The organism is uncultured Olsenella sp. (assembly GCF_959602185.1).
Taxonomy (GTDB): Bacteria; Actinomycetota; Coriobacteriia; order Coriobacteriales; family Atopobiaceae; genus Olsenella_I; species Olsenella_I phocaeensis.
The window spans coordinates 1-114,446 of sequence record NZ_CAUGRZ010000004.1; the positions used below are offsets into that span (position 1 = coordinate 1).

At 66.7% G+C, this 114,446-nt stretch carries 101 protein-coding genes and 3 tRNA genes (1 of these 104 running past the window's edge); 23 read left to right on the plus strand and 81 right to left on the minus strand.

Annotated features, from left to right (window positions below; genetic code table 11):
• Window positions 1-430: 430 nt before the first annotated feature.
• From Q5923_RS03850 to prfA, 17 genes are all read right to left on the minus strand, one after another.
• The gene (locus Q5923_RS03850; protein ID WP_062531449.1) at window positions 431-1,834 is read right to left on the minus strand and encodes a hypothetical protein; all 1,404 of its coding nucleotides are present in this window, start codon (window positions 1,832-1,834) and stop codon (window positions 431-433) included.
• Window positions 1,835-1,849: 15 nt separating this feature from the next.
• Entirely contained in the window at window positions 1,850-2,758 is a 909-nt protein-coding gene (locus Q5923_RS03855) for a UTP--glucose-1-phosphate uridylyltransferase (protein ID WP_062531450.1), read from the minus strand.
• A 40-nt stretch (window positions 2,759-2,798) separates the two neighbouring features.
• Window positions 2,799-3,218, minus strand: a complete 420-nt coding sequence (locus Q5923_RS03860) for a metal-dependent transcriptional regulator (protein WP_009278175.1) — start codon at window positions 3,216-3,218, stop codon at window positions 2,799-2,801.
• A 194-nt stretch (window positions 3,219-3,412) separates the two neighbouring features.
• Window positions 3,413-4,696 (minus strand): UDP-N-acetylglucosamine 1-carboxyvinyltransferase, encoded by a 1,284-nt coding sequence (gene murA / locus Q5923_RS03865; RefSeq protein WP_062531451.1) that lies wholly within the window; start codon window positions 4,694-4,696, stop codon window positions 3,413-3,415.
• A 14-nt stretch (window positions 4,697-4,710) separates the two neighbouring features.
• Window positions 4,711-5,142: an ATP synthase F1 subunit epsilon gene (atpC, locus tag Q5923_RS03870; RefSeq protein ID WP_009278177.1), complete on the minus strand. Its 432-nt coding sequence runs from the start codon at window positions 5,140-5,142 to the stop codon at window positions 4,711-4,713.
• 8 nt (window positions 5,143-5,150) lie between these two features.
• On the minus strand, window positions 5,151-6,629 hold the full coding sequence (gene atpD / locus Q5923_RS03875; protein WP_062531452.1) for a F0F1 ATP synthase subunit beta: 1,479 nt from the start codon (window positions 6,627-6,629) through the stop codon (window positions 5,151-5,153).
• Window positions 6,629-7,543: an ATP synthase F1 subunit gamma gene (atpG, locus tag Q5923_RS03880; RefSeq protein WP_062531453.1), complete on the minus strand. Its 915-nt coding sequence runs from the start codon at window positions 7,541-7,543 to the stop codon at window positions 6,629-6,631. The genes atpD and atpG overlap by 1 nt, the downstream gene beginning before the upstream one ends.
• A gap of 6 nt (window positions 7,544-7,549) precedes the next feature.
• Window positions 7,550-9,208 carry a F0F1 ATP synthase subunit alpha gene (atpA, locus tag Q5923_RS03885; protein ID WP_009278180.1) on the minus strand — a complete coding sequence of 553 codons (1,659 nt, stop codon included), beginning with the start codon at window positions 9,206-9,208 and terminating at the stop codon, window positions 7,550-7,552.
• Window positions 9,205-9,678 (minus strand): F0F1 ATP synthase subunit delta, encoded by a 474-nt coding sequence (locus Q5923_RS03890; RefSeq protein WP_009278181.1) that lies wholly within the window; start codon window positions 9,676-9,678, stop codon window positions 9,205-9,207. The genes atpA and Q5923_RS03890 overlap by 4 nt, the downstream gene beginning before the upstream one ends.
• Entirely contained in the window at window positions 9,668-10,276 is a 609-nt protein-coding gene (atpF, locus tag Q5923_RS03895; protein ID WP_009278182.1) for a F0F1 ATP synthase subunit B, read from the minus strand. The genes Q5923_RS03890 and atpF overlap by 11 nt, the downstream gene beginning before the upstream one ends.
• A gap of 45 nt (window positions 10,277-10,321) precedes the next feature.
• The gene (gene atpE / locus Q5923_RS03900) at window positions 10,322-10,516 is read right to left on the minus strand and encodes an ATP synthase F0 subunit C (RefSeq protein WP_009278183.1); all 195 of its coding nucleotides are present in this window, start codon (window positions 10,514-10,516) and stop codon (window positions 10,322-10,324) included.
• Between the two features lie 94 nt (window positions 10,517-10,610).
• Window positions 10,611-11,408, minus strand: a complete 798-nt coding sequence (atpB, locus tag Q5923_RS03905; protein WP_009278184.1) for a F0F1 ATP synthase subunit A — start codon at window positions 11,406-11,408, stop codon at window positions 10,611-10,613.
• Window positions 11,409-11,454: 46 nt separating this feature from the next.
• Window positions 11,455-11,649 (minus strand): hypothetical protein, encoded by a 195-nt coding sequence (locus tag Q5923_RS03910; protein ID WP_040656693.1) that lies wholly within the window; start codon window positions 11,647-11,649, stop codon window positions 11,455-11,457.
• Window positions 11,650-11,969: 320 nt separating this feature from the next.
• Window positions 11,970-12,611, minus strand: a complete 642-nt coding sequence (gene upp, locus Q5923_RS03915) for a uracil phosphoribosyltransferase (RefSeq protein WP_062531454.1) — start codon at window positions 12,609-12,611, stop codon at window positions 11,970-11,972.
• An 84-nt stretch (window positions 12,612-12,695) separates the two neighbouring features.
• The gene (rpiB, locus tag Q5923_RS03920; protein ID WP_303132275.1) at window positions 12,696-13,175 is read right to left on the minus strand and encodes a ribose 5-phosphate isomerase B; all 480 of its coding nucleotides are present in this window, start codon (window positions 13,173-13,175) and stop codon (window positions 12,696-12,698) included.
• 116 nt (window positions 13,176-13,291) lie between these two features.
• Window positions 13,292-14,848 (minus strand): peptide chain release factor N(5)-glutamine methyltransferase, encoded by a 1,557-nt coding sequence (prmC, locus tag Q5923_RS09560; RefSeq protein ID WP_062531455.1) that lies wholly within the window; start codon window positions 14,846-14,848, stop codon window positions 13,292-13,294.
• A 75-nt stretch (window positions 14,849-14,923) separates the two neighbouring features.
• The gene (gene prfA, locus Q5923_RS03935; RefSeq protein WP_062531456.1) at window positions 14,924-15,991 is read right to left on the minus strand and encodes a peptide chain release factor 1; all 1,068 of its coding nucleotides are present in this window, start codon (window positions 15,989-15,991) and stop codon (window positions 14,924-14,926) included.
• A 191-nt stretch (window positions 15,992-16,182) separates the two neighbouring features.
• On the opposite strand from prfA, the gene Q5923_RS03940 reads away from it, so the two are divergent.
• Window positions 16,183-17,550 (plus strand): hypothetical protein, encoded by a 1,368-nt coding sequence (locus Q5923_RS03940; protein WP_062531457.1) that lies wholly within the window; start codon window positions 16,183-16,185, stop codon window positions 17,548-17,550.
• Between the two features lie 48 nt (window positions 17,551-17,598).
• On the opposite strand, the gene Q5923_RS03945 is transcribed toward Q5923_RS03940, so the two are convergent.
• Together Q5923_RS03945 and rpmE are read right to left on the minus strand one after the other, a co-directional pair.
• Entirely contained in the window at window positions 17,599-19,029 is a 1,431-nt protein-coding gene (locus tag Q5923_RS03945) for an NAD(P)/FAD-dependent oxidoreductase (protein WP_062531458.1), read from the minus strand.
• 104 nt (window positions 19,030-19,133) lie between these two features.
• Window positions 19,134-19,547 (minus strand): 50S ribosomal protein L31, encoded by a 414-nt coding sequence (rpmE, locus tag Q5923_RS03950; RefSeq protein WP_062531459.1) that lies wholly within the window; start codon window positions 19,545-19,547, stop codon window positions 19,134-19,136.
• A gap of 201 nt (window positions 19,548-19,748) precedes the next feature.
• Between rpmE and Q5923_RS03955 the strand changes: the two genes are divergently transcribed.
• Window positions 19,749-20,540: a type III pantothenate kinase gene (locus Q5923_RS03955; RefSeq protein ID WP_009278193.1), complete on the plus strand. Its 792-nt coding sequence runs from the start codon at window positions 19,749-19,751 to the stop codon at window positions 20,538-20,540.
• Between the two features lie 63 nt (window positions 20,541-20,603).
• Here the strand turns inward: Q5923_RS03955 and Q5923_RS03960 are convergent, their stop codons facing one another.
• The 3 genes from Q5923_RS03960 to Q5923_RS03970 form a co-directional block, all read right to left on the minus strand.
• Window positions 20,604-21,203 (minus strand): hypothetical protein, encoded by a 600-nt coding sequence (locus tag Q5923_RS03960; protein WP_303132280.1) that lies wholly within the window; start codon window positions 21,201-21,203, stop codon window positions 20,604-20,606.
• Window positions 21,204-21,214: 11 nt separating this feature from the next.
• On the minus strand, window positions 21,215-22,651 hold the full coding sequence (gene folP / locus Q5923_RS03965; protein ID WP_062531462.1) for a dihydropteroate synthase: 1,437 nt from the start codon (window positions 22,649-22,651) through the stop codon (window positions 21,215-21,217).
• A 149-nt stretch (window positions 22,652-22,800) separates the two neighbouring features.
• Window positions 22,801-23,538: an NAD-dependent protein deacylase gene (locus tag Q5923_RS03970; protein WP_009278196.1), complete on the minus strand. Its 738-nt coding sequence runs from the start codon at window positions 23,536-23,538 to the stop codon at window positions 22,801-22,803.
• Window positions 23,539-23,599: 61 nt separating this feature from the next.
• Between Q5923_RS03970 and Q5923_RS03975 the strand changes: the two genes are divergently transcribed.
• The 6 genes from Q5923_RS03975 (at window position 23,600) to Q5923_RS04000 (ending at window position 28,494) form a co-directional block, all read left to right on the plus strand.
• Window positions 23,600-24,580 carry a patatin family protein gene (locus Q5923_RS03975; RefSeq protein WP_062531463.1) on the plus strand — a complete coding sequence of 327 codons (981 nt, stop codon included), beginning with the start codon at window positions 23,600-23,602 and terminating at the stop codon, window positions 24,578-24,580.
• 326 nt (window positions 24,581-24,906) lie between these two features.
• A complete protein-coding gene (locus Q5923_RS03980) occupies window positions 24,907-25,692 on the plus strand; it encodes an exodeoxyribonuclease III (protein ID WP_062531464.1) in 786 nt (261 codons plus the stop codon).
• Window positions 25,693-25,905: 213 nt separating this feature from the next.
• Window positions 25,906-26,055, plus strand: coding sequence for a hypothetical protein (locus Q5923_RS03985; RefSeq protein WP_303132285.1), 150 nt, complete (start codon window positions 25,906-25,908; stop codon window positions 26,053-26,055).
• 69 nt (window positions 26,056-26,124) lie between these two features.
• On the plus strand, window positions 26,125-26,517 hold the full coding sequence (locus Q5923_RS03990; protein WP_303132287.1) for a hypothetical protein: 393 nt from the start codon (window positions 26,125-26,127) through the stop codon (window positions 26,515-26,517).
• 83 nt (window positions 26,518-26,600) lie between these two features.
• Window positions 26,601-27,311, plus strand: a complete 711-nt coding sequence (locus tag Q5923_RS03995; protein WP_303132289.1) for a response regulator transcription factor — start codon at window positions 26,601-26,603, stop codon at window positions 27,309-27,311.
• A gap of 19 nt (window positions 27,312-27,330) precedes the next feature.
• Entirely contained in the window at window positions 27,331-28,494 is a 1,164-nt protein-coding gene (locus tag Q5923_RS04000) for a sensor histidine kinase KdpD (protein ID WP_303132291.1), read from the plus strand.
• 42 nt (window positions 28,495-28,536) lie between these two features.
• Here the strand turns inward: Q5923_RS04000 and Q5923_RS04005 are convergent, their stop codons facing one another.
• The 8 genes from Q5923_RS04005 to Q5923_RS04040 all read right to left on the minus strand — a co-directional run bounded on the left by Q5923_RS04005 (window position 28,537) and on the right by Q5923_RS04040 (window position 39,067).
• Window positions 28,537-29,673 carry a phosphatase gene (locus Q5923_RS04005; RefSeq protein WP_368501944.1) on the minus strand — a complete coding sequence of 379 codons (1,137 nt, stop codon included), beginning with the start codon at window positions 29,671-29,673 and terminating at the stop codon, window positions 28,537-28,539.
• Window positions 29,670-30,863 (minus strand): pyridoxal phosphate-dependent aminotransferase, encoded by a 1,194-nt coding sequence (locus tag Q5923_RS04010; RefSeq protein ID WP_303132293.1) that lies wholly within the window; start codon window positions 30,861-30,863, stop codon window positions 29,670-29,672. Before Q5923_RS04010 ends, Q5923_RS04005 begins: the two co-directional genes overlap by 4 nt.
• Window positions 30,864-30,952: 89 nt before the next feature.
• Entirely contained in the window at window positions 30,953-32,929 is a 1,977-nt protein-coding gene (ftsH, locus tag Q5923_RS04015; RefSeq protein WP_303132294.1) for an ATP-dependent zinc metalloprotease FtsH, read from the minus strand.
• 30 nt (window positions 32,930-32,959) lie between these two features.
• Window positions 32,960-33,514 (minus strand): hypoxanthine phosphoribosyltransferase, encoded by a 555-nt coding sequence (gene hpt / locus Q5923_RS04020; protein WP_303132296.1) that lies wholly within the window; start codon window positions 33,512-33,514, stop codon window positions 32,960-32,962.
• Between the two features lie 336 nt (window positions 33,515-33,850).
• Window positions 33,851-35,356: a tRNA lysidine(34) synthetase TilS gene (gene tilS / locus Q5923_RS04025; protein WP_303132298.1), complete on the minus strand. Its 1,506-nt coding sequence runs from the start codon at window positions 35,354-35,356 to the stop codon at window positions 33,851-33,853.
• 141 nt (window positions 35,357-35,497) lie between these two features.
• Window positions 35,498-37,045 (minus strand): YfcC family protein, encoded by a 1,548-nt coding sequence (locus tag Q5923_RS04030; protein ID WP_303132301.1) that lies wholly within the window; start codon window positions 37,043-37,045, stop codon window positions 35,498-35,500.
• A 71-nt stretch (window positions 37,046-37,116) separates the two neighbouring features.
• The gene (gene pepT, locus Q5923_RS04035) at window positions 37,117-38,340 is read right to left on the minus strand and encodes a peptidase T (protein WP_303132303.1); all 1,224 of its coding nucleotides are present in this window, start codon (window positions 38,338-38,340) and stop codon (window positions 37,117-37,119) included.
• Between the two features lie 295 nt (window positions 38,341-38,635).
• Window positions 38,636-39,067, minus strand: a complete 432-nt coding sequence (locus tag Q5923_RS04040) for an Hsp20/alpha crystallin family protein (protein ID WP_303132305.1) — start codon at window positions 39,065-39,067, stop codon at window positions 38,636-38,638.
• Window positions 39,068-39,346: 279 nt separating this feature from the next.
• Here Q5923_RS04040 and Q5923_RS04045 point away from each other — a divergent pair, with 279 nt between their 5' ends.
• Window positions 39,347-39,883, plus strand: coding sequence for a hypothetical protein (locus Q5923_RS04045; RefSeq protein ID WP_062531474.1), 537 nt, complete (start codon window positions 39,347-39,349; stop codon window positions 39,881-39,883).
• 78 nt (window positions 39,884-39,961) lie between these two features.
• On the opposite strand, the gene Q5923_RS04050 is transcribed toward Q5923_RS04045, so the two are convergent.
• From Q5923_RS04050 to clpB, 3 genes are all read right to left on the minus strand, one after another.
• Window positions 39,962-40,162, minus strand: coding sequence for a hypothetical protein (locus Q5923_RS04050; protein WP_303132307.1), 201 nt, complete (start codon window positions 40,160-40,162; stop codon window positions 39,962-39,964).
• A gap of 40 nt (window positions 40,163-40,202) precedes the next feature.
• On the minus strand, window positions 40,203-41,684 hold the full coding sequence (locus Q5923_RS04055; RefSeq protein ID WP_303132309.1) for a PASTA domain-containing protein: 1,482 nt from the start codon (window positions 41,682-41,684) through the stop codon (window positions 40,203-40,205).
• 162 nt (window positions 41,685-41,846) lie between these two features.
• A complete protein-coding gene (clpB, locus tag Q5923_RS04060; RefSeq protein WP_303132311.1) occupies window positions 41,847-44,465 on the minus strand; it encodes an ATP-dependent chaperone ClpB in 2,619 nt (872 codons plus the stop codon).
• Window positions 44,466-44,755: 290 nt separating this feature from the next.
• Here clpB and Q5923_RS04065 point away from each other — a divergent pair, with 290 nt between their 5' ends.
• Window positions 44,756-45,184, plus strand: coding sequence for a hypothetical protein (locus tag Q5923_RS04065; protein ID WP_303132313.1), 429 nt, complete (start codon window positions 44,756-44,758; stop codon window positions 45,182-45,184).
• A 274-nt stretch (window positions 45,185-45,458) separates the two neighbouring features.
• Here the strand turns inward: Q5923_RS04065 and Q5923_RS04070 are convergent, their stop codons facing one another.
• The 8 genes from Q5923_RS04070 to Q5923_RS04105 form a co-directional block, all read right to left on the minus strand.
• A complete protein-coding gene (locus Q5923_RS04070; protein ID WP_062531479.1) occupies window positions 45,459-45,890 on the minus strand; it encodes a heat shock protein transcriptional repressor HspR in 432 nt (143 codons plus the stop codon).
• The gene (locus tag Q5923_RS04075; protein ID WP_062531480.1) at window positions 45,880-46,836 is read right to left on the minus strand and encodes a DnaJ C-terminal domain-containing protein; all 957 of its coding nucleotides are present in this window, start codon (window positions 46,834-46,836) and stop codon (window positions 45,880-45,882) included. Before Q5923_RS04075 ends, Q5923_RS04070 begins: the two co-directional genes overlap by 11 nt.
• Window positions 46,837-46,899: 63 nt before the next feature.
• Entirely contained in the window at window positions 46,900-47,670 is a 771-nt protein-coding gene (locus tag Q5923_RS04080) for a nucleotide exchange factor GrpE (RefSeq protein ID WP_303132316.1), read from the minus strand.
• 83 nt (window positions 47,671-47,753) lie between these two features.
• Window positions 47,754-49,739, minus strand: a complete 1,986-nt coding sequence (gene dnaK / locus Q5923_RS04085) for a molecular chaperone DnaK (protein WP_303132318.1) — start codon at window positions 49,737-49,739, stop codon at window positions 47,754-47,756.
• A 267-nt stretch (window positions 49,740-50,006) separates the two neighbouring features.
• Window positions 50,007-50,369: a hypothetical protein gene (locus Q5923_RS04090; protein ID WP_303132320.1), complete on the minus strand. Its 363-nt coding sequence runs from the start codon at window positions 50,367-50,369 to the stop codon at window positions 50,007-50,009.
• A gap of 96 nt (window positions 50,370-50,465) precedes the next feature.
• Window positions 50,466-50,906 carry a hypothetical protein gene (locus tag Q5923_RS04095; RefSeq protein WP_303132321.1) on the minus strand — a complete coding sequence of 147 codons (441 nt, stop codon included), beginning with the start codon at window positions 50,904-50,906 and terminating at the stop codon, window positions 50,466-50,468.
• Window positions 50,907-51,078: 172 nt separating this feature from the next.
• Entirely contained in the window at window positions 51,079-52,326 is a 1,248-nt protein-coding gene (locus tag Q5923_RS04100; protein WP_303132323.1) for a serine/threonine-protein kinase, read from the minus strand.
• A 3-nt stretch (window positions 52,327-52,329) separates the two neighbouring features.
• The gene (locus tag Q5923_RS04105; protein ID WP_050796593.1) at window positions 52,330-52,800 is read right to left on the minus strand and encodes a hypothetical protein; all 471 of its coding nucleotides are present in this window, start codon (window positions 52,798-52,800) and stop codon (window positions 52,330-52,332) included.
• Between the two features lie 180 nt (window positions 52,801-52,980).
• Here Q5923_RS04105 and yfcE point away from each other — a divergent pair, with 180 nt between their 5' ends.
• Window positions 52,981-53,547, plus strand: a complete 567-nt coding sequence (gene yfcE, locus Q5923_RS04110) for a phosphodiesterase (RefSeq protein WP_303132325.1) — start codon at window positions 52,981-52,983, stop codon at window positions 53,545-53,547.
• Between the two features lie 84 nt (window positions 53,548-53,631).
• On the opposite strand, the gene Q5923_RS04115 is transcribed toward yfcE, so the two are convergent.
• The gene (locus Q5923_RS04115; protein WP_303132326.1) at window positions 53,632-54,633 is read right to left on the minus strand and encodes a helix-turn-helix transcriptional regulator; all 1,002 of its coding nucleotides are present in this window, start codon (window positions 54,631-54,633) and stop codon (window positions 53,632-53,634) included.
• Window positions 54,634-55,231: 598 nt separating this feature from the next.
• Between Q5923_RS04115 and metA the strand changes: the two genes are divergently transcribed.
• On the plus strand, window positions 55,232-56,203 hold the full coding sequence (gene metA / locus Q5923_RS04120) for a homoserine O-succinyltransferase (protein ID WP_009278226.1): 972 nt from the start codon (window positions 55,232-55,234) through the stop codon (window positions 56,201-56,203).
• 89 nt (window positions 56,204-56,292) lie between these two features.
• Here metA and Q5923_RS04125 read toward each other — a convergent pair whose 3' ends face one another.
• Window positions 56,293-56,955: an orotidine 5'-phosphate decarboxylase / HUMPS family protein gene (locus tag Q5923_RS04125; RefSeq protein ID WP_009278227.1), complete on the minus strand. Its 663-nt coding sequence runs from the start codon at window positions 56,953-56,955 to the stop codon at window positions 56,293-56,295.
• 190 nt (window positions 56,956-57,145) lie between these two features.
• Between Q5923_RS04125 and Q5923_RS04130 the strand changes: the two genes are divergently transcribed.
• Both Q5923_RS04130 and Q5923_RS04135 read left to right on the plus strand, forming a co-directional pair.
• Window positions 57,146-58,846 (plus strand): DEAD/DEAH box helicase, encoded by a 1,701-nt coding sequence (locus Q5923_RS04130; RefSeq protein WP_303132327.1) that lies wholly within the window; start codon window positions 57,146-57,148, stop codon window positions 58,844-58,846.
• Window positions 58,847-59,100: 254 nt separating this feature from the next.
• Window positions 59,101-61,920: an acetoacetate decarboxylase family protein gene (locus tag Q5923_RS04135; RefSeq protein ID WP_303132328.1), complete on the plus strand. Its 2,820-nt coding sequence runs from the start codon at window positions 59,101-59,103 to the stop codon at window positions 61,918-61,920.
• Window positions 61,921-62,078: 158 nt separating this feature from the next.
• Here Q5923_RS04135 and Q5923_RS04140 read toward each other — a convergent pair whose 3' ends face one another.
• Complete coding sequence (locus tag Q5923_RS04140) at window positions 62,079-63,941, minus strand: carbon starvation protein A (protein WP_303132330.1); 1,863 nt, start codon at window positions 63,939-63,941, stop codon at window positions 62,079-62,081.
• Between the two features lie 406 nt (window positions 63,942-64,347).
• Between Q5923_RS04140 and Q5923_RS04145 the strand changes: the two genes are divergently transcribed.
• A complete protein-coding gene (locus tag Q5923_RS04145; protein WP_303132332.1) occupies window positions 64,348-65,715 on the plus strand; it encodes a class I SAM-dependent rRNA methyltransferase in 1,368 nt (455 codons plus the stop codon).
• A 348-nt stretch (window positions 65,716-66,063) separates the two neighbouring features.
• Here the strand turns inward: Q5923_RS04145 and Q5923_RS04150 are convergent, their stop codons facing one another.
• Window positions 66,064-67,050 (minus strand): threonine/serine dehydratase, encoded by a 987-nt coding sequence (locus tag Q5923_RS04150; protein WP_234946908.1) that lies wholly within the window; start codon window positions 67,048-67,050, stop codon window positions 66,064-66,066.
• 175 nt (window positions 67,051-67,225) lie between these two features.
• Complete coding sequence (tadA, locus tag Q5923_RS04155) at window positions 67,226-67,735, minus strand: tRNA adenosine(34) deaminase TadA (RefSeq protein ID WP_072500290.1); 510 nt, start codon at window positions 67,733-67,735, stop codon at window positions 67,226-67,228.
• Window positions 67,736-67,797: 62 nt separating this feature from the next.
• Here tadA and Q5923_RS04160 point away from each other — a divergent pair.
• Window positions 67,798-67,888 (plus strand) — tRNA-Ser (locus Q5923_RS04160).
• A 204-nt stretch (window positions 67,889-68,092) separates the two neighbouring features.
• Window positions 68,093-68,644: a LemA family protein gene (locus tag Q5923_RS04165; RefSeq protein WP_009278234.1), complete on the plus strand. Its 552-nt coding sequence runs from the start codon at window positions 68,093-68,095 to the stop codon at window positions 68,642-68,644.
• Between the two features lie 116 nt (window positions 68,645-68,760).
• Here the strand turns inward: Q5923_RS04165 and Q5923_RS04170 are convergent, their stop codons facing one another.
• The 6 genes from Q5923_RS04170 to Q5923_RS04195 form a co-directional block, all read right to left on the minus strand.
• On the minus strand, window positions 68,761-70,047 hold the full coding sequence (locus Q5923_RS04170; protein WP_303132336.1) for a hypothetical protein: 1,287 nt from the start codon (window positions 70,045-70,047) through the stop codon (window positions 68,761-68,763).
• Between the two features lie 199 nt (window positions 70,048-70,246).
• Window positions 70,247-70,489 carry a hypothetical protein gene (locus Q5923_RS04175; RefSeq protein WP_303132337.1) on the minus strand — a complete coding sequence of 81 codons (243 nt, stop codon included), beginning with the start codon at window positions 70,487-70,489 and terminating at the stop codon, window positions 70,247-70,249.
• Window positions 70,490-70,497: 8 nt separating this feature from the next.
• Window positions 70,498-71,283 carry a metal ABC transporter permease gene (locus Q5923_RS04180; RefSeq protein ID WP_303132449.1) on the minus strand — a complete coding sequence of 262 codons (786 nt, stop codon included), beginning with the start codon at window positions 71,281-71,283 and terminating at the stop codon, window positions 70,498-70,500.
• The gene (locus Q5923_RS04185) at window positions 71,283-71,951 is read right to left on the minus strand and encodes an ABC transporter ATP-binding protein (RefSeq protein WP_303132339.1); all 669 of its coding nucleotides are present in this window, start codon (window positions 71,949-71,951) and stop codon (window positions 71,283-71,285) included. Before Q5923_RS04185 ends, Q5923_RS04180 begins: the two co-directional genes overlap by 1 nt.
• The gene (locus Q5923_RS04190) at window positions 71,944-72,792 is read right to left on the minus strand and encodes a metal ABC transporter solute-binding protein, Zn/Mn family (RefSeq protein WP_197414972.1); all 849 of its coding nucleotides are present in this window, start codon (window positions 72,790-72,792) and stop codon (window positions 71,944-71,946) included. The genes Q5923_RS04185 and Q5923_RS04190 overlap by 8 nt, the downstream gene beginning before the upstream one ends.
• Window positions 72,793-72,929: 137 nt before the next feature.
• Window positions 72,930-75,911: a glycoside hydrolase family 3 N-terminal domain-containing protein gene (locus Q5923_RS04195; protein ID WP_303132357.1), complete on the minus strand. Its 2,982-nt coding sequence runs from the start codon at window positions 75,909-75,911 to the stop codon at window positions 72,930-72,932.
• Window positions 75,912-76,400: 489 nt separating this feature from the next.
• Here Q5923_RS04195 and Q5923_RS04200 point away from each other — a divergent pair, with 489 nt between their 5' ends.
• Both Q5923_RS04200 and Q5923_RS04205 read left to right on the plus strand, forming a co-directional pair.
• Window positions 76,401-78,239, plus strand: coding sequence for a magnesium transporter (locus Q5923_RS04200; protein WP_062531500.1), 1,839 nt, complete (start codon window positions 76,401-76,403; stop codon window positions 78,237-78,239).
• Window position 78,240: 1 nt separating this feature from the next.
• Window positions 78,241-79,509 (plus strand): Nramp family divalent metal transporter, encoded by a 1,269-nt coding sequence (locus Q5923_RS04205; RefSeq protein WP_197414973.1) that lies wholly within the window; start codon window positions 78,241-78,243, stop codon window positions 79,507-79,509.
• Between the two features lie 98 nt (window positions 79,510-79,607).
• Here the strand turns inward: Q5923_RS04205 and Q5923_RS04210 are convergent, their stop codons facing one another.
• The 8 genes from Q5923_RS04210 to Q5923_RS04245 all read right to left on the minus strand — a co-directional run bounded on the left by Q5923_RS04210 (window position 79,608) and on the right by Q5923_RS04245 (window position 90,815).
• Window positions 79,608-80,477: a PRC-barrel domain containing protein gene (locus Q5923_RS04210; RefSeq protein WP_303132360.1), complete on the minus strand. Its 870-nt coding sequence runs from the start codon at window positions 80,475-80,477 to the stop codon at window positions 79,608-79,610.
• 136 nt (window positions 80,478-80,613) lie between these two features.
• Window positions 80,614-81,051: a YtxH domain-containing protein gene (locus Q5923_RS04215; protein WP_062531502.1), complete on the minus strand. Its 438-nt coding sequence runs from the start codon at window positions 81,049-81,051 to the stop codon at window positions 80,614-80,616.
• A gap of 153 nt (window positions 81,052-81,204) precedes the next feature.
• Entirely contained in the window at window positions 81,205-82,155 is a 951-nt protein-coding gene (locus tag Q5923_RS04220; RefSeq protein ID WP_303132363.1) for a cyanophycin synthetase family protein, read from the minus strand.
• Between the two features lie 147 nt (window positions 82,156-82,302).
• Complete coding sequence (locus Q5923_RS04225; RefSeq protein ID WP_062531504.1) at window positions 82,303-83,613, minus strand: hemolysin family protein; 1,311 nt, start codon at window positions 83,611-83,613, stop codon at window positions 82,303-82,305.
• 81 nt (window positions 83,614-83,694) lie between these two features.
• Window positions 83,695-85,752, minus strand: coding sequence for a DUF6541 family protein (locus tag Q5923_RS04230; protein WP_303132366.1), 2,058 nt, complete (start codon window positions 85,750-85,752; stop codon window positions 83,695-83,697).
• 158 nt (window positions 85,753-85,910) lie between these two features.
• Complete coding sequence (locus Q5923_RS04235; RefSeq protein WP_062531506.1) at window positions 85,911-87,986, minus strand: translation factor GTPase family protein; 2,076 nt, start codon at window positions 87,984-87,986, stop codon at window positions 85,911-85,913.
• 211 nt (window positions 87,987-88,197) lie between these two features.
• Window positions 88,198-89,667, minus strand: a complete 1,470-nt coding sequence (locus Q5923_RS04240) for a radical SAM protein (RefSeq protein WP_062531507.1) — start codon at window positions 89,665-89,667, stop codon at window positions 88,198-88,200.
• A gap of 200 nt (window positions 89,668-89,867) precedes the next feature.
• Window positions 89,868-90,815, minus strand: a complete 948-nt coding sequence (locus tag Q5923_RS04245; RefSeq protein WP_062531508.1) for a lactate/malate family dehydrogenase — start codon at window positions 90,813-90,815, stop codon at window positions 89,868-89,870.
• Window positions 90,816-90,907: 92 nt separating this feature from the next.
• Between Q5923_RS04245 and rlmD the strand changes: the two genes are divergently transcribed.
• Both rlmD and Q5923_RS04255 read left to right on the plus strand, forming a co-directional pair.
• Entirely contained in the window at window positions 90,908-92,140 is a 1,233-nt protein-coding gene (rlmD, locus tag Q5923_RS04250) for a 23S rRNA (uracil(1939)-C(5))-methyltransferase RlmD (protein WP_303132369.1), read from the plus strand.
• A 136-nt stretch (window positions 92,141-92,276) separates the two neighbouring features.
• Window positions 92,277-93,071, plus strand: coding sequence for a class I SAM-dependent methyltransferase (locus Q5923_RS04255; protein ID WP_009278252.1), 795 nt, complete (start codon window positions 92,277-92,279; stop codon window positions 93,069-93,071).
• Window positions 93,072-93,089: 18 nt separating this feature from the next.
• Here Q5923_RS04255 and purN read toward each other — a convergent pair whose 3' ends face one another.
• The 5 genes from purN to purE form a co-directional block, all read right to left on the minus strand.
• Window positions 93,090-93,725 (minus strand): phosphoribosylglycinamide formyltransferase, encoded by a 636-nt coding sequence (gene purN, locus Q5923_RS04260; protein WP_040656881.1) that lies wholly within the window; start codon window positions 93,723-93,725, stop codon window positions 93,090-93,092.
• A 44-nt stretch (window positions 93,726-93,769) separates the two neighbouring features.
• Complete coding sequence (purM, locus tag Q5923_RS04265; RefSeq protein ID WP_009278254.1) at window positions 93,770-94,843, minus strand: phosphoribosylformylglycinamidine cyclo-ligase; 1,074 nt, start codon at window positions 94,841-94,843, stop codon at window positions 93,770-93,772.
• A 69-nt stretch (window positions 94,844-94,912) separates the two neighbouring features.
• Window positions 94,913-96,382 (minus strand): amidophosphoribosyltransferase, encoded by a 1,470-nt coding sequence (gene purF, locus Q5923_RS04270; RefSeq protein WP_009278255.1) that lies wholly within the window; start codon window positions 96,380-96,382, stop codon window positions 94,913-94,915.
• A gap of 34 nt (window positions 96,383-96,416) precedes the next feature.
• Window positions 96,417-97,370: a class B sortase gene (locus tag Q5923_RS04275; RefSeq protein ID WP_009278256.1), complete on the minus strand. Its 954-nt coding sequence runs from the start codon at window positions 97,368-97,370 to the stop codon at window positions 96,417-96,419.
• A gap of 28 nt (window positions 97,371-97,398) precedes the next feature.
• Entirely contained in the window at window positions 97,399-97,869 is a 471-nt protein-coding gene (gene purE, locus Q5923_RS04280; RefSeq protein ID WP_303132373.1) for a 5-(carboxyamino)imidazole ribonucleotide mutase, read from the minus strand.
• A gap of 168 nt (window positions 97,870-98,037) precedes the next feature.
• Between purE and Q5923_RS04285 the strand changes: the two genes are divergently transcribed.
• Window positions 98,038-98,913 carry a bifunctional hydroxymethylpyrimidine kinase/phosphomethylpyrimidine kinase gene (locus Q5923_RS04285; RefSeq protein ID WP_303132374.1) on the plus strand — a complete coding sequence of 292 codons (876 nt, stop codon included), beginning with the start codon at window positions 98,038-98,040 and terminating at the stop codon, window positions 98,911-98,913.
• Window positions 98,914-98,999: 86 nt separating this feature from the next.
• Here Q5923_RS04285 and Q5923_RS04290 read toward each other — a convergent pair whose 3' ends face one another.
• From Q5923_RS04290 to Q5923_RS04355, 14 genes are all read right to left on the minus strand, one after another.
• Window positions 99,000-99,938 carry a hypothetical protein gene (locus Q5923_RS04290; RefSeq protein WP_009278259.1) on the minus strand — a complete coding sequence of 313 codons (939 nt, stop codon included), beginning with the start codon at window positions 99,936-99,938 and terminating at the stop codon, window positions 99,000-99,002.
• A 69-nt stretch (window positions 99,939-100,007) separates the two neighbouring features.
• Window positions 100,008-100,616, minus strand: a complete 609-nt coding sequence (locus tag Q5923_RS04295) for an NUDIX domain-containing protein (protein ID WP_050796707.1) — start codon at window positions 100,614-100,616, stop codon at window positions 100,008-100,010.
• 211 nt (window positions 100,617-100,827) lie between these two features.
• Window positions 100,828-102,129, minus strand: coding sequence for a phosphoribosylamine--glycine ligase (gene purD / locus Q5923_RS04300; protein WP_009278261.1), 1,302 nt, complete (start codon window positions 102,127-102,129; stop codon window positions 100,828-100,830).
• Window positions 102,130-102,146: 17 nt separating this feature from the next.
• The gene (locus tag Q5923_RS04305) at window positions 102,147-103,088 is read right to left on the minus strand and encodes a DegV family protein (RefSeq protein ID WP_009278262.1); all 942 of its coding nucleotides are present in this window, start codon (window positions 103,086-103,088) and stop codon (window positions 102,147-102,149) included.
• Window positions 103,089-103,096: 8 nt separating this feature from the next.
• Complete coding sequence (locus tag Q5923_RS04310) at window positions 103,097-104,377, minus strand: adenylosuccinate synthase (RefSeq protein ID WP_062531516.1); 1,281 nt, start codon at window positions 104,375-104,377, stop codon at window positions 103,097-103,099.
• Between the two features lie 115 nt (window positions 104,378-104,492).
• Window positions 104,493-105,878 (minus strand): replicative DNA helicase, encoded by a 1,386-nt coding sequence (dnaB, locus tag Q5923_RS04315; RefSeq protein ID WP_009278264.1) that lies wholly within the window; start codon window positions 105,876-105,878, stop codon window positions 104,493-104,495.
• A 433-nt stretch (window positions 105,879-106,311) separates the two neighbouring features.
• Window positions 106,312-106,824, minus strand: coding sequence for a 50S ribosomal protein L9 (gene rplI, locus Q5923_RS04320; protein ID WP_009278265.1), 513 nt, complete (start codon window positions 106,822-106,824; stop codon window positions 106,312-106,314).
• 58 nt (window positions 106,825-106,882) lie between these two features.
• Window positions 106,883-107,902 (minus strand): hypothetical protein, encoded by a 1,020-nt coding sequence (locus Q5923_RS04325; RefSeq protein ID WP_303132380.1) that lies wholly within the window; start codon window positions 107,900-107,902, stop codon window positions 106,883-106,885.
• 29 nt (window positions 107,903-107,931) lie between these two features.
• Complete coding sequence (gene rpsR, locus Q5923_RS04330; protein ID WP_009278267.1) at window positions 107,932-108,204, minus strand: 30S ribosomal protein S18; 273 nt, start codon at window positions 108,202-108,204, stop codon at window positions 107,932-107,934.
• Between the two features lie 43 nt (window positions 108,205-108,247).
• Window positions 108,248-108,790 (minus strand): single-stranded DNA-binding protein, encoded by a 543-nt coding sequence (locus Q5923_RS04335; protein WP_040656883.1) that lies wholly within the window; start codon window positions 108,788-108,790, stop codon window positions 108,248-108,250.
• 48 nt (window positions 108,791-108,838) lie between these two features.
• Window positions 108,839-109,132: a 30S ribosomal protein S6 gene (gene rpsF, locus Q5923_RS04340; RefSeq protein WP_009278269.1), complete on the minus strand. Its 294-nt coding sequence runs from the start codon at window positions 109,130-109,132 to the stop codon at window positions 108,839-108,841.
• 320 nt (window positions 109,133-109,452) lie between these two features.
• A complete protein-coding gene (locus Q5923_RS04345; protein WP_303132384.1) occupies window positions 109,453-110,637 on the minus strand; it encodes a DUF4013 domain-containing protein in 1,185 nt (394 codons plus the stop codon).
• Window positions 110,638-110,796: 159 nt separating this feature from the next.
• Window positions 110,797-110,886: transfer RNA gene (locus Q5923_RS04350), tRNA-Ser, on the minus strand.
• Between the two features lie 42 nt (window positions 110,887-110,928).
• Window positions 110,929-111,019, minus strand: a tRNA-Ser gene (locus tag Q5923_RS04355).
• Window positions 111,020-111,185: 166 nt separating this feature from the next.
• On the opposite strand from Q5923_RS04355, the gene Q5923_RS04360 reads away from it, so the two are divergent.
• Window positions 111,186-111,971 (plus strand): trimeric intracellular cation channel family protein, encoded by a 786-nt coding sequence (locus Q5923_RS04360; RefSeq protein ID WP_303132386.1) that lies wholly within the window; start codon window positions 111,186-111,188, stop codon window positions 111,969-111,971.
• Between the two features lie 87 nt (window positions 111,972-112,058).
• On the opposite strand, the gene typA is transcribed toward Q5923_RS04360, so the two are convergent.
• Both typA and Q5923_RS04370 read right to left on the minus strand, forming a co-directional pair.
• A complete protein-coding gene (gene typA, locus Q5923_RS04365; protein ID WP_009278272.1) occupies window positions 112,059-113,897 on the minus strand; it encodes a translational GTPase TypA in 1,839 nt (612 codons plus the stop codon).
• Window positions 113,898-114,036: 139 nt separating this feature from the next.
• Window positions 114,037-114,446: the 3' portion of a hypothetical protein gene (locus Q5923_RS04370; RefSeq protein WP_009278273.1), read on the minus strand. It continues 46 nt past the right edge of the window; only the last 410 of its 456 coding nucleotides appear in the window; its start codon lies beyond the right edge, outside the window — the gene reads right to left on this strand; the stop codon is at window positions 114,037-114,039.

A 114,446-nucleotide genomic window follows, 5' to 3' on the forward strand; every position in this document is an offset into this window, starting at 1 on the left:
CTTGCATGTGTTAGGCGCGCCGCCAGCGTTCATCCTGAGCCAGGATCGAACTCTCGGTTCGAGTCACCCCCGGGTCTCCCCGGGGAAGATTCAATGGAAGAGGTCCGGACCCGGCCGAATCCCGCTGATCTGGATTCGCTTGGTATCGAATTGACGTTCGAGAACTTCATTTCGAACTTCGCTCATTCGCTGTCTTTCGTCGATCTTTCGATCGCAGTATCCGGTTTTCAAGGTTCGCCGCCGTGGGCCTCGGCTCGCGGCGCGGGAATTAACTATACGCATCCGGGAGGGCCTCGGGGGCGCGGCGGCGACCCTCCACCAATCCCACACATTCCCCTCCCCGCGCGGGCCGGGGCCCCGGAAACGCGAGGAGGGGGAGGCCCCCCGGGACCTCCCCCTCCTGTCGAATGCCCGTCGCTGGTCGGCGGCGTCATTCCATCGAGTGCATGCCCCTTCTCGCAATCTCGCATGCCGCATCGATCAGCTCGTCCCGGCGGACGATGTCACTCGCCTCGGCGCAGATGCGAACCACCGAGCTCGACCTTGAGGGGCGAATCGAGAGCCAGGAGTCGTCGGCGAACGTCAGCTTCAGCCCGTCTGCGTGGCTGACCTCGCGAGGCACCTCGCCACAGACCACGTGTGGATTGAGTCCTGGCAGGACATTCCTGAACGATTGGACCGCCGCAGGCTCGAGCCGCAGGTCCTTCCTTCGGTAGTCCATATGGCCGATCTTCTCCACTTGCTCGTTTACCAAGGCTCTGATGCCAACCTTGCGCGTTGCAACCATCTCTATGAGATAGAGCGCGGCAAGCAGGCCATCCCTGCCCGGAAAGAAGGAGGGGAACGCCATTCCCCCATACTCCTCCACGCCAAGAAGCACGTCGCCCTCGCGCGCTTCCTCGTAGATTCGCTGGAAGCCGACCGGAACCAAGGTGAAGGGACATCCGAGCCGACGCGCCTGCCGCTCAAGCCGCGCGGAACAGGAAAGGGTTCCCACAACACGACCTCGCCGGCCCCTGTCGTGCACGAGGTGCTCGAGCACGAGCGGAACCATGTGATGAGGCGAAACCAGCCTGCCCTCCGCGTCGACAATCGCGCAGCGACTACAGTCACCATTGAGCACTATTCCCAGGTCCGCCTCCGAATCGACGACCGCAGCCTCGCAATCGTCGACCCATGGCTCGCAGGCACGGGGATGGATTCCGCCAATCGTCTCGGACTCCTCCGCGTGAATCTCTCTCACGTCGCAGCCCAGCGAGTGGAGCAGGCCGGAAAGAACCCCTCGGCCTGGACCGTACATGGGGTCGACCACCACCTTGAGACGCGAGCTCAAGACCTTGCCCTGGTCGATGCGAGACCGAAGGGCGAGGAGATAGGCCTCTGTGAAGTCGCCGCTCGTCGTCTTGCCCAAGTCGAAGGCGGGCATGGACGTGACGAGCGCGTCGGCCTCCTCCACGAACGTCTGCGCAAGGGGGCCACCGTCCGCGCCCCGCGCGAGTATGCCACCGTACTCGCAGGAGGCCTCGCTCCCCGTGACCATGACCGCGCCGACGCAGCCTTTCCTACGCGCCGCCTCCCATGAAAGCGCGGGCAGGGGGCAGGGGGCGTCTGACACAACCGTGTTGAGTCCGAACGAAGCCAGGACGCCACCTGCAAGGCGGGCGAACTCGGGCGAATCCCTGCGCGAGTCATAGCCCACGAGGACCGTCGCCGCGGGAGAGGCGCTCGCCCAAAAGAGGCCGAGCCCTCCCACGAGACGGGCTACGCCCGTCTCGTCAAACCCCTCGTCATATCTGGCCAACCAGCCATTGGGACCCAGATGCACCTGCCGCATGTGGCCTGCTTTGCCCTAGGCCAGGGACTTTGCGGCACGAGGGCCGAGCGCTTCCACGAACGCCGCCCTGGAAGCGGGGTCGGCGAGCGCGACGCGCGCGTTAGTCGCGGCCCAAGCAGCAGGCGTGCCCGTATCACAACCCTCGCTCGGGTCCACCACCAGCGCGTACATCTCCTCCTTCTCGAGAAGGCGCACCATGGCGTCGGTGAGTTGGATCTCTCCGCCAGCGCCAGGACCCTGCGTGGCGAGGAGCTCCATGACACGAGGGCTCAGGAGGTAGCGGCCGACGATGAAGAGGTGACTGGGCGCATCCTCTGGCGCGGGCTTCTCAACCATGCCCGTGACCCTCCAGACGGCCCCTTCCTCCTCGCCGGAGGCGTCGCAGCCCGGCAGGCACCCGACGCACTCGCCACCGACGATGCCGTAGCGGCTCACCTGGTCTGCCGGCACGGGGGCGACGGCGATGACCGAGGCGCCACCATGCGCGCGCGAGACCTCCGCCATGTTCACGCACATCTTGCGGTCGGGCACGAAGTAGTCGCCGAGCAGGACGAAGAAGGGCTCGTCCGACGGCACGGCATCACGCGCACAGAGGACGGCGTGCCCGAGCCCCTTGGCCTCGTTCTGGTACACGAAGGAAACGGGAAGGCTGCCTGCCTGGTGCACGGCGTCCGCCTCGCTGTCCTTGCCCCTCTCTCGCAGCATTGACTCGAAGCCGCCGTCGACGGAGAAGTAGGCCTCGATCTGGGGCTTCTCCTTGGAATTGATGATGACGACCTCGTCCACGCCCTCGGGCTCCAGCGCCTCCTCGACGACGTACTGGATGACGGGCTTGTTGAGCACCGGCAGGAGCTCCTTGGGCATGCTCTTCGTCGCGGGAAGGAAGCGCGTCCCCAGTCCTGCTGCCGGTATGACTGCCTTCATCTGCCTGTCCTTTCGATGACGGTTTTTGCGACGATCGGGACTACTCCACGGAGATGCCCTGCTTCTCCAGGTATCCCAGCCACTTCTGCTGGGTGTCATACGAGAGTGCGTGCTCCATGAGACAGGCCTCGGCATCAGCCCTCTCGGGATCGACCCCAAGGTCGCGCTGCAGGAAGGCTCGAATCATGCGATGGCATTTCCACACGTGGGCGGCGTACTCGGTGCCCTCTTTGGTGAGCTGGACGCGGCCGTAGCGGTTCTGCTCCACGTAGCCGGCTTCCTTGAGGGTGGCGATGGCCTTGTTGACGCTCGCCTTGGAGACCTTGAGCTGGTCGGCGACGTCGACGGAGCGGACGCCCTCGGTCTCGCCAGTCTCGGTCATGATGCGGTATATGGATTCGAGGTAGTCCTCGTTGGCCATCGTGAGCGCGTGGCGCTCGCCTTCAGTGGGTCTTGGCATGCTGCCCTCCGTTGCGAGTGGGGACGACGTTAAGACTTAGACGCTTCTGACTTATACCCAATTGTCGGCCTTGGGGCCATTTTTTGCGACCGTCGAGTCGGCCGAGCGGGCCGAGAGCCCACCCGACGCAAAGCCGAAGCCCCGGACGAAGGCGTCGTCCGGGGCTTCGGCGGGCAAGCGAGCGGGGTCGCCGGCTACTCCTCGTCGCCGTCCGGCTTCTCTACCGCAAGACGCCTGACACGCGCGCCGAGCGCCTGGAGCTTGGGAACGAAGTTCTCGTAGCCCCTGTCTATGTGATGGATGTCGGACACCGTCGTGATGCCATCCGCGACAAGGCCGGCCATGACGAGCGCCGCTCCGCCCCTGAGGTCGGGCGAACGCACCTCGGCACCCGAGAATCGCCGAACGCCATGGACTATGGCATGGTGCCCCTCGATGCGAATGTCGGCGCCCATGCGCTGGAGCTCGCTCGCGAACATGAAGCGGTTCTCGAAGACGTTCTCGGTGATGACGCAGGAGTCGCTCCCCTGGGCAAGGAGGCACATCGTCTGCGCCTGCATGTCGGTGGGGAATCCGGGAAAGGGCAGGGTCTGGATGTCGACCGAGCGCAGGGGGTGCGAACGGCTCACGGTGCAGCAGTGCTCGCCGCGCGCGATGCCGATGCCCATGGACTCGTACTTCTTGAGGACCAGCCCGAGGTGGACCGGCTCGAAGCCCCGGACGGTGACGGGCTCCCCGCAGAGGCCGGCCATCGCAATGAAGGTGCCCGCCTCGATGCGGTCCCCAACGACCCGATGGTTGACGGGGTGGAGCTCTCCCACCCCCTCGACCTCTATCACGGGAGACCCGGCGCCGCGCACCTTGGCGCCCATCTCGTTGAGGAGGTTGGCGAGGTCGACGATCTCGGGCTCACGGGCGGCGTTGTCTATGGTCGTGGTCCCCCTTGCGTGGACCGACGCCATCATGAGGTTCTCGGTGGCACCGACGCTCGCGAAGTCCAGGGTGACCGTAGACCCCACCAGGCCGTCGGGCGTGGTGGCGTGGATGTTCCCGTGGTCGATGTCGAAGCTCACGCCCAGGGCCTCCAGGCCCAGGATGTGCATGTCGATCTTGCGGGCGCCGATGTTGCAGCCACCCGGCATGGCGACGACGGCCTCGCCGAAGCGGGCGAGAAGGGGACCGAGCACCGCCGTCGATGCCCTCATCTGGGCCACGAGGTGATACGGGGTCTCCCAGCGGTTGACGTCGGAGGTGTCGATGACGAGCTCGTGCTCGCCCCTGACGTCGATGTGCGCGCCAAGGTACTTGAGCACCTTTCCCATGACGTGGACGTCAGAGATGTTGGGCACGTTGGTAAGGGTCGTGACGCCAGGGGCCATGATGGTGGCCGCCATGAGCTTCAGGGCGGAGTTCTTTGCCCCCTCCACCGTGACCTCGCCGGCAATGGGGTAGCCCCCCTCGACCTCGATGACTTCCAAAGCGCCCTCCCAGGCTATGAGGCAGCCTCTTCGTCCCCAGCCGCATGCTTCAGGAGGAGGTTGCACCACTTGATCTTGTTCTCATAGTATGCGCGACGCGGGTCTCCCTCGGGAAGGGCGTCACGCGAGTCCATGGCGTCCTGCCGCGTGTCACGGACGACGTCCGGCTCGATGTCGTCCGTGCGACGTGCATGGTCGGCGAGGATGATGACGCTCTTGTCATCAATCTCGGCGTAGCCGCCGGAGATGACGACGCGCACCTCTCCCCCACCATCCTCCGGGGTCGCGTGCAACCTCACCACGCCATCTCCCAAGGAGCAGATCTCGGCGGCATGGCCGGGCCAGACGCCCAGCTCTCCGCTGTGGGTCACCAGGACCAGGCTGGAGACCGGCCCCTCGTAGAGGAGCCGGTCGGGCCTGACGAACTGACAGTTAAGCTCTGCCATGTGCATTCCTACTCCGCGCTCTCCGCGCTCATCTTGGCAGCGCGCTCGCGCACGTCCTCGATGGTGCCGGCATAGCGGAAGGCCTGCTCGGGCAGGTCGTCACACTTGCCGTCCACGATCGCGGCAAACGAGCGGACGGTGTCGTCGACGGAGCAGTAGGTCCCGGGGTTGCCCGTGAACTTCTCTGCCACATGGAAGGACTGCGAGAGGAACTGCTGGATCTTCCTCGCGCGGGCGACGACGAGCTGCTGCTCCTCGGAGAGCTCGTCCATGCCCAGGATCGCGATGATGTCCTGGAGGTCCGAGTACTCCTGGAGGGTCTCCTGGACAGCCATGGCCACGCGGTAGTGCTCCTCGCCGACGATGCTGGGGTCAAGCGCCGAGGACGAGCTCGCAAGCGGGTCGACGGCCGGATAGATGCCCAGCTCGGTGATGGAGCGCGAGAGGACCGTGGTCGCGTCGAGGTGCGTGAAGGTCGTGGCGGGCGCGGGATCGGTGAGGTCGTCCGCAGGAACGTAGACGGCCTGGACCGAGGTGATCGAGCCCTCCTTCGTCGACGTGATGCGCTCCTGCAGGTCACCCATCTCGGTTGCCAGCGTGGGCTGGTAGCCGACGGCGGAGGGCATGCGTCCCAGCAGCGCCGAGACCTCGGAGCCCGCCTGCGAGAAGCGGAAGATGTTGTCGATGAAGAGAAGGACGTCCTGCCCTTGGTCGCGGAAGTACTCGGCGGTGGTCAGGCCGGCGAGCCCGACGCGCAGGCGGGCTCCAGGCGGCTCGTTCATCTGCCCGTAGACCAAGCAGGTCTTCTCGATGACGCCGGATTCCGTCATCTCGAGGAAGAGGTCGGTGCCCTCGCGGGTGCGCTCGCCGACGCCGGTGAACACCGAGGTGCCGCCGTGCTCCTGGGCGAGGTTGTTGATGAGCTCCTGGATGAGGACCGTCTTGCCCACGCCGGCGCCGCCGAAGAGGCCGGTCTTTCCGCCACGGACGTAGGGCTCGAGCAGGTCGATTGCCTTGATGCCCGTCTCGAAGATCTCGGTCTGGGTGGTGAGCTCGTCGAAGGCCGGGGCGGGGTGGTGAATGGGGTAGTACTGGACGTCGTCTGGCACGCCCTTGCCGTCCACGGGGTCGCCCATGACGTTCCAGACGCGGCCGAGCGTGGAGGGGCCGACCGGCATCATCATGGGATGCCCGGTGTCCTTGACCTTGAGGCCCCTCTGCAGGCCATCGGTCGAGGACATGGCGACGGCGCGGACGACGCCGCCAGCCAGCTGCGACTCCACCTCGAGCACCGTGTGCACCTCGCCCACCGGCGTCATGTCATCCACGACGAGGGCGGTGTAGATGCTGGGGACCTTGCCGTCGAACTTGACGTCGACGACGGGGCCGACAATGCGGACGATGGTGCCGGTGCCGACGCTCCTGTTCATCTGGTTGTAGGTGGCCTCCTCGAGGAGGGAGCGCGCCTGCGCTGTTGTCTCTGACATTAGTTGTCCTCCAATGCGGAAGCGCCGCCGATGATTTCGTTCAGCTCGGTGGTGATGCTTGCCTGGCGCTCGCGGTTGTAGGTGCGGCTCAGGGAGCCGAGGACCTCCTTGGCGTTGTCCGTGGCGGACTGCATGGCCCGCCTGCGGGCGCCGTGCTCCGCTGCTGCGGAGTCGAGCAGGGCGTGATAGATGACGGTCCTGATATAGGCCGGCATGAGGTAGCCCAACACCTCGCTGGCGGAGGGCTCGAACGCATAGTCCGTGTACGCGGCGTGCTCGACCTTGCTCATCGCCTCCGGAGTGCGCGGCTTATTGGGCATCATGAGCTGCTCGCGGGTGACGGGAAGCAGCCTCTCGCTCACCTGCGTCTGGTCCACGCGGTTCTTGGCGTGCCAGTAGACCAGCTCGACACGGTCGAACCTGCCCGACGCGTAACCGTCCATGACGTAGGAGGCGATGCGATCGGCCTCGTCGCGGCTTGGCTCGGACGACATGCCGACGAACGAGAGGACGGGACGTATCTTGCGATACGTGAAGTATTCCGTGGGCTTGCGCCCGCACGTGATGACCGACGCGCCGATGCCACGCTTCTGCAGATCGCGCATCTGGCGTTCGACCGAGCGCTGCGGGAGGATGTTGAAGCCTCCCGCCAGGCCGCGGTCGGACGCGACGAGCACGAAGAGCACGTTCCTCTCGCTCAGACGACGCGCAAGGAGAGGCTGCGACTCGTCGAAGCCCGCGCTGGCAACGTTTGCCAGCATGTTGGTGATGGCCTCCTTGTAGGGCCCCGCCTCCTCGGCCTTGCTGAGGGCCTTGTGGATGCGTGCCGTGGAGATCATCTCCATCGTGCGCGTGATCTGCATGGTGCTCCGGATGGAGCTCATGCGCCGCGATATCTCACGAAGGTTCGCCATGCCGGCCTACCCCCGCGTCTTCCCCGACGAAGGCTCGGCAGAGTCGCTTGCGACGTCCTCCGCAAGCTCCTCCACGTTCGTCGCCTGACCCCTGTTGGGGTGCTCGAGGAGGAACTCCTCCTTGAAGTGCGCGATGTGGGCCTTGATGCGCTCGCCCGTCTCGTCGTCGATCTTCTTGTCCCTGAGGCTCGCGCGGAGCTGCGGATGGCGCTCGGCCATGTAAGCGGCGAGCTTGTCGCGGAAGAGCGTCACGTGCTCGAGGTCGATGTCGTCGAGGAAGTCCTCCTTGGCGGCAAAGATCGAGATGACCTGGTCGGCCACGTCGAGTGCGGCATAACGCGGCTGCTTGAGCAGCTCCATCATGTGGGCACCGTGGTTGAGCTGGTACTGCGTCGTCGCGTCGAGGTCGCTGCCAAACTGCGAGAAGGCCTGCTTCTCTCGATAGCTCGCGAGGTCGAGGCGCAGCGTGCCCGCCACCTGCTTCATGGACTTGAGCTGCGCGGCACCACCCACGCGCGAGACGGAGATGCCCACGTCGACCGCAGGGCGCTGGCCCTGGAAGAAGAGGTTCGACTGCAGGTAGATCTGGCCGTCGGTGATGGAGATCACGTTAGTGGGGATGTAAGCCGAGACGTCGCCCTCCTGGGTCTCGATGATCGGGAGCGCCGTGAGCGACCCGCCGCCGTTGGCATCGGAGAGCTTGCAGGCACGCTCGAGCAGGCGAGAGTGCAGGTAGAAGATGTCACCAGGATAGGCCTCGCGTCCGGGCGGACGATGCAGCGTGAGCGACATCTGCCTGTAGGCGACCGCCTGCTTCGAAAGGTCGTCGTAGACCACCAGGACGTGCCCGCCGGGATGCTCGGCGTCGGCGGGGTTCCCGTTGGCATCGTTGTACATGAAGAACTCGCCGATGGCGGCTCCGGCCATGGGGGCGATGTACTGCATGGGGGCGGAGTCGGCTGCCGTGGCGGCGACGATGATCGTCTTGTCCAGGACGCCCCTCCGTGCGAGGGACTCCCTAATCGCTGCGACGGTAGACGCCTTCTGGCCGATGGCGACGTAGATGCAGACCATGTCGGTCTCGCGCTGGTTGACGATGGCGTCGATGGCGATGGCCGTCTTGCCCGTCTTGCGGTCACCGATGATGAGCTCGCGCTGGCCGCGTCCGATGGGGACCATGGCGTCGATGGCGAGAAGACCGGTCTGGACGGGCTCGCAGACAGGCTGGCGCTCCATGATACCTGGCGCCTTGAACTCGATGGGCCGACGATGCGCGGTGTCGATCGCACCCATGCCGTCGATGGGCTGTCCGAGGGGGTTCACGACGCGGCCGAGCATGGCCTGTCCCACGGGGATGTCCATGACGTGGCCGGTGGTGCGGCACTCGTCACCCTCCTTGATGGCGTCGACGTCACCGAAGAGGACGGCGCCGACCTCGTCCTCGTCCAGGTTCTGGGCGAGGCCGTAGACGCTGCGGCCCGTGGCCGAGCTCGTGAACTGCAGGAGCTCGCCCGCCATGGCGGTCTTGAGCCCCGAGACGTGCGCGATGCCGTCTCCGACCTCGGTGACGACCGAGGCCTCCTGCATGTCGACCGTCGCGTTGATCTGGGCGAGCTGCGTTCGCAGCGTGTCCATAATCTCGACGGAGCTGATCTTGTCTGTCATTGCTCATCACTTCCGATGAAGGTTGAGGAGAGCGTCTTGCGGATGTTCGCAAGCTGGGCCCTCACGGAGGCGTCAAAGCGCTTGCCGCGCGCCTCGAACACGATGCCTCCAAGAATGCTGGGGTCCACGCGCTCGACGAGGTACACCGGCGCCTTGAGGTCGGACTCGGCCTTCGCCTTGACCTTTGCGCGCAGCTCGTCGTCCATCGGGACCGAGGTGGTCACGGTGACCGAGACGGTGTTGTCCTCGCTGTCCAGAATCTCCTTGTACTGCCGGGCTACCTTGTCCACCAGTCCCAAGTCGTCGCTCTCGTGCATGGCGCTCAGGGTCTCGAGGACCTCCGGGGAGAACTTGCGCGCATGCTGCCATTGGACGAGGTCGGCGTTGGCCCTTCCCTCGCTGCGGCCGGCCTCGATGAGAGCCCTGGCATACGCCTCGATCTTCTCGTCTTCGCCGCGCTTAGTGCTCATCTGGGGCACTCACTTCCGCGAGGTATTTCTCGGCCAGCTTGCGCTGCTCGTCCTCGCTGAGGTCGTTGCCGATTATCTTGCTCGCGATCTCGACCGAGAGGTCGACGACGGAGCTCGAGAGCTCGATCATCGCCTTGCGACGCTCGGAGTCGACGGCGCCGTGCGCCTTTGCGATGACGTCGCTCGCGTCGCGCTGGGCGCGAGCGAGGATCTGGGAGCGCTCCTCCTCCGCCTCGCGCTTGGCACGGGAGATGATCGCGTCGGCTTCGTGGTTCGCCTCGAGGATGCGTGCCTCGTAGCTCTTTGCGCTCTCTGCGGCCTCCGCCTTGGACCGTGCGGCCGCGTCGAGGTCGTCCTGGATCTTCTGCTGGCGCTGCTCCATCATCGAGAGGATCGAGGGCCACGCGAGCTTCGCGAGAACGACCCAGATGATGAGGAACGCGATGAGCGCCGGTACGAACTCGGCGGGCTTCGGCAGCAGGAGGTCGGCTCCGCTGGGCGACTCCGCCAGAGCCAAGGCGGGCGTCAGAAGCGTCGCCGCACCCGCGGTGACGGCGACGACCGCCCCTCCTCCGGCAACCCGTATGTCTTTGCTCATGAATGCCTCCAACTAGCGATTTGCGCGTACCTGCGGCACGCCTCGCTACTTAGCGATGAGCGTGACAACGAAGCCGATCAGTGCCAGGGCCTCGACGAAGGCGGACGCGAGGATGAACGTCGTGAACAGACGGCCCTGAACCTCGGGCTGACGTGCCATGGAGGTAGTGGCGCCGTACGCTGCCAGGCCGATGCCAAGACCCGCGCCGATAACACCAAGACCGTATCCGATAACTCCCACGATTCCTCCTTTGTCATTCGCCCCGGGACGGGACGAGTACCATGACTTGCTATGCACGAGCGGGCGTGGCCCCGCTGGATGCCCTATGTTGGGGCTACTCGCTCTCGACGAGCTGGATGTAGACGGCCGAGAGGAGCGTGAAGACGTACGCCTGGATGATGCCCACCAGAATCTCGACGATGTAGATAATCAGGAGCAGCAGGACCCAGAAGATGGATGCGCCAGCCTGACCCAGCGCCGCCGCGGAGAAGCCCTGCAGCAGGGGCTGGACGAAGAGGGAGGCGAGGATGGCGAAGGTCCCCATGACCACGTGCCCGGCGAACATGTTGCAGAAGAGTCGGACGGCCAGGGTGATCAGGCGCAGGAAGGTCGAGACGAGCTCGATGGCCCAGACGAGGACGTTCATGGGAAACGACACGCCTTCGGGGGCGAGGCTCTTGATGTAGCCGATCACGCCGAGGCGCTTGCAGCCCAGGACGACGAAGTAGACGAAGGAGCAGAGCGCGAGCGCGGCGGTCACACCGATGGTGCCCGTACCGGGATGGCAGCCGGGAATGACCCCCACGATGCTGTTGCAGACGATGAAGAAGAAGAGGGCGGCGAGGAAGGGGAAGTGCTTCTTCCAGGTGTCACCCAGGATGGACTTGCACATGTCGTCGCGGACGAACTCGACGACGTACTCCATGCCGTTGACGAAGGTGCCCTGCGGAACGAGGCTCGACGCCTGCTTCCTTTTGAAGACGAAGATGACGACGAGCAGGAGGGCGAGGGCCACGCACATCCAGAAGATGTAGTTGGTGAGCCCGACCGTCGTGTCACCGACGATGGCATGGGTCATGAAGCCGTCGAGAAGCTCATCCATGGCCTCGGGCAACTTGGAAAGCGCGTCCACTTGTCCTGTCCTTTCCCTCTCGCCTCGTCAGCGGCTGCCGGCGCGGCTACCCGCCTTGTCCGTCGCGCGGGTTTGCCGCGTGCCAGGCACGTACGCTCTCTGCCGTCCAGATGGCGAGGAAGGTCGCCACGACGCTGACGCCAAACGAGAAGACGTTCTCCCTGTCGACCAGATAGGCCACCGCGATGGCGCAGGACATGGTGCCAAACGAGAGGAGCACGCCCGCGACGCCGAGTGCCATATCTGGCTTCTTACCCCAACGATGCACCCCCTCAAACAGCAGAGCGCCCGGAATCGCGCCGACCGCACCGACGGCAAGGCCAAAAAGCGCTGCTATGGGCACTCCCATGGCCGACCTCCGGGCGCGTAACGCGAAACGTCTGGATTCTAGTCTCTGCCACTGCGAAAAACCAGAGCCTTGTCTTTGGGAAAGGCGCCCCTTGCCTGCTCCGAGGAGTGGGATGGGCGCCCTACCAGCTTCTATACAAAATGTCATGCCGACCGAACTGTGTCAGTACCGTGAAGCGCACCGCCTGCGGCGCACGGATGCCGCGGGAAGCCCTACTTGGTGCCGTAGATGCGGTCGCCCGCGTCGCCCAGGCCGGGCAGGATGTAGGCGTTCTCGTTCAGCTGGCGGTCGAGGGCACAAGTGTAGAGGCGCACCTCGGGATCGAAGTCGAGCACTGCCTTGACGCCCTCGGGGGCGCTGACCAGCGTGAGGGCGCGCACGTCCTTAACACCTGCCTCGCGCAGGAACTGGATGGCCGCGGTGAGCGAGCCGCCCGTCGCGAGCATGGGGTCGACGATGAGGCAGGTGCGGTTCTCGATGTCCTGGGGGAACTTGCAGTAGTACTGGTGGGGCTCGTGGGTCTCGGGGTCACGGTACATGCCCACGTGGCCCACGCGCGCGGAGGGGACGAGGCTCAGGATGCCGTCCACCATGCCGAGGCCGGCGCGAAGGATGGGGATGATCGCGACCTTCTTGCCGGCGATGCGCTTGCAGATCGTCGTCTCGAGCGGGGTCTTGACCTCGACGTCCTCGAGGGGGAAGTCCCTCATCGCTTCGTAGCCCTCGAAGATGGCCAGCTCGCTCACCAGCTCGCGGAACTGCTTGGTGCTCGTGTTCTCGTCGCGCAGGATGTGCAGCTTGTGCTGCACCAGCGGGTGGTCGATGACGGTCAGGCGCTTCTCGTCGAACTCCATGTGAGGGACCCTTCTCCTCTTGCTGAACGTGTTCGCGCTTGATTCTATCTCAGGTGGAGCCCAGGGCACGGACGCAAGACGCCCTTACCCCTGGACGTCCAGGTCCTCGGGCACGCCGGCGAAGCTCGGGTCGTCCTCGCGCATGGCCTTGGCGACCCGGCCCTCGTGGCGTCCGCCTGCGAACTCGGTGTCGAGGAACTTGTCCACGATCTCCTCGTTGGTCGCAAGTGGCGTGAAGCGTCCGGACACGCAGAGGACGTTGCCGTCGTTGTGCTCGCGGAAGAGCTCGGCGAACTGGGGCGTCTGGATGACCGCGGCCCGCACGCCGGGGACCTTGTCTGCCGTGACCGCCATGCCGATGCCCGTGCCGCAGATGAGCACGCCACGGTCGGCCTCGCCGGTAGCGACCTTGCGCGCGACCTTGTCGGCGAAGTCGGGGTAGTCACAGCGCAGGGCCTGGGAAGGCCCGAGGTCGATGACCTCGTGTCCCCGCCCCGCGATGTAGGCGGCCAGCGCGGGCTTCTGGTCGAACCCGGCGTGGTCAGATGCTATCGCAACCCTCATGGGGCGCTCCTCTCCTCGAAGTCTGGGGTGCCCGCCTCGGGGCCCTAGGGGAGAGGATAGCGCGCGGGCGGCATGGCGTGCGCCGCCGCGCCCGCCCGTACCGCCCAGCGGCGGGGCTAGAGCCCCGCGACCCGCAGGACCTCGTCGGCCGGAATGGCCCCCTCGCGGAGGATGACGGGCCTCTCGCCCACGCAGGAGACGATGGTGGACGCGACGGCGACGGGCGCGGGACCCCCGTCGAGCGTGAGGTCCGCCATGGCGACGAGCCTCGCCTCGACCGCGTCACCGCTGGTGGCGGACGGCGAGCCGTGGGTGTTTGCGCTGGTGGTGGCCAGGGGCACCCCAAGCTCGCGCGCAAGCCGCCTGACGAGGTTAGAGTCGGGGCAGCGCAGGGCGATGGTGTCGTCCCCCGGAAGGACGTACTCCCGCGGGACGAGCTCGCTCGCGCGGACGACGAGCGTGAGGGCCCCCGGCCAGAGCTCGCGCGCGAGGGCAAGGGCCCAGGCGGGCAGCTCCCTGCCGAAGCGCTCGAGGTCCTCTGCGTCCGCGACGAGCCAGGGCAGCGTCTGGGCGCGGTCGCGCCCCTTGATCTGGAAGATGCGCCCGTGGCCCGGGTTCTGCGGCGTGGCGGCGCAGCCTATGCCGTAGACCGAGTCCGTGGGCATGACCAGGACCCCGCCGGCAGAGAGCACGCGCGAGGCCTCCCTGAGCACGTCCGGGGACGGGTCGTCCTGGTCGACCGGCACGACGCGCCGGGGCGTGCAGAGCTCCCCGCCCTCGGCGAGGCTGCCCTCGCGCCACGCGACGAGGAAGCGGGGGCGGTGGGTGAGGTCCTCGCGGACCTCGACGGACGCCCAGCCCCCCTGGGACCGGCAGAGCTCCGCCGCGGTCGCGACGTTGTCCTCGAAGAGCTCGACGCAGAGGAGCCCTCCCGGCCTGAGGGCACGGGGGGCGAGCTCGAGGATGCGCCTGAGGACGTCCAGCCCGTCCTCGCCGCCGTCCAGCGCGAGGCCGGGCTCGTAGCCCACGACCTCCTCGGGCAGGGTGGGGACGACGGCGGAGGGGATGTAGGGTGGGTTCGATACGAGCACGTCGAAGCCACCCATGAGGTCCTCGTCGACGCCAGAGGCGAGGTCGCACTCGATGACGTCGACGCTTCGGCCCACGCCAAGGGCGTCGCGGTTGCGCGCCGCGAGGGCGACCGCCCGGGGCGAGAGGTCCGTCGCCACGACGCGCGTCCCCTCGCGCTCGGAGGCGATGGAACAGGCGATGCAGCCCGTCCCGCAGCCAAGCTCGAGCACCTGTGCGGAGTGGCCCGCCGCGACCGCGCGGTCGACGCCCTCGAGGGCCACGTCCACGAGGACCTCGGTCTCGGGCCGCGGTATGAGGACGCCGCGCTCGCAGCGCAGGACTATGTGGCGGAAGGGCATCTCGCCCGTGACGTACTGGAGGGGCTCTCCGGAGCCGCGCCTCACGACCGCATCGTGCATCCCGTCGAGCTCCTCCTGGGTGAGGGGCCGGTCGAAGTTGGTATAGACCTCGACGCGCGAGAGTCCCGTCACGTTGTTGAGCAGCCACTCGGCCGAGAGGCGAGGGTGCTCGTCCCCCTTGCGCTCGAGGTAGCCCGTGGTCCAAGACAGGATCTTGCCCACCGTCCAGGCTTCTTCCGCCATCGTCCTTCCTCTCAAGACGGGCGTGGCGCCGACCCTGCCGACGCCACGCGAACCCAATTCCTGTTCCTTGCCCCGTCACACCGCCTGGGCGAGCTTCTCCGCACGCTCCGCCGCCGCGAGGGCGTCGATCACGCTGGGCAGGGTGTCGCCCAGGAGCACGCCGTTGTAGGTCCCGTTGAAGCCGATGCGGTGGTCGGTCACGCGGTCCTGCGGCTGGTTGTAGGTGCGAATCTTCTCGGAGCGGTTGCCATGGCCGATCTGAGCGAGACGCGAGGCACCCTGCTCCGCCTGCTGCTTCTCGAGCTCCATCTCGTAGAGGCGAGCGCGCAGCATCTGCATGCAGACCTCACGGTTCTGGATCTGGGAGCGCTGGTCCTGGGACTGCACCACGGTGTTGGTGGGCAGGTGCGTGATGCGCACGGCGGAGTAGGTCGTGTTGACGCCCTGGCCACCGGGACCCGACGCGCAATAGGTGTCGATCCTCAGGTCCTCCTGGGAGATCTGGATGTCGATCTCGTCTGCCTCGGGAAGGACGGCGACGGTCGCCGTGGAGGTCTGGATGCGCCCCTGGCTCTCGGTCTTGGGGATGCGCTGCACGCGGTGGACTCCGCTCTCGTACTTCATGACGGAGTAGACCTTGTCGCCCGTGACCTTGAACTCGATGGTCTTGAAGCCACCTGCCTCGGAGGGGCTGGACGAGAGGACCTCGACCTTCCACTTGCGGGCGGAGGCGAAGCGCTCGTACATGTTGAAGAGGTCGCCCGCGAAGATGCCGGCCTCGTCGCCACCCACGCCCGCACGAATCTCGACGATGGTGTCCTTCTCGTCGTTGGGGTCGCCGGGAATCAGCATGACCTTGATCTGGTCCTCGAGCCCGGGCAGCTTTGCCTCGTTGGACGAGATGTCGTCCTGGAGCATCTCCTTCTCGTCAGTGTCCGCGGCGTCGTGCAGCATCTCCTTGGCGACCTCGATGTCGTCGAGCGCCTGCACGTACTCGCGGGCCTTCGCCACGAGCTCGGCCTGGTTGGCATGCTCCTTGGCGATGCGCGCGTACTCCTTGGGGTTCGAGACGACGTCGGGATCGACCATCCTCTTCTCGAGCTCCTCGTACGCGGCGATGAGCTTCTCTAGCTTGTCTCGCATGGTGTCACTCCTTGCACGCGCCGCGGCGCAGCCCGCCAGGGCGAATCGTTCGTGTTCAGCGATACGAAGTCTACCACCGCAAACCCGCGGCTATTCCGCCGGGCGTCCCGTCCCACGCTGCGCACACGATGCCATCGCTGGCAGCCCTGTGGCAGACTGGGGAGGAAGCGGGCTCGAGGGCGGGAGGCGCGATGGACGAGGACGGCCGCGGGAGGCTCCGCCCCGAAGGCGGGGAGGCAGATGGGAGGGACGCGGATGCTGAGGCCCAGAAGACCGCACTCCAGCCCACCGTCGCCAACGCGCGGGCGAGGGCCGGCGGACGCGATGGGGCGGGCGAGGGGTCTCTCCCCCGCCCCGAGGACGGCCTGGTCGCCCGGGCCGGGGCAGGCGCCGCCCGAGCGGGCGCCCTTCTTGCCGCACATCGCCTAGCCACTCTCCTGACCGGCGCCGCCATCGCGCTCCTCGTGGTGGTGGGGACGCTGCTGAGTCCTGTCATGGCAGGCACTCCCGACGCCACGCGCGTGAGGGCCGACGCGCTCGCGCACACGCCCGTCCCCACGCACGACGGGGGACCCTGGAACCATGACGGCGTTCTCATTGCCACGGACGCGCAGCTCAGGGAGAAGTCGACCGAAGCGTCTGGGGGCATCTCCGCCCGCACCACCGTGACCTACTCGGACGGGAGTGTCGAGGCGAGCTGGGATGCCATCCTGCTCTACCAGAGGTCCGACGGGTCATGGGAGCTGGAGTCCATCGACGTCCCCCAAGCCGCGAGCTGGAGGCCGACCTCCGGCCCCGACCATCAGAAGCTGCTCGCGTCCCTGGAAGCGCTCCTCACCCGCGCCGAGGCGAGGCTCGACTCGCAGGGCGACGACGGGGAAGAGAGCCTCGCCAACCTGTACCGGGACTGCGAGGCCAGCGTCACCAACGACGAGCTCGACGTCGCGGCACGCCTCGACAAGATGACCGTCCGCTGCAGCAAGCAGGAGGGCTTCGCCTCGCGAAACTGCGACCTAAGCCTGACCCTGCGCTTCGTCACGGCAAGCGGCGTCTGGGAGCTCACCGACGTCAGCGTGAGCGACGGGGCGAAGGAGCTGGGATACGAGCCGCTCAAGGGCAGCTGGTCCGGCAGCTTCCGAACCCAGTCGTCGAGCGGACACAAGTGCCTGTCCGGACGGGACGCCGGGCTTCGGCTAAGCATCGACGAGGTCGCGACGAGCGGCGACACCACCATGATCGCAGGCACGTTGGACGGCGTCGCGCACTTCCATCCCGAGCCCGAGCGGGACAGCACGGGCTGCGACGGGGACTCCGCGCTCGAGTCCCTGGCCTTCACGGGCACGCTCCAGGACGGCTCCGACGGCCTCGTCTTCGACTGCGAGACCGCGGACGACGTGCGAGGGAGCGTGAGCTTGAGGCTCGAGTTCGGGAATGCGCAGAACCCCTCCGCCGCGACGGCGACGCTCGTCTCCACCCACGACTACCAAGACAGCTTCCTGCTCGTCCCCTACCAGAGGACGGCGCGCTACGAGGACGAGTTCGTGCTGAGAAAGGTGTGACGCCGGGACCCCGACGCCACACCCTCCCACGCCGTCCCTTGGTCCGTGCTACTCGGACGCGAGCCTCTCTCCCATGAGCAGGCCCATCACGCTGGCCATCATGAGGCCGCGGGTCCAGCCACTGGAGTCGCCCAAGCAGTGCAGGTGGGCGACGTTGGTGTCGAAGTTCTCGTCCATGCCCACGCGGTTGCTGTAGAACTTGAGCTCGGGCGCATAGAGCAGGGTCTCGTCGGCGGCGAAGCCCGGGACCACCTTGTCCACGGCCTTGATGAACTCGACGATCTCTATCATCGCGCGGTAGGGCATGGCGGCGCTGATGTCTCCCGCCTCGGCGTCGGGCAGGGTGGGCACCACGTTGGAGCGAGTGAGCTCCTTGGGCCAGGTGCGCTTGCCGTCGAGCAGGTCACCGAAGCGCTGCACCAAGATGTGCCCGGCTCCGAGCATGTTGCAGAGCTTCCCCACGTTGCGCGCGTACACGATTGGCTGGTCGAAAGGCTTGCGGAAGTTGAACGAGACGAGCACGGCCAGGTTGGTGTTGGGGCTCTTGCGCTCCTTGTAGCTGTGGCCGTTGACCACTGCGAGGTCGCCGTCGTAGTTCTCCTGGCTCACGAAGCCGCCCGGGTTCTGGCAGAAGGTGCGCACCTTGTTCCGGAAGGGGTCTGGATAGCCCACGAGCTTGCTCTCGTAGAGCACGCGGTTGACGTCGTCCATGACCTCGTTGCGAACCTCGACGCGCACGCCGAGGTCGACGGGGCCGGCGGAGTGTGCGATGCCATGGGCCTCGCACATGTCGTCGAACCAGGCGGCGCCACGGCGCCCGGTGGCAACGATCGTCTCGCCCGCCTCGATGCGGGTCCTGACGCCATGGACGTCGCTCACCACGGCACCCTGGCAGCCACCCCCTTCCACGACGACCTCGTCGCACTCGTGCTGGAAGAGGATATGCACGCCCCCCTCGACGAGGGTCCGCTCTATGCGGCCATAGATCTCTTGCGCCTTCTCGGTCCCCAGGTGGCGGATGGGGCAGTCGACCAGCTTGAGGCCCGCCTTGATGGCGCGACGCCGGATGTTGGCGACCTCCTCCGGGTGCTCGAGCCCCTCGATGTGGGGGTCGGCCCCGAAGTCGAGGTAAATCTGGTCGACGCGTCCGATGGTCTCTTGCGCGAGGCGCTCGCCGATGAGCGTGGGCAGGTCCCCGCCAACCTCGTGGCTCAGCGAGAGCTTGCCGTCAGAGAAGGCGCCGGCGCCCGAGAAGCCCGTGGTGATGCGGCAGGGCTTGCAGCCCACGCAGTGGCCCGTCTTCTCCTTGGGGCAGGAGCGGCGCTCGACGGGGAGCCCCTTCTCCACCATGGTGATGGAACGCGAGTCTCCCTTGCGCAGGAGCCCCAGCGCGGTGAAGATGCCCGCCGGGCCCGCCCCGATGATGAGCACGTCGGTCTTGATGGTGGCGAGGCCATGCTCGCCGGAAGCTTCGCTCATGCGCGTCTCCTCTCGGGTCTTGTGGCGCCGTCCCCCAACGGCACACAAAAGGAGAGGGACGACCTGTGCCGTCCCTCTCCTCCTTTGCTCTGGTCTAGCTGGGGTTACTCCGCGGCGGGGGTCTCCTCGGTGGCCTCGACAGGGGCCTCCTCGACGACCTTGGCGGCGTCGGCGGCAGCCTTCTTCTCGTACTCGGCAGCACGCTTGGCCTTCTCGGCAGCCTTCGCCTCGGCAGCGGCCTTGCGAGCGGCAGCCTGCTCGGCGGCCTTCTTTGCCTTGGCCTCCTTGGCGGCCTGGGCCTTGGCAAGCTGGGCCGCGGCGGCTCCACCGAACTTGTCGGAGAAGCGCTGGACGCGCCCTCCGGTGTCGACGAGCTTCTGCTGGCCGGTGTAGAACGGGTGGCACTTGTCACAGAGGTCAAGCGTCATCTCGCTCACCGTGGCGCGGGTCTTCCAGGTGTTGCCGCAGGTGCAGCGAACGGTGCACTCGACGTACTCGGGATGTATTCCTTGCTTCATTTCAGGACTCCTTCTTTCGGCCTGGTTTCCGACCAGACAAGGGGTGTCGAGGCAAACGCCAGGACAATTGAGCCTTGCTAGGTTACCACAGTGGTCGCATTCTCATACCAAGACTGTGGAAAAGTGGTGCAAGCCCACGCGCGGGGCGCCCGGTCCCGCCACGCTACACTGGTTGGGCGCAGGCGGATCCGAGGAGGAGAGATGCTGCTCGTCGTTGACGTAGGTAACACCCAGACCACGTTGGGGCTCTTTGGTCCGGACGACCAGCTCGCCCGCCAATGGCGCATGGCCTCCGACAAGACCGACACCGCCGACGAGCTCCACGAGCGACTCTACGGCTACTTCATGATGCTGGGCCGCAGCCTCTCCGAGGTGAGCGACGTGGCCATTGCCAGCGTGGTTCCCATCCTCACCCAGGAATGGCTCTACATGATGGGACACGTCCTGGATGCCAGGGACGTGCTGCTGGTTGATCCCCGCCGCGACTGCGGCATCGAGGTGGACATGCCCGACCCCACCCAGGTGGGGGCGGACCGCATCGCCAACGCCGTCGCCGCCCGCGAGGCCTACGGCGATTCGGTCATAGTGGTGGACTTCGGGACCGCGACCAACATCGACGTGGTCGACGCGCGCGGACGCTTCAGGGGCGGGGCCATCATGCCCGGCCTGCTGCTGAGCGCCGGGGCACTCTTCTCGCACGCGGCGCGCCTCTCGAGCGTCCCCTTGGTGGTGCCCGAACGCGCCCTTGGCAACAGCACCGAGGCCGCCGTGCAGTCGGGCATCGTGATCGGCGCGGCCGCACAGGCCGAGGGCCTGGTGAGGCGCATCAAGGACGAGCTCGGCGAGCCCGATGCGACGGTGGTTGGCACGGGAGGGCTCTCGCGCGAGATCGCGAAGGCGACCGACCTCTTCGACGCCCTCGACCCCGACCTCACCATCCGCGGCATCAAACTCATCTGGGAGCATCGCGCCCGCAAGCGTGCCGTGCGCTAGGAAGGGCCGTTTGCCCGCAGAGGGCCTGGGGCCCACGCGGGCAGGCCCCCGCCCGACAACTGCCTACTCGCGGTCGGGCGACCTCAGGAGCGCCTGTTCGGCAGAGAACTCGAGCTCGTGTCCAGACTCGTCCACGACGGTGGCCCGGCCCCAGATGTCGAAGCCCGCAAGGCGCCCTCGCGCCATCACGCGCCCGTTGGGATACGTCACCTCGACCTCCCGGCCCATCCTGAGCTCATGGTCGAAGTAGTCGGGGAGAAACGCCGCCCACGGTCCCCCCGCAGACCTCCCAGCCGCGACATCCACCTCCCAGATGGACACGCGCTCGCGCACCGCCCGCTCGATCGCGGCGTCGTCAGGCATCGCGGCGTCGTCAGGCATCGCGGCGTCGTCAGGCATCGCGGCGTCGTCCCCATCGCCCAAGGTACGCCTTATGGCGAGACGGACGAAGACGCCCCCGTCGTCGTAGCCGCCGCGACCGTCCAGCTCGAAGGCAGGCCTTCCCGCGGGGACGAGGGCGACGTCCCGCGGCCAGAGCAGACCCGCCTCGGAGTTCCCCGCATCGACGAGCGCGTCCATCACGCCCAGGCTCGCAACGGCGGGAAGGGCCACCAGGTAGCCCATGGGCACCCTTGGCCTCAGCGTGAGCTCGAGCTCCCCCACGCCAGCCCCCCCTACTGCCAGTCAAGCTCGCCCAGCTCGCCCACCACATGCCCCACGCGGTCCTCGGGGGCATAGACGGGCACGCCGGCATGCATCAGGAAGCGGACGGGGTCGTGCATGAGGTCCTCCATAGGCACCAGGACGTAGTCCCTCTCGCCCAGGTGCGCGTGGGGAAGCGTGAGCTTGCGCCCTGCGTGCTCCTCGTCCTCGACGAAGACGAGGTCGCAGTCGATGGTCCTGGGGCCGTGACCCGCCTGCTCGGGGTCGCGCACGCGGCCGAGCCTCTCCTCGACGCCGAGGAGGGCGTCCATGAGGACGCTGGGGTGCAGCTCGCTGCGAAGCTCGGCCACGGCGTTGGCGACCGGGACCTTGATGCCGTAGGCGGGTTCGGTCTCGTACACGCGGCTCACCTGCACCACGCAGGTGAGCGGTATCTCGTTGATGAGCGCCACGGCACGGCTCAGGTAGTCCATGCGGTCGCCCACGCTCGAGCCCAGCGAGACGAAGGCCTGCCGCGCGTCGGCGCGGCTGACCGCCCAGTAGGAGTTGAGCGCCTCGGCCGTGAGGGCCACGTTGTGGACGCGCAGGATGCGCGCGCCAGACTCGATGGCGCTCAGGCAGATGCCCAGCGTGGCGGCATCGCGGGCTGGGGCGTCCGTCACGCCCGAGACAGCCCCGACCATGCGCTTGCGCGAGACGGCCGTGAGCACGGGGTATCCCATGGAGACGAGCTTGCGGGTGGCGCGCTGGATCACGACGTCCTGGTCCGCCGCCTTGTCGAAGCCCGGACCGGGATCGATGCAGATGCGGTCGTGGGCAACGCCCGCACGCATGAGGGAGCGCGCCTGATCGCCCAGGAAGCCCATGATCTCGCGCATGAGGGGGGCCTCCTCGGGCAGGGTGAAGCGTCGCGCGCTCGCCTGGACGCTGCGGGCCGCCACCGCACGCGCGGGAGTGCTGTCCAGGCGCACGGACTTGCGGCTGGACTGCCCGTTGCCGCGATTCCAATGCATGACCACGCAGCCACAGTCGGACTCGGCGGCGACGCGCACCATCTCGGGGTCGATGAAGCCCGTGACGTCGTTGACGATGGAGGCGCCCAGGCGAACGCAGACCTTGGCCACGGAGGCATGGCGCGTGTCGACCGAGACTATGGCGCTGGGCGCGGCGGCGAGGATGCCCCTGACCACGGGAACGACGCGCTCGGCCTCCTCGTCGGCAGCCACGGGCTCGTGGCCGGGCCGCGTGGACTCGCCCCCCACGTCGATGATGTCGGCGCCCTCGTCCAGCATGCGGAGGGCGTGCTCGACCGCGAGCTTGGGGTCGAGGTTCTCTCCCCCGTCCGAGAAGGAGTCGGGGGTGACGTTGAGGATGCCCATGATGCGGGGACGCGAGAGCGAGATCTCGTGACGGCCGCAACGCCAAAGCGAGTAGTCCTGTCGAAGCATGGGTCGGGTCCTCCCCTAAGGCTGAGGGGGACGCGCCCGCGCCCCCAGGGTGTTCCTTTGTGATTGTAGCGACTCCCGGCGGCCGGCCTTCCGCTCGGCCTGGCCCGGCGAGTCCCGGAACGGGAATTCCGGGCGAGAGGGGCCACGGCCTACCAGTCGAAGGCCCGGGCGATGTCACAGGCGCAGACCAGGTCCGCGCTCGCGTCCTGGGGCGTGGGCTGGAGGTTGCAGATGGCCAGCTTGTCTCCCCCGAAATAGCGCAGGAGCCCCGCGGCCGGGTAGACCACCAGGGAGGTGCCGCCCACGATAAGGAGGTCGCAGCTGGCAATCGCCCGGATGGCGGCGGTGATGACGGCCTCGTCCAACGCCTCCTCGTAGAGGACGACGTCAGGCTTCACGGGCCCGCCGCAGGCCTCGCAGCGGGGGACGCCCTCGGTCTTGAGGACCCACTCCTGCGAGTGGACGTGCCCGCAGCGCTGGCAGACGTTGCGATGGGTCGAGCCGTGGAGCTCGATCACGTTGCGCGAGCCTGCCGCCTGGTGGAGGCCGTCTATGTTCTGGGTCACGACGGCGCTGACGAGCCCCTCGCGCTCCAGCTCGGCGAGCTTGAGGTGCGCCTGGTTTGGCTTGGCGTCGGGGGCGCACATACGGCTGCGGTAGAAGTCGAAGAACTCCCGTGTGTGCTCCACGTAAAAACCGTGGCTAAGCATGACCTCGGGCGGGTAGTCAAAGTGTTGGTTGTACAGGCCATCGGCGCTTCGGAAGTCGGGGATCCCGCTTGCCGTCGAGACGCCCGCGCCGCCGAAGAAGACCGTGTTCCCCGCGCCCTTCACGAGCGCGCCGAGCGCCGCTGCCGCCTCCCGTGGGTCAGTGATGGTCCTTGCCATGGCGGCCTCCCGTCGTTTGCCAGCGGCTCTGACTCTAGCACCAGGAAGGCGAGGTACCGGCATGAAGAAGCTCAGCTGCAACGTGGAGGGCTGCGCCCTCGTGTTCGAGGGCGGCGGCTATCGCGCCGCATACACCGCGGGAATCGCCCGCGTCCTTCTGGAGCAGGGAATCCACTTCCCCTTCGTCTGCGGCATCTCCGCGGGCTCCAGCCACACGGTCGACTACTGCTCGCGTGACCTCGCGCGCACGCGCAACGCTTTCCTGGGCATGAGGCCCGAGGGTATACCCATCGCGGGCTTTGGCTCGGTGGTGCGCGGCAAGGGCTACTTCAACGCCGACTACCTCTACGAGGGATGCATCGCCGACGGCTTCATGCCCTTCGACTGGGACACCTTCCAGGCAAACCCCGCCCAGGTAGCCATCCAGGCCTTCGAGGTGCGGACGGGCCGCAGCGTGACCTTCACAAAGGACGACATGCGCGACAAGTACGACATGGTGGACAAGGTGCGCGCCAGCTCGACCCTGCCGGGGGTCATGCACCCCAAGGCGGTGGACGGCCGGCTCTTCATGGACGGCGGGCTGGGAGAGGGAGCGGGCCTTCCCCTGCACCTGGCCGAGCGCGGCGGCTACGACCGCTTCTTCTTCGTGGCGACCCGCCCGCACGGCTACCGCAAGGAGCCTCCCACCGAGCAGGAGCGCCGCGTCTACCGCGCCATCGCACACGGCCGACCCTACCTCCTGGACGCCCTCCTCACACGCTGGGAGAGGTACAACCGCGAGCTCACGCGCATCGAGCGCCTCGCGGACGAGGGTCGCTGCCTCATCGTGTACCCGGACGACATGCCCATAAGCTCGGGCACCACCGACAAGGCGAGGCTCCTGGCCGCCTATAACGAGGGGCATGCCCAGGCCATGCGTGACCTGCCCCGCTACCGCGAGTTCCTCTTTGGGGCGCCCGACGCGGGACCTCACCCAGACGAGGCGGCCCTCGCGCGCACCCTCGCGGCCATCGACGACGGCTACGTGATCATCGAGGGCTGAGACAGCGAGGGGCGGTGCTCGGGAGGTCGCGCAGACCCGTCGCGCCATGCGGGGACGGGCCCAAAGACGGCAAATCTCGTGAAATGCTGTCGTTTTTCGCATAAGGCCAGGTAAGCGAGAAAAGAGACAGCATTCTGCGAGAAATGCTGTCTTCTCTCCCTTGGCCCGTCCTCGTCGCGCACCCTGGCCGCAGCCCCGTCCCGCAAACGGATGCCAAGGTGGTGCCATATCCTGGACCAGCACGTATACTGGCCTGAGCGGGCACGGACACCCGCCCAAACGGACACGACGCCGGCGGGGCGACGCCCCCGCCAAGGAGGAGCGGCATGGCACAGAGCGAGGAGCGCGAGCTGAGGCTCGTCTCGTGGAACGTCAACGGCCTCAGGGCCGTCATGAAGAAGGACCCCAGCTTTCCCCAGATCTTCGAGGCGGCGGACGCCGACGTCTTTGCCATCCAGGAGACGAAGCTGCAGGAGGGCCAGCTCGACTTGGACCTCCCCGGCTACCATCAGACATGGAACTATGCCGAGCGCAAGGGCTACTCGGGCACCGCGGTCTTCAGCCGCGAGGAGCCGCTGCGGGTCATCAGACAGATCGGCTGCGAGTTCGCAGACGACGAGGGCCGCGTGTGCGCCCTCGAGTTCGAGCGCTACTGGTTCGTGGACGTGTACACGCCCAACTCGAAGAACGGGCTCCTGCGCCTGGACGAGCGTATGGTCTGGGACAGGAGCTACCGCGAGTTCCTGTCGGGCCTCGCCAAGGAGAAGCCCGTGGTCACCTGTGGCGACTTCAACGTCGCGCACGAGGAGATAGACCTCAAGAACCCCGACACCAACCACATGAACGCAGGCTTCTCGGACGAGGAGCGCGAGGGCTTCGGCAAGCTCCTCGAGGCGGGCTTCGTGGACAGCTTCCGCCGTCTCTACCCCGACCGAGAGGACGCCTACAGCTGGTGGAGCTACCGCATGCGCGCCCGCGAGCGCAACGTGGGCTGGCGCATCGACTACTTCCTGGTGAGCGAGGACGCCGCGGGCGGCATCGTCGAGGCCTCGATCCTGGACGACGTCTACGGCAGCGACCACTGCCCCGTGCAGCTGACGCTCAGGGTATAGGCGAGAAGAGCCTCTCGCGTCGCAGTGCCAAATCTGGCCCCACACGCCTTTGCCGCGTGCGGGGCCCGACACTTGTCTGCAGGCCGCATGCGCCCGGGAAATCTGTCACAGGACTGTGACCCTTTACTTACGCTTTGGCGCAGGATTTGGGCCGTTGGCTGCCCATACACTCTTCTCGTCGATCGGAGGCGACCAAGAAAAGGAGTGATCGACATGACCAAGGGAAGCAAGGGCAAGCGTCAGCTGGCAACGGCAATCTGCACCGCGGGGCTTCTGGGATCGCTCGCCCTCCCCACCCTGGCGATGGCCCGCGCCCAGAGCGCCCAGGGAGCGCAGGGCTGCCAGGCCTGCGGGGACTGTTAGACCCAGCCCATCAGCGAGGACGACGTCAGCGCCGACGCCCGCGCCTTCACGGAGGAGGAGGCGAGGGCGATGTCCCAGGGCATGACCGAGAAGGACGCCCAGGAGGCGGTGGGGCGCCTGAAGGGCCTGAGCGACGCCGAGCGCTCCGAGCTCAAGGGCCTTTGGATGGGGATGACGGGCGAGAAGGGGCTCGGCGACGAGCAGTACGAGCGCATGGACGAGCTCGAGGGCAAGGCCTGGAGGGCAGCGCTCGACGAGGCGATCGACGCTGACGGCTCGCTCGACGACGCGGCCAAGTCCGCGCTCAAGGAGGACGCCTCCCGCATAGACCAGCTGGAGGAGAGGCTGCTCGAGGACGAGGCCGTCCTGAACGACAACGAGGGGGAGGATGTCTACAAGGAGCTCGACGAGCTCTACCAGCGTCTCGATGGCTACATGGAGAAGGCCGGCAGCGTCTTCTAGGACCTCGCGACTGGTGGTGCGTAACGTACAATCGGGGCTGGCCCTGCGGGGACAGCCCCTTTTCGTCCCAAGAGAGGTGACTGATGGCGGAGCTCATCTACGTGGCGGACGACGACCTCAACCTGCTCGAGGTCCAACGCGCCTTCCTCGAGGGCGCGGGCTATCAGGTGAGCTGCTTTGCCATCGGAGACGCCCTTCGCGAGCGCTTCCTCGAGCGTCCCGCCGACCTTGTCATCCTCGACGTCATGATGCCGGGGACGGACGGCCTCGAGGTCTGCCGCCAGCTCCGGGAGGTCTCTGACGTGCCCATCGTCATCCTCACCGCCCGAGAGTCAGAGGTGGACTACATCACCGGGCTCGCCTTGGGCGGCGACGACTACCTCTTCAAGCCCTTCTCGCCCTCCATGCTGGTCATGCGCGTGAGGGCCCTGCTCAGGAGGGCGAACATGTCACGCGGACAGGAAGGCGGCACCCTGTGCTTCGCCGACCTCGTGCTGCACGACGCCACGCACGTGGTGGAGGTGGGCGGCAGGGAGCTGCGCCTCACGATGATGGAGTTCTCACTCCTGAGGGTGCTCATGAAGGCGGCGGGGGAGCCCGTCTCTCGCGCGGAGCTCCTCCGGAGGGTCTGGGGGATGGACGCGGAGGTGGAGACCCGTGTCACCGACGAGTGCGCGCGTCGAGTGCGCCAGAAACTGCGAGGTGCCGGCAGCCGCGTGGGCGTGAAGGCGGTCTGGGGCTTTGGCTACCACCTCGTGGATGCGGGCGAGGGGGATGCCCATGCGCCGCGCTAGGTGGCCGAGGGGCGGCAACATGCGTCCTGCCCTCCGGCTTGCCCTGCTCTTCGCGGGCTGCGTCGCCGCCGCGCTGCTGGTGGTGGTTCTCGCCTATGGCCAGCTCGTGCAGGCGCAGATGCGCGACGGCTCCGAGCAGGCGATTGACGCCCTCCTGGGCGATGGCAACGAGGAGGGGGAGCCCTCACGCGTTGCAATCCCCCTCGCGCTGACGGCCGACTGGGAGCTCGACGAATCGGACGGCAACCCTTACACGCCGCTGGACAGGCTCGCCGCCAGCTGGGCATCGGAGCATCGCGACCAGACCGGTCGACTCGTGCGCGTGGAACGGGATGGGCTCGAGTGCTACCTCAAGGTCCAGGGAACGATTCCCGCGCCACAGACCGAGGCCGGCCTTGTGTCGGATGAGGGCGCGGAGGTGCTTCTCGCCTACGTGGACGTGTCCGGCGAGGAGGCGCTGGCAGGTCAGGTGCGACTGCTCCTCCTGGGCATCATGCTCCTCTCGACCATAGGCGCCGCAGCCGCCGGCTGGGCGCAGGGGAGGCAGGTCGAGGCCCGCGAGCGAGCGGTGAGGACCTTCTACGAGAACGTCTCGCACGAGCTCAAGACCCCCCTTGCCGCAATCGGCGGCTATGCCGAGGGACTCCGGGAGGGAGTCATCGGGAACGCGAGGCAGGCGGGCACGGTGATCTTGGGCGAGGTGCGCAAGATGTCGGAGGACGTCGGCCAGCTGCTTGACATCAGCAGGCTCGAGGGTGGGGCGGTCATGCTAGAGTGCGAGAGGCTCGACCTCGCCGAACTCGTGGAGGACTGCCTCGTGCCCTTCGAGGGGGCGGTCGCCTCTCGTCAGTTGGACGTGTCGCTCGACCTTCACACCGTCCGGACGGAGGTCGACGCGAGGCAGTTCGAGCGCGCCTTCGACAACCTCGTGACCAACGCGATCAGGCATGCGAGGTCACGACTGCGCGTCTTCCTTGGAAACGGGGAGCTCGTCGTGTGGAACGACTGCGCGCGACCCGCCGCACGGGACCTCGACGCCCTCTTCGACCGCTTCAGGACCGACGCCGCGGGGGGCAGCGGCATAGGGCTCGCACTCGCGCGCGAGGCCTTCGAACTGCACGGATGGCGGGTCGAGGCGCGCTACGAGGACGGCGGGCTGGCGATGCGCGTACGCCTGGGCTAGGCACGAGGTGGGACACAGCGCCCCCCAGCACGAGGTGCTCAGCTACACCTCGACGCTCGTGCCCACGGCCCGTTCCAGTACGCCCAGGAAGGTCTCGGCGTCGCGCGTGGCAACGAGCTTGCGCGGGAAGCCGATCTCTTCCAACATCGAGCGGACGTGGTCGAAGTGACCTATCCCGCACGAGATGTGGGAGTCGGTGCCCGTCGAGATCATGACCCCCTCCTCCGCGCAGCGCTCGGCTAGCCTGCGGCAAGTGCTCGTCGCGGATGGGTGGCTGGCAAGGGTCGCCTCGTTTATCTCGACGAGCTTGCCCTTCTCGCGCGCCATGGCGAGCACCTCGCCCACGTCGAAGGGCACGCCGGCACGTCCCGCGTGTCCCAGGATCAGCACCTTGGGGTCCTCGAGGGCCCGCACGTACATCCGGGTCGTCTGCGCCAGGCTCGCGCCACGTGCGAATTCGTCACAGTGCACCGAGGCGATGACGTAGTCGCAGCCTTGGAAGACGCGCTCCTTGAGGGTGAGCTGTCGGTGCAGGGGGTTGCCGTTTATCTCGTGCGTGAGGGGCACGTCATGGCCGAAGAGGTGGCCGTCGAGGTCCACGACGTCCGCCTCGCAGCCGTGCAGCAGGCGCACGCCGCGCCACACGCGCGGCCAGGCGCCGTAGTTCATGAGATACTGGAAGTCCCGCAGGTCGTAGCCCTGCGCACGCTCCATGCTGCCAATCTCGGAGAAGAGCATCGATGAGTAGTGGTCGGTCGACCCCAGCAGCTCGAGGCGCAGCTCCGCCGCCGCCCGCACGTTCTCCTCTATGGTGGAGTAGGCGTGGCGCGAGTAGAGGGTGTGGGTGTGGACGTCGCAGGCCAGCTGAAGCATGGGGGCTCCTCTCTTGGAAGACCCTCCCAGCTTAGCAGCGCCCCCGGCAGGCGAGAGGTGCGTTGCCGCCCGCGCCGCGGGCTCGTCCGCACGGGATGCCTCCCTCGACCGCGAGACGCCCTCGCCCCAGCGTCCCTTGAGGCCGAAGCCCGCCCTGGGCGTCAACCTGAAGGCGGGGCAGGCGACGTCGGACGCATGCACCTCTCCCCTCCTGCCGTCTGGGGCGACGCAGACGCTGCGCGTGCGCAGGAGCCCCGTCCTTGCCTGGCAGAAGCTGCAGTTCTGGCAGATGCGCTCCCAGCTCACGCGTCACCCCGGGCATACTGCTCGGCGAGGCGCCTCCATGCCGGCATCGAGTCGACGATGGTCTGGTGGCTCACGCAGTAGCCCACGCGCACCCAGCCCTCGCAGCCAAAGCTGTTTGACGGGACAGGCAGGAGCTCCAGGGCCTTCGCCTTCTGGAAGAAGGCCTCGGCGTCGGGCTCAAGGGACTTCACCCAGAGGTAGAAGGCGCCTTGCGGCTCGATGTACTCGTAGCCCAGGGCAGAGAGCCCCTCCGTGAGCGCCTTGCGGTTGCGCTCGTAGGCGGCGACGTCGCTCGGGACGTCCACGCAGTCCATGACCACGCGCTGGAAGAGCGCCGGCGCGCAGACGAAGCCCAGCTTGCGGCCGGCGCCGGCGATGGCGGGGACGAGCTCGTCGTGGTCGGGGTTGGTGTTGGGGACCAACACCCATCCCACGCGCTCTCCGGGCAGGCTCAGGCTCTTGGAGTAGGAGTAGCAGACGACGCTGCGGTCGTACAGGGAGGGGATCCAAGGCACCTCGCAGCCGTAGCTGATCTCGCGATACGGCTCGTCGGACACCAGGTAGATGGCGGTCCCCAGGGCGCTCTCGCGCTCGCGGAGCACGTCCGCCAGCGCCTCGAGGTTCTGGCGGGAGTAGACCGACCCGACGGGGTTGTTGGGCGAGTTGACCACCACGGCCTTGGTGCGACTCGTGATGGCGGCGCGCACGGCCTCCGTATCCACCTGGAAGGTCTGGGGGTCCGCCATGACCTCGACGCAGAGCGCTCCCGCCGTCTGGATCCAGACGCGGTACTCCGGGAAGTAGGGGGCGATGACGATGACCTCGTCGCTGGGGTCGACCAGCGCGTTGAAGCTTATGCTGAGCGATGCCGCGGCGCCACAGGTCATGTAGAGGTCGCCTGCACCGTAGTCGCAGCCAAAGCGGCGGTTGAGCGAGTCGGCCACGCGCTGCCTCACCTCGACGAGTCCGGCGGCGGGGGTGTAGCCGTGCAGCTGCACGGGAGGGAGCCCCAGCGATCGCTCGATGGACTGGCGCACCTCGTCGGGGGCAGGGACTGAGGGGTTGCCCAGAGAGAAGTCGAAGACCTTCTCTGCACCGATCTGCGCCTTGCGCTGGGCACCGTAGGCGGCAATCTCCCGGATGCTCGACTTGGAGGTCCCGAACTCGTAGCTCCTCTGGTTGACTGGCATCTCCACTCCCCTCCTCGGCACCGGCCCGGCGGCGCGCCCCTGACAAAAAAGAGTGCGGCGCGGCAGGAACCGCGCCGCCATGTTGCAGATTACTCGCCGCCGAGGATGGAGGACGAACCCGTCACAGACTCGTCACCCCCGAGGGGCGAGTCGACGTCCGCTTCCGGGTGCTCGAGGACGTACTGCGCCCAGCGGTCGTCCAAAAGGGCGTTGACCACGTCGCCCTCCACCGTCTCGCGCGCGAGGAGCACCTTGGCCATGGTCTCCATCTGGCTGCGCCTCGCCTCGAGCACCGCGCGCGAGCGACCATGGGCCTCGCGCATGATGCGCTCGACCTCGTCGTCGATGCGTTTGGCCGTCTCGGCGGCGTAGTCGTTGTGGTTCGCGTAGTCGCGCCCCAGGAAGACCTCGTGCTGGGCCTCGCCGAAGACCTGCGTGCCCAGCTCCTCGCTCATGCCGTAGCGAGTGACCATCTCGCGCGCCATCTTGGTGGCCCGCTCGAGGTCGTTGCTGGCGCCGGTGGTGATGTCCTCGCAGAAGAGCTCCTCGGCCGTACGTCCCCCCAGGAAGACGGCGATCTGGTCCAGCATGCCGTCGCGCGTCTCGAGGAAGTGGTCCTCCTCGGGGAGCTGCAGAGTGTATCCCAGGGCACGACCACGGCTGATGATGCTGATCTTGTGCACCGGGTCGGAGTTCTCGAGTATGTGCCCCACCAGGGCATGCCCGCACTCGTGGTAGGCGATGGTAACGCGCTCCTTCTGGGTCATCACGCGGCCCCTCTTCTCGGGACCGGCGACGACGCGTTCCATGGACTCCTCCACCTCCTCCATCGAGATGCGGTCCTTGTGCCGACGGGCGGCGAGGAGCGCGGACTCGTTCATGAGGTTGGCGAGGTCGGCGCCCGTGAAGCCTGGCGTCAGCTTGGCGATCCGCTTGAGGTCGACGTCCTTTTTGAGGGGCTTGTTCTGGGAGTGGACCGAGAGGATCCTCTCCCTCCCCTTGACGTCGGGACGGTCGACGGTGACCTGCCGGTCGAAGCGTCCGGGGCGCAGCAGCGCCGGGTCCAGGATGTCGGGACGGTTCGTCGCGGCGACCAGGATGACGGCCTGGTTCTCCTCGAAGCCGTCCATCTCGACCAGCAGCTGGTTGAGGGTCTGTTCGCGCTCGTCGTGGCCACCACCCAGGCCAGCGCCGCGCTGGCGTCCCACAGCGTCGATCTCGTCGATGAAGATGATGGAGGGGGCGGACTCCTTCGCCTGCTTGAAGAGGTCGCGCACGCGGCTCGCACCAACGCCCACGAACATCTCGACGAAGTCCGAGCCAGATATGGAGAAGAACGGCACCCCCGCCTCGCCGGCCACGGCCTTGGCGAGGAGGGTCTTGCCGGTGCCCGGGGGACCCACCAGGAGCACGCCACGCGGGATCTTGGCACCCATCTTCTGGTAGCGCTCGGGTTCGCGCAGGAAGTCGCGGACCTCCTTGAGCTCCTCCACCGCCTCGTCTATGCCTGCAACGTCAGAGAACTTCACCTTGGGCCGGGTCTCCTCCGTCGTGCGCGCCCTGCTGGCACGACCGAAGTTCATGGAGCGTCCGTTCTGGCCCTGCATCTGCCTGGTGAAGTAGATCATGAAGGCGAGTATGACCGCCGTGGGGACGATCGACACCAGGACGGTCTGGAGCAGGTCGGAGCTCGACGTGTCGATGGTGAAGCTCACGTCGGGATGCTGCGCCATGAGCTCCTGCAGGCTGTCGGCACCCACGTAGTAGCTCACGAAGCGGCTCTGTTCGTCGCCGTCGTGGCGGTAGTTGCCCCTCAGGCTGCCGTCGGAGGTCTTGTAGGTGACGTCGCTCACCCGCTCGTCCTTGACCGCGGTGACGAAGGCGTTGGTGGTGAGGGTGTCCGCCTGGCTCGCCCCCAGCATCGACTGGCCGGCGGTGTAGGCGACGTAGGCGACCAACGCGATCACGAGGGCGGCGATGATGGCTGGCTGACGGCGTCCCCCCGGCCCCTCCTGTCCGGGAATGGGCGGACGCGAGGGATCGAGGTCGTTGTTGTTGTCTGACACTTGGCTGGGCTCCTTGGAAGGGTCTGGAGGCTACCCCTGGTAGACCTCGGGCTTGAGTACCCCCACGTAGGGAAGGTTGCGGTACTTCTCCGCATAATCCAGACCATATCCCACGATGAACTCGTTGGGGACGTGCGCCCCCACGTACTCGGGGTTGATGGCGGGGGCGTGGTTGGGAATGTCCTTGATGGAGAAGGCGGCCACGCTGACGGACTTGGGGCCCCTGCCCTTGAGCAGCTCGACGAGGTAGCTCAGCGTGAGGCCGGAGTCGAGGATGTCCTCTGCGATGATGAGGTCGCGGCCCTCGACCTTGGTGCTGAGATCCTTGATGATGCGCACGACGCCGGAGCTCTTCACGCCATCCCCGTAGCTCGAGACCGCCATGAAGTCGACCTCGCAGGGGATGGTGATGGAGCGCAGGAGGTCCGCGGTGAACACGAAGGCGCCGCGCAGCACGGCGACGATGAGGGGGTTGCGTCCCTCGTAGTCGCGGCTGATCTCTGCGCCCATGCGCTGGACGATCCCCCTGATCTGGCCCTCGGTGAGGATGACGCTCTTGATGTCGGCGGCGAGCTCGTCTGCCATGGACCTTGCCCTTCCTGTGCGTCAGTCGGTCTTGCCGGCTGGCTGGACGTATGTGCTTATGGTACTACGCCCTCGGGACGCGACCGTCACCGTTGGGCGCGACGTAACGCAGGCACGGACTGACCGGCACGCTCGAACGCGCGCCCCTCTCGCCTGCCCACGCTCCAACGCACGTGACTTTCGCTCTCCACGCTCCAACGCACAGTTGGCTCGACCGACAACTGGGCAAACGCGGAGGCGTCCGTGCGCTTCCGCGTGTTCGGTGCACGAGGTGTGCGTTGGGGCGTGCACGTCGCACGATGCGGGTGCGCCACGCAAAGCGTGCGCTCGTGCGCGCTAGCCCAGGGCGAGCTCGAGGACGAGGCGGGTGGTGGGCACGCAGCGCACGCGCTCGTCGCAGCGAAGGGGAGAGACCCAGAGCACCTGGCCCGTGGGGCCGCTCCTCACCACGGGTACTCCCGGTCGGTCGGCCGCGGGTACGTGCGCCTCGTTGAGGAGGTCGGAGAGCTTCTTCGACTGGCCGTGCATGCCCAGGGGGCACATGACGTCTCCCGCCGCGGGGGCGTCCACCCACAGCCTCCCCTGCCCCGAGGGAGAGACGCCGCAGGCCACGGCGTCGAGATAGACCGAGCGGCCACCCCATTCCAGGGCATGGGCGCGGGCCACCTCTTCAGGGGAGGAGCCCGCCGGAACCGACGCCAGGCGCGCGGAGATGGTGCGACCGTCGGGGAGGCGCACGCTTCCCGGGACGTCGAGCCATGCCGGGCCCACGGAGGCCGTGCGCCGGGGGACGCGCAGGAAGAGCAGGCCGTACTCGACGCGCGCGTCGATTCCCGAGCTCACGTTGCAGGACCCGCGTCCCTGGGCCACGGTGCGCAAGACCCTTGCCACCTGCGCGGACTCGATGCGGGCCGCGGGGCTCAGGCCAAGGATGGCAATCCTCACCACGCGCCGGGCTATGGCCACGTCGGCCGCACCGAGGCGGCGGGCGTCCAGAGCGACCACCCCCTCGCCCGAGCGCCTCACGAGCTCGCGATAGCTACGGGCGGCCACCTGTCCCAGGTAGGCGTCCTCATCCGAGAGAATCTCGCAGGTGTTCGAGAGGGCACTGACCAGCTGGGGGTTGCGGTCCAGCGCGACGGGCATGATCTCGTGGCGGACGAAGGAGCGCAGGTAGCGCGTGTCCGCGTTGGTCGCGTCTTCCCTCCATTCGATCCCCTTGAGCGAGAGGAGCTCGCAGAGCTCCTCATGGGTGCGTCCCAGGAGCGGGCGCACGATGCGGTTGCGGCGGCGGGGTATGGAGGAGAGGCCGGAGGTGCCCGTGCCCCTGATGGCGTTCATGAAGAAGGTCTCCGCCCGGTCGCTCGCGGTATGCGCCGTGAGTATGCGCGCGGCGGAGCGCGGCGTGCCCAAGCCTGCCGACAGTTCGTTGGCAAGCTCCCCGGCGAGGCGGTAGCGTTCCTCTCGCCCGACGTTCTCTATGTTGCCGCCGGCGGGGCCGGCCTGCGCGGCAAGACCGGCCACGTCCACCCTGCACACCGTGCAGGGGACGCCAAGCTCCGCACAGAGCCCGCGAACGAAGGCCTCGTCGCCCAGGGCGTCGTCACCGCGCAGCTGGTGGTTGACGTGCAGGACGTGGAGGCGCTCCCGGGCGATGCGCGCGCGGCCGTGGCCGTCGTCGATGTCGAGCTCGGAGCCCACGGCCAGGAGCAGGAGGGCCGTCGAGTCCGCACCGCCCGAGACCATGAGCACGACGGGCGCGCGTGCCTCGTCGTCGGCCGCGGGGCCAGGGCGGCCGCCCCTTCCCCGAACGCTTGCATATCTGCGCATGACGCTGGTCACGGGCCCTCCAAGCCTCGTCTTGGCCCAGCTCGGGCACGCCGGGCCATGCATGGGGCCCGGACGCCCCAGTGTCGCCCGGGCCCCTTGGGAACCCTATGATACCCGCGTCGCACAAAGCCCCGACGCGAGGCCCCGCCTCCGCTAGACCAGGACCTGAGCCACGAGCAGCAGCGCGTTGAGCAGGACCGTGATGACCAAGAGCGGCGTCACGAACTTGAACCAGCGGCTGAAGGGCACGTCCACCATGGCAAGGGACGCGAGGATGAGGCCCGTGGGCGTGACGTACGAGATGAGGCCCTGGCCGTAGTTGTAGGCCGAGATGATGGCCGTCTTCGAGACGCCCACCGCGCCGCCGAGGGGCGCCATGATGGGCACCGAGAGCACGGCGAGGCCGGAGGACGAGTTGATGAAGAAGCCCAGGATGATGTAGACGACCAGCATCATGATGATGAACAGCACGGGGCTCATCCCCGCGATGGCACCCGAGAAGAAGTACAGGATGGTGTCAGATATGAGACCGTTCTCGAGCAGGATGTTGACCGCACGGGCGACGCCAACGACCAGCGCGACGCTCATGAGGTCGCCGCAGCCGCCGATGTACTCGTCCATGAAGACCTCCTCGTCGAGGCCGCAGGTGAAGGCGAGGATCATGGAGCAGGCTAGGAAGACGGCGGTCATGTAGTCGAACCACCACTGGTGGGCGACGATGCCGTAGACCAGAACGACGAACGAGACGCCAAAGACGGCGAGCGAGACCTTCATGGGCGTGGTAAACTCGGGAGCCTCGCCCCTCTGGCCCCAGCGCTCCTCGATCCTCTCCTTGAAGTCGTAGACGACGGACTTGGAGGGGTCGAGGCGAACCTTGTGCCCGTAGCGCATGACGTAGGCGAGCGAGATGACGGTGCCTATGGCGAGCGCCACGAACCTCCAGGACATGCCCTCGGCCATGGAGATGCCGGCCGCCTTAGTGGCGACGCCGATGGCGAAAGGGTTGACCGTCGAATACATGGTGCCCACGCAGGAGCCCATGAAGATGACGGCGATGCAGGTCATCGCGTCATAGCCCGCTGCGATGAATACGGGCATGAGGATCGGGTAGAGGGCGATCGTCTCCTCCGCGAGGCCAAAGGTGGTCCCGCCCGCGACGATGATGAGCGTCAGCACGATGATGAGCAGCCACTCACGCCCCCTCGTCACGCGCGAAAGCGCGGCGACCGCGGCGGTGAGGGCGCCCATGTGGTTGAGGACGCCGATGCAGCCGCCCAGCAAGAACACGAACAGGATGATGTCGATCGACTCGTAGACACCGTTGATCGGGGCGAGAAGGAACTCCACGACGCCCTGCGGGTTCTGGTCGACTCGCTGGTAGGTGCCGGGGATCGCCGTCGGCTTCGAGATGGACCCGTCGAGGTAGCTCTCGACGTTCGCCGAGATGCCCAGCTTAGTGAGGGTCTCCTGCGTGGCGGGCTGCTCCTCCGTCGTGCCGTCCGCGTTGGTGATCGAGAACACGTCGTCGTCCGCGACGTACTTGAGCTTCGAGTACTCACCCGCCGGCACGACCCAGGTGAGCACCGCAGCGAAGAGCATCACGATGAAGAGCACCGTGATCGCGGTCGGGAAGTGGAGCTTGTCCCTCTTCTTGGGCGCGCCCCCCTCTGTAGCCGCTTCGACCATCGTCTCTTCTGCCATAGCAAGACCCCTTTCGTCCAAAGGGGCCGCCCTCATGGCGGCCCCTGATGCAACGCCTGTGGCTCGGACCGCTATTCCCCGGCAAAGACCCTCACGAGCTCGACCGCCATCCTCGTGGCGGCATCCATGCCCTCGACCGTGATGTGCTCGTAGGGACCGTGATATCCGTGGCCGCCGGTTCCCAGGTTGGGACAGGGCAGCCCGCGGTACGAGAGCTGGCAGCCGTCCGTGCCCCCGCGTATGGGCGACACGTCGGGCTTGACGCCGGCGCGCTCCGCGGCCAGCTTCGCGTTGTCGATCATGTACATGCAGCCGTCGATGACCGAGGCCATGTTCTTGTACTCGTCCTTGATGGTCAGGGTGACCGTTCCCTCGCCCCACTCCTCGTTCATGAGCTTCTCGATGTGGCGCAGCGTCTGCTTTCGCGCCTCGAAGGAGCCCGCGTCGTGGTCGCGCACGATGTACGAGAGGCTCGCGTGGGCCTCGTCGCCGTTTATCTGGAGCAGGTGGTAGAAGCCCTCGTAGCCCTCGGTGTGGCGCGGGATCTCGAAGGCGGGGAGCATGCCGTTGATCTGGCAGGCGAGGAGGACGGCGTTCACCATGACGTCCTTGGCGGAGCCCGGGTGCACGCTCACGCCCGTGACCTCGAAGCTGGCCTCGCAGGCGTTGAAGTTCTGGTACTGGATCTCGCCCTCGGTGTCGCCATCCAAGGTATAGGCGACGTCGGCGTCGAATCCCTCGACGTCGAAGCTGTGCACGCCGCAGCCTATCTCCTCGTCAGGGGTGAAGGCGATGCGCAGCGGGCCATGGGCGATGCCCTCGGCGAGCAGGGTCTCGAGGGCGGTCATAATCTCGGCGATGCCCGCCTTGTCGTCCGCGCCAAGGATCGTCGTCCCGTCGCTGGTGATGAGCGTACGGCCCTTGAGGGTGGGCAGGTGGGGGAAGTCCCTCACCGCGAGCGTGCGCCCACTCTGGAAGAGCGGAAGGTCCCCACCGTCGTAGTCGGGCGTGAGCTGGGGACGGATCTCGTGGTCGCAGAACTGCGAGACCGTGTCCATGTGGGCGATGAGCCCCAGCTTGGGCCTGTCCTCGAGGCCTGGCGTCGCCGGTACCTTCGCATAGACGAAGCAGTCGTCGCTCAGGCGGACGTCGGTGACGCCCAACCCCCTGAGCTCCTCCACCAGCATGCGCGCGAGCTCGAACTGCTCGGGGCTGCTGGGGGTGTGCGCCTCGTTCTCCTCGTCGCTGGGCGTGCGCACGACGACGTAGTCAAGGAGTCTCTCGTATGCCCTCACGTCGCGCTCTCCTCTCCATGGCATGTCACGGGCGGCCGCATGCGAACTGGAGGTGCCAGTCGATGCAACGGCCTTTTGATTGGCTGGCCCATGACAATTTGAATGACGTTTAACAGTCTAGAAATACTAGGGAGTGAGCGCCAGGATGGCTTCCGCCAGGGGTCAAAACTGGGCGAGCCGCCCCAAATTCCAGGCGAGAGGTTCCTGGACACAAAAAAGGGGAGGCGACGCCGTGGCATCGCCTCCCCCACCTCGCTATGTCAGCAAATCAAACCTGGCCAAACCCCGATTCGAGCTAGTCGATCGAAATCTTGGTGACGTTGGCCTTCTCCTCCTGCTTGGGGACGTTGACGGTGAGCACACCGCCATCGAGCTTGGCGGACAGGCCGGAAGTCGCGGCGTCCTTGAGGTACACGCCACGGGTGGCCTGCCACTCGTTCGTCTCCTTGTGGAGGTAGTTCTTGCCCTTCTCCTCCTCGGTCTCCTTCTTCTCGACCGAGACCGAGAGGCGACCCTCGTTGAGCTCTACGTCGATGTCCTCGCGCTTCACGCCGGGGAGCTCGGCCGAGACGACGTACTTGTCGCCGGCGTCCTCGACGTTCATCTTGAATGCGGCATCGCTCGAGAGGCTGGCCAGCGGCGCGTTGAAGAAGTCGTCGAACGCGTTGAAGGGGAACGCCCTGCGAAGGGCCCTGTCATAGCTGGTGTAAGGGATGAGGTTCGTCATCTTTACCACTCCTTCTGCTTGCGGATGCCCTGGTAGACACCCTTTGTTCTCGTTGGTATATATGCCCCTCATGGCGTGACCTTATACCTCGAGTCAATATTTTCTTAGTTGAGTTTGCTTAGCAAATCTAAGTCAGAATAAATTAGGTATTACGAAGGAAGATGGCGTTAGACGTTAGATGTAGCTATCGCGCATGACACTTTGGCAGGCCTCACCTGCTCTATCATGACTGCCATTGATGTGTACGGGCTTTGCGTGCCACGGCGGCGGAGGTGCTCCATGGACAAGGGCTTTGACGAGGGTCTTCGGGAGCCCCTTCCCAACAACGCAACGAATGAGGAGGGCACGCCCAAGACGGCGGCGACCGAGGCCCGGCCGTCGGTCGTTTCGGCAACCCAAGGTGGGACCGAGGCCACGGGCGAGACGGGCGAGGGCGACTTCGCGGCCACCACCTTCCAGCCCGTGGCCGCCCGCGTGCCCTACGTGAGGCAGCGCGCCCCGCACCGCTCCCAGGCCGCCATCGACGACCTCGGACAGGACGGCGCCTCCGCCAGCGGCTACGCCCACGACTCAAACGTCGCCGTGAGCGGCAAAGTCTTCTCCGGCGCGTCCAAGTACCGCCGCTCGCGCGGCGGCATGGGCAGGATCAAGAACAGCCGCTACGGCCAGTACCTCGAGATTCCCAAGGGTCGGCGCTCCATCTTCTCGTCGCGCGAGAGGAGCCGCCGCAGGCGCTCGGTGCTCTCGCTCATCGTCGTGGTGGCCCTGCTCGTGGTGGTCGCCCTCATCATCCTGAGGCTGCTCTCCACCAGGTAGGCCGGACGGGATGCCCCCGACGATCTGACGCGCGCTTCACGGGCGACGGCGGCACCCTCCTGCCGGCCGGAGACCCTTCTAATCCCAGGGATCGGCCTCGAAGAGGGGCTCGCGCGGGGCGGGACGGTCCGAGTAGGGGTCGTAGCCGTCGTCGTCCTCGTTCTCCGCCCGAAGGAAGCTGGCGTCAGATGACGAGACGGGCCTCTCGCCTGGCACCGTCCCGTCTGGCCGGTCAGCCTCTCGCATGGGACCGACGCCCTCTGCCTTGCTCGCTGGCATGACATCCCCTCCATCAATGGCGTCCTTGTGCATCCGCTCGCTATCCAACCTCTGCCCCTCGCTTGCCGTAGACGTCGCCGTAGGCGACGAAGTCACAGACGCTCCCTCCAAAGGGAGCCAGGTCATAGCTCTTGTACAGGGCCTTGGGAGCGGCCGTCACGACCACGCGCGCGTCCTTCCCGCCCTGGACTATGAGCACCGTCCAGCAGGCGTCGCCCATCTCTCCGTAACCGCAGACGAAGGGTGCGCCCTTGCGTTCCTGCCCCTGCGGGAGGACGACCGTCTGCATGTTGCAGCTTCTGCTCAGCCCGCTGAGGCCGCAGAGCTCCATGACCTCCTCCAGGGCGTCGCGGCTGAGCCTGCCCGCCTCCGCGGGCCACTCTGACTTGGGCAGCTCCAGGCGCACGCCCTCGAAGCCGGTGTCGGCCTCTGGGGTCGCCCCCTCCTTTGCTGCCTCGAGGTCGAACTTTGCCGAGAAGGGATACGAGCCCAGGGTGACCCTGCCCCCCTCGCCCTCATAGAGCGCCTGCGCCTTGCCGTGCGCGTTGGCATAGCTTGCCTTGAGGGAAAATCCCTGCTTCTGAAGGTAGTCCCCGATCTGGCTGGCGGTGAACTCAAAGTACTCGGCCAGGTGGTGGTAGTCGGACGGATAGGGCTCCGAGACCCTGAGGGTCACGACGTCGTCCCCACCGACGCGCGTGCCCTGGTCAGGGCTCACCCCGACGACGCTCCCGCCCGGCTCGTCGGAGCTCACGTACTCGATCCTGGCCTCGAGGCCCGCCGCCTCGACGAGCGACCTTGCCTCGGACTCATCCTTCCCCATGACATAGGGGACCGTGTAGGGCTGCGCCACGGTGAGGGTAATCGCGTCGCGTGCCACGAAGGCGCTCCCCGCCTCGGGGGTCGATCTGGTGACCGTTCCCTCCTCGGCGGACGAGGCCTCATACTGGATAGAAACGTCTTGCGCCCCCGCCTCAACCAGGACGGCACGAGCCTCGTCAAGTCGCATGCCCACGACGTCGGGAAGCACGCGCTTCGCGCCGACGACCAGCGTGACCTCGCTGCCACGCTCGAGCCTGGTTCCGCTTGCAGGGTCGCAGCGGACCGCCTTGCCCACCCCGTCGTCGACGGGCTCCTCCGCCAGCACGACCTCGAAGCCGCGCTGCTCCAGGTCGCGCTGAGCCACCACCTGGGACTTGCCCGTGACAGAAGGGACGCGGCGGCCACCCCAGAGCTCCGCCTCATAGGTGACGAAGAGCGCGGTGACCGTGACGGCAGCGAGCAGGAGCACGGCAGCCACGACGGGACGAGACACGCTGCGGCTCTTGCCCTCGCCGGGAACGCTCTTTGGGGGCTCCAGCGATTCGGGCTCCCGCACGGGAGCCGCGACGGCCTGTGGGAGGGTGGCCGTGACGGGAGGATCGGACGGCGATTCCAGGTCGCCTGCCGGCTCGGACCTTCCCACGGAGGGGCCCAGCCCGTCCGACGGGACCTCGGAGAGCCTGCTCTTGGGGTCTTCCATCTGCCCTCCCGGTGGGTTGTGCGCGCGATTCTTCCCTATGGTCGCGCAAAGGGCCGGCTCGCGCCAGGCCGGCCCAGCAAGCGCGAGGGGACGGACCCGAAGGCCCGCCCCCCCTCGCGAGATGGCGGGTACCGTGCGGTACGAAGGTCGATGCGATGGCAGCTACTCCACGGAATCGGGCTCCAACGCCTGCTCGTCACGGGCGGCGAAGAGCTTTCCGTCCGCCCCGACGTCCACCATGACGGTGTCGCCCTCGCGGAGCTCCCCGGCGATGATCAGGCTGGCGACGTTGTCCACGACCTGGCGCTGGATGAGCCGCTTGAGCGGGCGCGCGCCATAGACCGGGTCGAGCCCGTCGAGGGAGAGGAGCTGCACCGCGCTGTCCGAGAGCCTGAGTGTGATGCGCTCGCGGGCGAGGCGGCTGCGCACGTCGCGAAGCTGGATGTCCACGATCTTCTCTATCTCGGCCAGCCCGAGGGAGTGGAAGACGACCACGTCGTCGATGCGGTTGAGGAACTCTGGCTTGAAGGCCTGGCGCAGCGCCTCCATGACCTGGGAGTTGACCGCCTTGGGATCGCTCGTCGCGTTGGCGGCCGCGATGAACTGGCTCCCCACGTTGCTGGTCATGATGATGATCGTATTCTTGAAGCTCACGACGCGACCTTGCCCGTCGGTCAGGCGACCGTCGTCCAGCACCTGCAGGAGGATGTTGAACACGTCGGGGTGCGCCTTCTCCATCTCGTCCAGGAGGACGACGCTGTACGGCTTGCGGCGCACGGCCTCGGTGAGCTGGCCTCCCTCGTCGTAGCCCACGTATCCCGGAGGGGCGCCGATCAGGCGCTGGACACTGAACTTCTCCATGTACTCGGACATGTCGATGCGCACCAGCGCACGCTCGTCGTCGAAGAGACACTCGGCGAGCGCCTTGGCGAGTTCGGTCTTTCCCACGCCGGTGGGTCCCAGGAAGAAGAAGCTTCCCAGGGGGCGATTGGGATCGGCAAGCCCCGCACGGCTGCGGCGCACCGCCGAGGCGACCGCGCTCACGGCCTCGTTCTGTCCGATGACGCGCTCGTGGAGCTCGGCCTCGAGGTTCTGGAGCTTGTCTATCTCGCCCTGCATCATCTTCGACACGGGGACGCCGGTCCAGGAGCTCACGACCTCGGCGATCTCTTCGGTGGTGACCTCCTCCTTGAGGATGCCGCCCGCCTCCTGCTTCTGCGAGAGCGCCGCCTCGGCGGCGTCGTACTCGGCCTGGAGCGAGGGGATGGTCGAGTAGCGCAGCTCGGACGCGCGGGCCAGGTCGCCGGCGCGGGTGACGCGCTCCATCTCGCCTCTGGCTTCCTCGATCTTGGACTTGAGGTCCTGGACGCGGTCGATGCTCGCCTTCTCGTTCTCCCAGCTTGCCTTCATGCCGTCGAGCTTCTCGCGCGTGGTCGCGATCTCCTTCCGCAGGGTCTCGAGGCGCTCGCGGCTCGCTGCGTCCTCCTCCTTCATGAGGGCCTGTTCCTCGATCTGCATCTGCGTGAGCTGGCGGTCGACGGCGTCTATCTCGGCCGGCATGGAGTCGAGCTCCATGCGCAGGCGGCTCGCCGCCTCGTCCACCAGGTCGATGGCCTTGTCGGGCAGGAAGCGCTCGCTGATGTAGCGGTTCGAGAGGTCCGCCGCTGACACCAGGGCCGCGTCGGTGATGCGCACGCGGTGATGCTGCTCGTACTTCTCCTTGAGGCCGCGGAGGATGCTGATGGTGTCCTCGATCGTGGGCTCGCTCACGAGCACCGTCTGGAAGCGGCGGGCAAGCGCCTGGTCCTTCTCTATGTACTTGCGGTACTCGTCCAGCGTTGTGGCACCGATGGCATGGAGCTCGCCGCGGGCGAGGGCGGGCTTCAGGATGTTGCCCGCGTCCATGGAGCCCTCGGTCGCGCCGGCGCCCACGATGGTGTGGAGCTCGTCGATGAACAGGATGATCTGCCCGTCGGACTTCTCCACCTCCTTGAGCACCGACTTCAGGCGGTCCTCGAACTCGCCGCGGTACTTCGCCCCCGCGACCAGCGCGCTCATGTCGAGCTCGACTATGTCCTTGTCCTTGATGGTCGAGGGCACGTCGCCGGCCACGATGCGCTCGGCCAGGCCCTCGACGATGGCGGTCTTGCCCACGCCGGGCTCGCCGATGAGCACCGGGTTGTTCTTCGTGCGGCGGCTCAGGACCTGGATCGTGCGGCGTATCTCCTCCACGCGGCCGATCACCGGGTCGAGCTTGCCCTGGCGTGCGAGGTCCGTCACGTTGCGTCCGTACTGTTCAAGGGCCTCGAACTGGGACTTCTGGTCCTGGGAGGTCACGCGCTCGTCACCACGCAGGCTCTGGTAGGCCTCCTGCACGCGCTTGCTCGTGACGCCCGCGGCCTTGAGGGCGCTGCCCGCCTCGCCGCGCTCGTCGGCAAGCGCGCAGAGCAGGTGCTCGGAGGTGACATAGGAGTCGCCGAGCTTGGCGGCAAGCTTCTCCGCGGCGTCGCCCACGCGTGTGAGCTCGGTCGAGATGCCCATCTGCGACAGGTCGCCACTCACCTTGGGAGCACGCGCGATGGTCTGGTCCACCTGGGCTTCGACCTGCGCCGGGTCCGCGCCGACGCGCTCGACGATGGCGCGGAGGTTCCTCTCGCCCGACTCTATCAGGGCCTTGAGCAGGTGGATGGGTCGAACCTGCCCCGCCTCGGCATCGGCGGCGATGGTTATGGAGGACTGCAGGGCCTCCTGGGCGGTGACCGCCCACTTGTCAAACCTCATCTGCCTCACCCCTTCTGGCTCCCTCGGGGAGCACCGCTGTCTGTTGAGTTGATTGTTCCCTGGAGTGGTGGTCGCTATGCGCAAATCTAAGTGTCTGCACAATAGATTATCTGAGTTGTCTTGTACGTTTGCGAAAGGTCCGTCACGCCGGCGCCCAGGCCTGCGGCGGACGGGGCGCAACGCGGCCCCCGGCTCGCGACAACAATCCCCGCATCGCGGCACCCGAACGCCTCGACGGGCTGTCCCAGAAGCAGACCCGCGTACCCGACATCATGTTTGTGGGCAGTGGAGTGGGAATCAACTACGACGGGGGCATGCACTACGACCTGCGGAGCATTGCCGAGGCCACGACGATGGAGCCCAACGAGGCGGACGAGGCGCTTGCCGCCGTCAGACGCGCGATCGTCGACGACAAGCGCCGCGACCGCGACCTCTGGCTACGCGGCCTCACGGTGCTACCCGCCACGAGCGAGGACCTGTACCAACCCCGAGGCCCGGACCGTCTCATGGGGCAGGTCATGGAGGCGATCGAGCGAACGGCCGGCAGGGACCTCTCACTGCAGAGGAGCGTCCTGACCAGACAGCCCTTCGTGCGGGAGCGGCAGCGGCTGGTCTGGTCGCTTCTTCCAGGCGAGAGGGGGCGGCGCATCTCACAACAGCTCGTCCGGGAGCTCCAACGCCCTCAGGGGCACGTCGAGAGCTGCATCATCGCGCTGTGACAAGGAGTGGGAGCTTGGATGAGATGGCACGATGGCACCCCCGTCCAAAATCGGACATGTTGGTGTGCACAATGCTCGAATCTGAAAGCATTTCTCGCCAAAAAAAGTCCTTTTATCAGTGATTTCGCTCGTTTGTGTACACTAATCGCGTAAAAGGGACGACGACCGGAGTCGCGTGCGCCCAGCGCGACACAAAGGGCAGACCCAGACCAGACGAGAGGGGCATCACGGACAGAGTCGCGATGCCCCCTGCCTGGTGCGAACGTCGCCGCCGCTACTCGTCATCGTCCTCGAGGTGGGTCTCCAGGAGTCCGCGCATGACCTGTTCGGGACCCGTGCCGTCGTAGCGGGCAAGCGCCGTGATGCGCTCACGCATGCGAAGCTCGTGGATATCGTCCTCGAGCGAGCGGACCCGCGCGCGCAGCTCGTCTATCTCCTTGTCGCGCTTGAGGGCGCGCTCACGCATGTCCAGGATGCGCACGACGCCCGCGAGGTTGATGCCCTCGTCGGTAAGCTTGCTGATCAGGTTGAGGCGTTCGATGTCGCCTTGGGAGTACAGCCGCGTGTTGCCACGCGAGCGGCCGGGGTTGACCAGGCCCTTCTGCTCGTAGACGCGCAGGGTCTGCGGATGCATGCCGGTCAGCTCGGCCGCAACGCTGATCATGTAAAGCGGCTTGTCCTTGCCGCTCGCGTCGCTACGCGCCATATGCCTCGACGTCCTTTCTGTAGTCACGGCCGTCGGCATCACGCAGGGCCTCCAGCGCGTCACGCTCCTTTTGCGAGAGTCGCGTGGGCACCTTGACCCTCACGGTCACGTACAGGGCGCCACGGGATCCCTTGCGACGCACATCGGGGGCGCCCAGCTCCTTGAAGCGGAAGGTCTTGCCGTCCTGCGTGCCTGCGGGAACCTTGAGGCGGACTTCCGCCCCCTCGGGCGTCGGCACGTCGATGGTGGCCCCCAGGGCAGCCTCGAAGGCGCTCACCGGAAGCTCCATGCGCACGTCGGCCCCGTCGCGCTTGAAGAGCGGGTGCTCGGCCACGCGGGTCGTCACCACGAGGTCGCCGCGGGCACCGCCGTTGGTCCCGTACTCGCCACGTCCACGATAGCGCAGCTTGCCACCATCGATTGCCCCGGCGGGGACCTTGACGTTGAGGGTCTGGCGCTCGCCCGTCGAGGGAATCGAGTAGCTGATCTTGCGCTGCTCGCCCGCAAAGGCGGCCTCCGCGCTCACGTCTATGGTGGCGGTTATGTCCCGGCCCTTGGAAGGACGGTTGGCGGCGGCCTGCCCACCGAAGATCGACGAGAAGTCGAAGCCAGGGAAGGCGCCGTCACCGTTGCGGATATTGTCGAAGATGTCGCCCCAGTCGGCCCCGCCCACGTTGGTGGTGTAGCTGTAGCCGCCGCTCCTGCCGCCCGCACCACCAAATCCCGAGCCGGGCATGCCACCAAACATCAGCATCTGGTCATACTCGCGACGCTTCTGGGTGTCAGAGAGCGTCGTGTACGCCTCGCTGACCTCCTTGAACTTTGCCTCGTCACCACCCGCGTCGGGGTGATACTTGGCAGCGAGCTTGCGAAAGGCCTTCTTGATGTCGTCCTGGCTGGCGTCGCGCTTCACGCCCAAGACGTCGTAGTAGTTCTTGTCTGCCATAGAAGCCAACGCCTCCTTCCTGGTGGCAGCGCCCGGACTTGGGCCCGGGCGCGCCAAGTGCGACTACTCCTTGACCTCGTCGTCGCCCGTGGGCTCGCCCTCCGGCTCGGGACGCTTGGGCCCGCCATAGGTCACCGTGACCATGGCCGTACGAATCACCTTGCCGCCCATGCGATAGCCCCTCTGGTACACCTGGGCCACCGTCTCGTCATAGGCCTCGGTGTTCTCCTCGCGACCTACGGCCTGGTGGACCAGAGGATCAAAGGGCTCGCCGGCTGGGTCGATGACCTCGACGCCCTCCTTGCCCAGGACGGAGACCATCTTGTCGTGCACCGCGTCGACGCCGGCGACGAACTGCAGCAGGGCCTCGTCGCCATCGGCGGTCTGTGCCGCATGGGCGGAGGCGCGCTCCATGTCGTCGAGGACCGGAAGCAGGTTGAGCACGAGCTTCTCGGCCGCGCGTTCCCTCTCGGCCAGGCGTTCCTGCGCAGTGCGGCGGCGGTAGTTGTCCCAGTCGGCCTGCAGACGCGTCAGTCGGTCAGTCGAGTCCGCGGCCTCCCTCTGTGCCGCGGCGACCTTGTCCGCGACCTCGTCGAGCTGCCGTTGGAGGTCGTCGCGCTCCTGACGGACCTTGTCGGCATCGGCCTTGAAGTCGGCCTCAGCCGCCTGCTCGCCTGCGCGCTTCGCCGCCTCCACCAGGTCCTCCTCGCTGGACTCCTCCTCGGGCGCGGCGTCAGCGACCACCTCCGGCTCGACCGCCGGCTCGCCCTCGGCCGCCGTGGCCTCGACGACGTCCTCGTCCCTCATGTCATCACCCTCGATAGGCACCTTCACGTCACCCTCCTCGGGCTGCCAAAGGGGCGGCCGCAAGGGCCGCCCCAGCCAACATCTTGTCCTAGGGCCTAGGCGGCCTTGGCCTACTGGTTGTTCTTGTCGTCGTCCACGACTTCGTAGTCGGCGTCGACGACGTCGTCGGTCGAGCTTCCGCCGGTAGCGGAGGTCTGGGCCTGGGTGTCGGAGTAGACGATCTCGGCCAGCTTGTGCCCGACCTCCTGGAGCTTCTCGCCCGCGGCCTTGATGGCGTCGACGTCAGTGCCGTCGAGTGCCTTCTTGGCTGCGTCGACCGCGTCCTGGACCTCCTTCTTCTGGTCCTCGGACACCTTGTCGCCCAGGTCCTTCAGCGTCTGCTCGGTGCTGTAGCACAGCGAGTCGGTCTGGTTGCGGACCTCGATCTCGTCCTTGTGCCTCTTGTCCTCCTCGGCGTGGGACTCGGCGTCCTTGACCATGCGGTCGACCTCGTCGTCCGAGAGCGCGGTGGAGCCAGAGATCGTGATCTGCTGCTGCTTGCCGGTGCCCTTGTCCTTGGCGGTGACCTTCACGATGCCGTTGGCGTCGATGTCGAAGGTGACCTCGATCTGGGGCACGCCGCGGCGTGCGGCGGGGATGCCGGTCAGGTTGAACTTGCCCAGGCTCTTGTTGTCACGAGCCATCTCGCGCTCGCCCTGCAGGACGTTGATCTCGACGGAGGTCTGGTTGTCGGCCGCCGTGGAGTAGACCTCGGTCTTGCTGGTGGGAATCGTGGTGTTGCGGTCGATCATCTTGGTCATGACGCCGCCCATGGTCTCGACGCCCAGCGAGAGCGGGGTGACGTCGAGCAGCAGGATGCCGGACACGTCGCCGGTGAGCACGCCGCCCTGGACGGCAGCGCCGTCGGCGACGACCTCGTCGGGGTTCACGGACATGTTGGGCTGCTTGCCGGTCATGGTCTTGACCAGGTCCTGCACGGCGGGCATGCGAGAGGAGCCGCCCACGAGGATGACCTCGTTTACCTCAGAGATCTGCAGGCCGGCGTCCTGGAGGGCCTTGGTGACGGGGCCCTTGCAGCGGTCGAGCAGGTCACGGGTGATGCGCTCGAACTCGGCGCGGGTCAGCGTGTAGTTGAGGTGCTTGGGGCCGGTGGCGTCGGCGGTGATGAAGGGCAGGTTGATGTCTGCCTGCTGGGCGCTGGAGAGCTCCTTCTTGGCGTTCTCGGCGGCCTCCTTCAGGCGCTGCAGCGCCATGGGGTCACGACGCAGGTCGATGCCCATCTCCTGCTGGAACTTGTCGGCCATCCAGTCGATGACGCGCTGGTCCCAGTCGTCGCCGCCCAGATGGTTGTCACCGTTGGTGGCCAGGACCTCGACGACTCCGTCGGCAAGGTCGAGCAGGGATACGTCGAAGGTGCCGCCGCCCAGGTCGAAGACCAGGACCTTCTGGTCGATGTCCTTCTTGTCGAGGCCGTAGGCGAGGGCCGCCGCCGTGGGCTTGTTGACGATGCGCTGGACGTTGAGGCCGGCAATCTTGCCGGCGTCCTTGGTGGCCTGGCGCTGGGCGTCGTTGAAGTAGGCGGGGACGGTGATGACGGCGTCGGTGACGGGCTCGCCCAAGTACTTCTCGGCGTCGGCCTTCATCTTGGCTAGAATCATTGCGCTGATCTGCTCGGGGGTGAAGTCCTCGCCGTCGATCTCGACCACGGCACGGTTGCCGGTACCGCCCTTCACGGAGTAGGGGACGGTCTTGAGCTCGGAGCTGACCTCGTCGTAGCGACGGCCCATGAAGCGCTTGATGGAGAAGACCGTGTTCTTGGGGTTGGTGACTGCCTGGTTCTTTGCGGCCTTGCCCACGATGCGGTCGCCGTCGGCGCGGAAGCCCACGACGGACGGGGTGGTGCGGTCGCCCTCGGCGTTGACGATGATGGTGGGCTCGCCGCCCTCGAGGACTGCCATCGCGGAGTTGGTGGTGCCAAGATCGATACCCAGAATCTTGCCCATTGCGATTCCCTTCTGTCTCTCCCTTGGCCCCTGGGGCGGGGAGCTTGTCTGCCCTTGTGCTGCCGCCGAGTCGCCGACGGAGCCTTCGTACATTGCGATTGTTCCCGCGGTATCTGATTCTATACGCAATCTAAGTCTCTACACATTAGATTTTTTGTTCTCTCATGAGTGAGGAATCTTGAGCCACCCAGAGGGGGTGGTCACTCGCCGACAATCGAGCTTGTGGCGACGCATCGCCTGCGGGGAACGACGCCCATGGGTGGGTGGGGCGGCACGGAACAGGGTCGTGCCACAAGAAGGGGTCCGCGGCAGCTCGCCTCGGACCCCGATACACGTGCACCGTCTGGCAGCGCGAGTTCGCTACTCTTCCCCCTCTTCCTTCCCCGCCTTCCTGAGCTGGGAGAAGCCAACGAACGAGAGTACGGTCTGGGCGACCACGAAGAAGAAGTACATGGGGAAGAGAACCATCGCCACGGCGTAGAGGATGGCTCCCACCAAGGCGAAAGAGGGCTTGTGCATGAAGAGCCCGAGCCCGTTGAAGATGACCGCCACGGCAGTGGATGCCAGGTGGGGCATGACGAGGTAGGTCGCAATCGCGGCGCCAGCTCGATAGGCGGTCGTCCCCGAGGAGCCCGCACCACCCCAGTAGTAGACGCTGTACAGGAGGTACAGCGCCCCCAACACGAACGAGATGAGCAGCAGTACGTTGAGCTTCTTCTTCACAATTCCCTCTTTCCCCGAGGACCTTTCTCTTTGCTGGCTGCTGCCAGGACAAAAGAGATGGTAGGGGCGAGAGAACCCCCGTTCATTAGCTGTCAGCTAACTGTTCGCGAGCGGGCCACCCGGAGCCGCGCCGCCCATGAGGGGCCGCTCCCCCTGCTCCCAGAGGAGATGGTCGCAGCAGGTCACGCCCATCCCGCGCTCGAGGCAGAAGGCGATGACCACATCCCGGCGGCGGTCGGGCCTGAGGGCGCTCAGGCCGCCGCGTTCCAGGGCGTCGCTCGCGTCCTCCACGCCCAGCCCCATCCCGAAGCAGACCTGGAGGAGCTTGTCACGCGTGGGGTTTCGCGACCCAGAGAGGATCTGATACGCGTAGGTGTGATTGAGGCCCGAGCGCCCCACGACCGCGCCACGCGAGAGCGAGCGCTCGCGCAGGGCGTCATCCGCCCAGCCGGCAAAGTTTCGGTCGTCAAACGGCGCGCTTTCCAACGCGCGCCTGACGTCCGAACCGCAGTCCCTCAAGAAGCCCCACTCATCCATTGCACAACCCCTTTCGCGTGAAAGGGTAGGTGGCGCGACGCGGCGATTCATTAGCTGGCAGCTCATTGTTTCGCGGAAGGGCCACGTGGCGCAGGGGTGGGGAGCGGCCGCGCGGCCAGGCGCACCCAAGGCAGAGCAGCCTCCGCGCCACGCGCGACATTGCGCAAAGGGCCTAGACGAGACCGGCCGCCTGGGCAAGGATCTGTAGCGCGAGCATAATCGCAAAGCCTGCGAAAAGCTCCTCCGCCACACGAAGCAGCAGACGCCTCGGGAGCGCGCCCCGATCCAGACCCGCGTACTCCCCCACCCCTGCCACGGCGCAAGCGAGCTCGTAGGAGGGGAGGAGTATCCACCAGGCCATGAGCACGAGGTACGAGATGGCGGCAAGCGACTCCTGGGCAATCCCCACCTGCCGTCCCACCTGCTCTGGCATGCCAAGGAGACCCGCGGCGAACACCACGAGGAGGACCACCGCGAACACGAGCGCGACGGTCTTGCGCACGGAGCGAGGCGCACGGAGCAGCGCCAGAACGGTCGGGGCGAGCTCCATCCAGACGTGGAGCGAGTGGGGGGCGAGGCTCCGGTCGCCCTTGGGGCGCAGCTCGACGGCCGGCACGGCAGCGGGTCCCTCCCGATCATCCTGTCCCGCCGTGCCCGAACCTTCGGCGCAGGAGCGCAACTCAGCCATGAGCTCTGCCGCAGACTGAGGGCGCGCGCTGGGCTCAAGCGACCGGGCACGGCCTATCAGCCCGACCACCTCCCCTGGCACGGCGGCGAGTCCCAACGCAGGATCGAAGCCCCTCTCGCCTGGCCAGGTAGCTGTGAGCATGTAGGCGAGCACGCTCGCCAAGGAGTACACGTCGGACCTAGCGTCGGTCTGGGCGAAGCCGAACTGCTCTGGTGCGGCAAAGCCCCAGGTGCCCAGGAGCGTCGTGTCTCGCCCCGCCTCGTCCGAGCGCAGGCGCGCGATGCCCAGGTCTATGAGGTGGGCGCATCCCCCGCCATCCACGATGACGTTCTTTGGCGTGATGTCGCGGTGTATGATGCCATGCTCGTGGAGCGCCTGTGCGGCGGAGCAGATTCCGTCCATGAGCCGCACCGCCCTCGGCAGGGAGAGCGGTCCCTCCCGCGTCACGAGGCCCTCGAGAGACTCCCCGTCCACGTACTCGAGCACCACGGCCAGGCGGTCAGGAAGGCGGTAGACGGTCTCCACTCGGGGAAGCCCCGGCTCGTCAACGCCCAGCAACGTGCCCCAGAGCCCAGGTGCGGCGAGTCCGCCAGCGAAGTACTTGCGCACGAAGAGGCCAGCCCCACCAAGGGTCACGAGCTCGGTCCTGAGCCCCTCTCGCTCGGAAAGCACCCGCTCGACCTTGTAGGCGTCGTCCAGCACAAGGGCGTGCAACACCTCTCCCTCGTCCACGCGTCAGCCCTCCGCAGGCAGGAGGGTCTCTTCCCCCATGCGGTAGAGCTCGTCGTCGCAGTCCTCGCGGCTGAGCCCGCGCTCGAGGCAGAAGATGACGATCGCGTCGCGCCGCCGGCGACTCCACAGCTCCGCATGCCCCGCCAGACGCAGTAGCCTCTGGGCCTCGTGCAGGGTGCAGCCCATGCCGAAGGCGAGCATCAGGGCCCTGTCGCGCCCGATGTGCCGCGTGCCTTGGAAGACCTGGTAGCCAAAGGTGGCGTTGAGTCCGGCGGCGGCAATGGCCTGCGCGCGCCCGAGGCCCTTCCGCTCCAGGAGGTCGCGCAGGTACTCGGCGAGGTCGCGCCCCTCGAGGTCGGGCTCGACGGCGCTGAGATAGCCCTCTATCGAGGTGGACGCGAGCAGGCGCTCGAGGAGCTCCTCGGTCACGTGCTCGTGGCCGCAAGAATCGACCTCCGACCGCTCTTTGGCCATGCGCTTCCCTTCCCCGTTTCCCAGGAGAGACCATCATAGCCCCCACCTGGGATGCAAGCAGACTCCACCCGGGACGCGCGCGGCCCCGGGGATGCGGGCGCTTGCGCTAAGCTCGACTGCACGCCAGAAGACATCGTCGGACGAGAGAAGACCTCGTCCTCGGCCCTTGGGAGGCACCACATGAAGCTGCTCCTCGCCTCTGACATCCACGGTGCGGCAGACCGCTGCGCCCGCCTCATGGACGCCATCGATGCGGAGCGGCCCGACCGCGTGGTGCTCCTGGGAGACCTCCTCTACCACGGGCCCCGCAACGACCTGCCCGCCGACTACGCCCCCAAGCGCGTCATCCAGATGCTCAACTCCATCGCGGACCAGGTCATAGCCGTGCGCGGCAACTGCGACGCCGAGGTGGACCAGATGGTCCTGGACTTCCCCTGCATGACCGACCACAACCTGCTCTGGGACCCTGCCGCTCCCAACCCCGTGACCGGCGGCATGGGTCGCACGCTCTTCCTCACGCACGGGCACGTCTGGGGCGCAGGCTTCCACAACTCCGTCGACCACCTGCCCCTGCTGCCCGATGGCGCGGCGCTCATGTACGGGCACACGCACCGGAAGGTCAACGAACCCGCGCCGGGCAACCCCAACGTCTGGTGCTTCAACCCTGGCAGCGTGGGCATTCCCAAGGACGGCAGCAGCAGCTACGGCCTCTGGCTGGACGGGCGCCTCGAGCACCGCGAGCTCTAGGACGATGGAGCGGGTCCCTCCGCCATGCTGCCCCCGGCGCAGGGACCCCACCTCAGCTTGCCCCGACGCGATCCCATGTCCGAGCTAGTGCCTTGACCTTAGGTCACGCTCCCACACGGCGACACCCGCGCACGCAATGCCACCGATCGCCCAAGGCAGCCAGAAGAATTCATTCGGCGACCCGTTGGCGCCGTTGAGGTCGATGGACGTGAACAACAGGACCAGCGCCAGCGCGGTCGCGGCGAGCATGATGATGGCGCAGATCGCCCCAACCCTGCGATTCCCGCGCCTTACCGCCAGCGCACGCTCGAGCCCCTCTCCCTCGAGCGCCTCCGCAATCTCGTCCTCGCTGAGCTCGTCCAAGGCGTCCTCGTTGTAGCTGGCAAGGTTCACGCGCTCGCCCATCACGAGGGAGTAGACCAGAGTCCCGACACCCGCCGCGACGCAGAGCAGCATGGACACTGCCCAGACGTTTGCGTCCCCCAGAAGCACCGGAAACAAGATCCCGAGGAGTATCGCCCCGACGCCTAGGGCGATGCCCCGCCCCATGAGGCCCCGCGCGTCGGCACGCTGCTCTGGGGTATAGAAGTCCTCCACGAAGGGATGCTCCTTCTGGAAGGCCGTGTGGGCCATCACGGTTGGCACGATAAGCGCCACGCCAAGGGCCACGAAGGCAAAGAGGGCCAGCGTCGAGAGCGCGCTTGGGTCTGCCAGGGCCCCTGCGGGGTTGACCCCGTCAAGGAGCGCACCCAGCGCCACGCCCACGATGATGGCCGAGACGCCCAGGGCCATGCGCCGGGCAAAGGAGCGCACGTGCTCGTCGTAGCCACATACGTCCGTGGCGGGTCCAGGCGAGACGAGCTCGGACCTCGGTGGTTCGACGTCCGTAAGGTCACCCTTCACGAGCTCGTCCAGGGTGCAGCCGAAGATGTCGCAGAGCTTGAGGAGCTTGTCCATCTCGGGGTAGGCCTTCTCGGCCTCCCACTTGGTCACCGACTGGCGGCTCACGCCCACCAGCATGGCAAGCTGCTCCTGGGTCATGTTGCGCGTGGCGCGCAGGTGCTGAAGGTTGTCTCGGAAGCTCATGGTGTTTCCCTCTGCCTTGCCGCCCGCGGCGGCCCCAACGTCTTCTGTGCCGGCACTTTCGAATCTATGGTAGCCGGGCGTCCCCGGCCACCAACCCGAGGCTGCTTTTTATGGAATGTCAGGGCACCGGACGGTTGCGGGTCGCAGCTCAGAGGTTGCAAAGACCCACCGGGAGGGTTGCCAGAGGGTCCATCTTGCCTCTCGCCACATGCAGGTGCAGAACGGCCCCGGTGGAGGTCTGGTTGTCGGATGGTCCATCTTGTCTTTCGCCACACAAAGAGGTCGAAATCCGCCAAAAAGTGTGGCAGAAAACAAGATGGATGCCTCCGCACGAAGAGGCGCGCGTCGAACTCGAAAATCACCATGGCCCCGCGCGGACGTCCTCGCGCCAAAGGGGCACGATGACGAGGGGCGGTTCCCGGGCGAGAGGGGCCGCGGCGCCACTCGCGACGACCACGCCAGGACTGCGCCATGGAGTGCCGACCACTGGCCCGCAAATGCCGGCTCGCGCGGCCGAGTCGCGAGCAAGACACGCCGCGCCCCTCTCGCCCGCCTGGTCTATCCTGATAGCGAAAAATCGCGCCGGAACGGAGCCAGCATGCCCATCAACATCCCCGACGGCCTGCCCGCCAAGAAGGTCCTCCGCCAGGAGCGGATTTTCGCCCTGGAGGAGGAGGTCGCCGGGCAACAGCAGATCCGTCCGCTCAACCTGGTGATCTTGAACCTCATGCCCACCAAGATAGAGACCGAGACCCAGATTCTGCGTCTCATCAGCAAGTCCCCCCTGCAGGTGAGCTGCGACTTCATGCGCGTGAGCACGCACGAGTCCACCCACGTCTCGCAGGACCACCTGGTGAAGTTCTACGACTGCTTCGAGGCCTACGAGGACAAGAACTACGACGGCATGATCATCACCGGCGCTCCGGTGGAGCAGCTGCCCTACGAGGCCGTCGACTACTGGGACGAGCTCTGCCGGATCATAGACTGGTCGCAGGGGCACGTGCTCAGCACCATGTATCTCTGCTGGGGCGCGCTTGCCGGCCTCTGGCACCTCTACCGGATTCCCAAGAGGCAGCTTCCCGCCAAGCTCTTCGGCGTCTTTCCCCAGCGGCTCTGCGACGAGTACAGCTTCCTCACCAACGGCTTCGACGAGATGCATAACATGCCCCACTCGCGCCATGCCGCCATCGACGCAGGCGAGCTGGCCAACCACCCCGAGTTGCACGTGCTCAGCGAGGGTTTCTCCAGCGGACCCTCGCTCATCGCGACCCGCGACTTCCACGAGGTGTACGTAACCGGCCACTACGAGTACGGGCGCGACACCCTGAGCGACGAGTACTGGCGCGACTTCAAGCGCGGGCTTCCCATCCGCGTGCCCCAGAACTACTTCCCCGACGACGACCCCGAGCGGCAGCCCATCTTTACCTGGCGAGCCCATGCAAACCTGCTGTACCGCAACTGGCTCAACTGGGTGTACCAGATGACGCCCTACGACCGGGCGGACATTCCGGCACAAATCCGCACGCTCAAGGCGGACTCCGATGGCATGGTGGACAAGTTCGAGGCATAGGGCACGACAAGAGGTCCACCCAGAGCAGGACACGGCAGGCGAGAGGGCCGTGTGTCCGAGAACGCGGCCGCCCCGCGCGCCTACACCGCCTACGCCATCTGGGCCTTGAGCCGCGCGGCCGCGGCGCGTGGGTCGTCAGCCTGCGCGATGGCCCTGCCCACGAGGACGCAGGCAGGGCCAGCAGCAACCACCTGGGCTATGTTGTCGAGCCCGATGTGGCCGACCACCGCGCTCTGGGCGCTCGTCAGGCACTCGTTGAGGCCGCGCAGCAGCTCCAGTGGCGCGAAGGCACCCTCCTCCCCAACGTCCGAGACGGCGCTGAGCTCGTGTCCGTCGGCCCCCAGGCCCGAGGGGACCACAAGCTCCCCCACGCCCAGCGCCTCGAGCTCCACGGCGCGGCAGAGCGGACCCTCCATGCCGGCCAGGTCGCCCACCACACGCCGCCCCATCATCTCGGCCACCCGCAGCACGGCGTCGAAGGTCTGGTTGGAGGCGAGGCCCAGAACGCTCACGGCGTCGGCACCGTAGTCAAAGCACTTCCGCGCGACGTAGCCACCGCTGTGGAAGACCTTCGCGTCGGCGAGCACTACCTTGTCCGGGAAGGCATGCTTCACGTGCCTCACCACCGAAAGCCCCTCCTCCACCAGGAGCGGATAGCCCACCTCGACCACGTCGACGTAGTCACGGGTGTCCAAGATGAGGTCGAGACAGTCCTCCAACCTCAGCGCGTCCAACGTGAGCTGCAGCCTCATGGCAACCTCCCGGGCGATTCGTCGCAACAGGCCTAGCGTAGTCGAGGGTCACGGGGTAATCGTGAGCCTTTGGTGTGCTCGGGCCCTCTGGCGCCATTCGCGCCGCAGACGGCTGCCCCACATGGCCGTCAGGACGCATGGCTCCGACGTCTGCCCTGCAGCACGAGGCAACTTGGGCGATACTTAGGCCATGACTAAGACATTTGCCGAGCTCGGGCTAAACGAGCACATCCTCGCCGGCGTGGAGGAGCTGGGCTTCTCAACGCCGACTCCCGTGCAGGAGCAGGCCATCCCCGCCGTCCTCGCCGGGCGCGACGTGATCGCCTCCGCACAGACAGGCACGGGCAAGACCGCCGCCTTCGCATTGCCGGTCCTGCAGGTCATCGAGCCCCTCTCTCGCGCGGCACGGCAGAGCCGGGCAGCATCCGCCGCCCCCGGCGCAAAGCCGGCTGATGCGGGCGAGAGTGACGACGGCCCTTCGCAGGACGGGGCCACCAGGGCCACACAGGACGACGGACCCGAGGTCCTCGCGGACCGCGTAGAAGACGACTCCGTGCTCTCGGCACCCGTCAACGACGAGGGCGTGATCCAAGACGCCGACGCATCGGGCAAGCCCAGGCGCCGGCGTCGCAGGCATCACAAGAAGGCCGCAGGCGGCGACGCGCCCGCAGACGCCACGAAGGCGGACGCGGACGCCGCGTCCCAGACCAAGCCCGCTCCCGAGACGCAGGACGACTCCCCCACAAAGCGCAAGCGCCGCCGCAGGAAGAAGCCCGTCTCGAAGCGCACGGACGCAACCGCGGACGACTCGCGCGAGAAGGACCCCGACGCCAGGCCCTTCGGCCCCTTCGCCCTGGTGGTGACCCCCACCCGCGAGCTTGCGGCACAGATCGAGGACGTGGTGAGCGTCGTCTGCCGCAAGACCGGACAGAAGACCGTCGTCGTCATGGGTGGCGCCAAGTTCGAGCGCCAGATCCGCGAGCTCGAACGCGGCTGCGACCTGCTCGTGGCGACCCCCGGCCGTCTCATCGACCTCATGGAGCACGAGCATGTGAGCCTGGCGGATGTCAAGGTCCTGGTGCTGGACGAGGCCGACCGCATGCTGGACATGGGCTTCTGGCCCAGCGTGCGCCGCATCGTCAAAGCCTGCCCCGCGGACCGGCAGACACTGCTCTTCTCCGCCACCATCCCGCCCAGCATCAAGGGCACCGTGGACGCCATGCTGCACGACCCTGCGAGCATCGAGATTGCCCGCGTGGGCGAGACGGCCGACACCGTGGAGGAGCACCTCTGCCCCGTCTCGCAGGGGCAGAAGACCCTGCTTCTGGAAGCGCTGCTCAAGACTGGCGGGGCCGCAGGCGAGATCCCCGAGCGCGTGCTGGTCTTCTGTCGCACCAAGCACCGCAGCGACGACCTCGAGAAGTACCTCAAGCGCGCGAGCTTCAGCGTGGACGTCATGCACGCTGACCGCCCCCAGAAGGCCCGCGAGCGAGCACTCGAGCGATTCCGCGAAGGTGCCTGCCAGGTGCTCGTGGCCACCGACGTCATGAGCCGCGGCATAGACGTGAGCGGCATCGACGCCGTGGTCAACTTCGACGTCCCCATGGACCCAGAGGACTACGTCCACCGCATCGGACGCACCGGCCGCGCCGGCGCGACGGGACATGCCTACACCTTCGTCGCGCCCGACGAGATTAGCCCCCTGCGCGAGATCGAGTACTTCACGCACGCGCTCGTCCCGGTATGGGACCTCGGGGGCTTCGACTACGACGCGACGCGCATCGTACCCAACCCGGGGCGCTCCACCACCAAGGCGACGCGCACCATGTTCAGCGGCTCACGCAGCCGGGGGCGTGGCATCAGCTCCGGACGCTACGGCAGGCACTTCTAGACTTTGCGATAAGACGTACGAACATATCAATGACCTGCTTCCGAGGCGCGTTCGCAGTCGTGGACGTGCCTCTTCTCTCCCCTGGCGCCATGGTCACGCGCCACATCCCACATGCCCCATGCCGTCCGCGCCGCAATGCGGGCTTCTCCCCTAATCGCCGCACGTCCCGTCGCCCGTGGTAGCAAGCTAGATGTCACGAGGGGTTGCCTGGGACGCCAGCACTCGACGCCGCAGGCGCGAGGAAGGGGGATCCCATGTACGAGAAGCTCTTCGAGGCGGGGCAGATAGGTGGCCTGAAGCTCAAGAACCGACTGGTCATGACACCCGTGGGCGTGGGCCTGGCCAACCTCGACGGCACGCCGAGCGACGAGATGATCGCCTACTACGAGGCGCGCGCCGCGGGCGGGGCGGGGCTCATCCTGCCCGAGATCTGCCGCGTCGACGACGTGACCGGCCCCGGCCTCCTGCGCCAGATATCCGCCACGCGCGACCGCAACGTCCCCGCGTTGGCGCGCCTCGCGGCGGCAATCCATCGCCATGGCGCGAAGACCATGATCCAGCTCCACCACCCCGGGCGCGAGACCTATAGCTCACTACTGGGCGGTGCCCCCGTGGTCAGCGCCTCGGCCATCCCCTGCAAGCGCTGCAAGCAGGAGACGCGCGCCCTCACCACCGACGAGGTCAGGCACATCATCCGGGAGTTCGTGGACGCCGCCGCGCGTGTCCAGCAGGCGGGCTTCGATGGCGTCGAGCTGCACTGCGCCCACGGCTACCTGCTTGAGCAGTTCCTCTCGCCCTACACCAACAAGCGCGAGGACGAGTACGGCGGGTCCTTCGAGAACCGCCTGCGCATGGTGCTCGAAATCATCTCGGGCATCCGCGAGCGCTGCGGGGAGGACTTCCCCCTGGGCTGCCGCCTCTCGGTCGAGGAGTTCCTCTCTGCCACGGGCGTCACCGAGGACTACATTCACATCCAGGACGGCGTGAGGATCGCCCAGGAGCTCCAGAAGGCCGGCGTCGACTTCATCGACGTCTCCTGCGGCATCTACGAGACCGGCATAACCTCCGTCGAGCCCGTCTCGTACGCCGAGGGCTGGAGGCACGACCTCATCGCCGCCGTGCGCAAGAACGTCTCGATCCCCGTCATAGCGGTGTCGAACTTCCGTGGCCCTGACGTCCCCGAGAGCTTCCTCGAGGAGGGGCTCATCGACTTCGCGGGCATGGGGCGCGCCTGGCTGGCGGACCCCGAATGGGGCCGCAAGGTCCAGGAGGGTCGCGTGGACGAGCTCCGCAAGTGCATCTCGTGCCTGCGCTGCTTCGAGAGCCTCGAGCAGAACGCCGAGGCGGCCATGCCGCTCGAGTGCGCCGTCAACCCGACCTGCGCGGCGGAGCTCCGTTGCGGCAGCCTCGAACCCGACGTCGAGCACCACCATCTCGTTGTGGTGGGGGCAGGTCCCGCCGGTATGTGTGCGGCAGAGACGGCTGCCACGCGAGGCTGCAGGGTCACGCTCCTGGAGGCAGCGCGCGAGCTGGGCGGCGACGTCGTCCTCGCGGCGGCGCCTCCCCTCAAGGAGAAGATGTCCTTCGTGCCCGAGTACTACGCCAAGGTCCTTCCCGACCTGGGCGTGGACATCCACCTGGGAGAGCGCGCGACCGTGGAATCCGTGCTCGCGCTCGAGCCCGACGCGGTGATACTCGCCACCGGCGGGAGCCCCATCGTGCCGCGCTCCATTCCCGGCCTCGACGGCCCCAACGTCGCCTGCGTGCCCGAGGTCCTCACCGGCAGGCGCGAGCTTGCCGGCAAGAGCGTCGTGGTCGTCGGCGCGGGCATGACCGGCATCGAGACCGCCGAATACGCAGCCGAGAAGGGCGCGGCCCACGTCGTCGTGGTGGACATGCTCGACTCCGTCGCGCCTGGCGTCAACCCCGTCAACGTGCTTGACGTCATGGGACGCCTGCGCAAGTACGGCGTGGAGTTCAGGCTGGGACAGAAGCTCGTCAGCGCGGACGCGCAGGGCCTGGCGCTCGAGTCGACGGCGGACGGAAGCGCCTCTCGCCTTGACTGCGACCTCGTCGTGCTCTCGCTGGGCAACCGCCCCAACACCGAACTGCGCGAGGGGCTCGAGGCAGCAGACGTCGAGGTGCGCGTCGTGGGGTCCGCCGTCAAGGACGGGAACATCTCACCCGCCACACACGGTGGCTATGCGGCGGCACGCGAACTCTTCCTCCCACACCGGCCGCAAGCCAGCTTCCATGCCCTGGACGAGGACGTGGCGAAGTTCGGCCAGCCCTCCATCATGGGTGACCAGCGTGGCATCTACATCGCCTTCACCACGACGCCCGAGGCCATCCGCCGCGTCCTGCCACCGGAGCTCACGCCCTTCAAGATGCCCGTCGTGGTCCTCTCGATCAACCACATCAATCGTCCCTCGTTCACGGACGACTACTACGAGGCGATCCTGGGCGTCTACTGCTACGCCGACGAGCAGCTGGGCCAGTACACGCTCTCGCTGCTCCTGGGCGGCAACGGCCAGGAGATGGCCACGCAGCTCGGGCGCGACAACGGCTCCATGCCCAAGAAGATGGGGGCCGAGTTCGTGCTGCGCCGTGACGGCGACGTGGTGACGGCCGAGGTCAGCCGCAGGGGCTGTCAGGTCGCCAGCGTGCGCATGGAGCTCGGCGAGTACAACACGCCCCTCACGCACATGATCTTCCAGGGGCCCGGGGCGGGCGTCACCACCAAGGGATGCGGCTTCTACTACCACTTCGACCGCATGGTGAGACCCGAAGGCGGCGCCGAGCTGACCTCCGGGGCGCTCCTCGGGGCGCTCGTGCAGTACGACTACAAGGAGTGGACGCCGGGCTACGTCACCAAGCTCGAGCTTCGCTCGACTCCGGACGACCCCTGGGGCGAGCTGCCCGTCATCAGCGTCATAGGCGGTGGCCTCTCCACCCTGGACCTCACGGTCTGCGGCATGAGGCGCCTGGCCGACGTGGACGCCAAAGCGATCCTGCCCTACCTGCTCTCCGCCTGGTACGACCGCTCCGCGCTGGGCGAGTGCGGGCGCATCTAGCGAGCGTGTCGGCCCCGTCACAGGTGATCGTCCTGCGACGGGGGTCATGGACGACGAAAAGGGAGTCCCCGCAGCCCAGTCAGAGCTGCGGGGACTCCACCTTTGACACAGTGAGAGGGGCGCTCCTGCCGCGCCGGCAGCCCCGGGGAGGGGCGCGCCTACGCGCGGGCCGCCGCAGACGCGGCGCCTGAGGAAGCGTCCTCCGCGGCGCGGGCAGCGACGTGCTTGCGGCCGAGCTCGGACCACTCGGGCTCCTCGTCGGGCATGGAGCCGGCCTCGGTGGTGAAGAGCTCCTTCAGGCAGTTGTAGGCGACGATCAGGCCCAGGGCCATGAGCAGGACGGCAAAGACCAGCTGCAGGCCCTTGGTGGCCAGCACGTCCACCGTCATCCCCGCGGCAAGCGCCGTGACGCAGCCGTAGGCGCTCATAGCAAGTGAGGTGAAGGTGCTGCAGAGCAGGAAGGCGACGGGCAGGTAGAGCATCCAGCCCTTGCGGCCCGTGGCCTTGCAGAAGACGGCCAGGGTGATCATGGTCATGCCGCCCAGGAGCTGGTTGGAGGCGCCAAAGAGCGGCCAGATGTTGAGGTAGCCGCCAAAGGTGAGCGACAGGCCGATCGCCAGGGTCACGAAGGTGGCAAACCACACGTTGGTCACGACACGATATGCGAGGGACCCCTCTCCAGCCTCCTCGCCGGCGTCGTTGGTCTTGAGGAAGAACTCCTGGAACGAGGTACGGGCGATGCGGGCGACGGCGTCGAGCGAGGTCAGCGCCAATGCCGAGACGTTCATCGTCATGAAGACGGTGGCAAAGCTCGAGTTGATGCCAATCGCGGTCATGCCTCGCGCGACGCCGGCGGCAAAGATCTGGAAGGGCGTGCTCGCGGCGCCGGAGTTGAGGGCGCCGGTTCCTGCCGTGTTCATGTCGCTGAACATAATGGCGGCGACGACCACCGCCAGGACGCCCACGAAGGATTCGAGGACCATGGCACCGAAGCCCACGGGCAGGGCGTCAGCCTCGTTAGAGACCTGCTTCGAGGAGGTTCCGGAGGACACCAGGCTGTGGAAGCCCGAGAGGGCGCCACAGGCGACCGAGACAAAGAGCACCGGGAAGAGGTAGTTGCCCTTGGCGGACAGGGCGTCCAGAGTCTGGGACGAGACGACCATGGGTGCCGTCATCGTGGCCTTGCCGCTCACGCCCAGGACCACGATGCCCACGACGGCACAGGCGATCATGGCCACCATCATGATGGTGGTGAGGTAGTCCCGGGGCTGCTTGAGGGTCTGGATGGGCATGGCGGAGGCGAACACCAAGTAGACCATGACCACGGCGATCCAGGCGTTGAGGCTCAGGTAGATCGGGAAGAGCATGCCGAGGAAGAACATCGCGGCGATGAGCAGGACGGCGAAGGCGAACTGCTTCCAGCCGGAAAGCTCGTACCTGCGGCACATCCAGCCGAAGAGGATGGCGACGAAGGTGAAGAGGATCGAGATGGTGCCGGCGGCGCCAGCGGGATAGGACCTCGCGACGTCCAGGGCGCCGGCCTCGCCCACGCTCATCTTGAAGGTGCCGGCGACCATGGAGGTGAAGGCGGCGACGACGATGCAGCAGAAGAGGAAGCTGAAGAGCAGGAAGAGCCTGCGGCCGGTACGGCCGATGTACTTCTCGATCAGCTGCCCCAGCGACTTCCCGTTGTTCTTGACGGAGGCGTAGAGGGCGCCGAAGTCATGGACGGCGCCAAAGAAGATGCCGCCGACCAGGACCCAGAGCAGCACCGGCAGCCAGCCGAACATCATGGCGACGATGGTGCCCGTGACGGGACCCGCGCCGCAGATGGACGAGAACTGGTGCGCGAAGACGGTGAAGCGCGAGGCGGGGGCGAAGTCGTGGCCGTCCTCCATGCGCACCGCGGGCGTCAGCGCGTCCTCGTCGACCCCCCAGGACTTCGCTAGCCAGCGGCCATACCCGATATAGCCAATGACCAGGACCACCGCAGCAACAACGATCACAAACAGTCCGTTCATAGTAGTTACAACCTCCCTCGCAGGGGTCGCGGCGACGCGTCGCCACTCGTGCCGGCGGGCCTCTCCCGCCCTGGCTGACGCCGCGGCTCCAGTGGGTTGGGCCGAGTCGGACCCCTTGGGGCCACTCCCTCCCCATCCGACGCCGCGGGTGTCTGGCCATGTTAGGGGCCGGATGAGAGGAGCGTGGGCTACGAGGCCCAAGGCGAAACTCGGACGTAACGGTATCCGTCCCCCGCTCGTAACCTTTTGGGGCCGGGGCATGGGACAGGTCGGCCCATGCCCAGCGAACTTGGTGCCTCAAGGCTGTCGGCCAGCAGGGGGCGGCGCGTCGGCCATAATGCAAGACGCGGGACCAAACGAGACGTATTCGCCCGCAGACAGCGCAAGGACCGGAGGGACGCCCAGCATGAAGCAGCTCAGACCCTACCCCCAGGCAATCGTAAGCCGCAAGGCCGCCCGCTCCCTCAAGGCGGGTCACCCATGGGTGTTCGAAGGCGAGGCTCTGGAACTGCGTCCCTCTCCCCTGGACGGGCGTGAGGCCACGAACGGCTGTGCCATCGACCTCTTCGAGGAAAGTGGCACCTGGCAGGGAGTGGGGCTCCTCTCGCTCAAGAGCAAGATCTGCGTGCGCGTGGTGAGCCGCAACGCGAACGACCGGCTCGACGCCGCCTTCTGGTGGCGCAAGCTCCGCTGGGCGTGGGGGCACCGCAAGGCCACCATGGGATCGCGCGCCCTTGCCGGCTGCGAGCCGGACACCAACTGCTGTCGCCTGCTCTTCTCGGAGGCCGACGCCTTCCCCGGCCTCGTGGTGGACCGCTACGAGGACGTGCTCGTGGCGCAGGTGGGCACCGTGGGCATGGAGCTCCTGAGGCCCACCCTCTTCCCGCTCCTGACCCTCGTCCTCGAGGAGGACGGCGTCCGCGTGCGCGGCATCTACGAGCGCTCCGACTCACCCGCCCGCCTGAAGGAGGGGCTCGAGCCCCGCAAGGGCTGGTACGACTTCTCGGCCCCGGAGGCCGTGGACCCGCTCGCGATCGAGGCGAGCGGCGGCGCGCTGGACGGTTGCCTGACGCGGGAGCCCCAAGACGCGCGACTCGTGGTGCACGAGAACGGCCTGGCCTTCGACCTTGACATAGAGAACAGCCAGAAGACCGGCTTCTTCCTCGACCAGAAGTACAACCGCCGCGCCGTGAGGCAGGTCAGCGCGGGGCGACGCGTGCTCGACTGCTTCTGCCACGTGGGGCCCTTCGGCCTCAACGCCGCCGCAGGCGGGGCGGAGTTCGTGCGCTGCGTGGACGTGAGCCAGACGGCGCTCGACCTGGCGGCGCAGAACGCGCGGCTGAACGGGCTCGACGTGAATGCGGACGGGACGCCGCGCATGGGGTTCACCCAGGCAGACGTCCTGGCGTACCTGCCCGAACTCGCGCGCGACAAGGCACGGCTGCGCGCCGAGGGAGGTCCCTTCGACCTCGTCGTGCTGGACCCGCCCGCCTTCACCAAGAGCCGCAGGACCATCGACCACGCGATGCGCGGCTACCGCCAGATCAACCAGGACGCGATGCGGATGCTTCCGCGCGGCGGTTACCTGGCCACCTGCAGCTGCAGCCACTTCATGTCGCGCGAGCGCCTGGCGCAGGCGATCGCGGAGGCGGCACACGGGGCCGGGGTGCAGCTGCGCCAGGTCGAGGAGCGCCAGCAGGCACCGGACCACCCCATCCTCTGGGGCGTGCCCGAGACCCACTACCTGGACTTCTTCATCTTCCAGCTGGTGTAGGCGCACCCCTCGCCCGTTTGCACCACTGCATCCGCGGCGCCCACGGGCCGGCACACACGGCCCGCGTTGTCCGCGCCCTTGTGCACGCGCCACGGACCAAGCACGCCCTTGCGCACGCGCCGCGGGTCAAGCGCGCTCTTGCGCACACGAGACCCACGTGCCAACAGCGCAGACGCAGCTCCGGCTGTGCGTTGGTGCGTGCTCGACAAAAATCGTGTGCGCAACGGCGTGTGCGCTGCGACCTAGCGTGCGTTGATGCGTGCTCGACGTGACTCGATGTGCGCTGAAGCGTGCGCGGCAAGGCGAGGGGCGCGCGGAAGCGTGCCCGACACGCGATGCCAAGTCGGCCTACCCCTCGTCGCCGAAGTCCTCCTCGAGGATGGCCGAGAGCACGTCCGCGTCCAGGTTGCCGCCGCTTATCACCAGTGCGACGTTGTGGCCGCCCACGAGCTCCGCATGCTCTCGCACGGCAGCGACCACCATGGCACTTCCCGGCTCGATGCTCAGCTGCTCGCGGCTCACCATGAACTTGAAGGCGGAGCGGATGGACCTCTCGCTCACTATGATCATCTGGTCGAGGAGGTCGGGCAGCATGTCGAAGGCAATCTGTCCCACGCCGCCCACGATTGCCTCGCAGACGGTCCTCCCCGAGGTCGGGTAGCGGTTGTAGCAGACTCCGTCGCGCAGGGACTGCAGCATGGCCGGGCAGGCGCTGGTCTGCACGCCCACGATGCGCACGTCGGGCCTCATGGCCTTCGCTATGGTGGCGATGCCGGTGATAAGCCCGCCACCGCCCACGGGCACGACGATGGTGTCGACCTCTGGGTTCTGCTCCAGGACCTCGAGCCCGATGGTCCCCTGGCCGCAGTACACGCGCGGGTCGTACTCATAGGGGTCCACGAAGAACATCTCGTTGCGGTCTATGTAGTTGATGCCCAGCGTGATGGAGTCGTCGTAATCCGAGCCCAGCATCATGGAGCGGGCGCCGTAGTAGCGTATGCGGTCGGTCTTGGAATGCGGCGTCCCCATGGGAACGACCACCATGCAGTCGCGGATTCCCAGCTCGCGGGCGGCATAGGCGACGGCAACGCCATGGTTGCCCGTCGAGACCGTGCCCACGCCGTGCCGGCGCTCGCGGTCGCTCAGCCGCGACATGGTGTTGTAGGCGCCACGAATCTTGAAGCTCTTGCCGATCTGCTGGCTCTCGAGCTTGAAGAAGTAGCGCGTGTCTCCTCCGTTGAGATAGACGGCCTCCTCCAGCGGGGTCCGACGCACGTGGTCGCGAATGTGCTCGTATGCCTCGCGTACGTCGTCCGCGTCGAACCACTTGCCCATGCCCATAAGCCCCTTCGCCCGGAATACAGACAAAGATACTTCACTATTGGATAAACAGCGAGAAAAACTGCAGTTACGTGGCGGACGAGCGGTCGCACGGGCAGGGCATGCGTGGCCTCATGCGCCCTAGACGACGTCCGTAAGCGGACGAGCCGGCTCCTGAGCCCGCGCGACCCTACTCGTCCGAGGCCACACCCCTCGCGGCACGCTGCTCCGCACGGCGGGCGCGGAAGAAGTCGCGAAGCAGCTGCGCACACTCATCCTGCAACACGCCACCCACCACCTCGAACTCGTGGTTCAGCCGTCCGTCGTGGCTCACGTCATAGAGCGTTCCCAGCGCGCCGCCCTTGGGGTCTGGGGCACCAAAGACGCAGCGGTCTATGCGGGAGTTGACCATGAGCCCCGCGCACATGAGGCAGGGCTCGAGCGTCACGTAGGCCGTGCAGCCCGTAAGCCGCCAGCGACCCAGCGCCTGCGACGCCTTCACCAGCGCGCTGAACTCGGCATGGGCCGATGGGTCATGGTCGAGCTCGCGCCGGTTGCGACCGCGTGCGACCACCCTTCCGTCGCAGACCACGACGGCGCCGATGGGCACCTCTCCCTCCTGCGCGGCAAGGCGGGCCTCCTCGATGGCCTCGCGCATGAAGGCCTCGTCGACCTCGCGCCGTCGCTCCGCTTCGGCCATCGTCCCCTAGCCTCCCCTCTTCTGCATGGGCTCATGCGCTAGGATATATCCGCGCACCCATTGGAGGGGTGGCAGAGTGGTTGATTGCAGCGGTCTTGAAAACCGTCGAGCGGTAACCCCGTTCCGAGGGTTCGAATCCCTCCCCCTCCGCCATGCGCATCAGCCAGGTCGCCCAGGTGCCTCCCGGTGCGATGGCGTCAGTCCCCTGCCTTACGGTCGCGTCGACATTGAACCCCCGCAATCCGACTTCGTTGCCCCGCGGACATCACATGCCGTCAGGACCACGTCCCAGGTCGAATGTGGGCGGGTCCGGGTATACTTGTCTGACAGGATACGAGCCGCGAGAAGGGAATCGCCATGACGCTCGCCATAATCATCATCGCACTCATCGTGGTGGTGGGAATCTGGTTCATCTCGATCTACAACGGCATCGTCCAGAAGAACAACCGCTGCGACAACGCGTGGGAGACCATCGACACGCAGCTCCAGCGCCGCAACGACCTGATCCCCAACCTGGTCGAGGTCGTCAAGGGCTATGCCAGCCACGAGTCCCAGACCCTCGAAGCCGTGATCAAGGCCCGCTCTGCCGTGAGCTCCGCCGTCACCCCCGAGGACAAGATGGCCGCCTCCAACCAGCTGACCCAGACCCTCGGACACCTCTTCGCCGTCGCGGAGTCCTACCCCGAGCTCAAGGCCAATGCCAACTTCCAGCAGCTCCAGGGCGACCTGACCGACACCGAGAACCGCATCAGCTACGCGCGCCAGAGCTTCAACGACTGCGTGCTCGAGTACAACAACGCCGTCACCACCTTCCCCGGCAACATCGTCGCCGGGTCCAAGTTCCCGCGCCGCAAGGGCTTCGAGGCCGCCGACGCCTCCGTGCGCCAGGCGCCCCAGGTCAAGTTCTAGAGCCTTAGCCTCCTTCCCCCTCGCACGAGCGGAGCCCGGCCGGATCATCCCGACCGGGTTCCTTCTTTAGGCGAGAATGCCCCGCACCTCGCGTGGCGCGCAGTGCCAGCCCGGGGTTATGCCACGCCGGGGGCGTCGTCCGTCGTGCCCGCCGGCGTCTCGTCGGCATCTGCCGCTTCCGCCGGAGCGTCCTTCTCACGGGAGGCGTCCACGCGCTCGGGGTCGGCACCCTCGGCCGCCGCCGACGCCTCGCACTCGTGGCCAACCGCGGCGGACGTCCCTTCCCTTGTGGGCCCCGTCTCGGGGCGGACAGTTGCGACCCCCTCACCCCCGACCTCGTCCTTGTCCGTGGCGGGAGTGCCTGCGCGGTCGTCGCTCATGCCGTCGTTGACGGGCGTCGAGCCCTCCTCGATGGGCACGCCAGGATAGCGGTCCTCGGGGTCGTGCGTCAGCGTGCTGAAGCTGCCGTCGACGTAATAGACGTACCAGACGCTGCCCTCGTGCACGATGCGCTCAATCCTGGGGCCGCGCGTGAAGTCCGCCTCCTCCTCGTCTCGGGACTCCGCCGCATGTTCGTGGTCGCGCTCGACCTCGTGGTCGCCGTTCCGCTCGTCGTCGTGGGCATGGCCTCCGCCACCATGCCCCACCTCGGCGTCGCTCCCCCAGCCGTTCTTGCCCTTGGGACGCGCCTCGGGGTGCTGGACCAGGTACTTGAGGGTGGCGACGACGGCGCGCGGGTCGTTGCCGTGGAAGGTGTCCCCACCGTCCTTGCAGAACTGGATGATCGTCTGGATGGACACGTAGTGGTAGTGGTCGTGGTGGGGAATCACGAAGCCACCGGCGGCCTCGTCGTAGTCGACGGAGTGGACCACGTTGCCATAGTTGATTTGGTCAAGCGGAACCAGAAGCGCGGCGTCGACGTCCTCGTAGCGGAAGCTCTCGCCCGGCTTGAGGGGCTCGAAGTGGCGCCCCATGTTGGGGTCGTACTCCGTGATCTTGATGTCAGGGTAGGCGGAGGAAGGATCCTCGTAGACCACGCTCTCGGAGCCGTCTGCGTGGTGCAGGTGCCAGTGGTTGTTGTGGTGCTCGATGGATAGCACGCGCTTGGGGTCGTTCTTGTCCTGCTTGATGGGGGCGATGGGGCCCGCAGGCTTCGAGGCGCCCGCCTTGCCACGCGAGCGGGGCGCGCCGTTCCCAGCCGCGCCACCCCGCGCGCCGCGACCCACGTGCGAGACATGCCCGCCATGGCTCCCCTCGAAGGTCCCTATCTTGATCTTGGGGAAGGCGCGGGAGGGATCCTCGCGGCAGATGAACTCACTGCCGTCCTCCGTGTAGGCGTGGTAGTGGTCGTCATGCTTGAGGATGCGGACGATGGGCTGGCGGGCGAGCTCGTCCAGGCTCACCATCCTCACGAGTATGCGTGGGGGTACAGTGCGCTCGGGTCCTCGTAGGTGACGAACTCCCGTCCGTCCCGACGACCTTCGCCGTGTTGCTGAGCTGCGAGCCGCTCTTGGCCTGGCTCGGGTCGCTGTAGGTGATGATCTCTCGCCCGTCCTTGGTGAAGACGTGCCAGTGGTCCCCGTGCTTGACCACCTTCACGATCTAGTCTGAATCCACCTCGGGGGCGTCGATGAGGACCTCAGTGGTGTCGTCCGTGGCGAAGGACACGTCCGCCTTGCTCGCAGGGTCGTCTTGGCGCAGTACCCGAACCTGCTCCTGTGCCGCGGGCGCCTGCCGGCCACCCGACGCGGGAACGCCAAGCCCGCGACCACCCAGCGCCGCGACGACGGCCGCCGCGGCAATGGCACCGGCAAGGCCCAGGCCTGCCTTCCTTACGTTGTTCATAGGTACCCCTATCTTCTCTTGGCGAGCATCGCCACTGATAAAGCAAGCACTGCGATGAGCACGATCACGGATCCGGGCCTGAGGTTCTGGTGGTACGAGACCGCAAGGCCCGCATGGACGAAGGCGAGCGAGAGGACTATAGAGAGGAGCAGCGTCCCCCTGTAGCTGCGTGCGAACTGCATGGCGCAGATGACGGGTATGACCATCAGCGACGAGACGATCAGCGAGCCGATGGTCTTTGCCGCCACGCTTACCGTGATGGCGACGAGGAACGAGAACGCCAGGTTGAGCGCCCGGCCGTCGATGCCCATGAGAGGGGCCGCGACGGGGTCGAAGGCGCTCAGGTAGAGGCGGTCGTAGATCAGGCGGTAGGTGACCAGCACCACAGCCGCCACGACGAGCACCAGCGCGAGCTCGAAGTCCCCGATGGTCACGATCGAGCCAAAGAGGTAGGAGCTGATGGCGTTGTTCCCGCCCGTGAGGCTCGTGAAGATGCCCGCGAGGCCGATGGCGGTCGCAAGCACGATCACGGTCGAGATCTCCTGGTAGGCCTTGAGGCGACTGCTGATGAGCTCGACCCCCAAGGCTGCCACGACGCAGGCGACCACGGAACCAAGGAGCGGGTCGAAGCCCAGGCAGAGGCCTATGGCCACGCCGGCGAGCGAGGCGTGTGAGAGCGTGTCGCCCATCATCGAGAGCCTCTTGAGCAGAATTGGCAGGCCTATGAGCGGCAGGATCACGGCCAGGACGCTGCCCACGAGGTAGGCGCGCCGCATGAACTCGTATTCGAACATCACGCGCCGACGTCTCCTTCCGACAACTGAACGACCTCCTCGATGCTGCCGTCCCTGAGCCTGATCACGCGGTCGGCACGGCCCTCGAGCTCGTCCGGATGGTGGGTCACGACCAGCACTGCCTTGCCCGCGTCCGCCATATCCCTCAGCACCTGGAAAAGCTCGTCCGAGAAGCTGGCGTCCACTCCGTTGGTCGGCTCGTCGAGGAGAACGAGACGGGCGTCCTTGAGAAGGGCGACGAGCAGCCCCACCCGCTGGAGCTGTCCACCCGAAAGCTGGTCGAGCGCCTTGTCGAGCGAGCCTTCCAGGCGCACTTGGGCCAGGAGCTCGCCGACGTCGGACTTGATTCCCAGATGCCGGCAGTGGACCTGGAGGAGCTCGCGGACGGTCGTGGGAAAATGGCGGTAGCCACGCATGGAGTCCTGCGAGACGTAGGCGACGCGCGGGTAGTGGCGGTGCGTCACGGGACGCTCGCCCAGGACGAGAAGCTCCCCCGCGTCAGGCGCGAGCTCGCCCAAGAGCAGCCTCATGAGCGTCGACTTGCCCGCTCCGTTCCTGCCCACCAGGGCGACCAGCTCGCCAGGGCGCAGGCTCAAGTCCAGGCCGGCTATGACGGGGACGCCCTCGTACGAGAACTCGAGCCCCCGCGCGCGCACCAGCTCACACATCAAACGACTCCGCCAGGGCGTCGAGGTTGCGCCTCATGAGCTCGACGTAGCCAAGCCCCATCTCCTCCTCGCTCAGGTTCTCCATGGTGTAGAGGGTCGAGGTGGTGGCGCCGGTGCTCCGCGCCAGGGTCTGCGCGACCTTGGGGGTCGCGCTCCCCTCGAAGAAGATGGTGTCGATGCCATGCTGCCTCACGAAGTCGGCGATGGTCGCAAGCTGGGCCGCGGACGGCTCGTCCTCGGGAGAGATGCCCGTCACGGCCACCTGCCGCAGGCCGTAGTCGTGCGCCAGGTAGTTGAACGCCGCGTGCGAGACCACGAAGTACCTCTCGCCCGCCTTGCCCTTGTCCAGGCGCTCCTGGAAACTTTGGTCGAGCTCGTGCAGCTCGTCGATGAGCCTCTGCGCGTTTGCCTGGTACGTGCCCGCCCCGTCGGGGTCCATCGCGCTCGCCCGGTCGCGGATGAGCTCGACCTCGTGCTGGGCGTTTCTCACGCTCAGCCAGGTGTGGGGGTTGACGCTCGAGCGATCGTCCCCGTCCGAGTCCTTGCCCCGAAGCAGCGTGAGGCCCTGCGAGAGGTCGAGGAAGCGACCGTCGTCACCCTCGGAGCCCCTGAGGTCGTCCATGAAGTCCTCCATGCCTGCTCCGTTGTAGATGACGAGGTCGGCCTCGCCCAGCTCGGCTCGGTCGCCAGCCTGAAGCTCGAAGTCGTGGGGCTCCTGGCTGCCCTTGATGATGGTCCGCACCTCCATGCGGTCTCCCACCACCTGGTGCGTGAGGTCTGCCACGGGATAGAAGCTCGCGTACACCACGGGCTTGTCGCCGCCCGAAGAGCTCCCCCTCATGTTTGCCCCCTCCGCACAACCCGTAAGGGCGAGCGCCATGGCCCCGGCGGCCAACAACGCGCCCGGGGAGAGGAACGGTGGCCCCCCGATTGGGCACCTTGTCGAAATCGGTCCTTTTGGAGCGGGAGCGAGCGGCCCTACGCCCTGCGGCGGCGGCGGATCCTCATGGCGGCGCGGACGACGACGGTCCCCGCGACAAGCGCGTCGACCAGCGAGACGACCACCAGCACGAGGGAGGTCCCCTTGGTCTTGGCGGGACGGTCGAGCGTGGCCTCGCCCGCCGCGGCCGCCGCGTCGTTGTAGCCAAGGTTGGACGCGCGGGCGTTGAGCCAGGTGTAGAGCACGTCCTTGCTGGCCGCCCGCAGGCGCCGGCGGAAGTTTGGGGTGGTGGTGTCAAGGGCGAAGCCGCCATCGTCAAAGACGCCGTCCATGAAGAGGCTGCCGCCGGCACGAAGCATCTGGTCGGCGTTCATATAGGCGTGATGGTCGCTGTAGTCGGTTATCACGGAGCCGCGGAAGCCCCACTCGCCGCGCAGCACGCCATCGACGAGAGCCTCGCTGCCGCCCGCCCAGATGGCGCCGATGCGATTGTACGAGCTCATGACGCCCGTGCAGCCACCGTCCTCGACCGCCCTGCGGAAGGGCTCGAGGTAGAGCTCCCTCAGGGACTGCTCGCTCAGCCAGGTATAGAGGGAGTCGCGATAGGAGTCCTGCTCGTTCAGGGCGAGGTGCTTGAGGTAGGTGTAGGTCCCCGCCTGGCGCGCGCCCTCGATGGTACGGGCGGCCATGACGCCGGACACGAGGGGGTCCTCTGAGTAGTACTCGTAGTTCCGCCCGCCCAGGGGCGTGCGATGCAGGTTGCAGGCGGGGGCGTACCAGCCGTCGATGCCCAGCATCGCGCACTCCATGCCCACCGCCTGACCAAAGCGCCTTGACAGGGAGGGGTTCCATGTCTGTGCCAGCGTGGTGGGGTTGGGGAAGCCCACCCCCCAGCGGAGCTGGTTGAAGGAGGACGCCTGGGACGAGCCGTCGAGCTCCTTGCTGCGAGGCTTTCCTATCACGCCGAGCTCGGAGGTGTGGGAGTAGCCGTGCAGGACCAGCTGCTCCATCTGCCCCTGCGAGAGCTGTCCGAGCAGGGAGTCCCAGCGCTCGTCGTCGTAGTCCTCGCCCAGGGCGCGGCCCAGGGCGGTGAGCCTGCCGTGGCGCTCGAGCGCATAGAACCTCGCCTTGGCCTGCGAGGGCTGTTGGGTCATCTGGACCTCTCCGTCGTACCGGGAGTCCTGCGCGCGGGCCTGACCCGCGTCATAGCGGTTGAGGATGCGGACGGCGTCGGGCATGGTCCGGTCTACGTCACGGTTCTTGGGAAAGCTGCCCCTGAAGTCCGCCCGCGTGAGGAGTCTCAGCGGCGACCCCGTGCTGCTGCCGTCGATGGAGACGCCGGCCTCGGCCGAGCTGCCCGTGAAGCGGTTCGAGACCCGCGCCCCCGTCCTTGCGTCGTCTGGGTAGGGGTGGTCGTGCGGCAGCTCGTAGCTGACGCTCGCGTGCGCGCAGGTCGCGAGGGTGTGCGCGTCTCGCTTGAGCTCGATCCTGTAGCTCCCGCGCTCGAGCTCCCAGCCGGCAAAGCCGTTGCCATTGGCGTCATAGCAGTCGTAGCTCGCCAGGGACCGCACGTCGAAGCTCAGCGTGACGTCCTGGCTCTGGCCTGGCTGGAGCTCGTCGGTCTTCGCGAAGGCGACGAGCTGCGTCGACGGCTTCTCGATCCCGCCATGCTCGTAGGGTGGCGTGGCGTAGAGCTCGACCACGTCCTTGCCCGCCCGCGAGCCCGTGTTGGTGACGCGCACCACGGTAGTCACGCTTCCGTCTGGGTCAAGCTCCCCGCCCCTGAGGGGGTCGCGCGAGACCACCTGCCAGGAGAAGTCCGTGTAGCTCAGGCCGTGGCCGAAAGGGTATTGGACGACGCCGTCGTAGCCCTCCCCATGGCTGGTCCTCTCCCCCTCCCAGAAGCCCTCCGCGTCCGCCGTCTCGTACCAGCGGTAACCGACGTAGATGCCTTCGGCGTAGTCGACGAAGCGCACGGAGTCATAGGCCTCGCGGGTGCCCACGTTGCCGTTGAGCGTCCCGTCGGCCGGGTAGCAGCCCCCTGCGTCGAGGTAGTGGCCCTCGCCGTCCGCTCCCGCGTTGGCCCAGCTGGGGGATGTGGAGAAGTCGTACGCGTAGGTGTCCGTCGTGCGGCCGGATGGGTTCACGTCCCCCCAGAGGGCCCTCACCACGGCTCGCGCGCCCGTCGTCCCGGTGGCGCCCACCAGCATGCAGGCGTCCACCCCCTCGACGGACTCGACGACGCCGAGCTCCATGGGGTTGGTCGAGTTGACCAGCACGACGACGTTCTGGTAGTTGGCGGCGACGTAGCGGATGAGCGCCTCCTCCTCGGGGGAGGGCTCGAGATAGTGCCGGGCCATGCTCCGCTTGACGGGACCGCCCTTGGTGGTGACGCGGAACTGCTCGCGCGGGCAATCGATGCTCTCGCCGCTCACGCGACTCAGCACCACGATCGCGGTGGAGGAGTACTCCCTCGCCTCCTGGAGGAGCTCGGGGGTGTAGAGCCCCTCGTCCTCGACGCTCGGCTCGTAGAGCCGGCAGAACTCGTAGTCATGGGTGTTGAGCGACCCGTTTGAGAGAAAGGGCCTCTCGCCCTGGAAGTTACGGTACGTCTTGGCGAGCGCCTCGTTGTAGGCGATGCCCTCGTCGGTCAGGGCCTGCAGGATGCCCTCGCACTCCCCCGCCACGCCACCCGAGCCCGAGCCGCCGCCCACCCACTGGGTCGAACCCCAGCCGAAGACGTTCACGCGGTCGACGTCGCGAGGGAGGGGAAGCACGTCTCCCCTGTTCTGCACGAGCACCAGGCCCTCGGCCTCGACCTCCTCCGAGAGCTTCTCATCGCGGGCCATCTGGGCCTCGACGCGGACGTCTGACACGTCGACCTCGTCGCTGCTCAGGTAGGAGTCGATCGTCTCGCCGAAGCGCACCGCAGCGACATTGGCGGCGACCACCAGGCCGATTCCCAGGCCGGCCGCCACGCGCAGGGCGATGCGGCACCTGCGTCCCGCATCGGGGGACAAGGATGCGCCACCGGGCCTTCCGAACGTGGGGAGGCGTGGAAAGGCGCGCGTCATCTCCGCCCGACCTCATCCTCGGGAGAGGCCGCAAGGAAGTGCTTGGCTTGCAGGGTCCTCACCTCGCGCCCCCTTCTCTGACTGCGGGTCCACCCCAGGAAGTATCCCACATCAGCTGGCTCGCGCGGCGTGCCCCTGGACGGGAATGGGCGACGGGACGGTGCGCGGGATGGCGCATGACCTTCCTGCGTGGTGATTGGCATTCGTGGGAGTTCTGGCAGCTCGACGCGTGTACAATGCTCAAGGCGCAGGCAGGTGGCCATTTCGACCCCGCCTTGTGACGAGAAGAAGCTACGAGAAGGGTCATTGATGAAACCTCGACCTCACAGTCGATGACCCCTCGGTGCGTCCTGGTTGGTCTCACCGCGGGGTACCCCCGGCGAAGGCGACGCGATCCACGGCGATGCGCGGCGACGGACCAACGAAGGAGCACGCATGATCTATCTGTCCCAAATGCTGGGCAACCCCGTTTACGACCTCGACGGTGAGAGGATTGGCAGGGTCAACGACCTCGGCATCGCCACCGGCGAGGTATTTCCCCGCGTGACCTCGCTCGCGGTCGAGGGGCCCGGCAAGACACCGTTCATGATCTCGTGGCGCAAGTACGTAGGCTCCTTCGACGACGACGAGGTGCGACTCAAGGTCGTCTCGACCGACATCCGCTTCTCGTACCTCCAACCCAACGAGGTCCTCATCGCCCGCGACCTGCTCAACAAGCAGATCGTCGACACGCGCGGCATGCGCGTCGTGCGCGTGAACGACCTCAAGCTCTCGGACACCAGCTCCTCTCAGCTGCGCCTCCTCGGCGCCGAGGTGGGCGTCCGGGGAATACTGAGGTCCCTCTCGCCCGCGTTCGAGCGCGCGTCCCTCAAGATCGCCCGCGTCTTCGGGAAGTCCATCCCCGAGCGCATCATCGCCTGGAACTACATGGACCTGGTGGAGAGGGACCTATCCAACGTGAAGCTGTCGGTCTCGCACAAGACGCTGGACGAGCTTCACCCCGCCGACGTCGCCGACATCATCGAGAGGCTCGACCCGCGCCTGCGCGGCCAGGTCTTCGCCCAACTCGACGACGAGCAGGCGGCGGACGCCATGGCCGAGCTCGACGACGACCAGATGGCAGCCGAGATCGTGGGCGACATGGAGGAAGCCACGGCGTCGCGCATGCTGTCGGAGATGGACCCCGACGACGCGGCCGAGCTCGTGAGCGAGCTCGACTACGACAAGGCAGAGAAGCTGCTTCGGCTCATGGGCGTACAGGAGCAGAAGGCCATCCGCCAGCTCCTGGGGTACCGCGAGGACACCGCCGGCCGCATCATGACCAGCGAGTTCGTCCTGGTGGACGAGACGGGCACCGTAGACGACGCCATCACGGCGCTTCGTGGTCTGGACGAGAACTTCGAGTCCGTCCGCTACGTCTACACCAAGGACGAGGAAGGCCGCCTCGCCGGCGCGGTGAGCCTGAACGACCTCATCGTCCATGGCGGCCAGACCGTGCTGTCGGACATCGCCGAGAGCGAGCTCGTCGTGGCGAGCCCCGACGACGACCAGGAGGACGTGGCCAAGGACATCGCGAAGTACAACCTCCTAGCCATGCCCGTCGTGGACGACGCGCGCAAGCTGCTGGGCATCGTCACGGTGGACGACGCGCTCGACGTCATGGAGGAGGAGCACGAGGAGGACCTGCAGATCGCCGGTGCGGCGAGTCGCGACGGGGACGGGTCGCGCGGTGGCCACGACCTCGTCTGGCTGCTCAGGAACGAGCTGTGGTTCGCCTTCTGGATGCTGGGCCTGGCGGCGCTCGCCCTGGTCGCGGGGACCAACGGGGCAAGCGACACGACCCTCCTACATGCGCTGGCGCTGCCCGTGGCCGTGATTGCCGCGAACGACTCCATAAGCTACGTCACCAACTTCTTCCTGGGCTACGACCCTGACGACGAGGACGCGCCGTCGCTTCTGGGCTTCACCATCAAGGGGCTCGGCCTGGGGCTTCTCTTCTCCGCGCTCGTCCTGCTCGTCGCCGGCGGCATCAAGGCGGCGCTCTTCGCGAGCGGCCTGGGCGCGTACGACCCGAGCTTCCACGGCTTCGCCTCCGCGGCCGTGAGCGTTATGGCGTCGTTCCTCTGCGCGCCGGCATACCTCACCATCCTGCGCGTGAGGGACGCCAAGAACCTCGAGACCTCGGGCCTCGCGCTCCAGGCAACGGCCATGGCCGTTGCGATCGTGGTGTACGCCGTCGCACTCGCATGCCTCCCCGGCGGGCTGGGGGCCTAGGGTGGCGACGGCACGACGGGCGGCGGGAGTCGACGCGGCGCCCTCGAGGGGGCAGCGGCTCCGCTCGACGCTCTCCGTGATGGGACCCGGCATCCTCACCGCCCTGGCGGGGATGGACGCGGGAGGCATCGCGACCTTCTCGTCCGAGGGCGCGCGCTACGGCTTTGGCATGCTCTGGTCCATCCCGCTCACCTGCCTGCTGCTTGTCGTGGTGCAGGAGACCGCCGCGCGCATGGCCTGCGTGACGGGCAAGGGCTTCGCCTCCCTCATCCGCGAGCAGTTTGGCATCCGCATCTCGACGGTCGCCATGCTGGCCGTCATCCTCTCGAACTTCTCCGTCACGGTGTCGGAATTCGCGGGCATCGCCTCGGGACTTCTGCTCTTCGGCATCCCGGTCTACGTCTCGGTGCCCGTGGCCGCCCTGGCGTCGTGGCTCCTGGCCATGTCTGGATCCTACCGCCACATCGAGAAGGTCCTCCTCACCATCTCCGCCGTCTTCGTCACCTACGTGATCACCGGCGTCGTGGTGGGACCCGACTGGGGCAAGGCGCTTGGCAGCACGGTCGTGCCGCAGATGTCGGGAGACCCCGCCTACATCTCGCTGCTGGTGGCAAGCATAGGCACCACGATCTCGCCCTACATGATCTTCATGGTCTCGAGCAACGTTGCCGAGAAGAACCTCGACGAGGGCGACATCCTTGGGCAGCGCGCCGACAACGTGTCCGGCGCGCTCGTCTCGCAGGCCATCGCCTGGTTCATTGTGCTCACGACCGCAAGCGTCCTCTTCCCCGCGGGCGTGGTGATTCAGGACGCTGCCGACGCGGCCCAGGCGTTGGTTCCGCTCGCGGGCAAGTACAGCGCCGTGCTCTTTGCCGCAGGCCTTGTGGGGGCGTCGTTCCTCGCCTCCTGCGTCATGCCCGGCATCACCGCGGGTGCCGTGTGCGAGGCCTTTGGATGGGAGAGGGGCACCGACCGCAGCTGGAAGGAGGCCCCCGCCTACCGCGGCATCCTGACGGCCATCGCCATCCTGAGCGCCGCCCTGGTGCTGCTCCCGGGAGCGAACCTCTTCGGCATCATGATGGCAGCACAGATCGTGAACGGCGTGCTCCTGCCCGTGCTCCTGGTATGCATGGTAAACATCGCAAGCGACCGCCACGTCATGGGTCGCTGGGCCAACGGGCGCATCTGGAACGCGCTAACCTGGTTCACCATCGTCGCCGTGGTGGTCCTCACGGTGATCATGTTCGCGCTCCAGGCGATGGGATACTAGGCTGTCGGGACGCGGAGGCGCCCTGGCCCGCGTACCCCGGGGACGGCCGATGGGTAGGCCGCAGGACGATCTTCCCGCGAAGGCCGAGGGCGCTTGGCCTACTTGCTCGCCTTGCGATACTCGTCCATGAAGGAGCCGAACATTCCGCCGGCCTTCTTCATCTGGCGGCCCACGGCTCGTGCGCCGTCCGCGCCCGTGTTCTTCCGCGAGGTCTTCTTTGCCCCTGGCTGGGTGGCCGTCGCCTTCTTGGGCTCCAACCCACCTTGCGCTGCCCCCTCCACGGACCTTCTGGCCTTGCCGATCGCGCGGCCAAGCGCGCTGGACCCCCTGTCAAGCGCCTGAGAGGCCGTCTCGTCGGCTCGTGCCGCGACCTTCCTTCCGGCGATCTGCGCCCTGGCGCTCGCCTCACCGGCCTTCGCCGCGGCACCACCGCTCAAAGAGAGCCGAGACGCAGCGTCGTCCACCACCATGTAGCCGCCTCGGTAGCCCCTGAGCATGGACGCGGGGACCTGAACCGAGCCCACGAGCGACTGGGCCACGCCGCCGTCTCCCACGGCAAAGCTCTGCACGCGACCGGTCCCGGCGTCGTAGGTCGCGTCACCCACGTAGCCCAGGACGCGACCTCGCTCCGTCTTGGCATCCATGCCCGCCCACATGACGCAGGAGTCCCATTCAAGGCCCAGCCTGCCACGGGCCCCGTCATCCAGCGCCAGCCCCGCGTTCTTCGTCAGGAATATGGCGTCCTCGCCCGACCGGAGCGAGTCAAGTGCCAGGAAGGCGTCGGGGCGCCTGACCATCCCCGCGATGTCGGGGCGCCTGACCATGTAGCCTACCAGGGACCTGCCGTCGGGGGAGAAGACCGCGGCATGCACCCTGCCGACTCTCCTGCGCCGAGGCTCGCCGCCCGCCTTGCGGGCAGGACGCAGCTCGTACACCTTCCTGCCCATGAGCTCCGAGATCCTGGCCATGCCCTTCTCCCCTCGATGGCTCCCGAACCGGCTGCCGGAACGTTCCGCGCGCCTCTCGCGCCGCGCGCACGAAACCAAGCGGGGCGGGCGACGTCAGAACGTCCGCCCGCCCCCAAACGCAGCGTTCGAAGGAGCGCTACCCCTCGTCCGTCGCATCGTCCTCGACGACCTCCACGTGGACCGCGGAGTCCGACGCCGTCGCCTCGGCGGCAGCGCTGACCTTGTCGGCGACGTCCGAGACCGTCTCCTGCACCTGCGTGGAAGCGTTGGTCACGGCCTCGGAGAGCGAGTCGCGCAGCTGGTCCATGCGCTCGCGGGCCAGGTCGACCTTGGCGCGCAGCTCGTCGGTGGTGGCGTCCATGCCCGGACGGACTCCGGCGATCTTGTCGTTGACCACGCGCGAGCCGCGCTCGTATGAGTCGACCGCGCTGTCCCACGCGTCATTCATGGCGTCGGCGGCCATGGCTCGGCTCTCCGCGCCGGGACGAGGCGCCATCAGGATTCCCGCCGCGAATCCGGCCGTCGCTCCCGCGAACAAGCCTGCCACGAATCCAAGTGCTCCCTTTGCGCTCATGTCTTCCTCCCGTCGTTTCCCAGCCAAGGCCGAGAGATCCTTCCCGTATGCGGAGACAGACCGCCCCTGCATGGTGACACCATCCTAGCCGACCTGGGGCTACCAGAAGCGCAAATGCCCGGAGGAGTGCGTCGCGGTCGGTGACCGCGTCTCCTACCAGGGGAGCTCGACCTCAACGTCCCCGCCATCCGTGACAGGCCCCGGCTCGTCGACCGTCTCGACGAAGGGGGGCTGCGACGAATCGAGGACGTCGCCTGCGTCCCTGGAACGCTCGTCATCGCTCGAGCCGAGGCTTTCCTGGGCCGACTGCCAGGCCTCGGGCGAAGCCTCCCGCTGGACGAAGTCAGGGCCGCGGCCCTCCCTGACCTTCCGGACAAAAGGGTCGTCGGGATCCACCGCCCAGCTTGGCAGCTGCGAGAGTTCCTCCGCACGGCTCGACTCGAGCGCGGCCGACTCGGCGGCCGCGCGGGCGCGTGCCTGGTCGGCGGCAGCCGCTGCGGCGGCCTCAGCGAGGGCCCTCCTCTGGGAGAGCTCGTCCTCGCGCTGGGCCAGGAGCTCGTCCCTTCTCTTCTCCACCTCGGCGTCAATCTCTTCCTGGACTTCGCGCTCGTATGCCTCGGCAGGCTCGTCGCCCAGGCTCTGGACCAGTCCGGTCAGGCCCTCGGCGATGGCGTCGACGTCAGGGCGCGGCCCCTCTCCCCCGCCAAAGGCCCAGTCCATGACCCAGACGGCGCTGGCGAGCGCGGCGCACACCAACACGTCGTCGGGGCAGGAGAGCTCGACGTCGTAGGTGCGCGCCTCTCCCGGGACGGGGTAGGTGCGGCCAGAAGAGACCTCCGCGGAGGCGGCGGAGCGCGAGAGCAGCTCCACCGTCACGTGCTCGAGGAGGTGGGCCAGCTCGGTGTTGCCCATGACCTCCTTAAAGGTCTCGCTCGCGTCCCCCAGGCAGGCATGCTCGACGATGTGAGGCATGAGCTTGTAGACGCGCGTGGTCCCCTGCAGGTCCTCGCTGGTCATGAGCGGAGCCTCGTCCGAGACGCGCACCCGGGCAACGAGGTTCTTGAGGCCGACCTCGACCCGCAGGATGTCTATGAGCTGTGCCATGGAGCTGCCTTTCCTAGGAACCGCATGCGTCCATACATTGTAGTCAAAGGCGAGGAGGACGCCCCGCGCGCAGGTTGGGACGGGAGCGTTGCAGGGCCTCGTCGGCGAGACGCCCCACGGCACCTGGTGGCGCGCCACGCCTGCCACCTAGCCCTGCGGCTCGTCTCCGGTCGTTGGCTCCGGGGCCGTGACCCTGAGCAGGGCGATGCGGCGGCCGCGCACCGACTGCACCAGGAACCTGTAGCCATCGACCTCGAAGGCATCGCCCGGCTTGGGGAGGCCGTCGGCTATCTCGAGCACGAAGCCCGCGACCGTCTCGTACTCCTCGCGGTCCTCGATGGGCCAACCGAGCTCGATGGCGTCGTCGATGCTGAAGCGGCCGTCCACCAGCCACTCGCGCTCACCCAGCTGGGTGAGGTACTTGTTGTCGGGGTCGAACTCGTCCTCGATCTCGCCCACGACCTCCTCGACGATGTCCTCGATGGTTATGACGCCGGCCGTGCCGCCATACTCGTCGACCACGATGACCATCTGGTCGTGGCTGGTGCGCATCTCGGAGAGCAGGGGGATGATGTCCTTCGTGTCGGGCACGAAGTCGGCCCCACGCATGTAGCGGGCGATCATGTTGTCTCCCGCGTCCTCCTCGAGGACGGGGCCGAGGAGGTCCTTGATGTGCGCGATTCCCACCACGCGATCGACGTCCTCGTGATAGACGGGAACGCGGGAGTAGCCCGTGCGGCGCATGAGCTCGATCACGTCGCCCACCGTGGTCGAGTCCTCGACGGCCGTCATGTCCACGCGGGGCACCATGACCTCGCGGGCGATGGCGTCACCCAGCTCGAAGATCTCGTGGATCATGGACTTCTCTTCGTCCGTCAGGTCGTCCGCGTCGGTGACCATGTACTTGATCTCGTCCTCGCCCACGTTCTGCCGGTCGTCGGCGCTAGCGATGCCGAGGAGCGCGGCGAGGCCATTGGTGCTCGCCGCCGTGAGCGCGACGAGCGGACGGGCGATGACGGCGAAGCTCCTGAGAGGCCCGGCCACGCTCTTTGCCACGCCCTCGGCGTCGGCCATCGCGATGCGCTTGGGCACGAGCTCGCCCACCACGATGGAGATGTACGAGACCAGAAGGGTGATGAGCACGGTGGCGAGGACGTGGGCCAGGTCCATTGGGACGCCCCAGGACGCAAGCTGGCTCGCGAGGGGACCCGAGAGGCTCGTGGCCGCGAAGGCGGACGAAAAGAAGCCGACCAGCGTGATTCCCACCTGGATGACCGCGAGGAAGTCACCCGGATGCTCGCTCATCTGGGCCGCGCGCGCCGCCTTCTCGTCGCCCTCGTCCGCGTCATGGTCGAGTATGACCTTGCGTGCGGTCGAGAGGGCCATCTCGGCCATCGAGAAGTATCCGTTTACGAGTATGAGGAGCGTGGTGACAGTGACGCTTATGGCTATGTCCATGCGCGGATGCGCAACCTCCCTGTTCAGCTATGGTCCCCAGAAGGATACCAAAGGCCAGGTCGGTTACGTCGGCACGAGGATTTAGGCGGCACTTATGCGATAAAGCGCCATATCTCCCTGCCTCATCACGAGCTCGAAGCCCGGGGTGCCCTCGTTGACGGAGTCGATGCCCTTCCAGAGGTCATGGTCGTAGTTCCAGAGCATCGAGTAGGCCTTGTCCTCCTTGAGGTGCTCGAACCTGATGACGTAGCGCGCGCCGAGCTGGTTGACCGCCGCCCTCACCTCGGGGTCGTCGGCAACGTGATCGAGCCTCGCCCTCACCGTCGCCTCTGCCCCGCCATCCGCACCTATCCCCTCGCTGAGCTCCCTGAAGTAGACGCGCATGCCCGCGTCTCCGTACGCATAGGCGCTGCCGTCAAAGGGGTTGTTGATCACCAGGGCGTCCGCTCCCCCCTCGGCCTCGATCAGCTTCTGGCAGTTGCGGGCAAAGGCGCGCTCTCGCGTGGTGTAGAAGCCGTACTGCGAGTACGCCTCCTGGACCTGCAGCCTCGTCTGCTCGACCTGGGTCTCGATCCGTCCCGAACTCGGAAACGCGCTGAAGGTGAGGGTGGGAATCCTGACCCCGGGATAGAAGACGAGGATGGCGAGGGCGGCGAGGGTTCCCGACGTGAGGGCGGACGCGGTAAGGTGCGAACCATCCCCGACCCGCACCCCCAATGCGCGAGAGACGCCGGTGACGACCCAGTCCATGCCCAACGCCGCCAAAGGGACGGCGCACAGGGCGGCGACGGCGGCGACGCGAGGCGGATCCGAATACCAGAAGCCCGAGAGCAGCTGCTTCGCCAGGCCGCCCATGGTCGCGTTGCCAAAGACGATGCCCGCAGCCGCGACGTAGGACACCGACATCCAACGCAGTCTCCTGTTCCTCAGAGTCCAGACCAGACCCAGCAGCACGAGGAGCGCAAGAAGGGGCTGTCCCAGGTCGGGAACGAAGAAGGCCTGGTAGGCAAGGGTCGCGACGTTCACGAGGGCCTCCCAGGGAGAGATGCGATACCCCCAGAGCCCGAAGCCGACCACGTCGGACATGAACGGCGCCCGATTGAGCGCAAGCCAGACGAGACCACAGGCCACGACCCAGAGGGCTGCCACCAGCCCGGATGGCAACTCATGCAAGAGGACCCTCAGGACGCCGCCCGAAGAGACGATGCGCGCCGCGACGTAGGGAACCAGGATGACGGCGGCCACGAAGATCGCGTTTGGCTGCGTGAGGGCGAGCGCCACGCCGCCCACGAGGAAGAGTGCGAGCGCCCTGAGGCGCGCGGGGCGCTTCCACGCAGGCTCCACGAGAAGCATGAAGGCGACGACGCAGGGAAACACGAGGGAAAATCCCGCGAGGTTGGGGTAGATGGGGCCGAACTTCATGAAGTACCAGGGGAACGCCATGAAGCTCACCGTGGCGAGCGCGCCGGCGACAAGGGGGCGGCGCTTGCCACGAAACGACCAGGCAAGGAAGACGAGGGTGCCCAGCGGCCACACGAAGGACGAGATGGTCACGTTCACCGCGTTGATCGCGACCGAGATCTCTGTGACTCCCATCTGCACCACCAGGGTGACGGCGGCATGCCAGCCTGCAGGATAGAAGCCCGGAAGAGCGTAGGGGTCGACGGAAAGGTCCTGGGAAAGCAGGTACGGACCCATCCTCAGAGACGAGAAGGACTGCGTCGAGACGAACGCCCTGATGCTGTTGATGTGGTGAGCCAGGTCCCTGCCCGTCATCACGGCGTTGGCGCTGGGAAGCATCCGCACGAACATGAACGTGGTGGCCACCAGGCCCATCGCGAGGTAGAGGGCGATCATTCCCCAGCCAATGCGGGGGAGGTCGGGCAGCCGGAACGAGCGGCCCAGGAGGGCAAGAACCGCGAGGAGGAGGGAGAGGGGGAGGAGGAGCGTCAGGGGTTGGGCCGCAACGCCCAACGTCCCATACAGGATGCCGGCGAGGGCGATGAGCCCAAAGGAAGGCAGGGGCGCCATGCACACGGACCAGCTCCGGGAAAGGCCGAGGGCCCGTCCCATGAGATAGCCCGGGACGAAGATGACGGCGCAGGACGCCAGGACGGCAGGGAAGAGCTCGCTCCACATGGTTCAACCAACCTAACGGCTCGCAGGGTTCCGTCAGACAAGAATAGACCAGACGCGCGGGACGGAGGCAGGCACCCGCCAAACCGCAAGCGCGAGGGGGTGCCGCCGCAAGGGCGACACCCCCATCCTGTGACCCGCGCGGCCCGCCTCGCCTGCCGCTACCTGCCCTCTGCGCGCCTCTCGGCATACTCTGCCGCGAGCTTGGCCTGCACGTCGTGGGGCACCTGCTCGTAGCCCGAGACCTCGAGCTCGAACTCGCCCGTCCCGCGCGAGAGCGAGCGCAGGCGCGTGGCGTAGTCGGTGACCTCGGCGTAGGGAATGGTCGCCTCGATGGTGGTCATGCCCTGCTCGCCCTGGCCGCTGGCGGCCGACATGCCCTCGACGCGGCCACGAGAGGCGGACACGTCACCCATGATCGAGCCGGCGTAGCTGTCGGGCACGGTGATGCTCATGTGGGCCATGGGCTCGAGCAGGACGGGCTCTGCCTGGCCTATCGCCTTCTGGAAGCCAATGCGCGCTGCCGTCTTAAAGGCCATCTCGTTGGAGTCGACAGGGTGGTAGGAACCGTCGTACACGGCAACGCGCACGTCGATGAGGGGGTATCCGGCAAGGACGCCGTCCACCATGGTCTCCTGCACGCCCTTGTCGATGGCGGGGATGAAGTTGCGCGGGATGTGCCCGCCCACGACCTCGTCCACGAACTCGTAGCCCGCTCCGGGGTTGGGCTCGACACGCAGCCAGCAGTCGCCGTACTGGCCGGCGCCGCCGGTCTGCTTCTTGTGACGACCCTGGGCGCTCGCGACGCGGCGGATGGTCTCGCGATAGGGGATGCGCAGCTTGACGGTGTGAGCCGTGACGCCCGCGCGCTCCTCGAGACGGTCGAGGAGGACGGAGACCTGCGCCTCTCCGATGGCGGAGATGACGGTCTGCCCGGTCTCCTCGTCGCGCTCGACGCTCAGCGTGGGATCGGCGGCCGCGCTCTTCTCCAGGAAGGCAAAGACCTTGCCCTCGCTCCCGCGCTCGTCCGGCTCGACGGCGATGCGATAGAGGGAGTTGGGGAAGCGGAAGGCGGCGGCCTCGACCTTCCCGGTGACCGAGAGGGTGTCGCCGGTCATTGCCTCGAGCTTGGGAACCACGCAGACGTCGCCCGCCGCGACCGACTTGACGTCGGTGGTCTCGCGGCCGCACATGCTGTAGAGGTGACCCAGCCGCTCGGTCTTGCGGGTGCGCGCGTTCATGAGCTCGATGCCGGGCGTGAGCGTGCCGGCCAGGACCTTGACGAAGGAGAGGCGCCCGTTCTGCTGGTCCTGCAGCGACTTGAACACGAAGGCGACGGGGCGATCGTCGTCGGGAGAGATGTCCAGCGTCTCCCCGTTGACCAGGGGCACGCGACCGAAGTCGGCCATGCTGGGGAACCACGCCGCCACGTCGTCCATGAGCGAGATGACGCCCTCCTCCTTGACGCAGGAGCCCGCGAAGACGGGGACGAAGATGCGCTGTGCGATGGCGGTGGCGAGAAGGGACTCGAGCAGCTCCTGGCTGATCTCGCCGCCCTCGAGGTAGGTCATCATGGCCTCGTCGTCCGCCTCGACGACGAGTTCGGTGAGCTGCGCGTGGGCCGCCTGGGCGGCCTCGAGGAACTCGGCGGGGACCTCCCCCACCACGGGCTTGCCGTCCACGAGGTGGCGTGACCTCATGTGCACGACGTCGATGATGCCCGCGAAGGCATCCCCAGACCCCATGGGGATGGTGACGGGGGCCAGGCGGTTGCCGAAGCGCTCCTGGGCCGTGAGCAGGGCGGTGTCCCAGTCCGCGTCGGAGCGGTCCAAGCGGTTGATGAAGAGCGCGCGAGCGAGCGAGAGCTCCTCGGCGGCGAACCAAAGGCGGGTGGTGATGGTGCCAGGGCCGCTCGCCGCGTCGACCATGAAGAGCGCCGTCTCAGCCGCGGCGAGAGCGCCATAGGCGTCGCCGACGAAGTCAGGATAGCAGGGGGCATCCAGGACGTTGATCCTTACGCCGTTCCACTCGACCGGCGCGATGGTGGTCGAGATGGAGAAGCCGCGGGCGCCCTCCTCGCTGTCGTAGTCAAGCGTGGGCTTAGTGCCGGCGTGGCCTCCCAGACGGGTCGTCTTGCCCGTCAGGTGAAGCATGGCCTCGGCCAGCATGGTCTTGCCCACGCCGCCTTGGCCCACGAGCGCGAGGTTCTTTACCCTCTCGTTAGACGAATCTGCCATGGTTCCTCCTCGAGCCGCAAGTCTGGCGGCGACGCCGAGGGGAAGAACGCGACGGCGAAGCCACCGTGCACCTATGGACGACAAGCGCCCGGCGAGGCCGCGCGCTGGCTACCACCATACCCATGGACGGCCAGCGCGCGAATCACTCGTCGGGCAGCGTGTGTGCATGCGCGGTGGGCGCAGGCACGGCGCAGCGTTGTCGGGAAAGACCCTACTCGATGACGGCCTCCTCGCGCGCGTCCTCCTCGGCTATGACCTTGGCCTTGAAGTCGACGCTCTGCTGCGACATCTCGTCCTCGTAGACCTTGCGACCCGTAGGATGCTCGGCAAGCCAGAGCTCGCGGGCCTTGGGCGCCCACTCCTCGGCGTAGGGGGTCACGCGGGCGCAGAGGTCCTCAGCGCTCTCAGGTGCCACGTACTCGCTGGTCTTGGCGTCGGACTCCTCCACGATCTTGGGAAGGATCTTGGGGTTCTCGAGCATGGGGCAGGGCTGGAGCATGTTGTCGTTCCAAGGCCAGTGCCGGCGGTAGGCCTGGAAGATGGGCTGCTGCAGGCACTCGAGCCAGCTGTGGTCGCGGATGTTCACGTTGGAGTAGTGGATGAAGACACAGGGCTCCACGTCGCCACGGGCGTTGACGTGGCAGTAGACGCGGCCTCCCGCGATGCAGCCGCCCACGTACTCGCCGTCGTTCTGGAAGTCCATGGCGAAGATGGGCTTGCCGCCCTCGACACCGCGAATCTCGCGGATGCGGTGCAGCATGTACTCGCGCTGCTCGACGGTGGGCATGAGGTCGGCGTTGGCGCCCTCCCCCACCGGCATGTAGTGGAAGAACCAGGCCCAGCGGCAGCCCTTCTCGATGATGAGGTCGAAGAACTCGTCGCTCGAGACGCGCTCCGTGTTCTCGCGCGTGTAGGCGGTGGAGGTGCCGTAGAGCAGACCGTGCGCCTTCATGAGGTCGAAGGCGCGCATGACCTCCTCGAACGAACCGTCGCCACGGCGGCCGTCATTCACGCTGGGCTCGTAGCTCTCGAGCGAGACCGAGAACACGACGTTGCCCAGGCGCTGCACGTCCTCGCAGAACCTCTCGTCCACCAGCGAGGCGTTGGTGAAGATGTTGAAGAGGCAGTCGTTGTGCTTCTCGGCCAGCTTGAGCACGTCGGCCTTGCGCACCAGGGGCTCGCCGCCGGTGAGCATGAAGAGGTGGGTCCCCAGGTCCGACGCCTCGGTGACGAGGCGGTCCATCTCGTCGTAGCTCAGGTTGAGGCGGTTGCCGTAGTCTGCCGCCCAGCAGCCCACGCAGTGCTTGTTGCAGGCGCTCGTGGGGTCGAAGAGGATGATCCAGGGCACGTTGCACTGGTACTTCTCGGCGTTTGCCGTGGTGTTGCGCAGGCCGCGGAAGGCAGCCTCGTAGCCACCGTTGAGCACCGTCGTGCGCAGCACGTTGGGGTCGGTGGTGTCGATGACGTCAAAGAGCCAATTCTCCCACTTGGAGCCAGGGTAGAGGCCCTTGCGGATGCCGCGGGTGGCACCGGGGGAGGTGTCCTTCAGAAGCTTGCCCGCCATGTCGATGAGGTGCTCGACGTTCTTCTCCCGGTCTTCGCCCGATGCGCTCTTGATGATCCGGTCTATGGCGACGCCAAAGGCCTTGCGCTCTGCCGCGTGCGCGATCTTGGACTGCATGGCCACCCCTCCTTGTGAGTCGTTTTGACCCTAATTTAAAACTGGGGTCACTTTACTCTTCTTGGAAGACGATGGTGGACGAATTTTGAATAAAGTTCAATTGTATTGTCTACCGTAGCATTTACAGGCGAGAGGACCCGACGGCCGTCGTGGTCGCCGGGTCCTCGCTGAAATCGCCTTACGACTCGTGACGGGTCAGCCTACCAGCACCTGACCTTCTCGAGGTTGTCCTGGATGTGCTTGCAGCTGGCGTGGAACTTCTCCTGCTCGTCGGCGCTGAGCTCGAGGGGGAAGGTGGCCTCGACGCCGTCCTTGCCAATGACGCAGGGGATGGAGCTGTAATGGCCGCTCTCTCCGTAGACGTCCTCGAGCAGGGTGCCCGCGGGGGTGATGAGCTTGGAGTCCTGCACCACGGCCTTGACCAGCTCGGTCGCGGCGTTTGCCACGGAGTACTCGGTGCACTGCTTGCCGGCGTAGGTCACGTAGCCGCCCATGCGCGCGGCCTCCTCGATGGCGTCCTTGTCGAAGGAGAAGTGCTTGGGATCTGACTTCTCGAGCTCCGCCAGTGGCGTGGCGCCAAACGACACGTGCGACCAAGCGGCGAACTGACTCGCACCGTGCTCGCCGATCATCCAGCTGGTGATGGAGTTGGGGTTGTAGCCGGTGGCGTCCCAGAGGGCATGGCGGAAGCGTGCGGAGTCAAGTGCGGTGCCCGACCCCACGACCTGGCGCGGCTCGAGCTCGGCGAGCTTCCAGACCATCGTCGCGACGACGTCGCAGGGGTTGGCGATGGTGACGATGACGCCCTTGTAGCCCTTGATGCGCGGCGCCCACTTCTTGGTCTCCTCCGCGGTGCAGAAGAGCTCGCCGTCGCGGTTGCCAGCCGCCTGGGCGACGTGGCCTGCGGCGTTGACGATGACGTCGCAGCCCAGGAGCTCCTCGTAGTTCTCATGGCAGTTGTACACGCGCGCCTGGCGGGGGTAGAAGGGCATGGCGTCCTGGAGGTCGTTGACCTCGCAGGCGACCTTGCTCTCGATGGAGTCGACGCAATAGATCTCGGCGGCAAGTCCCTGGTAGAGAATGGCGTTTGCCACGTGCGCGCCAACGTGGCCCATTCCGATGATGCCGATCTTGGTAGGAGCTCCCATGAGGTCCCCCTTCTGTCGCGGTCGATTCGTGGTTCCCAGATTCTATCGCTCGATCGACGTGCGAGACCTGGCCGTACAATAGCCCGTACAAGTTGGTAACCAAGGCGAGGCAAGCGAGGCGGGAGAAGAGCGTGGGATTCAGGACCTACACCTGCCCCATATCCAGGCGCTGCGGTGGCTGCGAGTGGCTCGCCGTCCCCTACCCCATCCAGCTGAGGCGCAAGCAGGAGGCCATGGAGGAGCTCTTCTCGCCCGCCGTCGAGGAGGACGGCTGCGAGCTAGGGCGCGTCCATGGCATGGAGGAACCCCTGCGCTTCCGCCACAAGATGGCCTCTCCCTTCGCCCCAGGGGCGAAGGGGAGGGTCAGGTCCGGCTTCTACGAGGCAGGGAGCCATCGCATCGTGGCCTGTCACGACTGCCTGGTGGAGGACCCCTGCGGAAGGACGATGATCGACGACCTCGCACGGGCGGCGGAGCGGCTGCACATTCCCGCGTACCGCGAGGACCAAGGCACAGGAGTCCTGAGAAACGCCGTCGTACGCAGCGGGTACGCCACGGACGAGGTCCTCCTGACCATCGTCACCAACGGGTCCCAGCTCCCCCACGCGTCCAGGCTCGCCCGCATGCTCAAGGAGGCTCACCCCGAGCTCACGAGCATCGTCCAGAACGTCAACCAAAGGCGCACCAACGCCATACTGGGCCGCGACTGCGTTACCCTCCTGGGACCGGGCGTCATGCACGACAAGCTTTTGGGCTGTCGCTTCGAGGTGGGGCCGACCAGCTTCTACCAGACCAACCCCGCCCAGACCGAGGTGCTCTATAGCCTGGCCATCGACGCGGCGGAGCTTCGGGCCGGCGAGCGCATGCTCGACGCTTACTGTGGCACGGGCTCCATAGGCATCTGCGCCGCCCGTGCCACACAAGAAAACGGGCGAGACGTGCGCGTCGTGGGGGTGGAGCAGGTGGCGGGCGCCGTGGACTGCGCAAGGAGGAATGCGGGCGAGAACGACCTCTCCGCCTCCTGCGACTTCGTCCGAGCCGACGCCACCAAGTACATGAGGCGCCTGCGGGAGCGTGGTGGCGAAGGCTTCGACGTAGTGATGATGGACCCGCCGCGCGCCGGATCAACCCCCGAGTTCATCGCCGCGGCCTGCGCCCTCGAGCCCCGGGCGGTGGTCTACGTGAGCTGCAACCCCCAGACGCAGCTCCGCGACCTGGGGGAGTTCCGCAGGCATGGCTGGCACGCGCGCAGGATCGAGCTCGTGGACATGTTCCCCCACACCAAGCACGTGGAGACCGTCTGTCTGCTGTCGCACGAAAGGTAGCCGCAAGGACCGGCGGAAAAGGTCCCGTGACGGGGTGCTCCACCGCGCCTCTCCCTAAGTCACTTTTCCTGAAAGTTAGTAAAGTCTTACTATTCTTGCTGCCAATGCAACCTTCGGAACAGGCGAGGTACGACGCATGGAGAAGATAGACATATCCGGCGTGCCGGAGACCATGGTCCAGACCCTTTACGCACGGGCAAAGGAGTCGCGACGCAAGAACGCCCTCATCCACGACGACAAGGCCGTCGAGATGGTCGACCGGATGGACTACGACTTCTCCTTCGCCGACAAGGACCTTGCGATGGGTGCCGGCGTGATTGCCCGCACGATGCTGCTCGACGACATGGTGGGCGAGTTCGTGGCCTCGAACCCGGATTGCACGGTCATCAACATCGCCTGCGGCATGGACATGCGCTTCTGGCGCATGGACAACGGCCGCATCCGCTGGCACGACATCGACCTGCCCGAGACCATCGACGTCCGGCGCCGCTTCGTCGAGGACACCGACCGCGTGAAGATGCATGCCTTCTCGGCCATGGACGAAGCATGGGCGGCCGAGGTTGGTCCCATCGACGGGCCGGTCCTCGTGATCGTCGAGGGGCTGACGATGTACCTCTCGGCCGAGGACGTGGCACGGATTCTCTCGATCGTGCGGGACCGCTACGCCCGCGCCACCCTCTTCGTCGAGTTTCTCAACCCTCGCTTCGTGGGCAAGGACGTGGAGAGGAGCATCTCCAAGAGCAACGCTCGCTTCACGTTTGGTGCACGGAGCGGCGCGGAGCTGGTGGCCGGCATCGATGGCCTGCGCCACGTCGCCGACCGCAGCCTGAGCGAGAAGATGCCCCTCATCAACCCTGTCTACCGGCTGCTCATAAAGGTTCCGGCCATCGCGAACCTCTCGAACAAGATTGCCGTCATCCGCAGCTTCTGATCGCTTGATAGGTCCCCACTAGGCAGAGGGGGTGACGTGAACCCTCCTGCCGTCGGCGTCCAGGCTCACGCGACCGTCGGCGAGCAGCTGGATGACCTCGGGGTACAGCACGTGCTCGATCTGGTGGATGTGCGCCTCCAGCTCGTCCACGTCCCAACCCTCCTCGACCGCAAGGGCGCGCTGGGCAACGATCGGTCCGCAGTCGTAGCGCTCGTCGGCGAAGTGCACCGTGACGCCCGTCACCTTCACCCCGGCGTCGAAGGCGTCCTGGATGGCGTGGGCCCCCTTGAAGCTGGGCAGCAGCGCGGGATGGATGTTGACGACCCGGGATGGGAACGTCCGTAGTATCGGGTAGTGGACCATCCTCATGTAGCCCGCCATCACCACGTAGTCAACGTCGCGGCGGCGCAGCTCGGTGGCGATGACCTCGTCCGCAGTCAGGGGGTCGTCGTAGATCTCCTTCGAGAGGCTCAGGGTCTGGATGCCCACCGCCTCCGCCCTCTTGAGCCCCAGGGCTCCCGGACGAGAGGAGACCACGAGCTCGACGGTGGCATTCAGCGTCCCGTCGGCGATGCGGTCGATGATCGCCTGGAGGTTGGTGCCCGAGCCGGAGATGAGCACCCCCAGGCGCAGTGGCCGTCCCTCGCGCGCCATGGGAAGGCTCGCGGGCTCGGGGGTGGAGAGCGTGAGGTCGTCGCTCATCGGTAGCTCACCTTTCCGCTGCCCGGCACGCACTCGCCCATCACGAACGACTCGAGCCCCTGGTAGGCCAGGGCGGCACGGACCATGGCCACGTCCTCGGGGGCGACGATCAGGCTCATGCCCACCCCCATGTTGAAGGTCTTGTAGGCCTCGTCCTGGGTGAGCCCCGCCGCGCGCACGCAGTAGTCGATCACGGGCGGGACGTCCCAGCCGGGCCCGTCCTCGCCGCCACGGTCGACGACCGCGTCGATGTCCGCGGGCAGGGCGCGGTTGAGGTTCTCTGTGATGCCACCGCCCGTGATGTGCGCCATGGCGTGGATGGGAGCCCCTACCTTGAGGGCTCTGACCAGCGCCCCCGCATAGATGGTGGTGGGACGCATGACCGCGTCCGCCAGGGACTCGCCGCCCAGCTCCTCGAGCGGGGCCTCCAGCTCCTCGATGCTCTTGCCCTCGATGGCAACCTTGCGAACCAGAGAGTAGCCGTTGGAGTGGATGCCCGAGCTGGGAAGTCCCAGGATCACGTCACCCACGCGCACCTTGTCGGGGCCGATCATCCTGGGACGGTCCACGACGCCCACCACGAAGCCCGCGAGGTCGTAGTCGTCGGGGGCCATGACACCCGGATGCTCGGCCATCTCTCCACCGACGAGGGCGCAGCCGCTCATGCGGCAGCCCTCGGCGATGCCGCTCACCACCTGCGCCACGTGCTCCGCGCGCAGCTTCCCTATGGCGATGTAGTCGAGGAAGAAGAGGGGCTCCGCGCCGATGGGCACCACGTCGTCCACGCACATGGCGACGAGGTCCTGCCCCACGCTGTCGTGGCGCCCCAGGAGCTGTGCGATCGCGAGCTTGGTGCCCACGCCGTCGGTGCCCGAGACCAGGACGGGGTCCTCCATGTCCTTGAAGGACGCCATGGAGAAGCAGGAGCCAAACCCGCCCAGCCCACCGATGACCTCGGGCCTGCTGGTGGACGCCACCATCTCCTTGATGGCGTCGACGGCGCGCGCGCCCTCGTCCACGTCGACGCCGGCGTCGGCGTAGCTCACGTGCCTCGTCTGGGCCTTCTCCATTGTTTCCCCTCTCATGGGTCTTCTCTTCGATGGTCGTGCGGGACAGGGACACCGACGCGGGGGCTTCCGCTATTCCTCGGGACCCCCGGGCCTGTAGCCCTCCATGAACTTCCTCTGGGCGAAGCTCTGAGGGATCCTCACGGGATACCAGCCGTCATAGCAGGCGCAGCACCAGCCGGTCGAGGGCACGCACTGCCTGAGTCCGGCAAGCGAGAGGAACGCCAGGCTGTCGGCCCCGATGAACTCCCTCACCTGCTCCACGCCCTTGCTGGCAGAGATGAGCTGGGACTGGACGTCGGTGTCGATGCCGTAGAAGCAGGGCCACCTCACCTCGGGGCAGTTGATGCGCACGTGGACCTCGCGGGCGCCTGCGTCGCGCAGCATCTGGACTATCTGCTTGGAAGTGGTTCCGCGCACGATGGAGTCGTCCACCATGACGACGCGCCTGCCGGCGACGTTGTCGCGCAGGGCGTTGAGCTTCAGACGGACGCCGAGGCTACGCTGCTCCTGGGTTGGCTGGATGAAGGTGCGCGCCACGTAGCGGTTCTTCACGAAGCCCTCGCCGAAGGGTATCCCCATCTCTCGTGCGAAGCCCTCCGCAGGAGGCAGGCCGCTGTCGGGCACGCCGATGACCAGGTCCGCGTCGACCGGTGCCTCCCGGGCGAGCTGCCGTCCCATGTCGAAGCGCATGGAGTACACCGACTTGCCCATGACAACCGAGTCGGGCCTCGAGAAGTAGACCTCCTCGAAGATGCAGCTGGCCGGCACGCGGGCGGGCACGCCTCTCTCGCTCACCAGCCCGTCGTCCGAGACGCGGATGATCTCGCCGGGCTCGACCTCGCGCACGTAGTCGGCCCCGACGATGTCCAGGGCGCAGGTCTCGGAGGCGACGACCCAGCCGTCGTCTCCCAGCCGGCCCAGCACCAGGGGACGTATCCCGTTGGGGTCGCGGAAGGCGTAGAGCGCGTTCTCGCGCACCAGCGCCATGGCGTAGCCGCCCTCGATCATGCCCATGGCCTTGGCAATGCCCTGGCGGAGGTGGCTCGTCTCCTTGGTGTAGTGGCCGATGAGCTTGGCGGCGACCTCTGAGTCGGTGTTCGAGCGGAAGGGCACGCCCAGCTCGACCAGGCTCGCGCGCAGGCTGTCCGAGTTCACGAGCGTGCCGTTGTGGGCGAGGGCGATGATGACCTCGCTGATGGTCGAGAGGTGCGGCTGCGCCGCCTCCCAGCTGCGCGCGCCGGAGGTCCCATAGCGGACGTGCCCTATGGCCACCTTGCCGCGCATGGCCGAGATGTCCGCGTCGGTGAACACGGCGTCCACGAGTCCGAGGTCCTTGCGGACCAAGACCGTGCTGCCGTCCCCCACGGCTATTCCCGCGGACTCCTGGCCGCGATGCTGCAGGGCGCGCAGGGCGAAGTAGGTGATGCGCGACACGTCACGCCCGGGGGCCCAGACGCCAAAGACGCCGCACTCCTCGTGAGGCGAATCTCCCTCCCCCAGTTCGTCGATGTCAAAGGCGGTCCGAGACGTCTCTCTCACTGGGCGGTCTCCTTGGGAAGGGGTCATGCCTGGGCTATTCCGTGGCTGCGAGGGCCGCCGCTGCCTCCGCCTTGGGGACGCAGACCAGAAGCGACCGGCCATAGCCATCGTAGTAGTTGCAGGTCGACATGGTCATGACGTGTTTCAGGCCCGAAATTATCCTTGCCGCATCGGGGCGGCTCGCCACGGCCTTCGCGAGGCGTTCGTTCAGGTAGGACCTCAGCTCCTCGTCCGAGTCGAACTTGGTCGTGCGCGCGGTCCCGTCGTCGGGCTGGGTGTAGTAGACGAAGAGCGGCTCGAGCTCGTAGCTCTGCTGCTCGGTGAGGTACCAGATGGTCGGCGTGGCGTCGAAGACCTCCTGGTCCTTGAGGAGGAAGAGCGAGTAGAACATCTGTCCGCTCTTGAGATGGTGGCCATAGAGCATGGTCTGGCCGTCGATCAGCCCGGGAGCCGTGTTCTCGTAGTCCATGAACACCTGTCCGCCCAGAGTGTACTGGCCCTCAGCCGTGTGGTGTAGGTAGTAGTCGTTGTCCGTGCCCTGGTAGACGGGGTAGTTGACCACCGTGTCGGGCACGTAGACCCAACCCACCACGTCCTTGTTGACCGCCTTGAGGCCAGCCCAGTCGACGTCGACCGGGGCCTTCGCGCTGCCGTCGTCCGAGGCGGACGTCGCGTCGCTCACGTTGGCGAAGGACGCGAGCCTGTCGTTGACCACGTCCTGCTCGTGGTACTGCCAGCGGGAGTACCCCCAGAGGCCAGCAGCCACCAGGAGGAGCACGATGCCGACGGCGAGGAGGACGTTCGAGACGAGGAGGCGGCGCCTTCTCGAGCCCCTCTCCCCCGTCGTCTCGCCCTTCCTGGCGCGACGCTCGGGGTCGGCGGGGTTGCGCTCGATGACAGGCTCTATGGGGAGCGGCGCATGCACGCCCTGACCCAGTCCCCCCTCCCGACGAGGGGCGTCGTCCCTTCTCATGTGCTTCCCTGGCACGCGGTCTCCTCTCGTCTTCCGGGCGGGGCTAGGCCTCCGCCATCTGGCGCTTGAACTCCACCAGCTTGTTCGCGTACTCGGGCATGGACGTGCCCAGGATCTGGGTCGCGTAGATGGCCGCGTTCTTCGACCCGCCGATCGCCACGCAGGCGACGGGCACCCCGGAGGGCATCTGGACCATGGAGAGGAGCGAGTCCATCCCCCCCAGGTCGCTCGTCCTCATGGGCACACCCACGATGGGCAGCGGCGTGTAGGCCGCGGCGACCCCACCCAGGTGGGCCGCCTTGCCTGCGGCGGCGATGATCACCTTGATGCCGCGTGCTGCCGCGGCAGACGCCCATTCGCGCACCTTCGCCGGGGCCCGGTGGGCCGAGGCGACGACGAGCTCGTAGGGCACGCCAAACTCCTCGAGCTGCCTGGTGCACGCCTCCATGGCCGGAAGGTCCGACTTCGAGCCCATGATAATTCCCACCAACGGTGCCTGCTGCTCGCCTGACATGAGGTCTCCCCTCGTCTGTGCCCGTGCAATCGTGCCTTCCCAGTATACGTTGGCGGGAGCGCCCGCTCCTCGGCGCGCACACTCTGGCTACAAGCGCGGCGCACCCCGTGCCGATGGTCTATCGTGTCCTGCAGCATCGGTCCATCAGTCCATGTGAGAGGAACCACCATGACCAACGCAAGCGAAATCAGGCTGTACCGGCGCGAGGGGCACTACATACCGCGCGTGGCGGCCGTCCATGACCTCTGCGGCTACGGGAAGTGCTCCCTGGCAGTGGCCATCCCCGTGCTCTCTGCCGCCGGATGCGACGTGTGTCCTGTCCCCACCTCGCTCTTCTCGGCAAACACCAAATTCCCCGTCTTCCACATGCACGACACCACCGACATGCTTGAGCCCTACCTCGACGCCTGGGTGCAGGAGGGCGTCGAGCTCGACGCCGTGTACTCCGGCTTCCTGGGTTCCGCCGGACAGGTGGGCGCCATCCAGCGCCTCTATCGCGAGCACCCGCGCGCCTTGCGCGTCGTCGACCCGGTCATGGGTGACGAGGGTGCCAAGTACCCCACCTACACCGACGAGATGTGCGAGGCCATGGGCGCCCTCGTCGACGGGGCGGACCTCCTCACCCCCAACCTCACCGAGGCCTCCATCCTCACCGGCATCCCCTACCAGGGGCACGACGTTTCCGACGACTTCGTGAGGCAGAACCTCGAGGCGCTCGTGGGCATGGGCGCCAAGGCCGTCGTCCTCAAGGGGGTCATCCGCGGGGACGGGCTCATCCGAAACTACGTCTGTGGGGGCGGGCTCGACGTATGCGAGGTCAAGGCCGAGCTGTTGCCCTACATGCTCCACGGCACGGGAGACCTCTATGCCTCGAGCCTGCTTGCCGCCGTCATGTGCGGAAGGTCCCTGCTCGAGGCGACGGAGTTCGCAGGCGAGCTCGTGCGCAAGGCCATGGTGGTGACGCGCTACCAGCCAGACTTCGAGATGCGCGGGGTCAACTTCGAGACCGTGCTGGGAGACGTCTGCACGCTCCTCAAAGGCTAGGCGAGAGGCGCTTTGGTCATTGCGAAGGGGGACTGCGGAGCACGAGCTCCGCAGTCCCCCTGGCCGTTCGGGCATGTGCGAATCCGCTATGCCGCGGATTTGGTCTGCTCCGCGTCGCCCGTGGATGACGAGGCGGACGAGCCATCGCCCTTCTCGGAGGAGTCCGGGTTCGCCTTGGTGGAGTCCACGCTGGCCGAATCGGAACCCGTGCCCTTGTCCTCGTCGCCCAGGACGACGCCCAGAATCGACGAGGGCGTGAAGCTCGTCGTCACGTTCTTCCTGAGCTCCTCCTGCATCGCCGTGTCCACGCCGGTGATAGTGCAGTTGAAGCGCACCCCCGTGTCGGTGGTGGACTTGGTCCAGATGAAGGTCATGAGCGTCTTGATCTCTCCCGTGGGTTGCAGGAAGCCGAAGAACGAGGAGGTCTGGAACTTGCCGTTGGCGCCGACATGCACGTTGACGCGATAGACCACGGTGTCGATGTTGGGGTTGAGGAGCGCGTTGACAGAGAAGGCCGTGGCCTGGATCTGGGAGCCGGCGAAGGCCTCGAGCGCGTCCTCGGACGAGGTGTCGGTGACGGTCACCTCGACACGATGCGTGTTCTCGTCCGCCTCCTGGACGGAGTACTTCTCGGGGAACTGCGTGAAGCCGTTGCCCCACTCCACGCCACCCTTGAGGGCGGAGGCGACGGTGGTGATGTTGACGTTCTCCGCGAGGTTCGCGGTGCTGGCACGGCGGATGAGGCCTGCGGCGACCTGCAGCGCCACGACGATGACGAGGAAGACCAGGACGAAGGTCACGGCGGTACGCGTGATGACCTTCTCCACGTTGGAGCCGGAGGGGTCGGCGCCGGCGAGCGGGTCGACGTCCACCCCGTGGCCGAACTCCTTGCGATGGCGCCTCTGGCGCGCGGCGGTCTCCTCGTTGGTGTGGCCCGTCTCGTCGACGGTGGCAAAGAGCCTCTCGGCTTGCTCGGCCGTGAGGGCACCCTTCTGGATGCGCGCCCCTTCTCGTTTCCTTGCCATGGAGATTCTCCCTGCCACTCGCATCAACAACAAAAAGAGCCAGTCAAGCTAAGTATAGGCAAGCTCCGCCTACTCCGCGCCGTCCTCGGGCTGCATGGCGAGGCGGTGCCCCACCGCGTCGCAGATGAGGGCGCCGACCACCGTCTTCGCGTCCTCTATGCGACCGTCCAGGACGGCGTCCACCAGCTCGCCGAGGTCGACCAGGTCAACGTTTATGAACTCGTCGGCGTCCGGGTCAGACGCGCCGAAGCTGAGGCCTGTCGCCATGTAGATGTGAATGAGCTCGTCGGCGAAGCCGTCGGAGGAGGCTATGGTGGTGAGGAACGCCATGTTGCGCGCCCTCATCCCCGTCTCCTCGAGAAGCTCGCGCTCGGCGCAGTCCAGGGGGTCCTCGCCCGGGTCGAGCTTGCCGGCGGGGACCTCGACCGTAACGCGTCCCAACGCCGTGCGGTACTGGCGGACCAGACAGATTCGCCCGTCATCGGTCAGCGCGACGATGGCGACCGCTCCGGGATGGCGCACCACGTCGCGCAGGGCCTGGCGCCCGTCGGGCAGCCTGACCTGCAGCCTCGACACGTCGAAGATGCGCCCCTGCCAGACCGTGTCCTCGCTCACCACTGCCTCGCGGAGGTCTCGGTCGCGCGGGTCGTCATCGCCCAGCACGAGGCCGCGACGCATCGGCTCCCCGGAGCTGTGGCCCGTCGTGGCACGCTGCCCGTCGTACACGAAGGCCTGGGTCGCGTCGCGCATGCCACCGATGGCTTCCTCGAGTCCCTGGCTCGCCTCGGCTCGCGACTCGTAGCTGGGTTCTTCCTCGGCGGAGTCCTGGGGGGCGACCTCCGTGTCGGGCTTTTCCTCTTTCACCTTGTGCACTCCGTTCAAGTCTGGCCTAGAGGCTCGTTCGTCCCTTGATGGCCTTGATTCCGATGTCGTGACGATAGGTCTTGCCCTCGAAGGAGATCCTGTCGCAGGCCTGGTAGGCGAGGTTGCGGGCGTCTTCGAAGCTCCCAGCCACCGCCGTCACGTCCAGGACGCGGCCGCCGTCGGTGACGATGCGGCCGCCGCCGTCGCGACGGGTGCCGGCGTGGTACACCGTGACCCCATCCAGGGTCTCGGCGTCCTCGATGCCACTGATGGGCTTGCCCCTCTCGTAGCTGCCGGGGTATCCGGCACTGGTGAGCACGACGGAGACCGCCCAGTCGTCCCCCCAGCCGATGTCCACGCGGTCCAGCGTTCCGTCGTCGCAGGCCAGGAAGGCCTCGACAAGGTCCCCCCTCATGCGAGGCAGAACCACCTGGGTCTCGGGGTCGCCGAAGCGCGCGTTGTACTCGAGCACCTTGGGACCGTCTTCGGTGAGCATGAAGCCGCCATAGAGGCAGCCGCTGTAGGTGATGCCGTCGCGGCGCAGCTGGTCGACCGTCGCCTGCATCATCTGGGTCATCTGCTCCAGCTCGCCGGGAAGGAGGATGGGCACGGGGGAGTAGACGCCCATGCCGCCCGTGTTGGGCCCCTTGTCCCCGTCCAGGGCGCGCTTGTGGTCCTGGGCGGTGGCGAGGGGGACGAGGGTGGTGCCGTCGGTCAGGGCGAGGAGCGAGCACTCGGGACCCTGGAGGAGCTCCTCCACCACCACCGTCCGACCCGCCTCGCCAAAGCCGCCGGAGAAGCACTCGCGCACGCCGTCCAGGGCCTCGTCCACGTCCTGGGCGACGATGACGCCCTTGCCCGCGGCGAGCCCGTCAGCCTTGACCACGCAAGGTCCGCCAAGCGACCGCACGTACGCAAGGCAGGAGGCCTCGTCGGTGAAGCTGCGCCAGGCCGCCGTCGGAACTCCGGCGCGGGCCATGACGTCCTTCGCGAACCTCTTCGACCCCTCCATCCGGGCCGCCCTGCCACTGGGGCCGAAGACCGGTATCCCGGCCGCCCTCACGGCATCCGCCACGCCCGCCACCAGGGGCGCCTCGGGACCTATGACCACGAGGCCTATGCCCTTGTCCGTGGCGAGGGAGGCCACCGCCGCAGGGTCGTCCTGGTCCAGCGTCACGGGCGTCGCGAGCTCGTCCATCCCGCCATTGCCCGGGGCGACCCAAATCCTCCCCGCGCGTGGGGACTCGGCGAGCTTCAGCAGGAGCGCATGCTCGCGACCGCCGGAGCCAAGGAGGAGGACGTCGAGCTTTCCGTCGGTCACGTTCATGTGCTGCCTCCCAAGGACTAGTCCTGCATGCAGAGTATTCCGGACGCCTCTCTCGCCGAAAGGAGCGAGGAAGGCATGTAGGCTATCCCGACCGCACCGATTCCCAGCTGGCAGGTGGTGCAGGGATTGGTGTTGAGCACCGCCGCGCGGTCAGAGACGAACTCGTTGGTGTCAAGGGGCTTCTCTATGATGCTCAGGAGCCGTGGCACGCCAGCGCTGATCTCCACGTAGGTGAGGGGGCCCACGACCTGCGAGTACGAACTCATGGTCCGGGCCATGTTGCCCGCCAGGCGCTGGAGGTCGGTGGCGCGCATGACCTCGCGCGACTCTCCCCCGTCGGAGATGGCGAAGAGCCTTCGGGCGCCCATCGCGCGGACGCGCAGGGAGTCGGCGCGCCTGAGGAGGCCGGGCTTGGGGCGAAGCTTCGAGAGCGTTGGCCGCGCGTCGGGCGCGGGCACGACGAGGCAGCGCGCCGCCAAGGCGCCCTCGCGCACGCGGGCGAGGGCCTCGTCCGTGTCACAGCCCCCGTCACGGGCGGAGACGAGGCAGGCGAGCACCAGGGCGAGCTGCCCCGACGTCCCGCAGGAGTCGACCACCTCGACCCTTGCGCCAGTCACTCGGGACGCGGCCTCCTGGGCAAGGGCGAAGGAGTCGCTCATCGCCGAGGAGGCATGGAGCGAGACGACGTCCTTCCAGCCCTCGGCAACCAGTCGATCGTAGGTGGCCACGTACTCGTCGAGAGAGGGCGCGAAGGTGTTGACCTGCCCGTGCGTGGACGAGATCTGGACGTAGAAGTCAGAGGGGTCGAGGTCGACGCAGTCTCGGTAGTCCGTGCCGGCGACTCGTACGACCTGCGCCAGGGGAACGACTCCCGCCGCCTCGAAGACGGGCAGCGGGAGGTCGCAGAGGCTGTCGCAGACTATGGCGAAGGCCCGGTTGTCGCGGGGGTTCCTTGTCACGCGCCGGACTACCTCCAGCACCTGTCGATGGTCTGGTCGCGGTCGGGGCCGACAGTGATGATCGAGACTCGCACACCTGCGAGCTGCTCGAGGAAGTCGATGTAGTCCTTTGCCTCGCGAGGGAGCTTGTAGAAGTCCCGCACGCCCGAGATGTCGCAGTTCCAGCCGGGAAGCGTCTCGTAGATGGGCTTCGCGTGGTAGAAGACGCTCTGATGCTCCGGAACCGTGGTGTAGCGCTTGCCGTCGCACTCGTAGGCGACGCAGACCTTGATCTGGTCCAGGCAGCCCAGTACGTCGAGCTTGGTGATGGCGAGGTCGGTGAGGCCGTTGACTCGGGCGGCGTAGTTGACGACGACGGAGTCGTACCAGCCACAGCGACGCTTGCGGCCGGTGGTGACGCCGTACTCGTGACCAACTTCGCCCAGCTTGTCGCCGACCTCGTCGAAGAGCTCGGTCGGGAAGGGTCCGGACCCGACGCGGGTGAGGTACGCCTTGGCGATGCCAAGGACGCGCTTGATGTGGACGGGACCAACGCCAGAGCCCGTCACGGCTCCACCCGCAGTGCAGTTCGAGGAGGTGACGAAGGGGTAGGTGCCATGGTCGATGTCGAGCATGGTGGCCTGGGCGCCCTCGAAGAGGATGTTCTTACCTGCCTCGATCTGCTCGTTGAGAAAGAGCGAGCTCTCCACGATGTAGGGCTTGATGCGCTCGGCGTAGGGAAGGTAGGTCTCGCAGATCTGTTCCACGGTGTAGGTGGGCAGCTCGTAGACCTTCTCGAGGATGGGATTGGTGTACTCGAGTGCGGCCTCGAGCTTCTCGCGGAAGATCTTCTCGTCCAGCATGTCCTGCACGCGCAGGCCGGTGCGGTTCATCTTGTCCATGTAGGTGGGTCCGACGCCGCGCTTCGTCGTGCCGATGAGGTTCTTGCCGAGCCTCTTCTCGTGGGCCCCGTCGAGGTCCTTGTGGTAGGGCATGACGATGTGGGCGTTGCCGCTGATCTTGAGGTCGTCGCAGGAGATGCCCTGGGCCTCGAGCATGTCGATCTCTCCCAGGAGGATCTCGGGGTCGACGATGCAGCCGTTGCCTATGACCGGGTAGGTGCCCTCGTACATGACCCCGGAGGGAACCTGGTGCAGGGCCAGCTTGTGGCCTCCGGCGATGACGGTGTGTCCGGCGTTGGCACCACCAGCAAAGCGGCAGACCACGTCGTAGTCACCCGCGATGAGGTCGGTCACCTTGCCCTTGCCCTCGTCGCCCCACTGAGTTCCCACCAGCACTGATGCAGGCATTGCGTCTCCTTCTTGGGTTTCCGTGCTTACCGGCCAATTATACGGCAGCGAGGCGCGGACGCCCGCACCGCCCTGGGGACGGAGACGGGCCGCAGGATGTTCCGCCGCGCTGCCGCTAGCCCTCGTGATGCCTGTCCACCTCGACGAACTTGGTCGAGCCGGGCAGGAACATGAGCGGCACGATGTCCAGGGGTCCCGAGCGGTTCTTCGCGATGATGAACTCCGTGACGTTGAAGTCGGGGCGGTCGGGCCTCTCCGCCTCCTCCTCGGTCATGGAGCGGTCGAGCAGTATGACGATGTCGGCATCCTGCTCGATGGAGCCGGACTCGCGCAGGTCCGAGAGCTGGGGACGCTGCCCCTTTCGGTCGGTCACCTGACGGTTGAGCTGCGAGAGGGCCACGACCGGACACTCGAGGTCCTTGGCCATGATCTTGATGCCGCGCGACATCTCCGAGACCTCGGTGGCGCGGGAGTCGGCGCGCTGGCGTCCCGAGGGGGGCGAGAGGAGCTGCAGGTAGTCCACCAGCACGATGCCGTTCTCCTTGCCCTTGAGCATGCGGCGGGCCTTGGCACGAATCTCGGTCACGGTGGTTCCCGGGGTGTCATCGATCATGATGTCCAGGCGCGAGAGGTCGCGCGTGGCCTCGAGGATCGTGGGCCACTGGTTGTCCTTGATGCGGGCGCCGCGGATGTCCGAGAGGGGGATCTTCGCATAGGCCGAGAGGAGCCTCTGCGCGATCTCGACCTTGCTCATCTCGAGCGAGAAGAAGGCGACCGAGGCGCCGTTGGCCGCGGCGTTGGTTGCCAGGTTGAGCGCGAAGGAGGTCTTTCCCACGCCTGGGCGCGCGCCGATGACGATCATCTGGCCCGCCCGGAGGCCCTGGAGCCTTCGGTCTATGCCGGGATACCCGGTGAGGACGCCCAGGGTGCCGTCGGGGTTGAGACAGGCTTCCCCCAGCTCGTTGTAGAGGTTGCCCATGACCTCCGAGAGGTCCGAGTAGCTGTCGCCTATCTCCCTGCTGGTCACGCCCAAAAGAAGGTTCTCGGCGGTATCCACGACCTCCTTGGTGTCCTCGGGAGCGTCGAAGGCAAGGGCGGTGATCCTCGCCGACGCCGCGATGATGGCGCGCAGGGTCGAGTCCCGGTGCAGGATCTCCGTATGGTGGCGCCAGCTCGCGAGCGAGAGGGAGTCCTCGTTGAGCTCGAGGAGGTAGGCCATGCCACCCACCTTGTCCAACTGTCCCGCGCTCTTGAGGTGATCCGCCATCGAGATGGGGTCCACGGGCTGGGCGCGGTCGAACATCTCGTTCATGGCGTGGAAGATGGCGCGGTGGGAGTAGAGGTAGAAGTCCTGTTCGTCCAAATCGACGAGGCACTCCTGGAGGACGTCCTGCGAGAGCAGCATGGCCGAGAGGACCGACTTCTCGGCGGCTCGGTCCTGCGGCATCGTCACGTCGGCGCGGGGCATCGAGGGATAGTCGTCGTACGTTGCGTCGGGCATGGCTTCTCCTAGCGTCGGCTGCGTGGGCATGGTAGCGCATCCAGACGCGGCCAGATATGTCAAACAGACCCGTCAACAGGGCATTGTTGATAGCTATTCCCCACTAGCGGGGCTTTCACCATTTTTCACAGTTTTCGACAAAATTGGGATTATTTTGCCAACGGAGTTTTCTACATCCACGCCCCTACCCTGCTTATTAGACAACCAGCATGACCATGTGCGACTTTGTGACATAGGCATGCGTAATAGATGAATAATTGCAGGTAGATGATTTGTCTCTTTGTTTCGTTTACAAAGAGGAGGGGTCCCGTGGCCTTCCGCCATGGGACCCCTCTTGTGGTTCATTTTGTGGCCAAAGGCCTCCGCTTGCGCCCACTAGCTGCGATTCGTGTTGATAACACCAGCTAGTGGGCGCTGGGCGGACCAGCGAGTCCTACTCGCCGGCCTCCTCGACCTGGACCTCCTCCTCGGCCTCGGCAGGCTCCTCGACGGGAGCCTCCTCGGTCACGCCGACGAGGACCGTCACGACGGCGTTGATCTCGCGGTAGAGGTTGATCTCGATCTGGTGCCTGCCGGCGGTCTTGATCGCGGCGCTGCGCACGAGGCGCTTGCGATCGACCTCTACGCCGAGCTGCTCCTTGATGGCGGCGACGATCTGGGTGCCGGTCACGGAGCCAAAGAGCTGGTCGTTCTCGCCGACCTTGGCGTCGACGGTGACGGACTTGCCGTCGAGCTGGGCCTTGGTCGCCTCTGCATCGCCGATGCGCTTCTCCTCGCGCTTCTCGATGTTGTGACGGCGCTCCTCAAGCTGCTTGATGTTGCCAGGGGTGGCAGGCTGGGCGATCTTGCTGGGGAACAGGAAGTTCTCCGCATAGCCCTGGGCGACCTCTACGATGTCGCCCTCTCCGCCCTTGCCCCTGAGCTCATCCAGAAGGATGACTTTCATGGGAACTCCTTTTGTTGGTCGGCCTAGGCCGACTCCCTGCATTGAGCCCTGCAGGCGCCTAACCCACGCTGGTGCGTCTTCGCGGAAGTCCGCGGAAGTTAGCAACGAGGTCGACGGCGCCAACGGCGCTCACGATTACAAACGACAGTTCGAGCCAGGCGGCCACCATCACGGCGACTGCCTGGGTGGCGACACCAGCGTCCCTCCTCTTGAGGAAGCCCACGGCGACGGCGCAACCCTGCAGGAAGAGGACCACCCGCGCAGCGGCGAGGAGGTTTCTGCCAGCAAGGCCGATGCCCGCCGGGAGGCCTGTCAGCCGCGAGGAGGCCGCACTCAGGGCGAGGCCGACCACAAAGGCCGGCAGGACCCAGAGGGGAGCGTCGAAGTTCGCCAGGGGCGTCCTCCGAGGCCTTATCCCCCTACCGCGCAGCCATGCGTCCCTCCCGAGCTTCGAGAAGGCCGCGAGGAGGCCACCGCTCGCCAGGTAGGCGAGTGGCCAGTAGGTCCTGACGAGGAAGAGGGCGTGTCCGACCTCTTCCCGAAGCGCCAGGCTCTGCGAGCCACTCGTTGCCGCGACTATGGAAGCCGCATAGGCCTCCATGGAAGCGGGGACGCTCGTCCCTTGCGACGCCGCGACGGCGGCGCTGGAACCCAGTGTGACCGCAGCGGAGACGAGGACCAAAACACAGGCCCTCGACGCCGTGATGCCCGTCTCGTCCGCAAGGAGGACGAGCGCCAAGGCGCTGGCCAGTGCGGGCAGGGCGGTCACGAGGCGAGGGGGGTCGTATGCGGCAGCCGCGAGCGATGCCGCAGCGAGGGCAGCCAGGAAGGCAAGGAACGCCTTTCTCGTCCTTCCCTCCCCTGCAGCACAAGAGAGCCCGAAGGCCACGAGTGCGGCTGCGAGCACCGTGCTGAGTACAGAGACCGCCCCTCCCAGAATCGCCCAGGAAAGCCCCTGTGAGGGCAGGTTCGAAAGAACCCGCCTCAGGTTGGGACCAACGCCCGGTCGCATCCCGTTGGAGGCATCCAACAGGCCCTTGTCTGCCCGAGGGATGAAGCTATGGCTCGTCTCGCCCACGTGGTGTCGTCTTTGCTCGGACGGCCCGGTTAGCCGCGGTTACGCCCGCCGCGGCTGGAAACCACGGGGACGGAGTAGGGCAGAAGGGCCATCTCGCGGGCGCGCTTGATGGCGACCGCGATGTCGTGCTGATGCTGCGTGCAGGCGCCAGTGACGCGACGGGGCTTGATCTTGCCGCGGTCGGTCATGTACTTGCGAAGGAGCTGGACGTCCTTGTAGTCGATGAACTCGACGTCCTCCTTGCAGAACTGGCAAAACTTGCGACGCGGCTGGCGCTGTTCGACTTGCCTTTGCTTAGCCATGTCTTAATGCCTTTCTTTGGCGGCGATACCGCCCTAAGTGAAGCTAGAACGGGATGTCCTCGTCGTAAACGTCCGTCTGGGGCGGATTGGGCACGGCGGGACGAGGGGCCTGGGGCTGGACGGGAGCGGGTGCCTGGGCCGGAGCAGGGGCGGCATAGCTGGGCTGCACCTGCTGGTACCCGCCCTGGGGCTGGTAGGAAGGCTGCTGCTGATAGCCGCCCTGGGGCTGGTACCCCTGGGATCCACCCTGCTGCTGGGCGTTCCTGGACGAGAGGAACTCGACCTCGTCCACCACCACCTCGATCTTGCTGCGCTTCTGGCCGTCGCGCTCCCACTGGCTCCAGCGAAGCTTGCCTTCAATGGCAACCTTCGAGCCCTTGGAGAGGAAACGGCTGAGCGGCTCGGCACGGTTGCCGAACACGACGCAATCGATGAAGTTGGGAACGTCCTCCCACTCGCCTTGGGCGTTGCGGCGCCGGTCGTTGACGGCGACACCGAAGGAGAGAATCTGCATCCCTCCCTGGGTGGCCCTCAGCTCCGGGTCACGCGTGAGGTTGCCGGAAATGTTCACCCTGTTGATGCTCACGTTGCTCACTGCCTCTCATTCGCAGGCGTGCTGCCTGCGCTTCCATGACTAGTCCCTGTCGCTGCGGCGCACGACCATGTGGCGCTTGACGGCATCGTTGATGCGCAGAACTCGGTCGAGCTCGGCGATCTGGGTGGGGTCTGCATGGAAGTTGATCAGGGTGTAGTCACCCTCAGTGAGGTTGTCGATCTCAAAGGCGAGCTTGCGCTTGCCCCAATCCTCGACGTTGTCGATGGTGCCGCCTGCCTCGGTAACAGCGACGTCAATACGCTTCATGACGCCAGCGCGAGTCTCCTCGGTGGCTGCGGGGTCGACAAAGTACAGCAGTTCATAAGCCTTCATGTGGTCACCTCCTCTGGGCTAAACGGCTCCGGAACGTGAAGGTTGCATCCGGAGCAGGAAAGGTTCGGTGTGGAATCGTAACACAGGACTTGGGCCTGGCCTGCGTGTTTCCCCCACACCCTCCGGCTCCCATACACTCCCCACATCAAGGATGTCTCGACCAGCTGGCAGCTGACCCTCTCCCAACTGCCCGCGTGTGCAATAGGAGAGGGCCGACTCGCAGGTAGGCCATGTCGTGAGGAGTGGCAGCAAGCGCTGGAAGGTCAGCGCACCTCCATCAAATGGGCATACGTTCAGACGGAATGGGGTGTTTTCTGCCGTTATTCGCCTGGCTCGACCTCGTCCCCCTGCAGTCTGATGCCAGCGACGCCGTCCTGTGTCGCATCGCCCCTAGGGCTAGGGGAGCTCAGATCTATGACCTCCACGCCAGCATCTTCCTCTGAGCCTTCCCTTCCGTCCTTGTCATCCGAGACGGAAGAACCCGAAACCTCCAGCTCCGAGGTCACACCCGCCGCGGGCGCCGGCGTCGAACTTGAATCGCCCGGGACCGGGGAGGCCTCATCCCCTGGCATGAAATCTGACGAGGCGGCAGACGCGAGGGCGCAGGCGCCAGTGCCCGAAACGCCCTCGGGCGATGGCGCATCGGTAGAAGCCGTGGGCTCGATGGCGAGGTCCCCTGGCACCGCGGGGGACACAACGGGCACAGCAGGCGGCACAGGGACATCAGGAAGCGGGTCAGAGCTGGACCCCCAGGAGGGGACGTCGAACTGACGAAGCCAGAGCGAGAGCATGTTGTATTCCATGAGGTTGACGAAGCTGTACGCAACGAGCACCAGGTAGACCATGACTATGATGGTGGGGAAGAAAAGCCCCGAGAAGGTCTGGTATCTGAGCATGACATCCAGAGGGACGTCCACGCCTTCCGTGGCCCCGAACACGGAGAGGGCCGAAAAGGCAAACGCGACCGCCATTATCACGGCGAAGAAAGCGACCACGAACCAAATGACGACGTCCATGAGGAAGACGGCGAGGATGATCCTCCCCAGCCCGACAGGATCCCTGCGAATCATGTCGATGATGCGGTTGACCTGATAACCAGCCTTGAAGTCCTGATAGATGGCCGCCCTCAGGGCACAGAGCGAACAGATGACGCCGACGGCCAGGTCGAGCACCAAGAGGATGAGGCCAAAGGGATGTTCCACGAACGACTGGGCAAAGAGCATCCTCAGGGCTGCCCAAAGGCAGACGAGACCGAGAGCGGAGACGAAGCCCCTCCATCCGCTGGAGATGCACTCCCCCACCCTCACGTCCTTCTGCTTTGGAGCCGAGTCGACACCCCAGGCGGTGAGCCGGGCCCATTCGAGTCCGTAGCCCGAGGTCCCAAGCATCCCCACGATGGGGACGAAGCCTGCCACGCCCATGACCAGCAGGACCTTCGCCCAGCCCTTGTCACGCGTGAGCAGCCCCCATGCCCTGGACCAATATGAAGCGCTGTCGTATGCCATGAGGCCCTCCCATCGCAAAGGCGTTCGCAGAAGGTCGCGCCTGGGGTCTGTCAGGGCCACCTATTGCTGAATATATAGGATATACGCACATTTCCGACAGCCGAAGCCGGCATGAAGGCACAAAAAAAGACCCGCCACCAAGGACGGGTCTGCAAGTTCTGGCGGAGGAGGAGGGATTCGAACCCTCGTAGCCCCGAGGGGCTAAACGGTTTTCGAGACCGCCGCATTCAACCACTCTGCCACCCCTCCGAAGGGTGTGAAAGCGGCGCCCGGAGGCGCCGCTGGAAGTTCTGGCGGAGAGTCTGGGATTTGAACCCAGGATACGCTTTAGGCGTATACACGATTTCCAATCGTGCTCCTTCGGCCACTCGGACAACTCTCCCTGAAACCGCACGCGCAAGTATACCTTACTTCCCCGGGCAGCGCGACAGCCAATTTTTCTCCATCTGCGAGGCCAAGGGGACGTCCCGTCGTGTGGAAGGAGGCACGGGCGCCATCACGCGCTACCATAGGCGCCTGACCGCAACGACGACATAAAAGAGGGGCGCATGGTTCCTGAGTTCTTCTCATCTGCCGCAGGCAACGCACCCGCGAGCATCCCTGTATGGCTCGACCTCACCGCCGTGATGGTGGGCTCCCTCACGGGGGTGCTCGTCGCTAAGGAACGCGACCTGGACCTGGTTGGCTACCTCGCGCTGTCCGTGCTGGGAGGCCTGGGCGGAGGACTCGTGCGCGACACCATAATGCAGGTGGGCGACGTCTACATGCTTCGCTCCACCCTCGCCATCCCCGCTGCCATCCTCACGGGAATCATCGGCTTCCTCTTCTCGGGGTCGCTCCACCGCTTTCCACGACTACTCGCCTGGACGGACATCATCTCGGTCGGGCTCTTCGTCGTGGCGGGCACGGACAAGGCCCTCGTCTACGGGCTCACCCCCTGGGCCTGCACCCTCATGGGCACGATCACGGGAGTAGGTGGCGGCATGATGAGGGACATAGCCCTGGGAGACACGCCGCGCATCTTCCTGAGGAGCAACCTCTATGCCCTCTGCGCCCTGGGAGGCTCCTTCGCCTATTGGATCATGGCCTCGGTGGCACACGTCAACCAACCCTGGGCGACCATCCTGGGGGTGCTCGTGGTGGTGGGGCTTCGCATGTGGTCGCTCCGATTCAACGTGCTCTCGCCAGCTGGCGTGGACCTCAGCCCCACCGTGGGCAAGGTCGCGCGCGAGGTCTACACGCGCGCCGCGGCACGTGGCCAGGAGGACGCGGAGGTCTATGTGCGCCGCTATGCGCGGGCGAAGTTCAGCCGCGAGGAGGACGACAAGCGATAGGACAACCAACTGACGCGTGACGAGGGGCGCCGCCCGATCCCTTGGGCGGCGCCCCTCGTCTGTGCCTGCTGCGTATGAACCCCTGCGCTACTTGTCCACCATGCCGTGACGCACGCGCCACTTGCGACGCTCGGTCTCGTTGAGGATGCGCTTGCGCAGGCGGATGTTCTTGGGGGTCACCTCGACGAGCTCGTCGTCCATGATGTACTCCATGGCCTCCTCCAGGGTGAAGGTCCTGGGGGGCGTGAGCTGGACGGCGATGTCCGCCGTGGAGGAGCGCTGGTTGCCCAGGCTCTTGGTGCGGGCGATGTTGACCACCATGTCACCGGGCTTGGACCTCTCGCCCACCAGCATGCCCTCGTAGCACTCGGTGCCAGGCTCCACGAAGAGCTGCCCTCGCTCCTGGAGGGTTCCCAGGGCGTAGGCGACGGCCTTCTCCGTCGACATCGAGATCATGGCGCCGTTCTGGCGTCCGCCGATCTCTCCCGCATAGGGACCGTATTCGAGGAAGGTGTGGTAGAACACCGCCTCGCCGTGGGTGACGTTGAGGATGCGGTTCTTGAGGCCCATGATGCCGCGGGTGGGGATCTTGAACTCGAGGTGGGTCTGGGTGGTGCCGGCGTCCATCTGGGTCATCGTGCCCCCGACGTTGCCAAAGAGCTCGATGACCTTGCCCGCGTACTCGCCAGGACACTCGACGACGGCCTGCTCGACGGGCTCGACGCGGTTGCCGTCCTCGTCCTTCTTGATCAGGACGCGGGGTCGGCCCACCTGGAACTCGAAGCCCTCGCGCCTCATGTCCTCCATGAGGACGGAGAGGTGCAGGATGCCGCGGCCGGCGACCTCGACCCCGGTCTTGTCGGGAAGCTCCTCGATGCGCATGGTCACGTTGTTCTCGCGTTCCTGCTCGAGGCGCTCCTTCAGCTGACGACCACCCACGATGTCCCCGTCGCGGCCGACGAGGGGCGAGGTGGACGGCTCGAAGACGATGGCAAGGGTCGGGGGGTCGATCTCGATGGGGTCGAGCTCGACGGGGTTCTCGGGGTCGGTGTAGACGTCTCCGATGTCGGTCGAGTCGACGCCCACGACGGCAGCGATGTCCCCGGCGCCGACCTCCTGGCACTCGGTACGTCCCAGATAGTCGAAGGTGAAGAGCTGCTTCACCTGGCTCATGGCACGGGAGCCGTCGTTCTTCACCACTAGAATCTTGTCGCCATCGTGGATGGTGCCCGAGTAGATGCGACCGATGCCGATGCGACCGACGTACTCCGAGTGGTCGATGGTGACGCACTGCATCGCGAGGGGTCCCTCGACGTCCGCGTCGGGAGCGGGAAGGGAGTCCACGACCATGTCGAGCAGGGGTAGCATGTCCTGGTTGCCGTCATCGGGGTCCAGGCGGGCGAAGCCGTTGGCGGCGGAGGCATACACGACGTGTTCCATGGCGAACTCGAGCTGGTCGTCATTGGCCCCGAGGTCCATCATCAGGTCGAGGCAGGCATTGAGGGCTCGCTCGGGGTTGGCAGCGTCCTTGTCGATCTTGTTCACGCAGACCATGATCTTGAGACCTGCGTCGATGGCGTGGCGCAGGACGAAGCGGGTCTGGGGCATGGGACCCTCGGCAGCGTCCACCAAAAGCACCGCTCCGTCGGCCATCCTGAGCACGCGCTCGACCTCGCCGCCAAAGTCGGCGTGGCCGGGGGTGTCTATCACGTTGATCTTGACGCCCTTGTAGTCGATCGAGATGTTCTTTGCCAGGATGGTGATGCCGCGCTCGCGCTCCTGGTCGTTGGAGTCAAGGATGCGCTCCTCGACCTGCTGGTTCTCGCGGAAGGCGTCGGTTGCCTTGAGCAGCTGGTCGACCAGGGTCGTCTTGCCGTGGTCTACGTGGGCGATGATTGCGATGTTCCTGATGTGCTCCTGGAGCATTTGGGCCTCTCGTTCGACGTGCGTTGCATAGATGCGAGAGACTTTACTGCACGAGCGCCATACGTTGTGCGCACTGGCCGAAAAGCGCCTGCACTCCACGCAAACTGCCGCTTGGGACGCACAAGAGGGCGAGGGAACGCTAGATCAGCGGCTCGAGCTCGCCGGCGGGTGCCGGCTCCGTCCAACGGAAGCCGTCGCCCTCTCCCCTGCCCTCGAAGTAGGAGAACGCGGAATAGCTCTTGTATCCCCTCTCGCCAAACTCGAGCATGAGGGCATCCTGGTAGGAGCCATCGTCGTCCCCCACAGCACCCTCGTAGGCGAGCGCATAGCGCACGGGAAGGCCGAGCCCTGCCTCCTCGTCACCCATGGCATGACGAAGCTCGAGGACCTTGCTTCGTGCCGCCTCGATGCACTGCTCGATTCCGTCGTCAGAGAACTCGTACGAGCCTGCGTTGCCGTCCTCGTCCTGGACCACGAGCAGCACGTTGACCTCGTCACCGGACGCCAACATGTCGAAGGCGTCGCCCATGAGGGTGCTCGAGAGCACGT

Coding starts and splice junctions, on each gene's coding strand:
- Q5923_RS03850 (WP_062531449.1), bottom strand. CDS start 1,834: ATGCGGCAGGTGCATCTGGGTCCCAATGGCTGGTTGGCCAGATATGAC.
- Q5923_RS03855 (WP_062531450.1), bottom strand. CDS start 2,758: ATGAAGGCAGTCATACCGGCAGCAGGACTGGGGACGCGCTTCCTTCCC.
- Q5923_RS03860 (WP_009278175.1), bottom strand. CDS start 3,218: ATGCCAAGACCCACTGAAGGCGAGCGCCACGCGCTCACGATGGCCAAC.
- atpC (WP_009278177.1), bottom strand. CDS start 5,142: ATGGCAGAGCTTAACTGTCAGTTCGTCAGGCCCGACCGGCTCCTCTAC.
- atpD (WP_062531452.1), bottom strand. CDS start 6,629: ATGTCAGAGACAACAGCGCAGGCGCGCTCCCTCCTCGAGGAGGCCACC.
- atpG (WP_062531453.1), bottom strand. CDS start 7,543: ATGGCGAACCTTCGTGAGATATCGCGGCGCATGAGCTCCATCCGGAGC.
- atpA (WP_009278180.1), bottom strand. CDS start 9,208: ATGACAGACAAGATCAGCTCCGTCGAGATTATGGACACGCTGCGAACG.
- Q5923_RS03890 (WP_009278181.1), bottom strand. CDS start 9,678: ATGAGCACTAAGCGCGGCGAAGACGAGAAGATCGAGGCGTATGCCAGG.
- atpF (WP_009278182.1), bottom strand. CDS start 10,276: ATGAGCAAAGACATACGGGTTGCCGGAGGAGGGGCGGTCGTCGCCGTC.
- Q5923_RS03910 (WP_040656693.1), bottom strand. CDS start 11,649: ATGGCACTCGGCGTCGCGGGCGTGCTCCTCTCGTTTGGCACCATGTCC.
- upp (WP_062531454.1), bottom strand. CDS start 12,611: ATGGAGTTCGACGAGAAGCGCCTGACCGTCATCGACCACCCGCTGGTG.
- rpiB (WP_303132275.1), bottom strand. CDS start 13,175: ATGAGGGTTGCGATAGCATCTGACCACGCCGGGTTCGACCAGAAGCCC.
- prmC (WP_062531455.1), bottom strand. CDS start 14,848: ATGGCGGAAGAAGCCTGGACGGTGGGCAAGATCCTGTCTTGGACCACG.
- prfA (WP_062531456.1), bottom strand. CDS start 15,991: ATGCGAGACAAGCTAGAGAAGCTCATCGCCGCGTACGAGGAGCTCGAG.
- Q5923_RS03940 (WP_062531457.1), top strand. CDS start 16,183: ATGGACGAGGACGGCCGCGGGAGGCTCCGCCCCGAAGGCGGGGAGGCA.
- Q5923_RS03945 (WP_062531458.1), bottom strand. CDS start 19,029: ATGAGCGAAGCTTCCGGCGAGCATGGCCTCGCCACCATCAAGACCGAC.
- rpmE (WP_062531459.1), bottom strand. CDS start 19,547: ATGAAGCAAGGAATACATCCCGAGTACGTCGAGTGCACCGTTCGCTGC.
- Q5923_RS03955 (WP_009278193.1), top strand. CDS start 19,749: ATGCTGCTCGTCGTTGACGTAGGTAACACCCAGACCACGTTGGGGCTC.
- folP (WP_062531462.1), bottom strand. CDS start 22,651: ATGCTTCGACAGGACTACTCGCTTTGGCGTTGCGGCCGTCACGAGATC.
- Q5923_RS03970 (WP_009278196.1), bottom strand. CDS start 23,538: ATGGCAAGGACCATCACTGACCCACGGGAGGCGGCAGCGGCGCTCGGC.
- Q5923_RS03975 (WP_062531463.1), top strand. CDS start 23,600: ATGAAGAAGCTCAGCTGCAACGTGGAGGGCTGCGCCCTCGTGTTCGAG.
- Q5923_RS03980 (WP_062531464.1), top strand. CDS start 24,907: ATGGCACAGAGCGAGGAGCGCGAGCTGAGGCTCGTCTCGTGGAACGTC.
- Q5923_RS03985 (WP_303132285.1), top strand. CDS start 25,906: ATGACCAAGGGAAGCAAGGGCAAGCGTCAGCTGGCAACGGCAATCTGC.
- Q5923_RS03990 (WP_303132287.1), top strand. CDS start 26,125: ATGTCCCAGGGCATGACCGAGAAGGACGCCCAGGAGGCGGTGGGGCGC.
- Q5923_RS03995 (WP_303132289.1), top strand. CDS start 26,601: ATGGCGGAGCTCATCTACGTGGCGGACGACGACCTCAACCTGCTCGAG.
- Q5923_RS04000 (WP_303132291.1), top strand. CDS start 27,331: ATGCGTCCTGCCCTCCGGCTTGCCCTGCTCTTCGCGGGCTGCGTCGCC.
- Q5923_RS04010 (WP_303132293.1), bottom strand. CDS start 30,863: ATGCCAGTCAACCAGAGGAGCTACGAGTTCGGGACCTCCAAGTCGAGC.
- hpt (WP_303132296.1), bottom strand. CDS start 33,514: ATGGCAGACGAGCTCGCCGCCGACATCAAGAGCGTCATCCTCACCGAG.
- Q5923_RS04030 (WP_303132301.1), bottom strand. CDS start 37,045: ATGGCAGAAGAGACGATGGTCGAAGCGGCTACAGAGGGGGGCGCGCCC.
- Q5923_RS04040 (WP_303132305.1), bottom strand. CDS start 39,067: ATGACGAACCTCATCCCTTACACCAGCTATGACAGGGCCCTTCGCAGG.
- Q5923_RS04045 (WP_062531474.1), top strand. CDS start 39,347: ATGGACAAGGGCTTTGACGAGGGTCTTCGGGAGCCCCTTCCCAACAAC.
- Q5923_RS04050 (WP_303132307.1), bottom strand. CDS start 40,162: ATGCCAGCGAGCAAGGCAGAGGGCGTCGGTCCCATGCGAGAGGCTGAC.
- Q5923_RS04055 (WP_303132309.1), bottom strand. CDS start 41,684: ATGGAAGACCCCAAGAGCAGGCTCTCCGAGGTCCCGTCGGACGGGCTG.
- clpB (WP_303132311.1), bottom strand. CDS start 44,465: ATGAGGTTTGACAAGTGGGCGGTCACCGCCCAGGAGGCCCTGCAGTCC.
- Q5923_RS04070 (WP_062531479.1), bottom strand. CDS start 45,890: ATGGCGCGTAGCGACGCGAGCGGCAAGGACAAGCCGCTTTACATGATC.
- Q5923_RS04075 (WP_062531480.1), bottom strand. CDS start 46,836: ATGGCAGACAAGAACTACTACGACGTCTTGGGCGTGAAGCGCGACGCC.
- dnaK (WP_303132318.1), bottom strand. CDS start 49,739: ATGTACGAAGGCTCCGTCGGCGACTCGGCGGCAGCACAAGGGCAGACA.
- Q5923_RS04095 (WP_303132321.1), bottom strand. CDS start 50,906: ATGGATGAGTGGGGCTTCTTGAGGGACTGCGGTTCGGACGTCAGGCGC.
- Q5923_RS04105 (WP_050796593.1), bottom strand. CDS start 52,800: ATGGCCAAAGAGCGGTCGGAGGTCGATTCTTGCGGCCACGAGCACGTG.
- yfcE (WP_303132325.1), top strand. CDS start 52,981: ATGAAGCTGCTCCTCGCCTCTGACATCCACGGTGCGGCAGACCGCTGC.
- Q5923_RS04115 (WP_303132326.1), bottom strand. CDS start 54,633: ATGAGCTTCCGAGACAACCTTCAGCACCTGCGCGCCACGCGCAACATG.
- metA (WP_009278226.1), top strand. CDS start 55,232: ATGCCCATCAACATCCCCGACGGCCTGCCCGCCAAGAAGGTCCTCCGC.
- Q5923_RS04125 (WP_009278227.1), bottom strand. CDS start 56,955: ATGAGGCTGCAGCTCACGTTGGACGCGCTGAGGTTGGAGGACTGTCTC.
- Q5923_RS04130 (WP_303132327.1), top strand. CDS start 57,146: ATGACTAAGACATTTGCCGAGCTCGGGCTAAACGAGCACATCCTCGCC.
- Q5923_RS04135 (WP_303132328.1), top strand. CDS start 59,101: ATGTACGAGAAGCTCTTCGAGGCGGGGCAGATAGGTGGCCTGAAGCTC.
- Q5923_RS04140 (WP_303132330.1), bottom strand. CDS start 63,941: ATGAACGGACTGTTTGTGATCGTTGTTGCTGCGGTGGTCCTGGTCATT.
- Q5923_RS04145 (WP_303132332.1), top strand. CDS start 64,348: ATGAAGCAGCTCAGACCCTACCCCCAGGCAATCGTAAGCCGCAAGGCC.
- Q5923_RS04150 (WP_234946908.1), bottom strand. CDS start 67,050: ATGGGCAAGTGGTTCGACGCGGACGACGTACGCGAGGCATACGAGCAC.
- tadA (WP_072500290.1), bottom strand. CDS start 67,735: ATGGCCGAAGCGGAGCGACGGCGCGAGGTCGACGAGGCCTTCATGCGC.
- Q5923_RS04165 (WP_009278234.1), top strand. CDS start 68,093: ATGACGCTCGCCATAATCATCATCGCACTCATCGTGGTGGTGGGAATC.
- Q5923_RS04175 (WP_303132337.1), bottom strand. CDS start 70,489: ATGAACAACGTAAGGAAGGCAGGCCTGGGCCTTGCCGGTGCCATTGCC.
- Q5923_RS04180 (WP_303132449.1), bottom strand. CDS start 71,283: ATGTTCGAATACGAGTTCATGCGGCGCGCCTACCTCGTGGGCAGCGTC.
- Q5923_RS04185 (WP_303132339.1), bottom strand. CDS start 71,951: ATGTGTGAGCTGGTGCGCGCGCGGGGGCTCGAGTTCTCGTACGAGGGC.
- Q5923_RS04190 (WP_197414972.1), bottom strand. CDS start 72,792: ATGAGGGGGAGCTCTTCGGGCGGCGACAAGCCCGTGGTGTACGCGAGC.
- Q5923_RS04200 (WP_062531500.1), top strand. CDS start 76,401: ATGATCTATCTGTCCCAAATGCTGGGCAACCCCGTTTACGACCTCGAC.
- Q5923_RS04210 (WP_303132360.1), bottom strand. CDS start 80,477: ATGGCCAGGATCTCGGAGCTCATGGGCAGGAAGGTGTACGAGCTGCGT.
- Q5923_RS04215 (WP_062531502.1), bottom strand. CDS start 81,051: ATGAGCGCAAAGGGAGCACTTGGATTCGTGGCAGGCTTGTTCGCGGGA.
- Q5923_RS04220 (WP_303132363.1), bottom strand. CDS start 82,155: ATGGCACAGCTCATAGACATCCTGCGGGTCGAGGTCGGCCTCAAGAAC.
- Q5923_RS04225 (WP_062531504.1), bottom strand. CDS start 83,613: ATGGACATAGCCATAAGCGTCACTGTCACCACGCTCCTCATACTCGTA.
- Q5923_RS04230 (WP_303132366.1), bottom strand. CDS start 85,752: ATGTGGAGCGAGCTCTTCCCTGCCGTCCTGGCGTCCTGCGCCGTCATC.
- Q5923_RS04235 (WP_062531506.1), bottom strand. CDS start 87,986: ATGGCAGATTCGTCTAACGAGAGGGTAAAGAACCTCGCGCTCGTGGGC.
- Q5923_RS04240 (WP_062531507.1), bottom strand. CDS start 89,667: ATGCAGTCCAAGATCGCGCACGCGGCAGAGCGCAAGGCCTTTGGCGTC.
- Q5923_RS04245 (WP_062531508.1), bottom strand. CDS start 90,815: ATGGGAGCTCCTACCAAGATCGGCATCATCGGAATGGGCCACGTTGGC.
- Q5923_RS04255 (WP_009278252.1), top strand. CDS start 92,277: ATGGAGAAGATAGACATATCCGGCGTGCCGGAGACCATGGTCCAGACC.
- purN (WP_040656881.1), bottom strand. CDS start 93,725: ATGGCGCGCGAGGGACGGCCACTGCGCCTGGGGGTGCTCATCTCCGGC.
- purM (WP_009278254.1), bottom strand. CDS start 94,843: ATGGAGAAGGCCCAGACGAGGCACGTGAGCTACGCCGACGCCGGCGTC.
- purE (WP_303132373.1), bottom strand. CDS start 97,869: ATGTCAGGCGAGCAGCAGGCACCGTTGGTGGGAATTATCATGGGCTCG.
- Q5923_RS04285 (WP_303132374.1), top strand. CDS start 98,038: ATGACCAACGCAAGCGAAATCAGGCTGTACCGGCGCGAGGGGCACTAC.
- Q5923_RS04290 (WP_009278259.1), bottom strand. CDS start 99,938: ATGGCAAGGAAACGAGAAGGGGCGCGCATCCAGAAGGGTGCCCTCACG.
- Q5923_RS04295 (WP_050796707.1), bottom strand. CDS start 100,616: ATGCGTCGCGGCCTCGTGCTGGGCGATGACGACCCGCGCGACCGAGAC.
- purD (WP_009278261.1), bottom strand. CDS start 102,129: ATGAACGTGACCGACGGAAAGCTCGACGTCCTCCTCCTTGGCTCCGGC.
- Q5923_RS04310 (WP_062531516.1), bottom strand. CDS start 104,377: ATGCCTGCATCAGTGCTGGTGGGAACTCAGTGGGGCGACGAGGGCAAG.
- dnaB (WP_009278264.1), bottom strand. CDS start 105,878: ATGCCCGACGCAACGTACGACGACTATCCCTCGATGCCCCGCGCCGAC.
- rplI (WP_009278265.1), bottom strand. CDS start 106,824: ATGAAAGTCATCCTTCTGGATGAGCTCAGGGGCAAGGGCGGAGAGGGC.
- rpsR (WP_009278267.1), bottom strand. CDS start 108,204: ATGGCTAAGCAAAGGCAAGTCGAACAGCGCCAGCCGCGTCGCAAGTTT.
- rpsF (WP_009278269.1), bottom strand. CDS start 109,132: ATGAAGGCTTATGAACTGCTGTACTTTGTCGACCCCGCAGCCACCGAG.
- Q5923_RS04345 (WP_303132384.1), bottom strand. CDS start 110,637: ATGGCATACGACAGCGCTTCATATTGGTCCAGGGCATGGGGGCTGCTC.
- Q5923_RS04360 (WP_303132386.1), top strand. CDS start 111,186: ATGGTTCCTGAGTTCTTCTCATCTGCCGCAGGCAACGCACCCGCGAGC.
- typA (WP_009278272.1), bottom strand. CDS start 113,897: ATGCTCCAGGAGCACATCAGGAACATCGCAATCATCGCCCACGTAGAC.